Origin of the sequence: Acinetobacter sp. 1294243 (assembly GCF_000588015.1) — a bacterium.
Classification (GTDB): domain Bacteria; phylum Pseudomonadota; class Gammaproteobacteria; order Pseudomonadales; family Moraxellaceae; genus Acinetobacter; species Acinetobacter pittii.
The window spans coordinates 403,701-519,043 of the sequence record NZ_JFXG01000001.1; the positions used below are offsets into that span (position 1 = coordinate 403,701).

Sequence of the window (115,343 nt, forward strand, 5' to 3'; positions counted from 1 at the left end):
TCAACAAGGTATGGCTGAAGCAGCACATGAACTGCAAGCTCAAAAGAAAGAAGTGCCACCTCAGCAATACTTACAGTTTCAGGTATTAGATCAATTAATTTTGCGTGAGGCACAACTTGAACAAGTTAAAAAATATGGCATTAAACCTGATGAAAAGAGCTTAAATGAAGCTGTACTTAAAGTAGCAGGTCAATCTGGCTCTAAAAGTTTAGAAGCTTTCCAGCAAAAGTTGGATGCTATGGCACCAGGAACTTATGAAAGTTTACGTGGCCGAATCGCTGAGGATTTAGCGATTAGCCGTTTGCGCCAACAACAAGTGATGTCTCGTATTAAAATTAGTGATCAAGATGTAGAAAACTTCTTAAAATCACCTCAGGGACAAGCTGCGTTAGGTAATCAAGCACATGTAATTCATATGCGCATTTCAGGTGACAATGCACAAGAAGTTCAATCTGTAGCTCAAGAAGTACGCTCAAAGCTTGCGCAAAGTAATGATATAAATGCTTTGAAAAAACTTTCAACTGCAAATGTAAAAGTTGAAGGTGCTGACATGGGTTTCCGCCCACTGTCTGATATTCCTGCTGAACTTGCGGCTCGTATTACTCCATTACAAGATGGTCAAACAACTGACTTAGTTTCAGTACGTGATGGTGTACATGTTTTAAAGCTTCTTGAACGTAAACAAAATGAGCAAAAAGCTTTAGTACCTCAATTTCAAACCCGCCACATTCTCATTCAACCATCTGAAGTAGTCACTCTTGAGAATGCTAAGCAAATTATTGATAACATCTATAAACGCTTAAAAGCTGGTCAAGATTTTGCAACACTTGCAGCAACCTATTCAAATGACACAGGTTCAGCACGTGATGGGGGAAGTTTGGGTTGGGTAACACCTGGAATGATGGTTCCTGAATTTGATAAAAAAATGCAGGAAATTCCTGTAGGTGAAATTAGCGAACCTTTCCAAACTCAGTTCGGCTGGCATATCTTACAAGTAACGGATAAACGTGAAAAAGATATGACGCATGAATATCAAGAGCGTATGGCACGTCAAATTTTAGGTGAACGCCAATTCAACACTGAAATTGATAGCTGGTTACGTGAAGTACGTGCAAATGCATATGTAGAAATCAAAGATCCAAGTCTAGACAAAAAGAACTTACAAAAGTAACTCTTTTTCTCTTTATTAAAACCTGTGTTTGTCACAGGTTTTTTTATGCATGAAATTTACCTAATAAAAAAACCGGTTATATAAATAACCGGTTCCTATAAATTAAACCCTGACGGGAATTATTTATAACGATCAACCATTTTCTCTAAAGAAATCGGACGAATCTTGTCAGCATTTCCAGCTGTACCAAACGCTTCATAACGATCAATACAAATTTGCTTCATTGAATCTACAGTTTTAGCAAAGTATTTACGTGGATCGAATTCAGCTGGGTTTTCAGCCATAAACTGACGAATTGCACCAGTAGATGCTAAACGTAAGTCTGTATCGATATTGATCTTACGCACACCATGTTTAATTGCTTCTACAAGCTGCTCAACAGGTACACCATAAGTCTCTTTAATATCACCGCCAAACTCATTGATTACTTTCAACCACTCTTGCGGCACAGAACTTGAACCATGCATAACAAGATGAGTATTTGGTAATGCCGCATGAATTTCTTTAATGCGGTCAATTGCCAAGATATCACCTGTAGGTGGACGAGTGAACTTGTAAGCACCATGTGAAGTACCTACAGCAATCGCTAATGCATCTACATTAGTATCGGCAACAAACTGAGTCGCTTCTTCAACAGAAGTAAGAAGTTGTGAGTGATCAAGTACCCCTTCTCCCCCAACCCCGTCTTCTCCCCCAGCCATACCAGTTTCAAGGCTACCTAAACAGCCAATCTCACCTTCGACAGAAACACCACATGCATGTGCCAAAGCAACAACATTACGAGTTACATCAACGTTGTATTCATAAGAAGTAGGTGTTTTACCATCTGTACCTAATGAACCGTCCATCATCACTGAGCTAAAGCCAAGCTGAATTGAACGCTGACAGATATCAGGGCTTGTTCCATGGTCTTGATGCATTACCACTGGAATATGTGGCCATTCTTCAATTGCAGCCAAAATAAGATGGCGTAAGAATGGAGCGCCTGCATATTTGCGAGCTCCAGCTGATGCTTGAACAATTACAGGTGAATTGGTTGCATCCGCGGCAAGCATAATTGCACGCATTTGTTCTAAGTTATTTACGTTAAATGCTGGTACGCCGTAGTTATGTTCAGCAGCGTGATCCAAGAGCTGGCGCATTGAAATGAGTGCCATAATATCCTCCCAGGTAGTGCGGCTTATTCTACCCTGTCATTTATTTCAATTCAGCAACAAATCACAGTATTTCAAAAAAAATCCCTGCATTTGCAGGGATTTTTTAACAAAAAACAACAAATTAATGTGTTTCTGAAGCAGCAGCCTCACTTGGCGCACTACCTTCAACCACATCTGTATTCTTTTCATCTAGAACTGGCTTATCAATCGCATCAATTGCTGCTTGTTGCTCAGGCGTTACTTTTTCAGAAACAGCAGTAGATGCAGCTGATTCTTGGCCCGCTTGAGATGCTTCATCTTTCTTAGCACAAGCAGTCAACATCATTGGTACAATTAACATAGCAGCAAATGTAAGCTTTAAATTCATCACTATTTTCCACAGTTGGTGATTTAATACTCGACATTTTATTGCAAATATATGACAGTTTAATGACTTATCAATGAAAAAGGGATTGGTTACCCAATCCCTTCTTATTTCTATATAACAGTATTAAGCACGTTCAAGCAAAACTGCAACTGCTGGCAATGTTTTTCCTTCAACAAACTCAAGGAATGCGCCACCACCTGTAGAAATATAACCAATTTGATCAGCTACGTTATATTTATCAATTGCAGCTAATGTATCTCCACCACCAGCGATCGAGAATCCTTCCGATTGAGCAACCGCAAGAGAAAGCGCTTTCGTACCTTCACCAAATTGATCTACCTCAAATACGCCTACTGGACCATTCCAAAGGATCGTTTTTGATGTTGTTAAAATATTAGCGAATGCTTTAGCAGTTTCTGGACCAACGTCTAAAATCATATCATTTGCAGTCACATCTTCTACTTTCTTCACAACAGCTTGAGCTGCTGCTAAAGAACCTAAGAAATCTTCAAAATTAATTTGCGATGCATCAGCAACTACAACATCTGTAGGAAGTGGAACACTTACTTTAGCAGCAATTTGTTTAGCAGTTTCAACCAAGTCAGCTTCATATAATGATTTACCAACGTTAAAACCAGCAGCTGCTAAGAATGTATTTGCAATACCGCCACCAACGATCAGTTGATCACAGATACTAGAAAGTGAGTTTAAAACATCGAGTTTAGTTGAAACTTTAGAACCAGCAACAATTGCAACCATTGGTTTTTCAGGAGTTTGCATTGCACGGCCTAGTGCATCTAACTCAGCAGCCAACAAAGGACCAGCAGCAGCAACTGGAGCAAAACGAGCTACACCTTCAGTAGATGCTTCTGCACGATGAGCAGTACCAAATGCATCCATAACAAATACATCACATAATGCAGCATATTTTTGAGCGAGCTCTGGATTATTTTTCTTTTCGCCATGGTTAAAGCGTACATTTTCAAGCAATACAACTTGACCAGCTTCAACCTCAACGCCTTCTAAATAATCAGTTAATAATTTAACTTCTTGACCTAATACTTCTGTTAAATAAGCAGCGACTGGTGCAAGTGATTGTTCTGGCTTTGGTTCACCTTCAACAGGACGACCTAGATGTGAACATACCATCACTGCTGCACCTTTATCTAAAGCAGCTTTAATAGTTGGTAATGCTGCACGTAAGCGAGCATCGCTAGTAATCACACCATTTTTGACAGGAACGTTTAAATCTTCACGAATAAGGACACGTTTGCCTGTTAAGTTAAGGTCAGTCATACGCTGAAAATTCATGTAAAGCTCTCTTTATGATTTTAAAAACGCGCCAATTTTAAATGATTACATCAAAAAAGGTTAGTTTTTTTGCATAAAAGCTGTAGAAAGCCCCAGTTTTGATTATGATAGAGGTAGTTATTTGATATTTCACCCATTATGTCTATTCATCCAGATCCACAAATCAATCGCTTAAATGTTTTAGGGGAACCTTTAGCAAGTTGTTGCTTTGACCCTATTACAGGCTATTTTAGAAATGGTTTCTGCCACACAGCAGTAACAGACCTTGGTCAGCACACCGTATGTGCACAAATGACCTCTGATTTCTTAAATTTCTCTCAGAAAATTGGTAATGATCTTATTACTCCTTTGCCAGAAGTAGGTTTCCCTGGTCTGAAACCGGGTGATTTCTGGTGTATCTGCGTAACTCGCTGGGTAGAGGCTTATCAAGCTGGTGAAGCTCCTCCTATTAAAATACATGCATGTCATCAAGCTGTATTAAGCTATGTACCTTTAGATGTATTAATGGAATTTGCAGTGTAATGGTTCAGCCACAAATTATTTTGGCATCGAGTAGTCAAACTCGCAAAGACTTAATGGACCGTCTTGGAATTAATTATATTTGTATTAGTCCCGATATTGATGAAAGTCCTCGCGATGAAACCCATGCCGATGAACTTGCAAAAAGACTCGCTTTCACAAAAGCTCAGGTGATTGCTGAACAGAATCCATCAGCCATCGTTATTGGTTCAGATCAAGTTGCTTGGCGAGAGCATACCCCGCATGACTTTATTGGCAAACCGATGACTAGTGAAAATGCCAAAGCACAACTAGCCGAAAATTCTGGTCGAATTCTTTTTTTTAGTACAGCTCTTAGCGTGCAATGGCTCGATAGAGACTTTGAGCAAACGCTTGTTGAACATTATCAAGTTAAATTTCGAAACCTGAATCAAGCTGAAATTGAACGATACGTTCTATTAGATCAGCCACTATATTGCGCAGGTAGCTTTAAGTGTGAAAGTTTAGGAATTAGCTTGTTTGAAAAAATGATAGGCCAAGACCAGACCACACTTATGGGTCTTCCTATGATTCAACTTTGCCATATTTTAAGGCAACTTGATCTACAAATTCCTTAATTCTAGATATTTTATAAATAGGTTATTTCCATGACAGAACCTTTAACAGTTTTAGGCGGTATTACTGCCGAGCAATTTTTAGCAGAGTATTGGCAGAAAAAACCTTTACTGGTACGTAACGGATTACCAGAAATTATAGGTCTTTTACAACCTCAGGATGTACAAGAACTTGCCTTGGAAGAACATGCAAGTGCCAGACTGATTCGCCAAAAAGATAAAAATCCAAATGAATGGCACGTAAAGTCTTCACCTTTAACCAAAGGTGATTTTCAAAAGCTACCAAAATTATGGTCAATTTTAGTACAGGCAGTAGATCACTACTCTTTTGATCTTTCTGAACTTTGGAAAAAATTTCCTTTTATTCCTCAATGGCGCCGCGACGATATTATGGTGTCTTATGCACCTAAGGGTGGTTCAGTTGGGAAACATTTCGATTTTTATGATGTGTTTTTAGTTCAGGGTCATGGTCATCGTCGCTGGCAGCTAGGTCAAATGTGCGATGCAAATACTACATTTGTACCCAATCAACCATTAAAACTTTTGCCAGAAATAGATGTGCAATTTGATGAAGTTTTAGCACCAGGTGATTTACTCTATATTCCACCTGGAATGGCACATTATGGGGTTGCCGAAGATGACTGCTTAACTTTCTCATTTGGCTTTCGCATGCCAAACATTGCAGGAATGATGGAACGCATTAGCGATCAATTTTCAGCTAATATTTTACTTCAAAATCCTGTTGTAGATATCGCACGCAAACAAATGAGTCAAATTGGTGAAATTAGCTCAACTGAACTAAGTTATCTAAAAGAATTAGTTTTAGCTCAGTTGCAAGACTCTACAGCACTTGATGCAGCAATCATGTCATACATGAGTGAACCTAAATATCCAGATAATATTCCAGAACCTGATGAGATCGAAGCCTATGATCTTCAAGAGATCTTACATGAAGGTTATGAAGTTCTATTAGAACCTGCCTCTCGCCTACTTTATACAGAAAATAACGGAATTCTGAGCTTCTGGGGAAATGGCGAAGCGCTATGTATAGCTGAAACTTTCGCACCAAAATTAAAAGCTATTGCTGATGGAGAAAGCTTAGCTTTCGATAGCGAATTTAATGAGCTTGAAATCCTTGAGAATGTTGCTTACTTACTCAATGAATCTATTTTGATGCTTTTACCTCCTTCAGAGTAAGAAACTTTAATAAAAATGGACTTTTCAAAGCAACGGAAAGTCCACTTTTAAATTGGCCGACAAACTCAAAAATAGATTTGTTTTTTGTTTATTAATTTTCCTTTTTAAATTTTAAAGCGACTTATCGCAAAAATATTGAAGTTAAAAGATTTTGAAAAAGGAAGTATAATTATTTAAATATATAGCCTAAAACTCTTTACCATTTCCTTAAAAGTAAAACTTCAGCGTTTAAAAAAATAATATCTTTTTTCTATCAATAACAAACAATACCTTGTAAAATTAAATTATCTAGATTCTCATTGATAAAGATCACCGTTCAAGCTAATAGCAATTCATTTGTGAGAGGCTAAAATATGTCGAAAAAAGATGACATTATTAACACCGCATTAAGACTTTTTAACTCGTATAGCTATAATTCTATAGGTGTAGATCGCATCATTAATGAATCTGGCGTTGCAAAAATGACTTTCTATAAGCATTTTCCATCAAAAGAAAAATTAATTGAAGAGTGTCTACTTCTTCGAAATACGCTTCTACAAAACTCTCTTACTTCTGCCTTATCAAGACATGATGAGTTAGATCCTCTTGCGAGAATTAAAGCAGTATTTTTATGGTATTCCGACTGGTTTAATAGTGAAGATTTTAATGGCTGCATGTTTCAAAAAGCCTTGGAAGAGGTTTTAAAACAATATCCTTCAACACATCAACCTGCCACTTTGTATAAAGCTTGGTTGACCCAACTCATGCAAAATCTTCTTAACCAGTATGATGTAAAAGAGCCAGGTCCCCTATCTTTATTACTCGTTAATATTTTGGAAGGTATGACCATACAGGCTCAAGTCGAACATGGTTCAATAAATATTAATGATTACTGGACTCGAGTAGAAAAATTAATCGATTTCGAAAGAGCAGCATAAAAATAAAGCGTGATATTCTTCTTCTTATATTTAATGATTCTTCTTATGTATCACGCTGCGTCTGAAAGTCATTTTGGTTCACAATTAGACGTTTTTTTCGACCTTACTGAACCAAAATATACAGACCTGTCTGTATAAAACAGATTATATATTTAAAAAATAAAAACTCAATCCTTTTTTATGATTTGTCTCAAGATAAATTAGATTTAACTATTTATTGAAAGCAAATTGAAATTGTTTTAGGTTGACTTCGTTTCACTTATACTTAACAATTACACTTATAACACAAAGCAACATTTTAGACACAAAAGAAATACAAATAGTTGTTTTTAATTAGAAAGACTACTTATTTATCAATTCCTCTTATATTGCTTTTCAACAAAAACAATTGGATTGATTAGTTTTGCTACATTCATTTTCATAAGATCAATCTATACTATGCCCGCTATATTGATATAGGTATAAAGTATGAAAGATGGACTCCAAATCGAAGAAATGAAAAATGCGGCTGATTCAGTCGTTGGAATTCTTAAATCTTTGGCTAATACAGATCGTTTATTAATTTTATGTCACTTAGCTTATGAGGAGTTAAATGTTTCTCAAATTGAAGAGAAGACCCAAATTACCCAGCCCACTCTTTCACAACAACTTATGATGCTACGCAAAAGTGATGTTGTATCAACCCGTCGTGATGGCAAGCAAATTTTTTATTCAATTAAGGATGACAATATGCATTCAATTTTAAATACGCTTCATCAGCTGTACTGTGCAAGTAAATAATATTTTTTAAATTATAAATTTATAATAATAGTAGTAACTTCCTGAAATATGCGATTTTTCAGCTTGAAAGCTTAGAGTCCAATCCAAGCACAAAGTTTTGAAAATTCGCGTAGCTTTTCTAAAAAGCTCAACCATATTTAACTTTTTGCCCTTATATTTTCTTTAGCCTATTCCATGCTTTCACAGCTTTTTGATATACCTAGTTTTTTAATGAGCAATTAACAAGCAAAACCACCAACTATAAAATTAAAAATATTAAATTAAGACCAATAAAAACAATTATTTAATATTACCATTAAGTATAAATACTTATAGGTGCTATAAAAAAGCTTAAGATTCACATCACTTAAGTATAAAATACTCCGCTTGTTCAACCTTTAGCCATGATTAGGTTAATAAGGCCTTTATATGCTTGCATTCTTTTCTCGATTAAGCTTAGTCACTAAGATTATTATCGCCATTATTCTAGGGATAGGCGTTGCATTACTATTTCCGAACGTTACGCCTTACTTAAGTTTATTTGGTGAGCTTTTCATTAAAGCCTTAAAGTCGGTTGCGCCTATTTTAGTTTTTGTATTGGTGCTTTCTTCTATTGCCAACTTCCAAGTGGGTCATAGCGCCAATTTACGCCCTATTATGATTCTATATGTGGTAGGTATGTTGCTTGCTGCTTTCACAGCTGTGATTGTCAGTCTTTCTTTTCCAAGCACATTATTCCTCAATACAGTTTCACATAATGACTTACAAGCACCTGGTAGTCTCGCAGATATATTAAAAAACTTGCTCTTAAGCTTTATTGCGAACCCTGTTCAAGCAATTAGTGAGGCTAACTTTATTGGTATTTTAGCTTGGGCAATTGGCCTAGGTTTAGCTATGCGCCATAGTTCAGACACCACAAAACAAGTGATGCAGGATGTCTCACATGCTGTAAGTGCTATTATTCATAAAGTAATTGCTTTTGCACCAGTCGGTATTTTCGGATTAGTTGCAGTGACTTTTGCCGATGCTGGTCTTGCAACACTTGAGAGCTATGCACAATTATTAGTGGTATTGTTAGGCACTATGTTTTTTGTTGCTTTAGTTATCAACCCTATTCTTGTTGCCCTTACTATACGTGGAAATCCATACCCTCTCGTATTTAAATGCTTAAAAGAAAGTGGTATTACAGCTTTCTTTACACGAAGCTCAGCGGCTAACATTCCAGTTAACTTAGATTTAGCAGAGCGTTTAGGTGTTAATCCATCTACAGCAAGTGTGTCTATTCCGTTAGGCGCAACAGTAAATATGGCAGGGGCGGCAGGCACGATTACTGTACTTACATTAGCTACTGTACATACTCTTGGCATTCATGTTGATTTTGCAACAATGGTTATTTTATCAGTTGTTGCTACTGTTTCAGCTTGTGGTGCTTCTGGTGTTGCTGGTGGTTCTTTACTACTCATTCCTGTAGCTTGTAGTCTATTTGGTATTTCAACAGAAATTGCGATGCAAGTTGTAGCGATTGGTATGATTATCAGTGTATTGCAAGACTCTACAGAAACAGCCCTTAACTCATCTACAGATGTATTATTTACTGCAGCTGTAGATATTCGCTCCAAGCAAACGTCTTAAACAAAATGCCATTTCAACGTCTACCAAACTGGTTCCAACTTGGAGCCTTTTTACTGGCTTTTAATGCCGGAATGATTAATGTATTAGGGTTAATTACTCTTTTGCATCAATCTATTTCACATATGACTGGCAACGTTAGTATGCTGGCTATGAGTTTGGTAGAGTGGCAACCCGAACATATCATTTTTTTACTTTTAGTGATTATTTGCTATGTTTGCGGTTCATTTTATAGTGGTTTTATTTTAGGTAGCAGTCATTTTCGACTAGGTCGTCGTTATGGCTTACCTTTGAGCCTTGTTGCCTTATTCATTTTCCTTTGCTGGCTATTGCTTCCTTATTTTCCACGCTATGGATTATTATGGGCTTGTACGGCAATGGGTTTACAAAATGCAATGGTAAGCCACTATAAAGGAACAATCATCCGCACTACCCATCTATCAGGTGTTTTAACTGATATTGGTTTAGCACTTGGGTATAAAGCCAGAGGCTTAATTGTAGAAAATCGACGTATTGTTTTACATCTACTTATTTTTATCGGCTTTCTGCTGGGTGGAATTCTTGCCGCTTCAGTACATCCATATTTAAAGCTACAATCATTTTTATTGCCGGCAACTTTAAGCTTAGCCTTAAGTATTTCTTACTGGGTAGTTTATCTCTATAGCACTTCAACTTCACACAAGGACTAAGACATGGTTAAAAATGCCTTACAAGCACAGCTATTAAAAGCTGGTTTAGTTGATAATAAAAAAGCAAAAAAATTAACAAAGCAAGCTCATCACGAACAGCGTCTTGGACTAAGTAATGAGGCTGAAATCAAAGCAAATATTGAAAAAGCTCAACAAGAAAAGTTAGCTAAAGATCAAGCTTTAAATTTAGAAAAACAGAAACAGCTTGAAGAAAAAGCACTTAAAGCATCAATCATTCAGATGATTAAGCAGCACAAGATTACTGATTTTGCAGGGGATGTGGCTTATCAATTTATTGATGAAAATAAAATCAAAAAAGTGTATCTATCTCAGCAAGTTTATAATGCACTTGTTGCAGGTAGCCTAGTTATTGCTAAAGATCAAGATCAATACGCCTACCTTCCAAAAGCTTTAGGTGAAAAAATTGATCAAAAAATGCAAGGCTTCATTTTGATTAATAATGCTGAGAAAAACGAACAAGCCACTGATGAGGAAGATCCATATTCAGCATATGTTATTCCAGATGACTTAATGTGGTAATACAATAATTAGGCCTTTATGATCTAGATCTAAAGGCCTTTTCTAATTAATGTGTAGCTGCAATAATTTAACAAATGTTCAAAATACTAAGAAAAAATACTTAAAGAATAAATTCCTTCACCCTTTATCTATTAATCTCGATATAATGAATAATACTTTTAGTCCTCGCGACGTTCTTGAAGGTTTCTTCAAGTCTCCTTTTTACGTCATGTATTAATTTAAGACGTACAACATAATCAGTTCATGTGTATTTGCATATATTCACAAGATCGAAACCTTAAGTGATATTGATCTAACTGACTTTTTGCAAATTAAATTGCAAAGATTTAATTAAGTGGCTTTTGTCTCAAAGGTAGTAATTCATGCTGAAGTGGTTTGAAAAACTTGTAGATCCCTACCCAACTAAAGGTTTAGATGAACCTTTACCAACTCGTTTTTTCCCATTTGTTTGGCAAGCTACGGAAGGCCTACGCCCTTACTTATTCTTACTTATTCTTTTTACAGCAGGTGCTGCAAGCTTTGAAGCCTTACTTTTTTCAAAGATTGGACAACTCGTAGACTGGTTAAGTAAAAGTCATCCGGAAAGCTTTTTAAGTCAGCATGCTACTGATTTACTCATTTTGATTGCAGTCTTATTTACCAATATCTTTTTTGTAAATATTCAATCTATTATCAAACATCAAATTTTATATAGCACCTTCCCAATGCGTTTGCGCTGGCGTTTCCATAATCTTTTATTGAAACAAAGCTTGGACTTTTTCCATAATGACTTTGCAGGACGACTTTCTGCAAAGGTTATGCAAACAGCATTAGCAATCCGTGAGTTCTGGATTATTTTGGGTGACATGTTGGCCTACGTCAGCATTTACTTCATTACGGTCAGCATTGTTCTTGGCGCAATTTCACCAATTTTACTTATTCCACTTTTAGTGTGGTTAAGCCTATTTTTATTAAGCGCATGGTTCTTTATCCCCCGCTTAAGTAAAGTTTCCCAGCAACAAGCCGATGCTCGTGCTGTCATGACGGGCCGCGTAACAGATGCATACACCAACATCCAAACAGTAAAACTATTTGCCCACGCTGGTCGTGAAAGCCAATATGCAAAAGCATCGATGAAAGAGTTTATGACCACAGTCTATGCCCAAATGCGTTTAGGCACTCTCTTTGAAGTCAGCATTAATATGTTGTCTGCTGTTTTGTTTGTAGGTGTAATTGGTACTTCTGTTTGGCTATGGACCCAAGGTTTAGCAGCATTAGGTGTAATCGCAGCAACTACTGCAATGATTTTAAAACTTAATAGTATGGCTGAATTTATGATGTGGCATATGTCAGCCTTATTTGAAAATGTTGGAACCATTCAAGATGGTATGCAAACATTAGGTAAAAAAATCAATATTCAAGACAAACCAGATGCGAAACCACTTGCAGTGACCAAAGGTGAGATTGTATTTAAAGATGTAAGCTTTGCTTATAACAATAAAAATGTGATTGATCACTTCAACTTGCATATTAGAGCAGGCGAAAAAATAGGTATTGTGGGCCGTTCTGGCGCAGGAAAGTCGACGCTGATTCAGTTGCTTTTACATTTTTACCATCTTAAGCAAGGTGCTATTTTAATTGATGGCCAAAACATCGAAGATGTAACTCAAGATAGTTTAAGAGCTAATATTGCTTTAGTTACTCAAGATACATCTTTATTACATCGCTCAGTTGCAGAAAATATTAAATATGGTCGTCCTGATGCATCTGATGCAGACATGGAGAATGCTGTAAATAAAGCCAAAGCTGCTGAATTTATTCCGCAATTAGTTGATTTAAAAGGACGTAGTGGTTATAACGCTCAAGTAGGTGAACGTGGTGTTAAACTTTCTGGTGGTCAAAGACAGCGTATTGCCATTGCACGTGTATTCTTAAAAGATGCGCCTATTCTTATTTTAGATGAAGCAACTAGTGCATTAGACTCAGAAGTTGAAGCAGCAATCCAGTCAAGTTTAAATGACCTGATGGTTGATAAAACCGTTATTGCAATTGCACACCGTTTATCTACTATTGCACAAATGGACCGTTTAATCGTTCTTGATGAAGGTCGAATTGCTGAGCAAGGAACTCATGAAGAGTTAATTGCGCAAAATGGTATATACGCACAGTTATGGAAACGTCAAACAGGCGGTTTCCTAATTGAACAAAAAGTATTACAGGGTCAAGATTAATGCTTTATTTAGAAGATTTGAAAATTGGTGATCGCTTCATTAGCCGTGAATATGAAATTACCTTAGATGAAATCAAAAAATTCGCAAACTCCTATGACCCTCAGCCCTTCCATATAGATGAAGAACAAGCTAAACATGATCCAATTTTTCAGGGAATTGCTGCTAGCGGTTGGCATACTTCTGCAATTACTATGCGGTTATGGACGGAATGTATGCCGATTCATGGCGGCCTGATTGGTTCAGAGTCCAGCTTACGGTGGCCACGCCCTACTCGACCAGGTGATAAAATTCATGTTGAAGCAGAAATTTCAGCGATCACACCATCCAAAACAAAATTAGATCGTGGTATTGTAAGTTACGTTACGCAAGCCTTAAATCAAAATGGCGACGTATTACTTATTTCAACAACAAAAATTGTTGTCTTTAAAAAGAATGTTTAAAACATGGTTGATATGATTGTCTAACAGTTTTTATAAACTCAGATTATATTTCATGACAAGATGTGTAAGAAATGCATGTGACAAATTGATGAGAGCAATGGAACGCATATGAAAATTACCTCAGCTCGTCAAGATCAGGGTATTCCGGGAGTCTATGGCTTATTGCTATTAGATGTTGTTTCACGTTGGGGATATAACGATGAAACATTATTTGCTCCATTTCATCTTACTAGTGAACAACTGGCCGACCCTGATTATCGTATTTCTACACCTGTAGCAAATGAATTGGTTAAACACGCTCTTAATTTAACTGGTGAAACCACGTTGGGCTATCATCTTGGTACTCAAATGCGTATTTCAATTCATGGCTTCATTGGCTATGCGATTATGACAGCCAAAGATATTACAGAAGCAATTGCCCTTGCAGCACGTTTTATTCAATTACGCTTACCTTTCTTACAACTCTATTTTTCAACGTTTGGGCCCAAAGCCACCTTACAATTACAGTGTGATATCGAACTTGAACCTCTAAGAACAGAAATCGTTTTAGGCTTGACCATTGGTATCATGAGTATGGCCAAAGCGATTACGGGTATCGAAGATTTAGCTGGTGAGGTAGATTTGGATTTTCCTGAACCAGAAGGTTTTGAAAAGTATAGAAATAAATTAAGTAGCACAATTCGATTCAATCAGCCACATTTGATCTCAAGTTTTGATAAGAAATACTTAGGAATTAAATTAGTTAATGCAGATCCTATTGCAAGTCAGGTTGCCATCAATCAATGCGAAGCTGAACTTTCCGCTTTGGGTGAGCGCCGTCGTTTAGCAATGCGTGTTCGTGATATTTTAAGTAATTCCGAACAACATTATTTAAGCATCGAAAATGTAGCCGAATGTCTACATATGTCAGATCGGACACTCAAACGTCAATTAGCCGCTGAAGGAACTTCATTTTCTACATTGGTTGATGAAGTTCGCTATCGACATGCAACATCTCTACTTTCACGTACAGATTATAGTCTTGAACAAATTGCAGATGAACTTGGCTATTCGGACGTTGCAAATTTTAGCCGTGCCTTTAAACGCTGGAGCGGCCGCAGTCCGAGTAACTGGCGTAAAGACCCATACTTATAATGTTTAAAACTATTGGACACAAGCTTAAGGAGTTATCATGAATCATCCTTCGGAACTGAAGTATGCACGTACACATGAGTGGGTAAAGATTGAGGGTGATCTAGTTATTACCGGGATTACCGATCATGCACAAGATGAACTTGGCGATTTGGTATACGTTGAAACTCCAGAAGTTGGAAACCAAGTTACCGCTGGTGAACAAGCTGGTGTAGTAGAGTCAGTGAAAACAGCATCTGATATTCACGCCCCTGTCTCAGGTACTGTAGTAGAAGTGAATACTGATCTTGAAGATGATCCTGACTTTGTAAATGAAGACCCATATGGTAAAGGCTGGATTTATAAAATTAAACCAGACAACATTGCAGATGTTGAAAAACTTTTAACAAATTCAGAATATGAAGCTGGCTTATAAAAGATAGGCATCGCTTTCAATATTTGATAAAACCAGTTTAGTTTTAAACTGGTTTTTTATTATCTATTTAAAATTAGCTTTCCGAATAGGTGAATTCTATGACAAAACTTGTTGTATTTTCAGGTGCGGGCATGAGTGCCGAAAGTGGAATCAGCACTTTTCGTGACAGTAATGGCTTATGGGAAAATTACGACATCCAACAAGTTGCCACACCTGAGGCATGGCAAAGGGATCCTGCCTTAGTTCAACGCTTTTATAATGAGCGTCGTAAAAATATTTTAGAGGCTAAACCTAACGAAGCTCATCAATATATTGCCAAACTACAAGACTACTTTGACGTACAAGTGATTACTCAAAATATTGATGATTTACATGAACGGGCTGGAAGTTCCAACGTTTTACATTTGCATGGAAATATTCGTTTGACGAAAAGCTCTGGCCCGAATGCACAATTTACAACACAGTTTTACGATATTAACGGATGGAAGCTAGATTTAGAACAAGACTTTTGCCCAGATGGCTATCCCCTGCGGCCACATGTAGTCTGGTTTGGTGAAGCTGTACCAGCTTATGATGAAGCAATTCAATTAGTACAAAGTGCAGATATTTTTATTGTGATCGGCTCGACATTAAGCGTATATCCAGTTGCGGCTTTAGTTCATGAAATTTCAGATCAATGTAAAGCCTATTATATAGATCTAAATGCGGATCATCTGCGTGTTCCTCACCGATATGAATTATTAAAGATGTCAGCGACTCAAGGAATGCATAAACTTTTTGAAAATTTAATCGGCTAATTGCTATTTTTAGACACTAAATAAGCCCAACGTACATAAAAAAAATTATTAATTGAACAAAAAATTGTCGATTTTTTTAACTTTATTCTAAATTTCTATAAATTTTTTTTGACCAATAGCGTATTTATAACTCAATATCGATTTATTTTTTTTTCAGAATGGTGTTTTTTTCTGAAAAATTTTAAAAAAATAAATATTAAAAAATTATAAGTTAATGATTAATATTATAATTTTGCATCTATAAAATCAATTTATTTTAAGTTACACAATGATACAAAAGTACAATATAAAAATAACAGTGCAAAAAAAATCTTTTGTGGTTGAATCTCAACCTCTTGGATGCCGTACAAGAAAACAGCGACCTGGATTAGGTTACAATCACGGATTATGGATATAAGGACACACATCCATTATGAGTTATTTTGATCCCACCCTCATCATGTTTATGGTGTACATCGTAGCAATGGTTCTTATCGGCTTATTTGCCTACCGTGCTACAAGCGACTTCTCAGATTATATTCTCGGTGGTCGTCGTTTAGGCAGTTTCGTAACTGCATTATCCGCAGGCGCATCAGACATGAGTGGTTGGCTGCTCATGGGTTTACCAGGCGCGATTTATCTTTCTGGTTTATCTGAAGCGTGGATTGCAATTGGTCTTATTATCGGTGCTTGGCTTAACTGGCTACTGGTTGCTGGTCGATTACGCGTTCATACTGAAGTCCAAAATAATGCACTCACGTTGCCAGATTATTTTACAAGTCGTTTTGACGATCAGAAAAAAGTACTTCGTATTTTCTCTGCCGTTATCATCTTGGTTTTCTTTGCAATTTATTGTGCTTCAGGCATGGTAGCAGGCGCCCGCTTGTTTGAAAATTTATTCGGAATGTCATACACCACTGCTATTTGGCTCAGCGCAATTGCAACCATCAGCTATGTTTGTATTGGTGGATTCTTAGCGATTAGCTGGACAGATACATTCCAAGCTGGCCTAATGATTTTTGCTTTGTTATTAACACCAATCGTAACTTATCTTGCAATTGGCGATACAACACAATTTGTGACACTCATTGAAACTGCTCGTCCACATGCATTTAATATTATTTCAGATTTAAGTGTAGTGGCAGTTTTATCTTCCATGGCATGGGGTTTGGGTTACTTTGGTCAACCACATATCCTTGTACGTTTCATGGCTGCTGACTCTGTAAAATCAATTCCTGCTGCGCGCCGTATTGGTATGACTTGGATGATCTTGTGTTTAGCTGGTGCAGTCGGTGCTGGTTTCTTCGGTATTGCTTACTTTGAGCAACACCCTGAACTAGCAGCAGTTGTAAGCAAAAACCCTGAAACAGTATTTATGGAATTGACTAAAATCTTATTCAATCCATGGATTGTAGGTATCATCTTAGCTGCGATTTTAGCTGCTGTAATGAGTACATTGAGCTGCCAGCTTTTGGTATGTTCAAGTGCGTTAACCGAAGATTTGTACAAAGGCTTCATTCGTAAGAATGCATCTCAGAAAGAGCTTGTATGGGTTGGCCGTGTTATGGTTCTTGCAATTGCTGTTCTTGCAATTGCTCTTGCTGGTAACCCAGACAGTAAAGTTCTTGGCCTTGTTGCTTATGCATGGGCTGGTTTCGGTGCTGCATTTGGTCCGCTTATCATCTTGTCATTGTTCTGGAAACGTATGAATTTACAAGGTGCTCTAGCGGGTATGATCGTTGGTGCAGTTGTAGTGATTGGCTGGAAAAATCTTTTCGCAGACACTGGTGTTTACGAAATCATTCCAGGCTTTATCCTTGCATTTATCAGCATCATTGTAGTGAGTCTTTTAACTAAAGCGCCAAATACAACAGTAACTGGCCGCTTTGAAAAAGCAGATGAACTCTACAAAGAAAGCGTATAAATTATTGAAATAAATCAAAGGGGCTTCGGCCCCTTTATTTATTTTTAGTTTTGATTTTAATTTTTGAAGTATCTTTTACAACTTGCATAACTGGATAACTACGAGTCTCTTTTACCCCTGGTAATTGCCACAGTACCTGCCCCGCAATTCGTCTAAACTCTTCCATGCTGCCACTTCGTAATTTAATTAAAAAATCAAATCCTCCACTCACCATATGACATTCAACAATTTCCGGATAGTGAACCACAGCATCAATAAACTCATCTAAAACATTAGGTGTGGTTTTATCTAGTAATACTTCAACAAACACCAAAAAATTTGCATTTAATTTGACTGGATTTAATTTTGCTTCATAACCCAAAATGAAATCATCTTTTGTCAGCTTTTGAACTCGGGCCATCACAGCAGTTGGAGATAAATTCACAAGTTCGGCTAATTTACTGTTAGAAATACGCCCATCTGTTTGAAGAATATCCAAAATTTTTAAATCAGTGCGATCAAGGCTTAATATTGGGCCATTCATCTGAATTTTCCTCTAAAAAATGGGCTAAATATAGTGAGTTATTCGGTGTTTCTTCTGTAATGATAAATTATCTAAACCTCTCTACTCAAGATGAGTTTACGAGAGCTGGTTGGCGGAAACAGATATGAACACAATGGATACTTTTCATCAAATGGATAAATCTCACCAAGGCTATATCACCGAATTCAACGATAAAAGTGAGTTTGAACAACGCATCAATACAGCTTGGCGACGTGCTGAACCAGAAGCTGTAGAAGAGCTATTACAAGCTGCTGCGGTATCTGATGATTTAGATCATAAAATTTATGACCTTGCTTTTAATCTTGCTAATAATTTACGTGAACGTAAAACCTCTTCGGGTAAAGCAGGTATTGTTCAAGGGTTATTACAAGAATTCTCTCTTTCTTCACAAGAAGGCGTGGCACTCATGTGTCTTGCTGAAGCTTTGCTTCGTATTCCAGATTCTGCAACACGTGATTTGCTTATTCGAGATAAGATCAATCAAGGTAACTGGAAAGAACATGTTGGCCAAAGCAGCTTAATGTTTGTAAATGCTGCTGCATGGGGCCTCATGTTAACTGGTAAGCTTATGGAAACTCCAAAGCAAACCAGTCTTTCAAGTGTACTTACTGGCCTTTTAGCACGTAGTGGACGTGGCATTATTCGTAAAGCTGTTGACGTTGCAATGCGTATGATGGGTGAGCAGTTTGTAACTGGTGAAACCATTGAAGAAGCTGTAGACCATGCGAAAGTACTCGAAGACAAAGGTTTCCGCTATTCTTACGATATGTTAGGTGAAGCAGCATTAACCGAACATGATGCTGAACGTTACTTTAACGATTATACGCAAGCCATTCATGCAATTGGTAAAGCATCGAATGGTAAAGGCGTTTATGATGGCCCAGGTATTTCAATCAAGCTTTCTGCTTTACACCCTCGCTATCAACGTGCGCAAATTGAACGTGTTCATCAAGAACTTTACGGCAAAGTATTTGAACTCGCTCGTTTAGCTAAAAAGTACAATATTGGCTTAAATATCGATGCTGAAGAATCAGAACGTTTAGAAATTTCTCTTGAGTTACTTGAACGTCTTTGCTTCGAGCCAGAACTTGCAAACTGGAAAGGTATTGGCTTCGTTATTCAAGCTTATCAAAAACGCTGTTTCTTCGTGGTCGATTATATTATTGACCTTGCTAAACGCAGCCAAAAGCGTCTCATGATTCGTCTTGTGAAAGGTGCATATTGGGATAGCGAAATTAAGAAAGCGCAAATCGAAGGTATGGATGACTACCCTGTCTTTACCCGTAAAGTACATACAGACTTATCTTATATCGCGTGTGCTAAAAAATTACTTACAGCACCTGAGTTCATCTATCCTCAATTTGCAACCCATAATGCTCAAACATTGGCAACGATCTATCATTTAGCGGATCCGAGCAAATATTATGCGGGTCAATATGAATTCCAATGCTTACATGGCATGGGCGAACCGCTTTATGAACAAGTTGTTGGTCCACGCGAGCAAAATAAATTAGGCGTGCCATGCCGTATTTATGCTCCCGTTGGTAACCATGAAACGTTGTTAGCTTATTTAGTTCGTCGTTTACTTGAAAATGGCGCGAATACTTCATTCGTTAACCGTATTGCCGATAAAACGCTTAAAGTTGAAGATCTTATCCAGTCTCCAATTTACGATATTCGTCATGCAGCTAAGCTTGAAGGTTCAGTTGGCTTAAAACACCCATCTATTCCTCTACCTTTAGATATGTACGGAACGCTTCGTAAAAATTCTAAAGGTTATGACTTAGCAAATGACACCCCACTTGCAGCGTTAGACAGCACAGCTCAAGAGTTACGTAATCGTATTTGGCAAAGTCATCCATTATTGGCAAATAACGAGTCGTTAGAGCAAGGTCATTCTGTTGCAATTACAAACCCAGCACAAAATGATGAAATTGTTGGTTATGTGCAAGAAGCTGATCTTAAGCATGTCGAAATTGCGCTTAATGCAGCTGAACAAGCTCAATCAGAATGGTCAAATACGCCTAAAGAACAGCGTGCTCAACACTTAAAACGTGCAGCTGACCTCATGGAAAGTCGTATTCAAGAATTGATGGTTTTGCTTTGCCGTGAAAGCGGTAAAACCTATGCTAATGCGATTGCAGAAGTTCGTGAAGCTGTAGATTTCCTACGTTACTACGCAACTCAAGTTGAGAATCTTCCTGCAAATACAGCTATTCAGCCTTTAGGTACTGTACTTTGTATTAGCCCGTGGAACTTCCCGCTTGCAATTTTTTCTGGCCAAATTGCTGCAGCATTAGTCAGTGGTAACTGCGTTATTGCTAAACCTGCTGAACAAACCCCATTAATCGCAGCTCAAGCAGTTCAGATTTTATGGGAAGCTGGTATTCCACATGGTGCTGTACAGTTACTTCCTGGCCGCGGTGAGACAGTCGGTGCTCAGCTTAGCCAAGATAGCCGTATTGATGGCATCATGTTTACTGGTTCGACTGAAGTTGCAAAAATTTTACAGAAAACCGTTGCGAAACGTTTATCTGAAAATGGTCAATCGATTCCTCTCATTGCAGAGACTGGCGGTCAAAATGCAATGATTGTGGACTCATCAGCATTAACTGAACAAGTCGTACTCGATGTTGTAAGTTCCGCTTTTGATAGCGCGGGTCAACGTTGCTCTGCTTTACGTATTTTATGTGTGCAAGAAGATAGCGCTGCAACCGTTATTAAAATGCTTAAAGGTGCAATGCAACAGTTAATTGTAGGGAACCCTGCAATTTTAAAAACTGACATTGGTCCTGTTATTGATGACGAAGCAAAACAGACGATTGATCGACACATCCAAAAAATGAAGTCGAAAGGCTACCCAGTACATCAGTTGATGTTTGGAGCAACAAGCCAGAATGAACTAGATAAAGGAACCTTTGTTGTACCAACAGCAATTGAACTCCCTAACCTTGATGATTTGCAGCGCGAAGTTTTTGGTCCAGTTCTCCACATCATTACCTATAAGTATGGCGAGCTTGAGCAGTTGATCTCACGTATTAATGCCAAAGGTTATGGTTTAACAATGGGTCTACATACCCGTATTGATGAAACCATCCAAACAGTCATTCAGCATGCTGAAGTGGGTAACCTTTATATCAACCGTAATATTGTTGGTGCTGTTGTTGGTGTGCAACCATTCGGTGGTGAAGGTCTATCTGGTACAGGTCCAAAAGCTGGCGGTCCGCTTTACATGTATCGCTTGATGCAGCAGTGTTCAAACAAAGTATTGGCAACACCATTTGCTATGAAAACTGAGCAAAGTGCTTTTGAAGGCTTTAACCGTGAGGTTTATCAGAGCTTACAAAATTGGGCAAAACAACATTTACCACAAGCAAATCGTGAAATTGAACCATTTGGTGTAGGCAAGTTTTATGAGTTACAAGGTCCGACTGGGGAAAGTAACCAATATATTATTTTGCCACGTCATCGTGTTCTTTCTATCGCTGATACAGAACAAAATCAGTTGCATCAGTTGCTCGCAATTTTTGCAGTGGGTAGCCAAGCGGCCGTAATGCCAAATAGTCCGTTATTGGCAAAACACAAACAAACATTGCCAAAAGATGTGCTTGCTGCAATTACTACAGTTAAAAATATCACATCAGATGATTTTGATGCAGTTTTACACCATGGTAACCGTGAAGAAATCTTCTCATTACAACAAGAAGTTGCTACACGTTCTGGCGCAATTGTTGGTATTACTCACATTGAGCCGAATGAAACTATTCCACTTGAGCGTTTAGTGATTGAACGTGCAATTAGTGTGAATACAGCTGCAGCTGGTGGTAACGCAAGCTTAATGACAATGACTGATTAATCGATAATTTTCAAAAAAAAGCCCAAATCTCAGTATTTGGGCTTTTTTATTTAATAAAGTAATCTATTCTTAAATATGTAGATTTTATAAATTCGAGATTTTAATAATGATCTTTTTAGAACCAGAACAATATCAACAAAGATGCGCTCAGCTTTTTAATTCATATCAAAAAGACATTTCCACACTTCTACCATTAGCCAAAATTGAGCATATTGGTTCATCTGCAATACCGAATGCAATTTCAAAAGGTGATTTAGACATTTATATTGAAGTTATGCCTGAGCAATTTGAATGCGCAATTGAACGCTTAAAAACACTTAATTTTATCGAAAAACAAAATACATTAAGAACACATGAGCTTTGTATGCTCGAATCACTCAACAATGATGATGTAGCATTTCAAATTGTAGTCACGGATTCAATATTCACATTTTTCTTAACATTTAAAAATAAGCTTATAAGCTCACCCAAGTTGGTTAATGAATATAATGAATTAAAATTACAGTGTAGCCATTTAGACCCCGATCAATATAGAACAATAAAATCAGATTTTATTAATCGCGTTTTAAATCATCTCTAGTTTAGGTACCTCTTTTCTCTTATGTATATCTGGTTAAAATTGGCTCCTGTAAGCTCAATTTTTTTGATACCATTCACTATTTGATTCTGTCTAAATTTTCTTTGTCTATGACCTCTTCTTATCGTCAACAACTTCAAGCTAAAATTGATCGCATTACTACTCAATTTTCTGAATTTACACCACCTACATTAGAAGTGTTTGAATCACCTGAACAACATTTCCGTATGCGTGCTGAATTTCGTATCTGGCATACAGAAAATGATATGTTCTATGCCATGTTTGAGCGTAACGATGACGACAAGCAAAAAACCGTTGTACGCATTGATGAGTTTCCAATTGCAGATCAAAGCATCAATGATTTAATGCCAAAACTTTTGGAAGAACTCAAAGCTGAACCTAAGCTTTCTAATCGTTTATTTGAAGCTGATTTCCTCGCAACACTTAGCGGCGAAATGTTGGTTCCCCTAATTTATCACCGTAAACGGGATCAAGAAGGGGAACAAGCCGCTAAAGCGCTTGCCGATAAATTAGATATTAAAATTATGGGCCGTAGTCGTGGCCAGAAAATTGTTATTGGCGATGATTTCGTTGTTGAAGAATTCGAACTTTTAAATCGTTCATTTAAATATAAACAAATCGAAAGCAGCTTTACCCAGCCTAATGCACAAGTTTGCAAAAAAATGCTGCAATGGGCATGTGACGCGGCTGAAGGATCAAAGAAACACTTATTAGAACTTTATTGTGGTAATGGTAATTTTACACTTCCACTCTCTTTAAAGTTCGAACGAGTATTGGCTACTGAACTTGCAAAATCATCTGTTTATGCGGCTCAATGGAACATAGAACAAAACCAAATTGATAATATTCAAGTAGCACGTCTATCGGCTGAAGAGTTTACTCAAGCTTATCAAGGTGAGCGTGAATTCCGCCGTCTACAAGAAGCGAATATTGATATTCAGAGCTATGACTTTGACACAGTATTTGTAGATCCACCGCGTGCAGGAATTGATGATGAGACTTTAAAACTTCTACAAGGTTTTGAACGTATTATCTACATTTCATGTAACCCTGACACGCTATATGAAAATTTAAAAACGCTCAGTCAAACTCATCGAGTGACTAAATTCGCCTTATTTGATCAGTTCCCTTATACGCATCATGTCGAGTCTGGTGTTTTACTTGAGAAGATTTAAACAAAATCTTTCATTGTAAAGTTTTAAATAAGGAGGCTATATACCTCCTTATTTTTTAACGTTTTATTAGTTAAGTATTTAAATTTTCAAAAAATATCAAGTCATCTATTCGTCATAATTTCGTTTAACTCAAGCATTCCTATCGAAAATTCTCGAGTTCAAGTGGTGGATTTATCACTTATAGAGTCTTGTATTTTATTTTAAATTGGCTATATTTCGAGCTATGTTAGGTTGTATATGAAGGCTCTATGAGTTTTTGGCAAAAGCTGTTCTTGGCAGATCAACAGCATAACGAGCATAAAAACCAAACTGCTTGTGTTGAAAATGACTGCTCATGTAAAACTAATGAACAACTTCTAAGTGCACTTGCACAAGCAACAGATGAAGATGTCATTAAGGGAATTAAAAAAGTTCTTATTTCCCGTGGTTATAGCCGAAAAGAGTTAAATGAACTCACTCAAAAACCGTCTATTCATTAATTAAAAAGCCAGTCTCGTACTGGCTTTTTTATATTTCACTTTACTGCACAATTGGACTCGTCTACCCAACCGACCATTGGTCCCATTCGAAATTGCTGATCGTTCCGATTGTTCTCTTGCATATATAAACTAGAAATAGAACCATCGAGATATAAGGCCTGCTCCACCTTAAGGTTTCTTTGAAAAAACTCGGCAAAATTATAGAAATTCACCCTATTTTTCGATATTACAAAGTAGAGTTTATTATCTCGAATACCAACTCCATTACGAATTTTCTTTGATTGAGAGTCTGGTAAAAAAAGGGAATTTATCTTTCCTTCAATAACTAACATTGGCCCAGATTGGGTTGCATAATCAACTTTCAAATTTTGTAGGCTATATTGTTGCGTAGTTAAAACAAAGGCCTGTTTTTTATTCCAAGCTACTACCCCATTCGGCTGTAAAAAGAAATTTCCCAATCCTTTATGCTCATTTAAGGGCTGAACCACCTTAGCTCGTTCAATATACAACCCTACTGGAGAAAATCCTAAATGAAACATCCCCGCATTCATTGCAAAGCTAAGCTGCTCACACTGCTTTAATTGTTCCTGAATAGTGTTAAAGCTTTTATAGTATTTCTGATTATTAGGATTCTTTAAAAACAAGCGTAATGCTTTAAAATCGCTGATCGTGATCACATCGTATTGGTCACCTTCCACCGTTTTAATCTGCTGATGCGCTATAGCATATGCGGTCTGAAACAAAAGCCCATACAAAGCGAAGCATCCGACGACCCATTTCATTTAACATCACCTGACATGACATTTTCCCTTCATATTAAGTTCTTAAATTATATACAAGAAATATGAATAGATTGGATATGCATCAAACTCATTCATTCGACGTAATCAATACACTCCAAATTGCTGATATTGGTTATAATGTTTAGCAGCTTTTCAATAAAAGCCATTTACACTTTATTGGATCAGCGTAAGCATGCAACAACCGAATAAACGCTACCCTTTAGGGGCTCACCTCATCGTAAAGCATCTCGGCTATAGCCATCATGGTATATATGCAGGGAGAGGTCGAGTTATCCATTATTCCGGCTTAGCTCATTTCATCAAAAAACGCCCGATTGAAATCACGTCAATAGATGCTTTCTCGCATGGCAAAAAAATACACGTCCGTTCTTATGACAAACCTCGTTATAAAGGAAAGATTGTCGTTCGCCGAATGCGTTCGCGTATGCATGAAAATCACTATCATTTGATTATTAATAACTGTGAACATCTATGCAGTTGGGCAATTACGGGCATTGAAAGTAGCACTCAAGTTGAACGTATGATGCATCGTTTAACGACTATTGGCTATGTAAGCTCAATCATGAGCTATATGAATGGTATGATGCTGACCGTTGCAACTACATGTTTTGCTCTGGTTCTTTATATTAAAAAGAAACTGCGCGATCAAGCAAAAAGAAAAGTTCCTACTTACCAGTTCTTAAGAGAAAAATCTCAGAAAAGAAATATCGATCCTTCAGCGCCTCTAGTATTTATAGAACCAGATAAAAAAGAGCCAGTCTAAATAAAAAGCCCTCAAATATGAGGGCTTTTTAGAAAACTTATAACTTATTTTTTAGTTGCATTAGCGGCAGTTGCTTCAGTGGTAATGTTTACAGTGATCTTATCACCAACGTTCGGCACATAACTTCCTAAACCAAAGTCAGAACGCTTGAATGAAGTTGTCGCATTAAAACCAATTGCTGGAACTTTAGCCATTGGATGCTCGCCCTGCTTGTTTAAAACAGCATCAAGTACAACTGGCTTAGTTACACCTTTAACAGTTAAGTCACCAGTAATTTTAAAGTGCTTTTTGTCTTTGGTTTCAACTTTAGTACTTTTAAACGTAATATTCGGATATTTAGCAGCATTAAACCAAGCTTCTTCTTGGAACTCTTTATCCAAAGCAGGAACGTTTGTATTTACACTGCTTAAAGGAATAGTCACATTTACAGATGAATTTGCTGGTTTAGCATTATCAACTTTAATTACACCTTGGATATCCGAGAAGTTAGCGCTTGGTGTAGAGAAACCAAAGTGATTCCATGAGAAAACAGTAGCCGTATGTGTTGGGTCAATTTTGTAGTCGACTGGTGCAGCTAAAGTAACTGAACTAGCCAATGCTACTGCCAAACCAAAGCTTAATGTTTTAAGATGCATTTTTCGTATCCTTTATTGATATAGTCGTTAGTGTATACATCAAGTAATTTAATTCACTATTCTTTATAAAACGATATGTTTCATCCATGCAACAATAAAAGCGTTACAGTTGTTATTCAAAAACAATATTATAAAGTTTAAATATTCTTCTATTCGAAGCTTCAGATTTATTAATTTTTATTACGATTTTATTGATGAATAACAAGGTAAAACATGGTTAATACAGCCCAAGCACAAAGTACTTCTACCCCATATCGAGTAACTCTTACCGATCCTTCAGGTCATCAATGGTTTGCAGATGAACCGACTGATAAAGGTGGACAAGATACAGCTTCGAATCCGGTTCAGCTTTTATTAGCCGCTTTAGGGGCTTGCACTACAATTACATTAGAAATGTATGCGAATCTTAAAGGTATTAAGCTTGATCATGTTCAAGTGGATTTAGCATTAAACCCAAGTGGCGAACCTGAAAAAGGCCAAAATAATATTGAACGGAAAATCACACTCAAAGGCGAGTTTACTGAAGACCAGCATAAGCGATTACTAAAAGTTGCAGAGAATTGCCCTATTCATAAGTTATTAACCTCTCAGATTAATATCCAAACAGAACTCACCATCTAACTTCTCAAATAAAAAAGCGATCTAGATAGAGCGCTTTTTTACACTACTTTAATATTTAAGCAGTTAATTCTTTTACTGCTGCAACAACAGCTTCAGTGGTAATACCAAAGAATTGGAACAAATCTTTTGCTGGTGCAGACTCACCATAAGTTGTCATACCAATTACTTTGCCATCAAGACCAACAAACTTCCACCAGTAATCAACATGAGCCGCTTCAACAGCAACACGCGCACGGATATGAGCTGGTAATACTGCTTTACGGTATGCGGCATCTTGCTTCATAAATTCTTCTGCACATGGCATAGAAACTACACGCACACCTTCAAGTTGTGCATAAGCTTCCATTGCTAAAGAAATTTCAGAACCTGTTGCAATAATAATTGCTTTTAATTCGCCTTTTTCTTGAGCAAGTACATAACCACCTTTTGCAGCGTTTTGAATTTGCTCTTCAGAACGTGTTTGGAATGGTAAGTTTTGACGAGAGAAAATAAGTGCTGTAGGACCATCTTTGCGTTCTAGAGCAGACTTCCAAGCAATTGCAGTTTCTACAGTATCTGCAGGACGCCATGTATTTAAGTTAGGTGTACCACGTAATGAAGCAATTTGTTCAATTGGTTGGTGAGTTGGACCATCTTCACCCAGACCGATTGAGTCATGTGTATAAACATGAATTACACGTTGTTTCATTAATGCAGACATACGTACCGCATTACGTGCATATTCCATAAACATTAAGAATGTTGCAACGTAAGGAACGAAACCGCCATGTAATGCAACACCATTAGCGATTGCAGTCATACCGAATTCACGTACGCCATAGTAGACATAGTTACCAGCTGGGTTTTCTTGAACACCTTGGCAACCTTTCCAAAGTGTTAAGTTAGAACCTGCTAAGTCAGCAGAACCACCTAACAATTCAGGTAATAAAGGACCAAATGCTTGTAATGTATTTTGGCTTGCTTTACGTGTTGCGATTGTCTCGCCTTTCGCATTTGTTTCACGAATGAAAGCATCTGCTTGCGCTGCAAATTCTGCTGGTAAGTCACCACTGATACGACGAAGTAACTCAGCCGCTTCAGTTGGATATTTTGCTTGATATTGTGCAAATACCGCATTCCAAGCCGCTTCAGATTCACTACCTTTTGCTTTTGCATCCCATGCAGCATATACGTCAGCAGGAATAACAAATGCTTCTTCGTTCCAACCTAATGCTTCACGAGTTAAAGTAATCTCATCTTTACCTAATGGCGCACCATGACAGTCTTCTTTACCCTGCTTATTTGGTGAACCTAAACCAATAATCGTTTTACACATAATGATTGTTGGTTTTTGAGTTTCAGCTTTTGCTTCGATTGTCGCTTGACGAATCGCATCAGTATCATGACCATCTACACGAAGAACTTGCCAACCATAGGCTTTGAAACGCTCTTCTGTATCGTCGCTGAACCAGCCTTCTACTTCACCATCAATTGAAATGCCATTATCATCATAATAAGCAATCAATTTACCAAGTTGTAATGTGCCAGCTAAAGAACATACTTCGTGAGAAATACCTTCCATTAAACAGCCATCACCTAAGAAACAGTAAGTGAAATGGTCAACAACTTTTAAATCATCTTTATTAAATTGAGCAGCCAATGTTTTTTCTGCTAAAGCAAAACCAACAGCATTAGCAATACCTTGACCTAAAGGACCAGTTGTCGTCTCTACACCCGGTGCATAGCCATATTCAGGATGACCAGGAGTTCTAGAATGCAATTGACGGAACTGTTTTAAATCTTCAATTGAAAGATCATAACCTGTTAAATGAAGCAAAGCGTATTGCAACATTGAGCCATGGCCATTTGATAAAACGAAACGGTCACGGTTTGCCCATTCTGGATTTGTTGGGTTGTGATTTAAAAACTCACGCCAGACGACGTCAGCAATATCTGCCATCCCCATTGGAGCACCTGGATGCCCTGAGTTTGCTTGTTGCACAGCATCCATTGCCAATACACGAATTGCATTTGCAATACGACGTTCGTTTAAAGGGGTCGTCATAGATCAGAATCCAATTTTAATAGATTGATGAAAAGAAGAAGATGAATAACCATTCAATGCAGCTATATTGTCTTAAAAAAAAGGCTTAGGGTAAACCCCAACACGGTATATTTCTTTATTTTTAACCGTTTCTTGGTTACACAAAAAACATTTGAATCTTTAAGTTATACAAAACAGTGTTCATTTTTCTGCACAACAACTAAATGTAAGAGTATTTAACTGGTTAGCTTTTGATATATAGATAAAATATTTAGCCAATCCTGTATGCGTTGATCATATTTCTTTACTTTAAAATTCAAATTCTGATATTTAAGTTTTTTATTAAGTTATATGTTTAAAAAACACACTAGCAACAAGTTGTTAAAATATAAATACTTTAAATTAAAGCTTTCTATATCAATTTTGCTAATACACTTATCAATTAAAACACACTATAAATGAAATAAATTCATGCTTTTTAGTCAGTATGAACTGGTCCTCAAGCTCAAGTCGATGTAACATATTATGTCTTTTGAAATAACCAAGATAGGACTTTCATGCGCGAGTACGCTGTTTTTACCTCGGAATCTGTAAGCGAAGGTCATCCCGATAAAATGGCCGACCAAATTAGCGACGCTATTTTGGATGCAATCTTAAAAGAAGACCCATACGCACGTGTTGCTTGTGAAACACTGGTAAAAACAGGCGCTGTTGTACTTGCTGGTGAAGTAACAACGACTGCTAATATTGATGTTGAAGCTGTTGTTCGTAATACTGTTAACGGTATTGGTTATCACCACTCTGATCTTGGCTTTGATGGATCAACGTGTGCTGTAATCAATATGATTGGTAAACAATCTCCTGAAATTGCTCAAGGTGTAGACCGTCAAAAACCAGAAGATCAAGGTGCTGGTGACCAAGGCCTAATGTTCGGTTATGCAAGCCGTGAAACAGACGTGCTTATGCCTGCGCCGATTTCTTATGCTCACCGCTTAATGGAGCGTCAAGCTGAACTTCGTCGTTCAGGTGCCCTTCCATGGTTACGCCCAGATGCAAAAAGCCAAGTTACTTTTGCCTATGAAAATGGCAAGCCTGTACGTCTAGATGCTGTTGTTTTATCTACTCAGCACGATCCTGAAATTTCTCAAAGCCAGCTTAAAGAAGCAGTTATTGAAGAAATTATCAAACCGATCATCCCTGCTGAAATGTTCCATGCAGCTACTAAGTTCCACATTAACCCAACAGGTATGTTCGTTATTGGCGGCCCTGTAGGTGACTGTGGTTTAACGGGTCGTAAAATTATTGTTGATACATACGGCGGTATGGCTCGTCACGGCGGGGGGGCTTTCTCTGGTAAAGATCCATCTAAAGTTGACCGTTCTGCTGCTTATGCTGGTCGTTATGTTGCAAAAAATATTGTAGCCGCTGGTCTTGCTGACAAATGTGAAATTCAAGTGAGTTACGCAATTGGTGTAGCAGAACCTACTTCGATTTCAATTAATACCTTTGGTACAGCAAAAGTTTCTGATGAGTTGATTATTCAACTTGTACGTGATCATTTCGATTTAAGACCGTTTGGTATTACTCGTATGTTGGATCTTCTTCAACCAATGTACAAACAAACCGCGGCTTATGGTCATTTTGGTCGCGAAGGTTCTGACTCTGCATTTACTTGGGAAAAAACTGATAAAGTTGATGCCCTTAAAGATGCTGCTGGCCTCTAAAATAAAATCGTAAAAAAGCCCGCCATTGAGCGGGCTTTTTTATTTATAGTTCAAATTTTATGGTATGTAGGGTTTAATCTTCTAGCAATCATCCTTGACGCCATATCATTTGTAGTTGTAATCAAAATCTATTGTCTTGTCGTTTTATCATCCTGATTTAATACATCCAGTAAAGTTGACTGCGTTGGAGTATCTTGATGGTTCTGGATATAAATATGGACAACTTTAAATACAACGACAACAGCTAGACAAGCCATCACACAAAACATCCATAAGCCATACGGGCTTCGAATATGTTGTGAACCACAATATGGACATGATTTATCAGTCGATGCCACAACTTTGTCGCAACACGCACAATGGTATTGATATAGCATAGGTAACCCTCCTTCCCTCATTTCAACCGTTGTTGTTTTAATAGGTTTGCTGCATTTTTTAATTTATACATCCTTTATATTTATCCTATGTGAAATGAATAGATAATTCAATCTGGATGAACAATTGAGTCAATTAAAAAAATATTAATTAAAACATATATATAAGTTAAATATTATTTTTATAGGACTATTTTTCTTATTTTGATATTTTGCCAAATTTGTTAAAATAAGCAAATAATCTCACATTTTAGGCAAATGCATGTCACATACAAAGCTCATTAATAAAGGTGGCTTTCGCGAACGAGCCAACCGAAGCCGAGGTTATCAACAATCTGAGAATAAGCAAACAGCCTTAGCTTCAAACAAATACCAACCTCAAACAAAACCACAAGAAAGCCCAACTGAAGTGGCTCAAACAGATTCTGTTGTGGCTGAACATCTAATTAAATAATTTATATCTTCTTAAAATAAAAAAGGCCTAAACTTTAGAGGTTTAGGCCTTTAGATAAGGTATTTATTAATCCTTATTTTTATGTTCAATTTTCTTGTGATCTGGAGTGACTTCTCGCGCTTCTCCGTCAATAATGCTTGAATCACGGTATTGACCTTGGCTACCACCACCTTGTTGATTCTGCATATCTTGCATTTGGCGCATTAGATCAGCAAATGGATTTTGCCCACCCATATTACCGCCCATACCACCCATCATTTTATCCATCATAGCTTGTTGGCGTTTTGCAAGAGTTCTCATGGCTATATTACGGAAAGCAGTTTGAACATCAGGGATCAAAATTAAAACCGCTAACACATCAGAAACAAGGCCTGGCAACATTAATAAGAAACCTGCAAAAGCATAAGCAAGTTTTTTAGTTACTGTTGGGTCATTACCGAGTTGGCCAGTCATCTGCATTTGCTGTAATTGAGGCATAATACCAGCAGTACTTCTGCGAATAAGCCCCAAACCAATAAAGAAAGCAAGAATGAACCAAAAGAACACATACCATCCACTGATGAACTGTGCTACGCCAATCCATACGGCAATTTCAACAATCGCGCCCAGAACTACAATAAGAAGTAAATTCATGTAAAACTTTATCTATCTCAAAAAGAAAATTCATTGCAGTTTATTTGCCCCAACCCTATCGAAACAGCCAGAGTCTGCAATACTAGAGTACATTTGATTTTAACTCGATAAAAACAAACATGCTTTATTATTAATGAGTGCTGTATCAAGTTTATCAAGTGCGACTTCAATTAGATTTTAATTTTTTTACTCTAGTTAAACGAAAAGTCCTTCAAGAAAGCAGTTTTTTAGTCTAGTTGAAAACTTAGGTTCTTAGAAAAATTGGATATATTCCTTTATTTATATAGTTGTTTTATAAAATTTAAAAAAGTAGTGCATAGATATAGAATTTCCTAAATAACTTACATTTTCTCTATCTAAAAGTACCTCTATTCAAGTTAAATTAAAGAATAATTCTTTTAAACCCACATAAACTCATGACTAAAAAAGCTCTTTTCTTTGCCATTGGTACGATGTTTTTGTCGGCATGTTCTTTTAATACCGTACAACAACATCAAATACAGTCAATTTCTACCAATAAAAACTCAGAGAAAATTAAATCATTGTTTGATCAAGCACAAACTGAAGGTGTTTTAGTTATAAAACGTGGGCAAACAGAGGAAATCTATGGCAATGATCTTAAAAGATCATCAACCGAATATGTTCCCGCCTCTACCTTTAAAATGTTAAATGCTTTGATTGGACTTGAGCATCATAAAGCAACACCAACTGAAGTGTTTAAATGGGATGGGCAAAAGCGTTTGTTTCCTGATTGGGAAAAGGACATGACTCTAGGCGATGCGATGAAAGCTTCTGCTATTCCAGTTTATCAGGAACTAGCTCGACGAATTGGCCTTGATCTTATGTCTAAAGAGGTAAAACGCATTGGTTTCGGTAATGCTGATATTGGTTCAAAAGTAGATGATTTTTGGCTTGTTGGTCCACTTAAAATTACACCTCAACAAGAAGCCCAGTTTGCTTATGAACTAGCCCATAAAACTCTTCCTTTTAGCAAGAATGTGCAAGAACAAGTTCAATCTATGCTGTTCATAGAAGAAAAAAATGGACGGAAAATTTATGCCAAAAGTGGTTGGGGATGGGATGTGGAGCCTCAAGTGGGCTGGTTAACAGGCTGGGTCGTTCAACCTCAAGGAAAAATTGTAGCGTTCTCACTCAATTTAGAAATGAAAAAAGGCATACCTAGTTCTATTCGAAAAGAAATTGCTTATAAGGGATTAGAGCAGCTAGGTATTTTATAATTTGGACTTTATAGCCCAGCTTATATTCATCCTTATAAACTGGGTTATTTTAAAACTTGAAATTTGAAAACCTTATTATTTATCCGTCAACTGGGGTATGTGGTGTATTTAAATTTAACTGATAGAAAGCAGCATCTAACCATTGACCAAACTTAAAACCGACTTGCTTAAAAGTACCTGCATGAATAAAGCCCATTTTTTCATGTAAACCGATACTTGCTTGGTTGGTTGCATCAATACAGCCTATCAATACATGTAAGTCTGCCTCTTGAGCACGCTTAATCAATTCTTGCATTAAAATTTTGCTTAATCCGCCGCCACGATGTTCATGATGAATATAAATACTATGTTCGACCGTATATTTATAGGCAGGAAAAGCTCTAAAAGTTCCCCAACTTGCAAAACCTAATAACTTGTTTGTCTCATCTACAATACCAATGACAGGAAAACCATTTTCTCTTTTAACTGCAAACCAGTTTTTCATCGACTCTTCAGAGCGCGGCAAATAGTCATACAAAGCAGTAGAATTGATAATTGCTTCATTCAAAATATCTAATATAGCCTTTGCATGTGTAGCTTCATGACAATCGATTAAACGTAAATTTGGATTAAGATTTTTAATCATGAAGATTCCTTAAGAATAGAGACGAGCTCATTACATACAACTAAAATATATCGAGCAGCTTTAGAAGAAGGATTGCTATATATGATCGGTTGATCTAATTGCATCGCCAAACAATCCCCCTCTTGTAAAGCATAAAAGTTTTCACCCAATTGAATATCAATTTGCCCCTCTATTACCCAAATTTGCTGTAATACAACTTTAGAATTCGTACTTGTTTCATAAGTAACTCGAGATTGAGCTGGAAATTCAATTTCAACGATCTGAAATGGAGATTTCCAATTTGGAGGCGAAACTTGACGGCGAATATATCCCGTTTCTGGATCTTTCCATTCTGCTTGTTGAGTACGCCGTACCATAGGTTGAGGCGATTGAGCATTCTGGGGCGAATCAAATAGCTGAGTCAAAGGCACCCCTAAACCATTTGCTAGCTTTTCAAGAACAACAGCTGTAGGGCTCGCTTCTCCTCTTTCAATGAGTGAAATTGCAGAACGGCTTACCTGACATCGACTAGCAAGAATATCTAGGGTATATCCACGCGCTAGACGTATTTCACGCACTTGCTGCGCAATGCGGATATTAATATCTTCCATCTACCGATAAACTTTAATTCCAAAATTATAGATAAGTATTCCACTAAAATAGAATTACATCAAATGATTTTAAAGATATAAATTGGTTCGATAAAAAACCGAAAAATAACCATTCATCGCAGCATTCTTTAAATTACGCATGCAGAACCTTTTTGGCTATGTAACAATACTCTCTAAACTATTTATATAAGTCTTCACATGGCATTGATTATTGGTATTGATCCGGGTTCACGCTTAACAGGTTATGGAATCATTGAAAAAGATGGTAGTAAACTACGTTTTGTTGATGCCGGTACAATCCGAACAGAAACTCAAGAAATGCCAGAACGCTTAAAACGTATTTTTGCTGGCGTTGAGCGAATTGTGAAATTCCATGGTCCAACTGAAGCTGCGGTTGAGCAAGTCTTTATGGCTCAAAACCCAGACTCTGCCTTAAAACTAGGACAAGCCCGTGGTGCTGCCATAGCCGCATTAGTGAATTTAGATTTACAAGTTGCAGAATATACTGCCCGTCAAATTAAACAGTCTGTGGTTGGTTATGGCGCTGCCGATAAAGAACAAGTCCAAATGATGGTGATGCGATTACTTAATTTGACGATTAAACCTCAATCCGACGCAGCCGATGCCCTTGCTGCTGCCATTTGCCATGCTCATGCATCGGGAAGTATGAGCAAACTGTCTGTTTTAAATGCTTTAGGTGGTATGGCACGTGGGCGAAGTCGTTCTAGCAGTCGCAGACGTTAAAAATTTATTGATTTACGACTTGAATAATTGCCTGATTCATCTCAAAAGCCTGCAAGCCACGCATACCATTTTTAGCTAAAAGGTCTCCTGCTTGTGCATGAAGGGTAACAATCTCATGTAACGCAATATCTTGGTGGAATTGGGCTTTCAAGCTTGCAAGCATTCCTGCTAACACATCTCCCATTCCACCAGTTCCCATACCAGCATTACCTTGCGTACAGATATACAAATTATCTTCTAAAATTAAGCTACCCGCTCCTTTAAGCGCCCACTGGCCTGCATATTTTTGTTGTAAAGTATAAATTGCAGCAATTCGGTCATTTTCAATTTGCGCTGTAGAACAACCAAGTAAAGTAGCGGCTTCACCAGGATGAGGTGTGGCATAAATATGTGTATTTAACTTTTCAGGCTGTTTAGCCAGAAACCATAAAGCATCTGCATCTAAAACAACTTCTAGGCGTGTACTCTGATTTAACAAATTAAACCATTGTTGGTAAATCTGCTTTGCCCAATCGTCACGGCCTAATCCCATTCCAAAGCAGACTGCATCGACCTGAGATAGAATCTCTTTAATATTGTTTTCATCTAAAGCATTAATATCACGAAGCATAATATTAGGCGCCCGCGACAAAATGGCCTGATGATGGTTGCGATGACAAACCACTGTCACTTTGCCTGCCCCCGCATGACAAGCAGCTTCAGCAGCCATAATAACTGCACCGCCCATTTGCTCATGTCCACCCACCACTAAAACATGCCCATAACTTCCCTTATGGCCAAATGCCATACGCTGAGGAAGTCTAATATTTGTGGGTGACAAATAAGCTAAGGGTTTCAACTCGTGGTCTATAGGAATTAAATTAATTAAATGAACTTGTCCTGCGTACTCTTTACCTTGCCCTGTAAATAGTCCTGCTTTAAGACCTAAAACAGTAAAGGTATGATCAGTTCTTACTGAACAGGGTAAGACTTGTCCTGTATTTGCTTGTAAGCCACTCGGTATATCAACTGAAATTTTTAGGCCCACTTGTTCATTAAACTTTCGAATTACTTGTTGCCAACCTATATTTAATTCTCGGTTTAAACCTATGCCAAATAAAGCATCAATATGACAATCAAATGTTCTTTTAATATCAAAATTTGGATGAATTTGGGCGTTCATTTCTCTAGCAAATTGCGCTGCACAATGTAAATCGGTTGACTCACCCAATTGAGCTGCAAAGATTTCAACATTAAATCCAGCTTGCTTCAGATAACTTGCTATAAAGTAACCATCACCTGCGTTATTGCCTTGCCCGCACCAAACAGCAATATTCTTGATAGACCGATCTTTAAAAAGCTCAATAAGTTGCTGGGCAATTGACCAAGCCGCTTGTTGCATTAAACCTAATGAGGAGTTTTGCGCAGCAAACCAGCGCCGCTCCCATGCTCGGATATCATCGCTATGGTAAACTACCGCCTGCATATTATTATCCTCTTGCATTTTGGTTTATGACATCTTCCGACACATCACGCATTGTAGTGCAACAAATTGATCCACATGAATTAAAAGCATGGATCAAAGCTCAAGCATTAGACTTGGGTTTTGCTGATTGTGTCATCGCAAAACCAGATGCTCAAGAGCAAATGCCACGTTTTTTAGAGTATCTTGAACGTGGTTATCATGCAGATATGACTTATTTAGAAGAAAATCTAGAAAAACGAGCTGATCCAACACTATTAGTGCCTGGCACAAAAAGTATTATTTGTGTCCGCATGAATTATCTTGTGGAATCGCCGAAACCACGATATGTACCTTTAGAGCCTAATTCTGCCATTATCGCCCGCTATGCACGTGGCCGTGATTACCATAAAGTCATGCGTGGTAGATTGAAAACCCTAGCAACACGAATTCGTGAAAAAGTTGGTGACTTTGAATCTCGTCCTTTTGCAGATTCGGCACCTATTTTTGAAAAATCATTAGCTGAAAGTGCTGGAATGGGTTGGACAGGTAAACATACTTTGCTCATTCATAAAAAGTCAGGTTCTTTTTTCGTATTAGGTGAGCTATTTACATCACTCGAGCTACCTTTCGACGAGCCTGCAACAGCACATTGTGGTTCTTGTAGTGCGTGTATCGATATTTGCCCGACGCAAGCAATTGTCGAGCCTTATATGTTAGATGCAAGACGTTGTATTGCCTATTTAACTATCGAATATAAAGGAATTATTGCTGAAGAATTACGTGCAGGTATTGGAAACCGAATATTTGGTTGTGATGACTGCCAGTTAATTTGTCCTTGGAATAGCTTTGCCAAAACAGCATCTATTTCTGATTTTAATCCTAGACATGGGTTAGATAATATTAGTCTGCTTGATATCTGGCAGTGGGATGAAGCCACTTTTTTAGCCAATACGGAAGGTAGCCCTATCCGCCGCACAGGTTATCAATCATTTAAACGTAATATTGCAATCGGATTAGGAAATGCTCCTTATTCAAAAGAAATTGTAGATCAACTACAAAATGGCAAAAATTTACATGACGAAATCGTCAATGTGCATATTGATTGGGCAATTGAACAGCAACTTAATCAACTTCAGCTATCAAATTAAAAAAATGATGTTTTTTGCCCTATAGCTTTAATACGAATTCTGTATGATTATGTATAGTGAATTAATGCCATCATCATGGATATGACAATGACTCTACGTAATGATTGGAATCGTGAAGAAATCCAAGCTTTATATGAACAACCTTTTTTGGATTTAGTTTTCAAGGCTCAGCAAGTACATCGTGAGCACTTCACCGCCAATTCAATTCAGGTCAGTACCCTTTTATCTATTAAAACGGGTAAATGTCCTGAAGATTGCAAATACTGCTCACAATCGGCACATTACGAATCAAAACTAGAAGCAGAAAAACGCATTGCTGTTGAAAAAGTGATTAGTGAAGCAAAAGCTGCAAAAGATTCAGGTTCTTCACGTTTTTGTATGGGTGCTGCTTGGCGTAACCCACATGAGCGCGATATGCCTTATGTTTTAGAAATGGTACGTGAAGTTAAAGCATTAGGTATGGAAACCTGTATGACTTTAGGGATGCTTAACCAATCGCAAGCAGAACGCCTAAAAGTTGCTGGTTTAGATTATTATAACCACAATTTAGATACATCTCGTGAGTATTATTCTCACATCATTAGTACTCGTACTTTTGATGACCGTTTAAATACCCTTGATTATGTTCGTCAAGCTGGTATGAAAGTTTGTAGTGGTGGTATTGTGGGTTTAGGTGAAACTCGTGAAGACCGAATTGGTTTATTACATGAACTAGCTACCCTACCAATTCATCCTGAATCTGTGCCAATCAATATGCTTGTTCCTATTGAAGGAACACCTTTAGCTGATGTTGAAAAGCTTGATGTAATTGAGTGGATTCGTACTATTGCTGTGGCGCGTATTATCATGCCGCATAGTTATATCCGTCTTTCTGCAGGCCGCGAATCATTAAGTGATTCAGACCAAGCATTAGCATTTATGGCTGGTGCAAACTCATTATTCTCTGGTGATAAACTACTAACCACACCAAATGCCGGTGAAGGTAAAGACCAAGCTTTATTTAATAAACTAGGTTTAACGGCTGAAAAACCAAAGCCAACAGTTGCTGATTTATCAGTAGATGCGATGAGTGCTTAACTCAAATTAGAAAATTTAAAAGCCCTGATTATTCAGGGCTTTTTTCATTTATATAGAAGTTACTAATATTCCGTAAGTAGCATTCAGAAAGGTTCCGACTCGAATAATATCCTTACCTGCTGCATGCGTTACTGTGAACTCTTGGCTCAACACATCAAAATTAAAAGAATCAAAAACATCTTGATGGTGTAAAAGCCAAGTCACTGTATCTGCTACATTCTCATCCGCAATATAAGTTAAGGCCTTAAAGTCTTTACTCATAAATAACTCTTAAAAATAAATTTTATGAATTTTATATGAGTTCACTCTACCTTAAAAGAAAATCTAAGCTGCTTTAGGATTTACCAACGAACGACCTGACAATAGACTTGCCAAGGCTTGAGGTGTAAATTCTAAAGAAAGTACATGATTTTTGAGATTGACTGAATGCTTGCTAATTAATGGAAGTAAGCCATCTTCTGTTTCAAAGACATATTCATCTGCAATATTTAAGATACCTTCAAGGTTTGTCGTACTTGAAGCAAGATCATGGCTAAAGATGTCATAAATCGTTTGCAAGTTAAACGTTGTTTGCTGCTCCGTCGGATGCTTGATGAGATAATCCTTTAAAAATAAAACTAATTTATGAGCAAAGAAAAAGTAATTAGGTTTATAGCTATACTGCATAGTATTCATGGAACTGAACTCCAGATTATCTTTTATTGAATTACAACTAAAACAGTAGGAATTGAACCTTAAAAAATTCTTAAAAAATTAAATATATTTATAAGATACACACAAAGCAATTTTATCATTTAAAAACAATAGCTTAATAAAAAATATTAAATATGTATTATCTTAAATATTTTAAAATTTCATTAATTCAATACAATACAATCACTTAGATATTACTAATTTTTAAATTCTATTTTAAATAAAAACTAATTAATTACTTTACCAAATGATAAAAAATAAATTTTTTAATTTTTCTTAATAAAAACAATTGATCAAAATATATATAAATATAATGTTTTTCTTGTTTTTTGATTGAAAAGTGATATATTTCCTTCGCCTTACTTAATCAGAATAAACTTACTGAAAAGTAATGGATTTTATTTTAAAAAGCTATTCTGGGGATTTTATGAAAAAATTTATTTTTGTGGCGGCAGTTTCTCTCTTTAATATAGCAAATGCACAAGCAGCAGATGGCACAATTACTATTAATGGTCTTGTCACGGATAATACTTGTACTATTGATACTGGAGATAAAAATTTAACAATCAATTTGCCTACTGTTTCATCTCAAACCTTAAAAAATGCTGGTGATGTAGCTGGTCGTACACCTTTTCAAATTAATTTAACGAACTGTACCGCTGCAGGTAAAGTCGCAACTTATTTTGAACCAGGCGCAACCGTTGACTTTAATACGGGTCGTTTATTAAACCAAGCAACTTCTGGTGCAGCAACAAATGTAAATATTCAGTTACTTGGCAGTAATAACGCTGTAATTCCTGTACTTGCTACAAGCACAAATGAAACTCAAACGAATTCACAATGGGTAAATGTTTCAGCAGGCGGTAGTGCTGATCTTAACTATTATGCTGAATATTATGCTACAGGTGCTTCTACTGCTGGTACGGTAACATCGCAAGTAAAATACACGATCATTTATCAATAAACTTAAAATTGAAGCTTCTATTCATGAATAGAAGCTATCTCCTTCCTATTATTTGTTATTGAGAATATGACTGATGCTTTTTCGTGGTCGTAAATTTTTTTGGGGATTAGTTTGTCTGCAAGTAGCGCTCACTACTACAGGTCATGCTGAGATTGTTTTACATGGTACTCGTGTCATTTATCCTTCAAATGCCCGTGAGATCACATTACAACTGAGTAATAACGGCACGGCCCCGTCTCTTGTTCAAGCATGGATCGATGATGGAAATGCAAAGTCAACACCAGATGAAACAAATGTACCTTTCATTATTACTCCACCAATTTCAAGAGTAGAAGCAACTAAGGGGCAAACCTTAAGAATTACAGCGTTGCCTACTACATCTCAACTAAGCCAACAACAAGAATCTATTTTTTGGCTTAATGTTTTAGATATCCCTCCTAAACCTGAAGGGAGAACTCAACAAGGTTAAACCACAACAACCTCTAACAATTTTTTGCAACTCGCTGTTCGTTCGCGAATTAAATTTTTTTACCGCCCTATAGATCTAAAAGAAAATATTGATCAACTAAGTGACAAAGTCGAGTGGAAAATAAATGATCAATATCTAATGATAAAAAATCCGACACCTTTTTTTCTTACTATTGCCTCCATTTTTCAAGGAAGTGAAGGCCATAAAACAGACTTATTGCAACAAGGCTTAATGATTGCCCCTTATTCAGAGGATAAAATTAAACTAAAAAATAAAAACTTAGCAGATATGAGCTTTGTGTATATCAATGATTACGGTGGACGAGTTGAGCACCCAATAAAATTCTAACCTTATTGTATTTCTTAAGAAAATTTAAAACCTATCATGAGTAGGCTCTAGAACTATGTCTAAATGGTTTATACCTTATATATGTTTAAAAAGCCCCTTTACTTGGTATGTCGTCTCAAGTATTACGCTATTCATGCCTATGGCTATATATGCTGAAAATACTACTGATGTTCCACATTTTACAAAGGCTGAATTTGATAGCAATTTCTTAGTAGGTAATGCACAAAAAATTGATATAGCTCGCTTCAAATACGGAAACCCGATCTTGCCTGGTGAATATAGCTTAGATGTTTATATTAATGGTCAATGGCTGGGTAAACGGCGTATGCGATTTACTGCCTCAGCTCCTAACGCAAATGCTGAAACATGTTTTACAGAAGCCACGTTACTTGAATATGGCGTAAAAGCTAATGTTCTAAGTCAACATGACTCTACTTCGTCTCTTGCATGTAAAGCTCTCGCTTCATGGATAGATAGTGCTTTTTATGTATTTGATAGTTCCCGTTTAAGAATTGATATTTCGCTCCCGCAAGTCGTCTTAGAAAAAAATGCGCAAGGTTACATCGATCCGCATTTGTGGGATCGCGGTATTAATGCAGCTTTTTTAAGCTATAACGCCACAGCATATCGAATAGTCAATGAACAACATGAAAATAGTTATGCTTTTATGGGAGCCAATCTTGGAGCAAATTTAGCAAGTTGGCAGTTTCGCCATAATGGACAATGGAAATGGCAAAGCCAATCTAATAATTCTTCTTATACCTCGACAAATACATATATACAAAAGGCATTTCCAGATATCCATGGTGTGGTGACTTTAGGAGATTATTTTACTAATAGCGATTTTATTGACTCTCTACCCTATCGTGGAATGAATATTTCAAGTGATGACAGAATGCTTCCAAATAGTATGCTCGGTTATGCTCCAAGAGTTCGAGGTTATGCCAAAACCAATGCAAAAGTCGAAGTTAGACAACAAGGTAATTTAATTTACCAAACCACAGTCCCACCAGGAAACTTTGAAATTAATGATCTCTATCCCACAGGATTTGGAGGTGAGTTACAAGTTTCGGTACTTGAATCTAATGGAGTAGTTCAAAAATATTCTATTCCATATACTTCTATAATTGAAATGCTACGTCCTCAAATGAGCCGATATTCATTCACCTTAGGACAATTTCGAGACCCAAACATTAAGTTAACTCCATGGCTAATACAGGGTAAATATCAACGCGGAATCAATAATTACCTTACAACTTATAGCGCAACTCAAGGAACACAGCAGTATTTCTCTGTGTTGTTAGGTACAGCTTTTTCAACGCCTATTGGCGCTATTTCTTTTGATGTAACACATTCAAATACCAATTTTTCCCATCAACCTAAAATGACAGGTCAAAGTTATCGTCTAAGTTACAATAAGTTATTTTCTCCAACGCATACTAACTTAACACTAGCAACTTATCGTTATTCAACACAAAACTATCTCAAACTACGTGATGCAATTTTAATTCGGGACTTACAAGAGCAAAACATTGATAGTTTTTCGGTAGGTAAGCAAAAAAGTGAATTTCAGATTAATTTAAATCAAGCTCTTCCAAACCTATGGGGAAATTTCTATTTAGTAGGTTCGTGGACAAACTATTGGAACCAGCCTACTACTAATAAGCAAGTCCAATTAGGTTATAGCAACCAATTTAAAGATTTAACTTATAGTTTCTCTGCAATTAATAGTGAAACTATTGAAGCTGGTGGGCGAGCTAACCAAGATAGTCAATACCTCATTTCTCTATCCTTTCCCTTAGATTTTAAGAAAAGCTCTTTAAATTTTAATAATCTTATAAGTGAAGATAGCCAAATTCTGGGTTTTAGCGGTTTTACAGGAAACCGGTTGAATTACGGCGCATCAATTTCCAGTCAAAACCATGGTCAAACGAATCTCAATATCAATGGCAACTATAAGACAAACTACACAACATTAGGTGCTTCATTTAGTTACGCTGACTCATATCAACAAGAAATGCTTAACTTGAGTGGCAATATCGTTGCTCACTCCCAAGGAATTCTGTTTGGTCCAGATCAAGCTCAAACAATGGTTTTAGTTTATGCCCCAGATGCAACAGGAGCACAAGTCGGTAATACACAAGGCCTCAGCATAAACAAAAAGGGATATGCGGTTATCCCCTATGTTACGCCTTACCATATGAATGACATTAGCCTTGATCCGCAAAACATGTCCACACAGGTTGAGCTAGCTGAAAGTAGCTTACGTATTGCTCCCTATGCAGGCTCAATCACTAAAGTTCAATTCACAACAAAAAAAGGTTACGCACTTTTTATCAGCCCGACCACTTTAGATGGCTCACATTTACCTTTTGCCGCACAGGTATATAACCAGAATAACGAAGTAATAGGTATTGTTGCGCAAGGCAGCCGTATTTATTTACGAACCCCCTTAACCCATGACCGTTTATATGTGAAATGGGGAGAAAGGAGTACTGAAAAATGCGAACTTGAATACGATATCACGAATCAAATAAAGCATAACAATCAATCAATTATTATGACAAAGGCAGTCTGTAAATGAATAAGATTTTAAAAAAAATTGGATTTTTGGCAGCGAGTCTATTTGCTTATAGCCATACACATGCAAATTGTAATTTAAGTAAGGGATTTACCACCGTCGATATCCCGATGAACATTGGTAAAATCGTCGTAAAACCGACTGATCCTATAGGGACTATCTTACAAAGGAATACTTTTACAATTTCTCCCAATAATTCTACTGCAACATGTAGTCGTGCGAGTGATCAAATTATTGCAGCTCTCCCCTTAAATTATCCAATTAGCCCAATAGGTAATAATGTATATGCAACCAATATTCCCGGTATTGGTATTCGTCTTTATCGTGAAGCAGCAGATGCTTCAGATTTTTCTGGATATTATCCATATAGACGTACTTTAACCCCAAATACTGCATATACCCTTTCACCGGGATATTTTGTTATGGAAGTTATTAAAACATCCATGACCACAGGTTCAGGAGCATTAGTAGCAGGACGTTACAGCACCTATTATGTATCAGGTCAACAAAACCGACCATTTTTAACTACTACAGTATTAAGTAATGCTCCTATTCTGATCGCGTCTTCATCATGTGAAATTCAAAATGGTGTAGATATACCTATTCAACTCCCGACTGTTACAAAGTCAGGTTTTAAAGCGATTGGTTCAACACAAGGCGAGCAGAGTTTTAATCTATCGATTTTATGTAATGGCGGCGAAAACAACTCGGGTATAGCAACAAGTAACACCATCAGCTTAAGTTTTGACTATAATTCTGATCCCAAAAATAATCAGGTCATTAATAATAGTGCAGCAAACTCAACCAAAGCCAATGGTGTGGGTGTAGAACTATTATGGAATATGAATGGTGCCACTACCCCAATTCAAAAAACAATAAAACAAAATATAGGCACAGTCAGCTCTAATCAGACTATAGAGTACGATATCCCCTTAACTGCTCGTTACTATCAAACAGCGGCTAATGTAAGCGCGGGTGAGGTTACGGCAACAGCAACTGTAACTGTTCAATATGATTAATTTATCTCTAAAAATTTATTAAAAATAATTAAGCTTAGCTCAGCTAAATAATCTTAAAATTTAACGCTTCAAAAATTTTGTAGTTATATTAAAAAGTCACATAAAAAAATGCTCATAAGCAAAAATAGCAAATGAGCATTAGTGATAACCACTTAACCTGAAATACAAATTGTGGGAAATAGATCACAATTTGCATAACTATAATTCCAAAATTTAGCTTAAAAATCAAGTCTTTTTTTTAACAAAAATTTAAATAACCACAGTAAACTATTGTTTTATATTAATTAAAAAATCAAATTTATTTTTTACATTCCTATTTTATAGTGTTTCTAAAGAATTATCATTCTATTAATTAATAAAAACTTAATTTTAAGAAAAAATGAAAGAAAATTGATTTATATGGCCTAAAAATAATTTATTTATTTTTCAAAAGCTTAATAAAAAACCAATTTTATAAAATTATAAAGAATTACATAATCTATAATAAAAAAAACATAAATAAATTTAGAAATCCCCTTCAATTACAAACAATATTCTTAGGCTTTTATCAGAACGTAACATGCTCATTTTTTGGAAAATATTATGTATTGTTTTACTAGGTCTAGGAGCTACAAGTATAGGTTACGCGATCAGTAAAATTGATCTTTTTCTTTTCCTCATAGGGCTACTTTTACTAATATCTTTTATTTTAGCTTTAAAACAGGCACGTGAAGATGCAGGCTTTTTTCTGATCAATGAAATTTATAGGTAAGAATATCGTATTAACAATAAATTCATGATTGAATGCATTGTACAACTTTCTGGATATTTATAAAAAACATGTCAAAAAATTCTTCCGATGCTGGAATTTTTTTATGGATGACTTATCAAACTATGCAGCAAATGGGATTAGATGCAGCATCTATTTTTGCAAGTGTAAATTTACCCAATCAACCGCCCGATAAAAATATTCGTAGAGACAATTCTACTCAACAGCGATTTTGGACAGCGGCAGAAGAAATAAGTGAAGATCCTGATATTGGTTTGCATGTAGGTAGTCAAATGCCTGCTTTCAGAGGTTTAGTTATTGAATATTTATTTTTAAGTAGTTCTACTTTCGGTGAAGGTTTACAACGTGCTTTAAGATATCAGTACCTGTTAACCGATGTATTTAATCTTTCTTTAATTGTTGAAAAAGATATCGCGTTATTAGTAGGTTTTGAACACCCTGTAAGACATTATCTTGAATGTGGTATCGGTATTTTTCTTAATTTTTTTAAATATATTACAAATAACGAGTTTAGGCCTAGCCAAATTACATTACCTTATCAACAAGGTGCTTCAGCTAATAATTATCAAGAAGCTTGGAAATGCCCGGTAATTTTAAACCAAAAACAAGGCGCTATAATTTTTCCTAGTACATTATTGAATAAAGCATCACCAGCGGCTGAACCTGAATTATTAAAAATTCATGAAACAATTGCTGAACAGCAACTATCAAACTTAGAAAAGCATCAACTTGTTTATGCGATTGAGCGCTTGCTCAGCAATGGTTTACTTGAATCTGGTCAATTCGATCAAAAATTTATTGCTGAACAATTAAATCGTAACCCACGTACCCTTCGAGCTGATTTACAAGCAATTAATACTAATTACGAGAAAATTTTAAACCAGTATCGAGAGAAGCTTGCAAGACGTTTACTTGCAAACACCAAAGAAACCCTTGATCAAATTGTTTATTTAACTGGCTTTTCTGAACCCTCTGCATTTACACGAGCTTTTAAACGTTGGACTGGTGAAACTCCAAGCGCATATCGCCAACGCAAACAAAAGCAATAAAATTGATTTTATAGGCAGTTCTTGGACTGCCTATAAAGTCAAAACGATAAAACTTTCTTATTTTACAATGCATTTAAATTATGATTCATGAGAAGTAATTAGTATGCTCGGGTTTCCTGTCGGTATTTTTGTTGCAAATGGCCTTGAATGGTACTTCCATAAAGTTTGGTTACACGAATATCCAACTAAGTATCGTAATAGCCCTTTTTTTACTCATATTGCTCATCATAAACGTGCTCGCTTAAATAATTTTCATGATGAAGGTTATGCAGAATCAATGTTCAAAAATGCAGAAATTTATAATGAAAAAACAGCATTAATTAGTTTAGCTGGTGCTGCAACAGTATTCTTACCAGTAGCGCCCTTTTTTACAGCTGGGCTTTATTATGGCTTATGGAATTATTGGCGTGTACATTCAAAAGCCCATTTAGACCCTGAATATGCTAAGAAACGTATCCCTTGGCACTATGATCATCATATGACAAGCAATCAAAATGCTAATTGGTGCGTTACCAAACCATGGTTTGACTATATTATGGGAACTAGGGTCAAAACCGAGGTATCTCAAACCGAAAGTAACCCCTTAGGTATCAAATTACCTAAGTTGCTAGAAAAACCAATTAATTTTGCTGCTCGACGCATACTTGCCACATCGTATGCCAAAATTGATTTAAACTCCGAACAGGACCAATCTAATTTACGTAGAGGAATAGAAATCAGTCTGGCTTAAAATTTATCTCAATATAAAAGCTGCGGACTCCAGTAGCTTTTATACAAATGGATCGCAATTAACAGATTAGACCTTAAAAGCTTCAAAACAAGATATAAGAAAATCCATTACTACACGTATTGCAGGGCTATGTCGCAAATCTTCGTGTGTGACTAACCATATTTCAGCACTCATCGGATAATCATCTTGTAATCTGATCAAATTACTCAGAGCTCCTAAAAAATCAGGTAAGACCGCTAAACCAATTTCTCCACATGCAGCTCTCCACTGTAACTCGGGATTATTGGTAACCATTATAGGTTCTTTATGACTTAACCTTTCTTTTAATTTTTGCTGTTTTTGACCATGCACTCCCCCCACTTCTACACTAATCCAATCATAATTTTCAGGATCTGTTGAAGCTAAATAATTTGGACCTGCATATATTCCAAAAGGTATTTCACCTACTTTGCGAGCAACTAAATTTTCATCTTTGGGACGTCCAAATCGTACCGCAATATCAGCCTCACTATGCTGTAAAGAAACATAATGAACATCACCGAGCACCCGTAATTTTAATTGCGGATAATGGCGATAAAATTTACCCAAATGGGGCATGATGAGATGTGCAGCAGTTAAGGGAGGCATACTAATAGAAACACTTCCCATTACTTCTTGCTGACCTGCTTGAGTTAGACGTTCAATAGAAAAAGTTTCTTCCATCATACGAGCAACTACTTGTGCAAGACGTTCCCCATCAGGAGTCAGAATGTATGTCCGTGGTCTACGATCAACTAATTTAAGTTTTAAATTTTGTTCTAGCTGGGCAATTCTTCTAGATACAGTTGCATGATCTACTCCCAATTTTCTGGCAGCAGCGGAAAGTGACTTTTCTTCGGTAAAAACTGAAAAGTAATGCAAATTTTCCCAATCAATCATTGTGCAAATTTTCACATTAGAAGTGTATTAATATGGAATTGTACACCTTTATAGATTTGTCGAGAATAAAACCTTTCTTAATGGGAGCCTGTCCATGAACAGAACGGTGGCTTATGCCTATGCTGGTGTTGTCTTAACGATGTTTTTTTGGGGATCAGCATTTAATGCAATGTCTTATATTATTCAACATATGCCCCCGTTATCTGCTGCGTCTGAACGTTTTTTTATTGCAAGTCTAGGCTTACTCTTAATCTTTTCAATAACAGGCCAGCTTAGATGGGCAGCCTTAAGACAGAATCTAGTAATCTATTTGATTATTGGTATTATCGGAATTGCGGGTTTCAACATCGGCTGTTTTTATGGACTTCAAACCACATCAGCTGTTAACGGTGCTTTGATTATGGCAACCACGCCATTAATGACTCTATTAATGACAATCCTTTTAGATGGAGAAAAACTTACCACTAATAAGTTTTTAGGCGTTTTATTTGGCTTAAGTGGTGTGTTACTGGTGATTAGTCAGGGACATATAACGACTTTGCTGCACCTCAAAATAGACATTGGAGATCTATTTATATTATTAGGCGCATTTGGATTTTGTCTTGCAAATGTACTGTCTCGCCGTTATGTAAAAAATGCGACTCCGCTAGAAACAACAACTTTTTCTATGCTGTTCGGGGCAATAACACTTGGTTTGTTGAGCGTGATATTTGAAGATCCTCTTACAGCAATTGCATCTGCCCCTATAAATGCGCACTTAGCCATGGGATATGTTGTTATCTGCTCTACCATGATTGCTTATCTATTCTGGTTTAATGGTATACAAAAGTTAGGTGCTGGTCGTGCTTCTGTCTTTTTTAACTTTGTGCCAGTGTTCAGTATGATAATTGCTCTACTTACTGGACAAGCCCTCAATATCTGGCAGTTAGTAGGAACAGTTTTAGTGATGCTTGGTGTAATGAGTAGCGGAGGATTTTTTAAAATTAAAAGCACTGCACTTATAGCAAAACCTTGTACAAAATAAGAAATGTGCTGCTACATTAAAAATTTATCCTTAATATGTAGCAGCATTTTCAAATATAAAAATTATTCCTCAATAATTTCTTTAAATTCTTATATTTTCAATTTTTTTTTACATTTGTGATAGTTTATACAAAAGCTCATCTTAATTATTCCGTTGTAACAAATACTGTATGTTTCTTTAAAACTTAATAAAAGATTGCCATATATAGTTTTAAAACAACCAAAGGAGATATTAAAATGAAGCTGGATTTTACAACAATTGAAAAGCAAGCCAAATTGCTACAAGAAGAGCAAGAAAAGATCGAGCAACGAGATCATGAATTTCAAGTTGCCTTAGATAAACATAGAGAATCCCTTAAGAATTTATTTAAAGATCTTTTCTCTGACAGAGAAATTAAGACTGAAAATGGAGGCCACTTCTGTGTAACCTTCGGTGATTTCAAAATTTCCTTATTGATTGAAACTGCTAAATTTGAAAATGGCGTTCCTGTAAAATTAAACTCCGTAAACCCTGTTATTATTAAATGCAAGAAAGATAAGCCGATTGCAAAAGCACAGTTTACAGATGCAACCCAATATCTAGATAACCATTTAGACACTCCAAATTATCAGTATTATTTTAAGCAAGAAGATAAGACCCAACTGGTACAATTTTCTGAACTTCCCACTTATTTCCAACTTGTTTTAGACGCAAACGTATAAAATCGAGCCCTCTTCAGAGGGCTTTTTTATATATTATTTTTTTATCATTTAACTTTTAAAAAATAAAATCAGTCAAATACTTTTTCTACTTATCTATGAATTATTTAACTCAATTTTAACGTCCAATACTTCAAAAATATTTGATTCTTCTTAAAATTACTTGTATATACATGTTTATATTTGATTATACAAATATAAATGAATAAGAATAGGATGGCTCTTAAAGGATAAGGAGAGTGAAATGGACTCATCGGCTGGGAAACCTAATAGTAGTTTTATAGAAAACCGAAGCATCGACTTTATTCCTGAAAATGAAAGACATGGCGGAGTATTTGCCCAATTCACCCTATGGTTTGGTGCTAACTTACAAATCACAGCTATTGTGACAGGCGCGCTAGCCGTTGTGTTAGGGGGGGATGTTTTTTGGTCTATTATTGGCTTATTAGTAGGACAATGTTTTGGTGCTGGCGTCATGGCACTACATGCTGCCCAAGGTCCTAAACTTGGCCTCCCTCAAATGATTTCAAGCCGTGTGCAATTTGGGGTTTATGGCGCGTGCATTCCAATCATACTCGTTTGCCTTATGTATATTGGTTTTACCGCAACTGGAGAGGTATTAGCGGGTAAAGCAATTGCACATTTGGCACATGTCAGCAATACAACTGGTATCTTAATTTATGCAAGTTTAATCATTTTATTCGCAACGATTGGATACCGTTTAATCCATTTGGTAGGCAAAGTAGCCAGTATTATTGGTTTGATTGCTTTTGTGATAATTTTGACTCAGATCTTCGCACTTTCTGATTTTTCTGAACTCTTAGCAGTACGTCATTTCAGCTGGTCTTCATTCTTGTTAGCAGTTTCCCTTTCTGCTTCTTGGCAAATCTCTTTTGGTCCCTATGTTGCAGATTATTCTCGATATCTTCCAACTAAAACATCTTCATCTCGTGTTTTTTGGGCTGTCGGCTTAGGTTCTTTAATTGGCTCACAAATTTCTATGAGCCTAGGCGTTTTAATCGCTCAGGTTGCAAACGGCAATTTTGTCGGAAATGAAGTTCAATATGTTGTTGGTATGAACCCAATTGCCCTCGTCGTGATCTTTCTATATTTTAGTATCGCTTTTGGGAAAGTTACTCTAACGACCTTAAATGCCTATGGCAGTTTTATGTGTATTGCTACGATTTGGAATAGTTTCAAATCGACAAATCAAATCTCAAAAATAACAAGATTACTGATTGTCCTTGCTATGGTTGTAGTCTCAACCTTTATTGCAATTATAGGTGAACATACTTTTTTAAGCGCCTTTAAAGCATTTATTTTGTTTTTACTCACCTTTTTTATTCCGTGGAGTGCCATTAATCTTGTTGATTACTACTTTATCTCTAAAGAAGAATGTGATGTAGATGCACTGTATGATCCAAATGGTAAGTATGGCCGTTGGAATCGGATTGGAATTACCTGCTACTTTCTAGGTATTTTGATTCAACTACCATTTATTGATAGTAAATTCTATACGGGTCAAATTGCGGCAATGTTAGGAGGAATCGATTTATCGTGGCTTGTAGGACTTATTTCTACTGCATTGATTTACTACATTTTCGCCAAGAAAGCTCAACTCAAGTTTTCAAAACAATTAGTGATTGATCAAATTAAATAATTGAACTTAATAAGCTATCAAAGTTAATCACCTTGATAGCTTATAAAATAATTTTACGGTTATTCTGCTAGCGCTTTAGCCTGTGCCGAAATAGGCAATCCAAATAACTTATCAAAACTCCAATTAAATATAAAAGTATAGACAGGAATAATGATAATAAAGGCCACATCTAACCAAAAAGCAGCAATCAGGGAAATATCTATCCACCATGAAATAAGCGGAATTAAAAACAGAACCAAAGTAAGCTGGAACCCGATGGCATGTCCAACTCTACGCTTAACTGTACGGATATGACTGCTTTGTTTAGCTTCCCATTTCTCATATAAAATATTGTAGATAAAATTCCAAGTTACAGCGATGGTCGTAATCATGACGGATAATGGTCCAGTATGTTCAACACTATCACCTGCCAAAATCGCTAACCCTACTGATGAAATAACCATTCCGATTATTTCATAGGAAGAAACATATACAATTCGACGCTTTATACCTTGCATAATCACTAAACTCTGCTTAATTCCTTATATTTTAATTTCAGTCAAAATCATATATAAAGTTAATAGCTTTCAGTTCAGCTGATATCAAAATGAATTTTAACAGTGAAAATATTGAACTTTTCATAACGGTACTCGATACAGGTTCTTTCTCTGCGGCTGCTCGTAAACTAAATCGAGTCCCCTCAGCAGTAAGTATGGCCGTTGCTAATTTAGAAGCAGAATTGGGTTATATATTATTTGAACGGACTCCTCGAAAGGTCATTCCTACCGCTACAGCATTAGCCTTGGAACCTCAAGCACGGATCATTTCTGAACAACTTAGGCTATTTAGCACTCATGCACATGAACTTTCTTTAGGACTTGAAAGTAAATTGCGTATTGGCGTTGTTTCCTATGTAAATACAAAATTATTATTCCACTCAATAAAGAAACTAGCCGATAAATTCCCTTTACTAAACATAGAAGTTATTACTGCTCCCCAAGACGACATTGTTAATTTACTTTATACGGAGCAAATCAGTCTTTGCTTAGCGGGTTCAGACCTCAATATAAAAATGCGCGAGAATCTACAATTGGTAATGACTGAAACAGTGGCGGCTACGATTTCTTCTAACCACGCTCTTCTACAAGATAGAACAAAGCAGTTTTCTATTGAAGAATTAATCAATATTAGACAAATTGTTGTGGCGAGTAGTGAACATGAAATGAAAGATCCCCGTTCAATTATTGGTGCAATGTACTGGAAAACCAATAGTCTACAAACAGCAATTAATATGGTTGAAGCTGGACTTGGTTGGGGAAATTTTCCATTATCACTAGTACAAGATAAAATTGATCAAGGTCACTTAGTCCTTTTAGATTTTAAAAATACAAAAAATCATTTACCTCTATCTATTTATTTAATTTGGCTCCAAGACCGCCCTTTACCTAAAGCAGCTAGAGAGTTAATTAAAATTATTCAAGAAAATTTATAAAACTTTATAGGTTAGTTCTGAAAGTCTAAGGATTTTTATAATTTTGATTCTTGTTAAATCTAGTTTATTTAAAGCTTAAGCTCATTACTCTGTACCATATCTCTAAATACTACTAAAAACAAAAAGCCTACTTAGAAAGTAGGCCTCTTGTTGTATTTCAGGATTAAGCAATAATATTTTTTTGTAAAAAATACACTTATACTTTATTAAAACCAAGTGTTTTAGTCAAGAATAAAGTTTATAAGATACAAACATTTGTATTGTTGTGAAGACAATCACAATTTAGGTTTCATATAGAAAATACTTTAGAGACGGAAAGGTATTTTAATGATAAAAATTTCTATTATCACCCTTAACAGCTTTTTTAGAAAAACACAACAAACATCTTAATAAAAAGTATTATATTTTAATTAAATTTATTTGCATCAAAAAAAATTAATCCATTTATTCGTTAGTTTTATGTTTCATTATTAAAGTTCCTAACTTTATATCTTAATGTTTACTTTTTTAAGTTGAGTTTAAATTTCAAGCTAATCTAAAAATTAATAATACTATTTTCTTAAGTAATTTGGCCCTAATAGTCTATATTTTTTACTACATATAGGCTAGAACTCTATTAATAGAATTATTGTAACTATTATTTTTCGAAATATATAATTAAAAAGGCAATCTACCATATATCTAAAGCTTAATTACAATATAAAAATATATAATATTTTTAATCACCATTTATATTTATCTTAAATAAGCTTTTTCTAATTCTATATTTTCACAACACACAAACAGCACATCTACAATTCCTGCTTATATTTTAAACAAAATTTATTTTATATAAATTAATGTCTCAAACTACAAATACAATTAAGTCATCGTCACAATAGATTGTTGGAATAAATTCTAATTGATCGATAAATAACTTCTCCCACTTTACTCTTGAAGTACACATAAGCTAGAATCACTATCGCTTGAAATATTAACCAATAAGACACAATATTTTTGGGTTTAGTTTGCGTCTACTTCAGAAAATGACTTGTGTTTAATTAAAAAATTGATTAGTATTGCACGCACTGAAAAGCATTGAGATTAAAAGCTTTTCTGACTTATAGGGCCTATAGCTCAGTTGGTTAGAGCAGCGGACTCATAATCCGTTGGTCCACAGTTCAAGTCTGTGTGGGCCCACCAAATACCGAACCTCATAAACAAAAAGTTTATGGGGTTTTTTAATATATATCCAAATAAAATATGCTTTACTCTTATAAAAAATACTCAAAATTTAAATTTATTTTATCCCTAAATTTTAGATGTTTTAAAATACACTTACGTTCCGTACTAAATATCCATCTTTCATCTATTAAGCTAAGATTTGCTTTCGCATTGGCTCAGAATTATCTAATTGTGTATCCCAGAACTTTTCCCATAAATCACAATACTCTAAGCACAATTTTTCAATATAGTTATAGTCTTCTTCTGTACAAGCTTGCATCAAGACATACCATAAATCTTCTTCATGATCATCATCTGCTGCTTCGGCACTTTCATCTTCAGAGATACCATGTACATGATAATAACCACCACCCTCCACATCTAGACCAACTGCCTTAGTTGCTCTACGTAAAGGTGGACTATACAGAATGACTTCTTCTTCTGCGACTGCTAATAAGGCTGAAACAGCTTTATAGTCATCATAAGCATTTTCTAAAAATACTCTAACCTGATCTGCAATTTCAGTCGGATGATAAGTTAGACGATCTTGTTCTGTAATACCGAAATCATTCAATATATCTTCAAATAAGGGATAATGAGCATATTCAGGATTTCCCTGATAGTAGCCGTCTTTATCCAACCCTGGCCGAAATCCAAACTCATCAAAAATATTTAAACTCAAAAGAAAACGCGGGAACATTTTTGCACCGGCATGCAATCTCGGCTCTAATTGTTTAGTTTGAAATTGGGCCATGAGCAATGCATCAGTAAAAGTTTGCACAATTGCATGACGATACTCTAAATGAATTTTTTTTAAATCTTCTTTATTAATTTCGCCATTATTTAAAGTATCGATTGCAGGATGATGGGATACAGGATGTTTTGCAATCTTTGCTCTTAATCGTGTCAAAAAGTTTGAATTTTTTTCCCATAGTTCAGCTGAAATGCTTTGTTTCATCCCTGCGAGTGCTTTCTTTCTAGGATTATTAAAATTCTCAAATTTCTTAGGCATATCCGCTCTCATTAAACTTATTGAAGCATGATCGATTTTTACATATTTTATTATAAAAACAATGACTTAAATTAATATTTAAATATGTTCCTTCATCGATTAATATTAGAATTAAAATCGTACGAAATCAAATGAAAAATTAAAAAAAACTTCAATTAATGATAATCATTATCACAATCTCAACTTGAATCAAAATCAGTTTTTTATTATCATAATTTGTATTAAAAATTTAATATTTTAGATTAAGTTATAATTATTTTTAACTATATGGAATAGTAATGTCAAAAAAAGAAGATATTATAAATACTGCTTTAAATTTATTTAATCAGATTGGGTACAATGCTACTGGTGTTGACCGTATTATTGCTGAATCAAATGTTGCAAAAATGACTTTTTATAAATATTTTCCGTCAAAGGAAAATTTAATTATGGAATGTTTGCAACATCGAAATATAAATATTCAAAACTCAATCAATGAACAATTAAGTTTACATCAAGATGCTAGTCCTCTTGAGAAAATTCATATTATTTTTAATTGGTATATTGAATGGATCAATAGCGAAACATTTAATGGCTGTTTATTTAAAAAGGCATTTATTGAAGTATCTAAACAATATACTTCAATTCGTGAACCATTTTATGAATATACAAAATGGTTGACTAATCTGTTACATGAAAAACTTACTCAGTTAGGTATAGAAAACCCAACTCCCCTTGTTCATATCATTATTTCTATTATTGATGGAATGATTATTGATGGGACGACAGATAAAAACCTTATTAACCCAGAAAAAATTTGGAAATATATTGAATATTTAATTAATGAAGAGATACCACAGCCAGTATCTTAATTTTAAAATTATCTAGGTTTATTACTTTCAGACGAAGTTTGAGAAAAATAAAAAAAGAACTTTTAAAGTATTTTAGAACTTAGATAATCCTTAACTTTTGTGCTCTACTTTAGCTTTCATAATTTTTCTAGGCTTTTTTACAAACTCATATTAGAATCCTGAAAATTTATCAATTTGCACTGATGTATGAAAAAATTTTTAGCTAACTCTATCTTTAAAGCCGTTGGTTGGACCTACAATGTAGACCCACAAATTCTTGAGAAAAAACAAGTTATTATTGGCTTTGAACATACCTCAAATCTAGATGCAGTGCTCTCGATTGCCCTCTTCCAAATGTTAGACATCAAAATTCATACTCTAATAAAGAAAGAACTTTTCAAAGGCCCCCTTAAGCCAATTTTAGAAAAATTGGGTGGCATTCCTGTTGATCGTAAAGCAAGTAAAGATATCGTTTCGCAAATGGTTGAACAATTTCAAACCCATGAAACTTTTAACTTAGTGATTGCTCCAGAAGCTACACGTGCTAAAGATGGCTCTGAACGTAAGCCTATCCGTACAGGTTTTTGGCATATTGCAAAAGCAGCCAATGTTCCTATTGTTTTAATGTATGCCAATGCTCGAAGTAAACAAGGTGGGATTTTAGGTAAAATTTACCCGACTGATTTACAAAAAGACTTGGAAACCATTAAAGAGTTATATGCTCAATTTGACATAGATGTAAAAATTAACTAAATCAAATTGGACTTGATTTGACCTAATGTCACTCATTAGGTCTTAAGCTTATTGTTCTTATTCAATTGGCTAACAAAACGCAGGGCAACAGTTTTCAACAAAACCAAGCCTATGCTAATATTCCAGCACTTTTGCATTTTCTTTTTTTGGAGTTCACGTCCATGGCGGGTCATTCTAAATGGGCCAATATTAAGCATCGTAAAGCTAAACAAGATGCAAGTCGCGGTAAGGTTTTTACTAAATATATTCGTGAAATTGTGACTGCTGCCAAACTTGGTGGTGGAGATCCTGCTAGCAACCCTCGTCTGCGTGCAGTAGTTGAAAAAGCTCTCTCAGTTAATATGACACGTGACACCATTAACCGTGCTATCCAACGTGGTGCTGGTGGTGAAGATAATGATGATCTAAAAGAAGTAACTTATGAAGGTTATGGTGTTGGCGGGGTTGCTGTTCTTGTTGAAACAATGACAGATAACTTAAACCGTACAGTACCAGACGTACGTCACTGTTTTAGTAAAACAAATGGTAACTTAGGAACTGCGGGTTCTGTATCTTATCTATTTACTAAACGTGGTGAGATTACTTTTGAAGATGTTTCTTTAGAAGATAAAATCATGGAAGTTGCTTTAGAAGCTGGTGCTGAAGATATTGAAGTTTCAGAAGATGAAATTTTGGTAATCACTTCACCAGAAACTTTCGGTGAAGTACAAGATGCTCTTACTGCTGCTGGTTTAAAATCTGATAACGCAGAAGTTGTGATGAGTCCATCTACAAAAGCTGAAATTACCGATGTTGACCAAGCAAAACAAATTCTTAAAATGATTGATATGTTTGAAGATCTTGACGATGTACAAAACGTTTATACTAACGTTGAATTCTCGGATGAGGTTTTGGCTCAACTTGATGCTTAAATCAAACATTTGAATCAAAGAAAACGCACCATTTGGTGCGTTTTTTTATAGCTTATTGAGCAAGTTATAGCAATTAAACACATTATATTCTTTAATGACAAAGCTAGAATGCAAAGCAACTACATTGTCGATTTTTCCAATACGTCTTAATAAAATTTCACTGTAGTCATCCATGTTGCGTGCTACAAGCTCTAAAATAAAATCAGCACTCTGCCCCGTTACTAAGAATGCATTAGTTACTTCTGGAATTGCTTCTATTTCAGACAGAAACTTATCAAATGTTTCACTATCATGTTTACTCAATGAAACTTGCAATAAAATATGTAAAGTAAAACCAAGCTTACTAAAATTAATTTCCCTTTTGAGCTGTCCCATGATGTTGGCTTCAATCAGGTGCTTAATACGCCGATGCACAGAACTGACTGACAGATTGATCCGTTCTGAAAGTTCATTCAAATTTAAGTCTTCATGAGACAAAATTTCTAGAATTTGTTTATCAAAACGATCTAACTCCACTCTTATCTCCAGCCAGAATTTCACAGTAAAGACAGTATAACCCTATACCATCACCTCTGCATTGAAAATACAAAGGTTTATGGGTAGCAAAACTCTATTTCTTTTATAGAGCTTAAGTCTTTTATGCCTTTTAAACGTGCAAGTAGTGTCAGAGGCGGTTCATTTTAGAGAGTCAGTTTTATGCTTAAATCTGATTTATCGATGCAAAATTCTTATTCTCACTATCATTTGAGGCTAAAAAGGAAGTAATCATCAAAATTTGGCTATTTTTCAAGTTTCTTAAAGTTGGCATCATTTTTGTTATGTATTTGCAGGAAAATTTTTATCTATGTCGGGGGAGTTCCTGTGAATAAGATCAAAACACTAGTGTTAGCAATGAGTTCTTTAGGTGCAATGAGCGTGACGATGCCTGTGCATGCCGCTACAGATGCTGAAGTTAACGCCTTACGCGATGAGGTAAAGGAGTTAAAACAACTCGTCCAGAAACTATCTGATCAACAAAAAACAGCTTTAACTGTCACTGCTCCAGCAACAATTCCCGCAGCACCTGCCACCCCTACACCCCCTGCATCAAAACCAGGTTGGATGGCTATGGCCGATGGGCAAACTCAAGTCAAGCTTTATGGTAGTGTTCGCGCAGATGCAACCTATGACTTTAAAGGTTCAAATGGCAGTATTTCAAATGGTGCCAATTATCCACTCAATAAAGATGATCCAAAACAAGACTCACTAAATGTATCTGCAGCAACTTCACGAATTGGCTTAGATATTACTCGTCCAACTCAATATGGAGATTTAACAGGTAAAATTGAAGCCGATTTCATGGGTGGCAATGGAGATAATGGCAATGGTACTTTCCGTATTCGTCATGCCTATATGTCTTTAGGAAAATGGTTAGCTGGTCAAACAACCTCACCGTTTGTAAACACAGATACATCACCAGAAACAGTAGACTTTAATGGCGCTATTGGTACAGGTACTACACGTACAGTACAGGTTCGTTACACCCAGCCAATTAATGCACAACAAAAAATATTAGTTGCCTTAGAGGGTGGCGATGTTGAAAAAGCTGGTAATGCTGCCGGTGGAAGCCGTTTTCCTGCTTTAACAGCACGATATGATTTCAAAACTACGGATAACAAAGGCCTATTACAGTTACATGGTCTTGCCCATGAAAACCGTGTGGCTCCAAAAGATAGTACTTCTGAAGAAAAATTTGGCTGGGGTGTAGGCGTTGGAGGTAAATATGATTTAACGCCTCAAGATAGCGTGGTTGCTAACTACTATCATGTTAAAGGCGATGGCCGTTATTTACTTTATAGCAATTCGGCTTATAACTATGACACAACAACACAAGATATTAATTTAGGAGAATTCGATAGCGCAGTAATTGGATATCAACGTAAATGGAGCCCTATTCTGCGTTCTACTTTTGCTGTAGGTGGTATTCAATATAAAGATGATAATGTCTATGCAAATAGCAATTTAACCAATACCAGCTATAACAAAGAAATTTATAACGCTTTAGTCAATTTAATCTGGAACCCAGTTAAAAATATTGATTTAGGAGCAGAATATACTTACGGTCAACGTGAAACTTTTGCAGGTGACAAGGGTGATTATTCACGTATCAACCTGCTAGCAAAATATAGTTTCTAAAAATTAGATATAAAAAAAGAGCCTTTAATGGCTCTTTTTTTATTAGGGTTATTAGTGCATCGCCTGAATTTTTTCTAAGAAAAGTTTAGCACGCTCATGACGAGCTTCTAAATTATCAAAGAACTCATGGGTTGGGCAATCTTCTAAAATTTTACCTTCATCCATAAAAATTAAACGGTTAGATACTCTTTTAGCAAAGCCCATTTCATGAGTAACACACATCATGGTCATGCCTTCATGTGCGAGCTGTACCATAACTTCAAGAACCTCACCGACCATTTCAGGATCAAGTGCAGAAGTTGGTTCATCAAACAACATACAGATTGGGTCCATAGACAAGCCACGTGCAATCGCTACACGTTGCTGCTGACCCCCCGACAACTGCCCCGGAAATTTATCTTTATGAGCAAGTAAGCCTACACGCTCTAAATATTTCAGACCTTTTGCACGAGCATCTGCAACTGAACGCTTTAACACTTTAACTTGAGCAATCGTCAAATTTTCCAAAACAGTCATGTGCGGAAAAAGCTCAAAGTGCTGAAAGACCATTCCCACTCGTGAACGAAATTTAGCGAGATCTGTTTTTGGATCTTTAAGTGAAATTCCATCAACAATAATGTCACCTTGTTGAAATGGTTCTAAAGCATTTACTGTTTTGATGAGTGTTGATTTTCCCGAACCAGATGGTCCGCAAACAACAACGACATCACCTTTTTCAATACTCGTCGTGCAATCTGTTAAAACCTGAAAATCACCATACCATTTAGAGATATGTTGGATGTCTATCATTGGCATTTAAAATCTCCAATTAGCGAATGATGGCAATTTTTTGCTGTAAGCGTTTGACTAAATGCGACAGCACAAACGAGCTACAGAAATACACTACAGCGACGATTAAATAGAATGTTGCTTTTGTTTCAGGTCCATACGTATTAGCCAATGTATCTGCACGACCTAAAAAGTCAGGTGCACTAATCACATAAACTAAAGAGATGTCCTGAAATAGAATGATTGTTTGAGTTAACAATACTGGGAGCATATTACGAAAGGCTTGAGGTAATACCACGTAGCGCATTGATTGACCGTAGGTAAAACCTAGCGCATAGCCTGCATGTACCTGACCTTTTGAAATAGACTGAATTCCAGAACGTACAATTTCCGAGAAAAAAGCTGCTTCAAAAATAGCAAAGGTCACGACACTCGAAAATAATGGTCCCCAATAGGTATCAGATTGAAACTCAAATATTTTCGGCAACAAAAAGTAGAAGATAAAGATCACCTGAATCAGTGGAATACCACGAAACAGATCAACATAAAATTTTGCAAAATTACTTGCGATGGCATTGCTAGATAAACGCATCATTGCCAATGGGGTTCCAATTAGGATACCGCCCATCATTGCTAATACCGTTACGGTAAGCGTAAAAATGAAACCTTCTTTGAGTGCCGCGATCACATCAGGGTTTTGTAATAAAGAAAAATCCATGATTACTTCCCTCCTGAACCTAAGCCAGGTACAGCCATTCGTTTCTCAATCCATGCCATCACAAACTTAATGCTATAAGTGATAATCAAATAAACAGGTGTAGAGAGAATAAGAATGATAATGTCCTGAGAAGTTTCTTCACGCATGGTTTTCGTGTAAGCAAAGAAATTCAACACACTCAACGCATATAAAACAGCTGAGTTTTTAAAAACGTTCATTGCTTCAGATGTAATCGTTGGCCATACGGTACGATATGCAACCGGTAAAATGACATAACGATAGCTTTGTGCAGTAGTAAAACCCATAGCGGAAGCTGCGAACTTCTGTCCACGAGAAACGGTATTAATTCCGGCGCGTATGTGCTCAGATACACGGGCAGCCGTGTAGAGACCTAATGCAAAAACACCAATAACCGCAGGTTGCTGATTTAAAATATTTTTCCACCAACCACCAGCAACTACATCCCCACTACCTGCACTTAAGCTGTCCGGTAAAAACTCAGGAAAAACAAAAGCCCAGAAGAATAGTTGCACAATAAGTGGAATATTACGGAAAATTTCAACGTAACAATTGCCGATAAATGCGAGAGGTTTGTTGGGTAATGTACGAATTACCCCTAGGAGAGAACCTAATAAAAATGCGATAAGAAAGGCTAAAATAGCTGTCCAAACCATAGTGAACACGCCTGAACCTAACATTTGTAACCATGTGGGTGCCTCAGCATAAGCATTGTAGCTTGAGCTACCAATAGCTTTACAAACTGATTCTGCCCATGCGGCTTTATCGACACCATATTCATTAGACTCCGCACAGAATATAGTCCAGTTTAGCGAGCCGACTGACATGTTTGCCCCTTAAATTAATATCTTTAGAAAATAGACCACTTGTGCAAATGAATCTTTACACTTACACAAGTAAATTTAGGACAAAAAGATCCAGTTAGATTCCTGCATCTGTTGGGTTAGCTTTTAATTTCTTATAAGATGAACTTTGTTGCATGTTCAAATTCGTGTTTTTTGGTGGAATTGGAGATAAGAACCACTTCTTATATAAAGCGTCCATTTTACCAGTTTTCCACAAGTTATTTACAGTACGGTCTGCAACCGCTTTAAATTTTGGATCATCTTTAGCAAGCATAATTCCATAAGGTTCAGATGAAAGTACCGGACCTACAATTGCGAAAGCTTTAGGTGTAGAAGACTTCGCAATCAAGCCTGCTAAAATATTATCATCCATTACAAATGCAGCAGCACGGCCAGATGCCATCATGGCAAAAGAGTCAGCATGATCTTTACCATAAATATTTTGAACATTAACAGCCTGACCTTTTTCATTCATCTTGATGTATTTGTCAGATGTAGTGCCTTGAGTAGTAACAACTGCTTTACCATTTAAGTCCGCCAAACTCTTAATGCCAGAGTTTGCTTTAACAGCCATGCGCACTTCTGTTGCATAGTAGTTAGTTGAGAAACCAACTTGTTGCTGACGTTGTTTAGAGTTTGTAGTGGTACCACATTCCATATCGATATTGCCTGCTAAAAGCTCAGGAATACGTGTTGATGAAGTTACTGCCTTGTACTCAACTTTTAAGCCAGGCATTTTCAATTCTTTTTTAATGTCATTTGCAAACTGGTTACAGATATCGACTGCATAACCTACTGGTTTACCTGCAACAACATATGAAATTGGATCTGAGGATTCTCGATGACCAATTACGATTTTTCCGGTACTTTTAATTTTAGCTAATGTATCTGCTGCTTGAATTTGAGAAGTAGCGCCAACCGTACAAAGCATAACTGTTGAAATAATGAGAGAGGTTGCAGAACGTTTCATAAGAACTCCTTGATGATCATTCTCTCTATTTATCTATAGAATCATTCATATAGAGCAATAGAGTGATTTTTTATTAAATTGCAATTATCGAGCCAACTTTTCCAAGTCGGACCCATCCATTTGCTTCACTTATTCTATTCAATCTGTTTTGCAGAATTAATACCTTTAAAACTGCTCACATGTTTCTACTTTAATCTATGTTTTAATCTTCTGTCTATTATTAAGCTCATCTATTTACACTTGAATGTGGCAATTATTGATTACATTGTAAACATATGCACAATAAAGTGGCTTAACTTTAGCTAAAAATAGTATTTAGAAAAATTGTATTTTCCAAAAAATCATAAAAATTAAAGTTATTAGTCATTTAGATAAAATGGAATTTATATTGTAAAAAGTAATTTAGGCATCAAAATAATATAAACAAATGGCTTAATAAAAATCATTTAGAAAATTGATAGTAATATCTACATTAATAAAATAACTAGCAAAGATAAAAATAAGCCCCGATTTTCTCAGGGCATTTTATAATTTTAAATTCCGCGCCAATCTACTCGCGCATTACGCTCAGTTTGATATATTCTTAAAACATACTGACCTAGAGGTAAATCGAGTAAATTTTGTTGATAGTTATTCCATTCTTCCGAAACACCTTCAGCCTCTTCCCGCTCCCACGGTGTACCCTTTATTTCTAATAAAGGAGCAAGCATAGAACATACAGAAATATCAGCAAGACTTAAGCGATCGCCTACCATATAACGTGCCTGATTTTCGATTAAGCAGTTATTTAGTTCATTTATGAGTTCATCCATACGTTCTTTTGACTGGTCGACTAGCTCTTCTTCAAGTTTATAGTTCTTCTTTACCAGTGTTTTGAGGAATGGCTTCGATATTTTTTCAAACTGACGTAAATAGCCTTGCTCACCCATCATAATTTCTAAAGCATGGTCTCCTTGCGCCAACGTGTGAGCTAGAGCCCAACGACGGACATGAATACCCAGCTCATCAGCCAAGCTATCTATTTTTAATGTTTGCTGTCTTAATTGTTCATCACGACGTAACAGTGAATGCTCCGGATAAGTATCATCCAGATAAAGTGCAATTTTAGTCGATTCAGCGATCCATTGATGATCATCTTTCAAAATAGGCAGTAAATTTTGGCCTGTTTTGAGTTGTGCAAAAGCACGATGAAAGCCTGGAATTAAGTTATGAGCCACATAATCAAGTTCTTTATGGTCTAACAACCAGCGAGCTTTTTCACAATAATGGGACAAAGGAAACTGATACAAAACCCGCATAAAATCTCCACGTTTATTTTTATTTGACTATTTGTACAAAAATGGTCGTCGGTAAGTAGATACTTTAGAAGCTATTTTTAGTTAAAACAATGGATATTGTGCTCATTTTTCACTGACACTTAAGTCTATTTTTTTTATATCTTTTTTTACCGTACTTATTGCTCTTTTTCATATTAAAACCAACTCTATTATTATTTTTCCGCATAACAACCTTAAACTATTGTTTTTTATAATTTTTCAATATATCTATTTTTTCATTAAAAAGCAAAAAAAATGCTTTGCACTTTATTTCATAAGCTGAGCATAAGTCCTCGTTTAGTGGAAAAATATTTCTTTTGTAAGGTAATGACAGCAATACAAGGTGTCATTATGTCTAATTCTCTATCAAAAACGACTGCATACGTCCAAATCATTCAAAATGATCAACAAGCGATTAATGCTGCTTATCAAGTGGCTGATTTTGCTTTAGAGGGTCGTAATGCACGTGATCAACAACGCTTATTACCGCATGAGCAAATCGAAAGCTTTAGCCAAAAAGGCCTAGGTGGTATTCGCATTGCGAAAAAATACGGCGGCGCTTTTGTTTCGAATAAAACTTTGGCTCAAGTTTTCCGTATTTTGAGTAAAGGTGATGCGAATGTTGGTCAGATTCCACAAAATCAGATTAGCCTGTTAAACCTGATCGAAATCATGGGCACAGAACAACAAAAACAATTTATCTTTTCAGAAATATTAGCAGGTAAACGTCTTGCCAACGGTGGGCCAGAACGTAATACCCACGATTCAAAAACATTAAAAACCACTCTTACTGTTGAGAACGGCAAATATATTTTAAACGGCGAAAAGTTTTATTCTACAGGTACGAGCTTTGCGCATTGGCTCGCGATTAAAGCAATTCATCCTGAAGGTCATGTGGTTTTAGTCATTGTTAACCGAGACGCTCAAGGTATTGAAGTTATTAATGACTGGAATGGATTTGGGCAACGTACGACAGCGAGCGGTACAGTTAAATTAAATCAAGTTGAAGTTAATCCTGAACTTATTTTTGATGAGCGATTATTAACAAAACTTCCAACCTATCGCGGTGCCTATTCACAGTTATTACAAGTTGCCATTGATGTGGGGATTGCAGAAGCTGCTTTTGACGATACTTTATCGACTATTCATAAAGCACGTCCAATTATTGATGCAAATGTTGAAAAAGCCAGCTTTGAACATTACACACTGCAAGAGGTAGGTAAGTTAAATATTTTGCTCGATGCTGCAATTTTACTGCTTGATGAAGCTGCTGAGTATTTAGATGAACTTGATCAACTTCAAACGGTGACTGATGAACAAGTAGCTAAAGCTTCAATTTTGGTTGCTGAAGCGAAAGTCTATGCCAATGATGCTGCCCTACAAATCTCTGAAAAACTACTAGAGCTAGGCGGTAGTCGTTCAAGTTTAAGCCAACACAATTTAGATCAACATTGGCGAAATGCCCGTGTACATACCTTACACGACCCTGTTCGCTGGAAATTACATGCCATTGGCAATTATTACCTTAATGGTCATTTCCCTGCCCGCCATGCTTGGATTTAAGGAGAAATTGTCATGACTTCATATCAATCTGTTCAAACGAAACAAACATCGGCATCTGGCCAAGCGCACATTATTCAAAATGATGCTGAAGCATTAGAAGTTGCCAAACAGTTTGCTGAGCAATTTAAAAAAACCGCCGTTGAGCGAGACGCTAAACGAATTTTACCGTATACCGAAATCGATGCTTTGAGCCAATCTGGTCTTTGGGCAATTACAGTACCTAAGCAATATGGCGGTGCCGAAGTTTAAAGCCATACCGTTGCTAAAGTAATCGCTCTTTTAAGCGGTGCCGATGGTTCAATCGGACAAATTCCACAAAACCATTTCTATGCGTTGGAAGTATTACGAAATACAGGCACAGAAGCTCAAAAACAACGTTTATATGGCGAAGTTTTAAATGGCACTCGCTTTGGTAATGCACTTGCTGAGTTTAAGACCAAAACTTCAACTCATAAACAAACCAATATTCGTCCATACGAAAATGGATATCTCATTCAGGGTGAAAAGTTTTACTGCACAGGAAGTTTATTTGCTCACCGTATTCCTACCTTAGTTTTAGACGATGCAGGGCGTGAGTATCTAGCATTTGTAAAAAGTGGTTCACAAGGATTGAAACTTGTTGATGACTGGTCTGGCTTTGGACAGAAAACCACAGGTAGCGGCACGGTTAAATTTGATCAGGTTTTTGTAGATGCAGATGATGTTATTCCTTTTGATACTGCATTTTTACAACCAACCTTAGTGGGCCCTTTTGCTCAAATTATGCATGCATCAATTGAAGTAGGCATTGCACGTGGAGCCTTTGAAGAAAGTTTGCAAAGAGTGCATCAAGCTCGCCCGTGGATTGACTCAAATGTAGAAACGGCCAACCAAGATCCTTTAACGATTTATGAGCTAGGACGCATTGCCGTAGATGTTCGGGCAAGTGAAGTGTTATTAAAACAAGCTGCTCAATCAATCGATGCCGCAAAAATTGAGACCACACCTGAAAGCATTGCTAAAGCATCCATCGATGTTGCCAAAGTACGTGCTCATAGTAGCGATATCGCACTCAAAGCATCGTCTAAGCTGATTGAACTTGCTGGTAGCCGTGGTAGTCAGTCTAAAGATGGCCTAGACCGTTTCTGGCGTAATGCTCGCGTACATACGTTGCATGATGCCGCACGATGGAAATATTACTTTATTGGGAACTACGTTCTTAACGGTGTTCTACCACCTCGTCGGGGGACATTGTAATGGCAGATTTCAAAGCGAAAGAAATTTTACTCAATGCCTTTGACATGAACTGTGTTGGTCATATCAATCATGGATTATGGACACATCCACGTGATGAATCACACCGCTTTAATGAACTGAACTATTGGACAGAACAAGCCAAAACTCTAGAAAGTGGTTTATTTGATGGTTTATTTATTGCGGACATTACAGGCGTCTATGACGTCTATCAAAATGGTATTGATCTCACTTTAAAAGAGTCCATTCAGCTTCCGAGCCATGACCCATCTACACTCATTTCAGCTATGGCGGCAGTCACTCAAAACTTAAGTTTTGGGGTCACTGTGAATTTGAGCTATGAACATCCATATCAGTTTGCACGCCGCTTTGCGAGTCTCGACCATTTAACTCAAGGTCGGATTGGCTGGAATATCGTGACGGGTTATCTAGATAGTGCCGAACGCTTGATTGGTCAAAAAGGTTTAAAAGACCACGATGCTCGCTATGAACAAGCTGAAGAATTTTTAGAGCTTTGCTATAAATATTGGGAAGGTTCATGGGAAAACGACGCCGTTAAAAAAGATAAAGCACGACGTGTTTTTACAGACCCGTCTAAAGTTCACACCATTCATCATCACGGCAAATATTACCAAAGCGAAGGCGTGTTTCAGGTATCTCCTTCTATACAACGCACTCCAACACTGTTCCAAGCAGGTGCTTCACCCAAAGGTATGCAGTTCGCTACTCGTCATGCTGAGTGTGTATTTATTGGCGGCGACAAACCCGAAAAAATACGAGAACAAGTGAAAAAGATTCGTGCTCTTGCAGAACAGCAAGGCCGTTCAGCGGATGACATTAAAGTCTTCGTTGGCATCACCGTTGTTGTTGCCGAAACACATGATCTCGCTGTACAGAAACTTAATGAATATCGTCAATATGCAAGTCCTGAAGCTGGCTTAGCGCATTACGCGAGTTCAACTGGCATCGACTTAAGTAAATTTGCCGACGATGAAGCAATTCCTTACCAAAAAAGTAACAGTATTGTTTCGATTACCGAAAAATTTAAAGAGCAACAAATCACGAAAAATGACTTAAAAGCTCAGCATGTTTTGGGTGGTCGTTATCCACTCATTGTCGGTAGTGGCGAAGAAGTTGCTGAATATTTAATTCATCTTTTAGATGAGACTGATATTGATGGCTTTAATTTGACACGTACAGTTGCACCAGAGTCTCACCACGACTTTATTCGCTTGGTCATTCCTGAGCTACAACAGCGTGGACGCTATAAAACTGCATATAAAACGGGTTCACTGCGGAACAAAATTTTTAATCGGGGTGATCAATTACCAAAACAACACCCTGTTCAAGCGTTCCGATGTAGTCCCTATAACAACAGCAAAAACTTAACAACAATTGAAGAAATAACTGCCTAAATTTGGAGATAGACATGGCTCAAACAGCCTCTAAAAAATGGCTAGGCATCGGCTTAGTCGTTGTAGTCCTTGTTGTTGCTTTATTCTTTTGGAATAAACATCGTCAAAATGGCTCAAATGAACTTGTGATTGGTATTAGCCCACCATTTGCAAAAACTTTACAAGCTGCTGCCGATGAAGCAAAGAAACAGGGTTTAAATGTAAAACTGGTCGAATTTTCTGACTGGAATACACCAAACATTACTTTAAATCACGGGGATATTGATGCGAACTTTTTCCAGCACCAACCTTTCTTAGACAATGCAATTAAAGAAACCGGCTTTAAGTTAAAGGCATTTGCAGTGGGTGCAGCATCACATGTGGGACTTTATTCAAAGAAATATAAAAGCCTTGATGAATTGCCGCAAAACGCACGTGTAGTCATTCCAAATGATCCAGTCAATCAAGGTCGTGCCCTGCTACTTTTACAGCAAGCTAAATTAATAACGCTTAAAGATTCAAATAATCATTTATCTGCACTAAAAGATGTAGTTTCAAATCCTAAAAATTTGCAATTCGTAGAGGTTGAAGGACCACAAACTGCTCGTGCAATTGATGATGTTGACTTGGCTTTTGGCTATCCGCATTACCTACGCTTAGCAAAAACAGCTGACCCTGAAAGTGCACTTTTACTTGATGACAATACCAATAAACGTTATGCAATTTTGTTTGTAGTGCGTGATGACTACCAAGATAAGGGCGACAAATTAAAGAAATTTGTTGAGATCTATCAAAACTCGCCAAAAGTTAAAGCTGTGTTAGATGCTGAGATTGGGCCAACACTTTGGTTCCCTGGCTGGAAGTAATAACGGAAAGATTATGGCGATTCAGTTCAAACAGCATAAACCTTGGTTACTCGGAATTACGATTTTAATCGTAGTTCTGGGCCTCGTAGGTTACCGTTATATAAAAAAAAAACAAGCCGATGATGTTTTAACGATCGGGATTAGCCCGCCTTATGCTGAGCTATTACAAAGCGTTGCCAATGAAGTAGAAAAGCAAGGTGTTCATGTCAAACTCGTTGAATTTTCTGATTGGCGAGCACCCAATGTTGCCGTACAAAACGGTGATGTTGATGCAAACTTTTTCCAGCAAAGCGTATTTCTACGTAATGCTGTTAAAGAAACGGGTTATGACTTACACGCATTTGGTGTGGGTTCAGGAAGTCATGTGGGTTTATATTCAAAAAAATATAAATCACTTGAAGAATTACCTTCAGAAGCACGTGTAGCTATTCCAAACGATCCGGTCAATTTAGCCCGTGCTTTAATTTTATTGCACCGTGCAGGTTTAATTCAGCTTAAAGACATTAATAATGAGCTTGCGACCACTCAAGACATTATTGCTAATCCGAAACAGCTGAGCTTTGTTGAAGTTGAAGGTCCTCAAACCGCACATGCATATAACGATGTCGATTTAATTTTCGGCTTCCCCCACTACTTAAAAATGGCAAAGGTAACCGACCCACATAGCGCATTATTTTTAGATCCAATCGATAAAAAATATGCAATTTTGTTTGTGACCCGTCGCGATTACCAAGATAAAAACCAAAAACTTGCAACCTTTGTTAAAGCATTCCAGAACTCAAAACAAGCACAAGATATTCTGGATAAAGACTTTGGCCAAGGTATGTGGTTTCAAGGCTGGAAATAAGGAGAATGACAATGGTGAGTTTTGGATCACAAGTTGATTTTTCTCTACCTCATATCAAAATTCGCGGTTTAAATAAGTTTTACCAATCGCAGGATCAAAAACTGCATGCATTAAAAGAGATTAACCTTGATATCCCACAAGGTAAGATTTTAGGCATTATTGGTAAAAGTGGTGCAGGAAAATCTTCCTTACTTCGCACTTTAAATGGCTTAGAACAAGTAAATACAGGCAGTATTCATATTCATCAACAAAACATTGCTGAATTGAGTCATGCCGAGCTTATTAAAACTCGCCAACGAATTGGAATGATTTTTCAACATTTCAATTTAATGTCTGCAAAAACAGTCTGGGAAAATGTGGCATTGCCTTTAAAAGTTTCCAATTACAACAAAGCAGATATCGACCAACGTGTAAATGAAGTTCTGGCACTCGTAGGTCTTGCAGATAAGTCTGGCTACTACCCATCACAACTTTCAGGCGGACAAAAGCAACGTGTCGGTATTGCACGTGCACTTGTTCACCACCCAGAAATTTTACTTTGTGATGAAGCCACCTCGGCACTTGACCCTGAAAGTACCGCCACTATTTTGGCTTTACTTAAAAAGATTAATCAGGAACTGGGTCTAACGATTGTACTCATCACTCATGAAATGCAGGTCATTCGAGAAATTTGTGATCAAGTGGTGGTGATTGATCAAGGTGAGATAGTAGAGGCTGGACAAGTCTGGTCTGTATTTTCACGACCAGAACAACAAATTACTCAAGAATTGTTAAACCTTGAGCAAATTACCCTGCCTTTTAAAATCAGTCCTCTACCCGATGAAGATTCGACTCATATTATTGTAAAACTGAAATATGAGGCTGAAGCACATCAGGTTCCGGATATTCAAGAACTACTAGCTAGATTTAAAGCACCTGTCAATTTATATCAAAGTCAGGTCGATACCATTCAAGGGCATATTATTGGTTCACTTTTAGTCGGTATTCCTAACGTAGAAATTGATATTTCATCTATACGACAAGATGCATTAACTGCAATTGCACAATTTGAGGTACTTGGCTATGCACGACCAGCTCATTGATTTATTAATTACTGGAACTGTAGATACCTTACTCATGGTAGGTGCATCTGCGTTTATTGCTTTTTTAATTGGCTTACCGATTGCTGTTGTTTTAGTCAGTACTTCTGAGCACGGCATTCATCCGTCACAAAAGATTAATCAAGCTTTGGGTTGGGTCATCAATATCACTCGCTCTGTACCCTTCCTTATTTTAATGGTTGCGCTTATTCCGCTTACTCGCTGGATTGTCGGCACGAGTTACGGCGTATGGGCGGCGGTTGTTCCGCTGACTATTGCTGCAATTCCTTTCTTTGCGCGTATTGCAGAAGTCAGCTTACGTGAAGTCGATCAAGGCTTAATTGAAGCTGCACAAGCCATGGGTTGTAACCGTAAACAAATTATTTGGCATGTGCTTTTACCAGAGGCTTTACCGGGTATTGTGGCAGGTTTTACCGTGACTATTGTGACTATGATTAACTCCTCTGCGATTGCTGGTGCTATTGGTGCAGGTGGCCTAGGGGACATTGCTTATCGTTATGGCTATCAACGTTTTGATATGCAAATTATGGTGGCTGTCATTTTAGTGCTCATTGTTTTAGTCATGTTAGTACAAGCGGCTGGCGATGCATTAGCCCAGCAACTTGATAAACGTAAAGTTTAAACGCAATACAACCCTGCTCTAGCCATGACTTTGTCATGGCTTTCATGTAAAATCAGCGACAATTTTTAATTTACACATTTGTGAGTGGTTTTCATGGGTTTTAATTGCGGTATTGTTGGTCTGCCAAACGTAGGGAAATCTACCCTTTTCAATGCATTAACGAAAGCAGCGATTGCAGCGGAAAACTTCCCTTTCTGTACCATTGAACCAAACACAGGTATTGTTCCTGTACCAGATCCACGTTTAGACAAACTTGCTGCGATTGTTAAACCACATCGTATTTTGCCAACTACAATGGAATTTGTGGACATTGCAGGTCTTGTTGCTGGTGCATCAAAAGGTGAAGGCTTAGGTAACCAATTTCTTGCTAACATTCGTGAAACTGATGCAATTGCACACGTTGTACGTTGTTTCGAAGATGAAAACGTAATTCACGTAAATGGTAAAATTGATCCGTTAGACGACATCGCAACTATTAATACTGAACTTGCACTTGCCGATCTTGAAACTGTTGCTAAAGCAATTTTACGTTTAACTAAAGTTGCTAAAGGCGGTGATAAAGAAGCTGTAGCAACTAAAGCAGTTTTAGAAAAAATCCAACCGTTACTTGACGAAGGTAAACCAGCGCGTGCAGCTGATTTATCTGATGACGAACGCAAATTAGTTCGTGGTTTTGGTTTAATGACTTTAAAACCAACCATGTATATTGCAAACGTTGCAGAAGATGGTTTTGAAAATAACCCGCATTTAGATGCAGTAAAAAAACTTGCTGCGGAAGAAAACGCAATTGTTGTTCCTCTTTGCAACCAGATCGAAGCTGAAATTTCATTATTAGAAGATGAAGATCGTGCTGAGTTCCTAGAAGCAATGGGCATGGAAGAACCAGGTTTAAATGTGGTTATTCGTGCAGGTTATGCACTTTTAGGTTTACAGACTTATTTCACTGCTGGTGTACAAGAAGTACGTGCATGGACAGTAAAAGTTGGCGCAACCGCTCCTCAAGCAGCTGGTGTGATTCATACTGACTTTGAAAAAGGCTTTATCCGTGCTGAAGTTGTTGCATATGATGACTTCGTACAATACAACGGTGAAAACGGCGCTAAAGAAGCTGGAAAATGGCGTTTAGAAGGTAAAACTTACGTTGTTCAAGATGGCGATGTAATGCACTTCCGTTTTAACGTTTAAGTTTAAAGCTTAAAAAAAGCCCCAATATGTTGGGGCTTTTTTATATTTAATGACTTAAATCCATCGTCTCTCGTTTACTACGCGCCTCTTGTAAAATACGCTCATGTAGTGACTTTCTAAAACCTAGCATAAATATAAATTCTGCCAATACAAATAATGGTCCTATCGCAAGTCCTATCACATCATCAACAAAAGCAGGTTTTTTCTTTTCAAAATAATGTCCCACAAACTGAAAGACCCAACCCACCACAAAAAAACCAATACTTGTCGCTAACCATTGTCCCAACGATAACTGGGCAATTTGGCTCGCCAGTGGATACACAGCAACTAAGATAACGAGCATGAGTAAACCAAAAACTTTATCTAAAATAAAGTAATAGATCGTACTAGCTACAATCAGCACTATGGCTAAAGTCAGTTTAAAACTGCCAATATCGACTCCAGCTTTCGCAGTTAAACACAAAATTGAAAACACGATGAGCGGAATACCGATAAAATGCGTCAAAATATTTTTATGATTTAAGTGGTAAGCCGCATATTTGCTAAGCTGTTGCTCCAGATTTGACATGAGTTATTCCCTATTCACTTACATATAGTCATACTGTACATATAAGGAAAACGTAAAGTTGTCAGCTATTTGACAAAGTAATGAATTTTTTCATGGATGACCGAATTTTGGACCTAATTTATATTAATCGACTAAAAGAAAACACATGGTTTAGTGTGCTTCCGGAAACATTCCAAAATTTTATTTTAGAACATGGCAAGCAAATCACCTTTGAGAAAAATAGCTACGTTTTCCACGCTCAAGATGAGTTTGATGGCATTTATACTGTGCTTGAAGGCTCAATTAGCTTGGGTTATGTCGATGTAAATGGTAATGAAGCTCTTTCTGCAATTGCTGAGCCGATTATGTGGTTTGGTGAAATATCGCTAATTGACCATGAACCGCGCTCACACGATGCCATTGCCTTGAAAAAAAGTACAGTTCTACATATTCCTGCAAAACCATTAAATGATCTACTCCAGGACAATCCATATTATTGGTATTTTTTCGCACGTTTAACGAGCCAAAAACTCAGGTATGTTTTCTTAGAACAGATTGCTATCCAAACACGTAGTATTTCTCAACGGCTAGCTCAACGTCTTCTGTTCATTTTAGAGGGATACGGCAACCATATTCTTATTCAAGATCATCAAATTCATATTTCTCAAGAACAGTTGGCAAATATGCTGACCACATCTAGACAGACGATCAATCATGAGCTGAGCCTGCTCGAAAAACAGAAAATCATCAAAATTGCTTTCAGAAAAATTGAGATTCTAGATATTGAGAAATTGAAAGTAGTTGCTCAAGCACAATCCTAATTTTTTAAAAGCGGCTAAATAATAAAAACTTAAAATTAAATTAAAAAATTAGATAACACTGCAAATCAAAACATTGTTCAAACTCTATTTCCACAAAATAAATGTGTTAAAGCAGATATTTTGACCCTACACTCAAGCTGAGCAATAATACTCAACAAGGCGCTGATTAACATGAAAAAATTATCAACAATTCTTACAGCAAGCGTATTGGCTATGCTAAGTGTTTCGGCATTTGCATGTCCAAAAGGGACTCAACTACAAGGCGGTACAGGACCGAATCACAAGGGTGGAAAATGTGTAGCGGTACATGGAAAAACTACAGCTCAAAAAGCCAAGAAAGAGGTAACTAAAACTAAACAGGATGTTAAAAAAGACTTAAGCACTCAAAAACATGATGCAATGACCAGCGCGACACATGCTCAACATGAATCACAGCAAATGACTCATCAAATGAAACAAGATGCTGTGAAAACTGCCAACACCGCTAAAGCTGCCACAAAACCGTAATTCACATTCACTCATTATCGTTTAAAAGCAAAAAAAGCGAGATTGATCATCTCGCTTTTTTATATTCATTAGTTTTATTTTGGCGAAGTATTTCCAAGATTTGGCGTATCGATCGCATCCTTACATTGAGCCTTATCTCGCTCATAGTCCGCTTGTTTTTGGGCCACTGAACTATTGTTTTCTAGTGTTTCGCGTGCCCATATATCTAAACTTGTCAGGGCCTTACGACAGAGTGCATATTTCCCTTCTGTCACTGAGTCCGTCATTTTTACATTAATGCGCCAGTCTGTACTCAATTGGCGTAAAGGTTTACGAACTTTGTCATCAATTTGGCTGAGTTGTTTTTCATAAACTAAATGCTCAACCGTGTTAATCAATGTCCATGCTTTTTGAGCATAAACAGTTGCATCATTGGTTAGTTTCGGTGCTGGCTTAATTTCTACTTTTTTTTCTGCACCCTGATTACCATTATCACAGCCCTGCAATGTAAAAATACCTGCACTTATCATGGCGATATAAACTAAACGAATCTTTGCCTTGAACATATCAAACTGCCGATTAAACATTTCGGCACTATGCTATTAAATTCGGCTACAATACTCAATCTTTCAAGTATTTTTATCATTTGGTTTATTGCCAAGGTGTATTGTGTCCGAACAACAATTGATGCCTGCCCAAACAGCAACTTTTTGGCAAGGCGCCAAAGATAGCCAAGCTATCGTACTCACCTATTTACCCGTTTCTTTTGCCTTTGGCGTTTCTGCCTCTCAGTTTGGTTTTACACCATGGGAAGCTTTTTTTCTATCTTGTTCAATGTATGCTGGCGCTAGCCAGTTCTTGGTTGTCGCTCTTTTGGCTAGCGGTTCATCCATCTGGCTAACAGCATTAACAGTTATAGCACTAGATATTCGCCATGTCCTGTATGGACCTGCTCTATACAACCTGATTCCAAACAAATTAAATCTTAAGAAAACTGCAGTATGGGCTTGGGGCTTAACCGATGAAGTTTTTGCCAGTGGAATGATCCAACTTTCACAGCGCAAACAACAATGGTCCGAGTCTTGGATGCTTGGCTTAAGTCTATTTAGTTGGATGGCTTGGGCAAGTGGCTCTTTGTTAGGTGGATTATTTGCCGATCAAGTTGCTCATTTACCAAAGTTTTTACAAGCAGCTTTAGACTTCTTATTACCTGCTTTATTTTTAAGTTTTTTATTAGCCGCATTTGAACGAAAGCATAGCCTTGTTGTTGCTGTATCTTTAGTAGTTTCAGCTTTGGCGTGTTATTGGATTAACTTATCAGCGGCTATCTTTATAGGTATTTTTTCAGGCATTTTAGCTGGTCTATTTAAACATTATGTGCTGAAACAGCATGATGAGGTTGAGGCTTAATATGAACCTAGAAATTATTCTAGTCGGCATTATTGTAGGCATAGCCAATTTTGCTTCACGCTTTGGACCTTTTTTTGTAATACAAAAATTACAGGGTTCGCAGCAAAGACGCGGCTCAATCTGGATAAAAATTGCTTTGGGAAGTATTGGAATATCTGCAATTAGTGCCATGCTTGTAGTTGCTACTCTTCCACCTCTCCTTGAAAATCCCAATAAGAGTTTCGCAATGCTTATCGGTTTTTTAGTTTTAGCAGGTCTTTATTTTAAATTTAAGAAAATCGTACCAGCAACTTTAACTGCCGCAATTGTTTATGGTCTGATCTATACTTATTTACCTTTATAAATAGATAAACTTATCTTCCTTATATAAAATAAAATCTGGCCAGAGGCGTTTAAGATTGAAACTTCTGGCCTGAAAAATCTAATTTTGAATTGATTAAAAAGATAACCTTAGCTACTTAATAGAGATAAAAATGTCACAAGTTAAAATTTATGCAAATGAACAAACCATTATGCAGTACCGAGAATTACTTTCTCATGCAATCCATCAGGCGCTTATTGAAGAATTGAAATATCCTGTTGAGAAAAAATTTCAACGTTTTATTAGCCTTAAACCAGGAAATTTCATTTACCCTTCTGACAGAAGCCAGCATTACATTATTATTGAACTTTCAATGTTTGCAGGCCGCAGTGCAGCCACTAAAAAGCAGCTTATCCAAACCTTATTTCGTAATATTCAAGAACAATGTAGAATTTCTCCACAAGACATTGAAATTACTATTTTTGAAACACCTAAAGAAAATTGGGGCATCCGTGGTAAAAATGCGGATGAATTGCTTTTAAACTATCAGGTTAATATCTAAAAACCACTTTTTTAATTGTCCGACAAAATTACTTTTTTTATGCATGATAAGGCTTAACTCCACCATAAGTTCTGCTATGCTTAAAAAAATAATTTTGTCAGGATGATTCGCATGAGCGTGACACTCGGTACCCCACTTCAATCTTCTGCATTTAAAGTTTTATTGTTAGGTTCAGGAGAGCTTGGCAAAGAAGTTGTAATTTCCTTACAACGCCTTGGTGTAGAAGTACATGCAGCCGACCGTTATGATCATGCACCAGCAATGCAAGTTGCACATTTTTCTTATGTGTTAAACATGGCAGATCCTGCTCAATTAAAACAACTCATCGAGAAAATTAAACCAAATTTAATTGTTCCAGAAATTGAAGCAATTGCGACAGAAGTTTTACTTGAAATTGAAGCGAGCAAAACAGCAACTGTCATCCCTTCTGCTAAAGCTGTAAACCTCACAATGAACCGTGAAGGCATCCGCCGTCTTGCGGCTGAAGAACTTGGCCTACCTACTTCTGCTTATCGTTTTGCTGATACGCTCGAAAGCTTCCGCGCCGCTTGCGATGACATTGGTTATCCAAACTTTGTAAAACCAGTCATGTCTTCTTCAGGTAAAGGACAGTCTCGTGTAAAAAGTTTCGATGAAGTTGATGCTGCATGGGAATATGCAATGCAAGGTGGCCGTGTTAACCAAGGTACGGTCATTATTGAATCTCAAATTGATTTTGATTTTGAAATTACATTACTTACCGTTCGCGCTAAAAACCCTGAAACTGGTGAAATTGAAACTCATTACTGTGACCCAATTGGTCACCGCCAAGATGCCGGTGATTATGTAGAAAGCTGGCAACCTCAACCAATGACGGCGGCGGCACTCGAAGAAGCAAAACGTATTGCAAATAAAGTGACAACTGCACTTGGTGGCTGTGGTATTTTTGGTGTAGAACTGTTTATTAAAGGTGACAAGGTTTGGTTTAGTGAAGTCTCACCTCGCCCACACGATACAGGACTCGTAACTTTAGCATCTCAGTTTCAAAGTGAATTTGAACTGCATGCACGTGCAATTTTAGGTTTACCTGTAAACACAGCACGCCACAGTGTTGCAGCAAGTGCAGTAATTTATGCTGGAGTTGATGCCAGCAATTTAAGTTATAGCAATCTCAATGTAGCTTTAACACACCCAGACACCGATTTACGCCTGTTTGGCAAACCAGAAGGTTTCAAACGTCGTCGTATGGGGGTAGCAACCGCTCGTGCTGAAAATACTGATCTTGCTCGTACCTTAGCGAAAGAAACCGCTGATCAAGTAAGCGTTCAAACAAACTCTTAATTTTTACTTATTGGTAGACCCATTTTCATGATCAATATATCGCCATTGTTGAACTATGTCTCAAGTCATCATGATATTAAAGCCATTAATCAATGGCGAACGGATGTAGAAAAGCAGTTGCAAGATTCATATGAAAATGGGCAATCTATTCGTGAAATCATTAAAGCCCGTTCAGATTTAGTAGATGAAGCACTGATCTTTTTATGGAAACATGCTGAACTCGATCAGACAGAACTGGGCCTTTTTGCTGTAGGCGGTTATGGACGCCGTGAAATGTTGCCCTATTCTGACGTCGATATCATGATCCTATCGGAGCATGAAATTAACGAAGAAAACGAAAAACGTATCTCTACATTTATTTCGTCTTTATGGGACGTTGGCAATTTCAAACCCGGCATTAGTGTTCGCACGATTCAAAGCTGTGTTGAGCAGGCCGCTACCGATTTAACCGTTGCAACAACTTTAATTGAGGCGCGGTTAATTACTGGCAATAGTCAGCTTGCGAAATGGCCTCGCCGTATTGTTTCGCAGACATGGACTGACAAAACATTTTATGACGCAAAAATGGCCGAACAAGCCAAGCGTTACCATCAACACAACAATACTGAAAGTAATTTAGAACCCGATATTAAAAATGCACCAGGCGGTATCCGTGACATTAACCAAATTGGCTGGATTGCCAAACGTCACTTTCGCGTAAACCGGATTTATGACTTAGTGCATTTAGGTTTCATTTCAGAGTTTGAATTGGCAGTTTTAGAAGAAGCAGAAAGTTTTCTTTGGGAAATTCGACATCATTTACACCGTTTAGCTAAACGTGATGAAAACCGTTTACTCTTTGACCACCAAAGGGAAATTGCCGCTAAATTTGGATATGTGCGTCAAGAAGGTCAACCTGTAAATTATGGTGTTGAGCAATTCATGAAGCGCTACTACCGTACGGCGCAACAGGTTTCAACACTCAATGAAATGTTGCTGGCGTATTTTAGCGAGTCAGTGATTACTCCTCGACTCCCCAACTATGAACGCAAAATTGAAGTTGTTAATGATCACTTTAAAATTGTCGACAATAAACTTGCGGTACAGCATCATAAAATATTCGCAGAACATCCAAGCGCAATTTTAGAGCTGTTCTATATTTTAGCCAATCGACCAGATATTGAAGGTATTCGCGCCCGAACTTTACGCTTACTTATTCTTGCCGCAAAACGAATCAACCAAAGTTATCGCGATAATCCAGAGCATCAAGCACTGTTTATGTCGATTATTCGTTCACCATATCGTTTATACGATACCTTGGTTGCGATGAAACGTTATGGGGTTTTAGGAAACTATATTCCTGCTTTTGGCCAAATTATGGGCCTTATGCAATATGACCTATTCCATATCTATACGGTCGATGCTCATACATTATTATTGCTGCGTAATTTAAATCGTTTTAGAGAACCTGAATTTGCCAAAGAATTCCCTGTAGTAAGTTCAGTTTTCCAACGTCTTGCTCGTCAAGATATTGTGTTCATTGCTGCTTTATTCCATGACATCGCAAAAGGTCGCGGTGGTGACCACAGCGAACTCGGCGCAGAAGACGCGATTGAGTTTGGCCGTGCACATGGCTTTACAGAGCGTGAATGCAAATTAATTGCATGGCTTATTCAAAACCATTTGCTCATGTCTTTGACCGCTCAGAAAAAAGATATTTCTGATCCTGATGTCGTGAAAGATTTTGCCGAAAAACTGGGCGATATGGAGCATCTCGATTATCTATATACCTTAACGGTTGCCGATATTAACGCGACAAATCCAAAACTATGGAACACATGGCGCGCTTCTCTCATGCGTCAGCTTTATACGCATGCTCGTGATGTAATCCGTACAGGTTTAGGCCGTCCTGTTGACTACCAAATGCTGATTGAAGACACCAAGTTTGCAGCAAGTGAATTATTAGTAAATAACTTTGCATTGGCTGATGTCGAAAAAGTATGGCAAGAACTAGGTGATGAATACTTCATTAAAGAATCGGCGGATGAAATTGCGTGGCATACACAAGCAATTTTAAAACACGGTGATAATCCAGAGCCATTAGTCCTATTGCGTGCTCACCGTAAAGCAGCTCAAGATGCGGTGCAAATCTTTATTTATACTCGCGATCAACCTAACCTATTTGCCACCACTGTTGCCGTTTTAGACCGAATGAACTTAGACGTTCAGGACGCAAAAATTATCACGGCAAGTACAGCATTTAGCTTAGACACTTATGTTGTACTTGATCGTTTCGGGACATTGCTTACCGACCCAGAACGTGAAGAAACCGTTAAAAATGCATTAGTGAAAGCCCTTAGCCAACCAGACCAATATCCGGGACTCATGCAACGTCGTATTCCACGTCAATTACGTCATTTCGATATTGAAAATACAGTCGACGTAACATTAAATGAAGCCTTACAGCAAAATATGGTCGAAATTTCAACACTCGATCACCCCGGCCTACTTGCACGCGTCGGTGGTTTATTTATGATGCAAGGTTTAGACATCCATTCAGCCCGAATCGCAACTTTAGGCGAACGTGCCGAAGATATTTTCTTTGTCACCAAAAAAGATGGAAAACCGCTGAATAACGAAGAGGTCAAACTCTTCTCGGAAAAACTGAAAGCTGCATTAGATGAAGCATCTAATCAAATTTGTCAGCACTGAAACTCAACTACTTGGTAACTGTTTAATGAACTCTAGCTTGTCGTTATTACACCCGTATCCATTTGAAAAGTTAAACCAACTTTTTAAGGATACTACTCCTGCTAACCTTCCCTTGATTCCTCTATCAATTGGCGAACCTAAGCATCCAGCACCAGAGTTTGTTAAACAGGCTATTATTGATAACTTTAACCATTTATCAACTTATCCAAACAGCAAAGGCTTACCAGAGCTTCGCCAAAGCATTTCAGATTGGTTAACTAAGCGCTTTAAACTTAACAGCATTAGTGCTGAAAACCACATCTTGCCTGTCTCTGGTACACGTGAAGGCATTTTCTCTTTTGTACAGGCATTAATTAATCGTGAAGATGCACCTTATGTGGTGATGCCGAACCCATTTTATCAAATTTATGAAGGTGCAGCTTTACTTGCAGGTGCAAAGCCATACTTCATTAATTGCACGGAAGAAAATGGCTATTTAGGTGATTTTGATGCAGTACCAGCAGAAGTTTGGGAAAAGACAGCCCTACTTTTTGTATGTACACCGGGTAACCCAACAGGTACTGTGCTTTCCAAAGAACAATTTAAAAAGCTAATTGCCTTATCTGATCAATATAATTTCGTTATTGCTTCTGATGAATGCTATTCAGAGCTTTGGTTTGACCAAGCACCTACTGGTCTATTAGAAGTTTGTGCTGAGCTTGGTCGTGATGACTACAAAAACTGTATCGTATTTCATTCACTTTCAAAACGCTCAAACTTGCCGGGTTTGCGCTCAGGTTTTGTAGCGGGTGATGCCGATCTGTTAAAGCCATATTTACAATACCGCACCTATCACGGCGCGGCAATGCCTGTTCAACACCAGCTTGCTTCAATTGCAGCATGGAACGATGAAAACCATGTTGAAGAAAACCGTAAGCAATATCGTGCAAAGTTTGACTTATTCCAATCTGAGCTAGGCCATTTACTGCCATTACAAAAACCTGATGCTGGATTTTATTACTGGTTAAAAGTCGATAATGATGAAACTTTTGCCAAGATACTGATGGAAAAAGCACACATTAAAGTTTTACCGGGTCGTTATCTATCTCGTGATACCGAACAAGGTAACCCTGGTGCCAATCATGTGCGTATGGCTTTAGTAGCAGATTTGGCACAATGTGAAGACGTTGTTAAACGTTTAAAAGCGATTCTTTAAACCCAGCAAAATTGCATAGCCTTCATTTTGTTTAGAAGGCTATGCGATCTGCTTTAACTATAGGCAACCAATAACACTGCGAAAAAAATGAAAGCCAGACTGGAGCAATAATATATTCCTCTAGCAGAGCGTTTAATCTGTGCTAATACACGCTCTTGACGCAATAAACGAACTAATAATAAATTCCACCCGAAAACCACTCCTGTCATCCATATACTCATTAGTAATTTTTGAAATAAGCTAAATTCCTGTTGAATAGGTAACATTAAACTACTATAAAACATAATATTTTTAGGATTAAGAAGACTAGATTGCAAACCCAGAGCCAAGCTTTTAACTTTACTCTTATAACTAGACTCTTGTTCAACCAAACTATTTTCAGCAACAGTAATATTTAAGTTTGTTCCTTGAGTGGCTCTAAAACAAAGAAAACTCAAATAAACTAAATATCCAGCCCCCAGCCATTTAAGTACTAAAAGAATCGTTTTGCTTAAATTGCCAAGCACCATAAATCCAAATATACACACCATTAAGATAACAGCATTACCCAAAGTAATTCCCAGAATAACGCCATAGGTATAACGTGCTCCTTTTTGCAAAAGACTGGTCAAAATAAGAAAAAAATCTGGACCTGGAGATAGTAGTGCTAAAAAGTGAGTAAAGGCGATAACCAAAAAAACTTCCATAACGATTTCATCTTTAAAATTGTATGGAGTAGCTTAAAAATAGAGAAAAATAATTTCTTGTAAATTATTGCGCGGCTGCAAGTTGAAACTGTCGAGGAGTAATTCCCGTATGTGCTTTAAAAGCTTTATGAAAATGGCTTTGATCACTAAAGCCTAAATTGACAGCTAGCTCTGCGAGTGAAATCCCTTGCTTTAATTGAGCTCTGGCTTGATTAATCTTTAAATTAATTTGAAATGCATGTGGAGTTAAACCAACATTGGCCTTGAATAAACGAATGATTGCATATCGACTAAGACCAACCTGCTCTGCAAGCTCTTCAAGAGAAATAAATTGTTCTGACGATTTAATAATATGAATTAAGTCCAAAAAATCTTCATACAAATATTCAGTTTTTTGTATTTCTTCTAATACGAAATGTGGGAGTAACAACTGGGTAAGGCAATAGATCAGCGACTGTTCTTTTTCAATAATTAATTTTTCAGGATCGAATAAAGTTTCATTCATATCAGAAAAAGCCTGATATAAAGTTTCTTCTTTTATTATGAGCGGCTTATGCTGAGGCAGATGTAAATCCAGACCATGTTCTCGAAATTCTGAATACAGCTGATTTAACCACCTTATGTCCAAATGTAGCATTTGGTAACTCCAAGCCTGATCCGGAAAAGGGTTACATGAATGCTCAATATGTGCTGGTACAATCACCAAAGTACCAGCATCAATCTTTTGGGGCGTACCAAATGAACTATGAAAAACGCTATTCCCCTCGTCTATAGCCCCGATAGAAAACGTTGGATGACTATGAGACTTATAACACGTTCGGCTAAAACAGGATCTTCTGGTTTCAACATACGGCATTCGCCCATCTTGCCAAAACTCAAAAGCTTGAGGAATAGCGTTCATTTAAACGATTAACTCGCTAATGCTTTTTCAATATCAGCTTCTAAAGCTTCTGGCTTAGTCGTAGGTGCATAGCGATTTAAAACAGCACCATCTTTGCCTACCAAAAATTTGGTAAAGTTCCATTTAATGCTACTACTACCTAAAATACCTTTAGCTTCACGTGTTAAATATCTAAAAATCACATGGGCTTCCGGACCTTTTACATCAACTTTAGCAAACATGGGAAATTTTACCCCATAGTTACGCTGACAGAAGCTACCAATTTCTTTATTGCTTCCTGGATCTTGCCCACCAAACTGGTTGCAGGGAAAACCTAAAACTTCTAATCCTTGATCTTTATATTTTTCATATAGTTTTTCGAGGCCAGCAAATTGTGGTGTAAAACCACATTTACTGGCAGTGTTTACAATTAGTAAAACTTTACCTTTGTAATCAGCCAATTGCTTAACTTCACCCTCTAACAGCTCAGCTTCAAACTGATAAATATTACTCATGGATAGGTTTCCTCATCATTTTTTTCTTCTGTTTTCAGTTGTAATGATGCCGAGTTTACACAGTAGCGCAAACCTGTCGGCTGTGGTCCATCTTCAAATACATGCCCTAAATGAGCTTCGCAATCATGACAAACTATTTCAGTTCTGACCATACCATGCGTTAAATCTTCATGTTCATCAATGACAGCACCATTGATCGGACGGAAGAAACTTGGCCAACCGCAACCGCTATCATATTTGGTATCTGATGAGAACAACTCTGCGCCGCAGCAACGGCAAACATAGGTACCATGTTGCTTAGTATTCCAGTATTGCCCCGTAAATGCAGGTTCAGTGCCTTTTTGTCGTGTAATCCGATACTCTTCTGGTGATAACTCTCTTTGCCATTCCCGGTCTGTTTTATTGACTTTTCCCATGACATACACCTTTTATTCTGAAGTAAACATTTCTGATGATCGAGTTTTATATTTACGCCATTCATCACAAAAACACTAGTCTCTGAACGTAAAATTTGTTGGAATTTAAACATATAAAGAACAAAAAGCAAAAAGTAAGCAAAATACAAAATCAAAAGTAAGCAAATTTATTACCAATCTACTTTAAAGCAAGCAAACATAGTGCTATTCTAAGTGCGCACGGTTGTATAGGACAGAACATGTCTCAGAAAAAAAGTGTGGTTTTCCAACAACTACTACCAATTATCAAACAATATCAACAATCGGGTTTTACCCATGAAAAAATTGTTGAACTATTGAAAGATCAACATGATCTAAATTTGGTAACAGTTAAAACATTTAAAAGTTATTTATACCGATATACAAAAGTGAATCCCGTTATGTCTAAAAATACTGCTACCATCCATTCCATGCCATCTACTCGAGAAATCAAAAAATCATCGAAGCTTGAGCATGTTTGTTATGACATCCGTGGGCCAGTTTTACGAGCCGCCAATGAAATGGAAGAGCAAGGACATAAGATTATCAAGTTGAATATTGGTAACCCAGCTCCTTTTGGATTTGAAGCACCACAAGAAATTATTAATGATGTTGCTTTAAACTTACCAAATGCAATTGGTTATGTTGACTCAAAAGGTATCTTCCCTGCTCGTAAAGCAATTTGTCAGTATTACCAGCAAAAAGGAATTCTCAATATGCATGTCAATGACGTGTATATTGGTAATGGCGTATCTGAACTCATCGTAATGGCTATGCAAGGCCTATTAGATGACGGAGACGAAATGCTGATTCCAATGCCGGATTATCCGCTTTGGACAGCAGCCGTTAATCTTTCAGGCGGCACAGCAATTCATTATAAATGTGATGAAGAAAATAGCTGGTATCCAGATATTGCCGATATTGAAAGTAAGATTACTCCGAATACTCGCGGTATTGTCATCATTAACCCGAACAATCCTACGGGTTCAGTATATCCACGCCACATTCTTGAACAGATTGTAGCGATTGCAAAAAAATATGATCTAATTTTATTTGCTGATGAAATTTACGACAAAATTATTTATGACGGCATTGAACATGTTTCAGTAGCGTCATTAGCGGGCGACCAGCTTTGTGTATCTTTTAATGGTTTATCAAAAGCTTATCGTATTGCAGGCTTCCGTTCAGGCTGGATGGCAATTACGGGTGATAAAAGCCGTGCTGCCGACTATATCGAAGGTTTAGATATGTTAGCGTCAATGCGCCTATGTGCTAACGTTCAAGCTCAATATGCGATTCAAACTGCCCTAGGCGGTTATCAATCAATTAATGACTTGATTCGTCCTGGTGGCCGTTTATATGAACAGCGTAATATTGCTTGGGAAATGCTTAATGAAATTCCAGGCGTAAGTTGTGTAAAACCAGATGGAGCAATGTACTGTTTCCCGCGCCTTGACCCGAACATCTACCCAATTGAAGATGATGAAAAGTTAATGCTTGATTTGCTACGTGCAGAAAAAGTTTTATTGGTGCAAGGTACAGGCTTTAACTGGCCAACACCTGATCATTTCCGCGTGGTTTTCTTACCTGCTGAAAATGAATTACGTGAAGCAATTACCCGTCTAGGTCGTTTCTTAGCCAATCGCCGTTAAAAAATGCATAACAAAAAAAGGCATCTCCAAATAGGTGCCTTTTTTATAATTCTATTTTTTTCATTTTTATAAAAGAAGAATCTCCTAATCACATAACAATTTTATCAACACAAATAAATTATTGTATTTAAAGTATTTTTATAAGTTTTATGATTCTTTCACCTTTAAAAATTAGTTAATTTTTTGATTTATATATTTTTTACCATACGTTTTAAATTACTTGATTTCCTTCAATCTACTTAACCTTTATTATGCAAAAAATGCATGGATCAATATTTTTTTGCATTTCACACCGCTTCAAAATCGAGCAACAATCCATCTCCATAACAACATCGCCATATTCGATTCGGTTAAAACAGATACAGATCTAGGAAGATAACATCGTTAGAACAACCGAACTGAACTAACAAGGAAAGCTTTCAATCATTCAAATCCCATCAAAGGATGATTGAATCAAATGGATAGAGGTTCATATGAAGCAAAAGAAATTGCTCAAGTATATTGTTGTTGCTATTTTACTTGGCATACTGACAGGTTGGATTTGTCACCACTTCTTTAATGAGGGTGAACAATTGAAGCAAATCGCTTCTTATCTCAACATACCTACAGATATCTTTTTACGCCTTATCAAAATGATTATTGCTCCATTGGTATTTGCCACTATTGTTTCAGGCATTGTATCAATGGGGAAATCGACATCAATCGGCAGTATCACCCTTAAATCAATGACTTGGTTTATTACTGCTTCGTTCGTATCGCTTGCTATCGGTATGGGTCTGGCAAACTTTTTCCAACCAGGTGCAGCTTTAGATTTAGTATTACCAACTGCGCAACAATTGAGTAGCTCTTCTGCTCCAGCGACTACAGGCTTCACTCTACAATCATTTTTAAGCCATGTTTTCCCACGCAGTATTGCCGAAGCAATGGCAAATAACGATATTTTGCAAGTCCTTGTTTTCTCTATTTTCTTTGGCTCAGCCCTTGCTTTTGTAAATCAAGGCAAAGAAAAAGATTCAGTTATCATTCGTTTGACTGATGAACTCAGCAGAATCATGTTCCGTATTACTGATTACGTCATGATGTTTGCACCTGTTGCAGTATTTGCAGCAATCGCTTCAGCAATTACAGTACAAGGTTTAGGCTTGATTGTTGACTATGGCATTTTAATCGCGGAGTTCTACTTTGGTCTTTTATTACTGTGGATCATCTTATTCTCTGTAGGTGCAATCGTACTTAAAAAAGATATTTTCCGTTTAGGTAAATTAATTCGTGAACCAGTAACGCTTGCTTTTGCTACAGCTTCAAGTGAATCAGCCTATCCTAAGGTTATGGATGCACTAAATAAATTTGGTGTGCCTAAAAAAGTAACGAGCTTTGTATTACCTTTAGGTTATTCATTCAACCTTGATGGTTCAATGATGTACACCACGTTTGCAGTGCTCTTTATTGCTCAGGCCTACAATATTGATCTTAGTTTCACTCAACAAATCTTAATTTTGTTAACTCTAATGGTAACAAGTAAAGGTATTGCAGGTGTTTCTCGAGCTTCTATTGTAGTTATTTCAGCGACGCTCACTATGTTCCATTTACCTGAAGCTGGCATCCTTTTATTACTCGGTATCGATCAGTTCCTTGATATGGGCCGTACTGCAACAAACGTAGTAGGTAACAGTATTGCAACCGCAGTTGTTGCCAAGCTTGAAGGTGACAAAGTGGCTGATACTGAAGAACTACCAGAGCCAGTATTAATTAAATCAACTCAAGAACAAACAACCGCATAAGTTTCTCTTTTCTCCCACTCTCCCAACTTAAGAGCAATTTTATATGACCTTATAAAATTGCTCTTTTTTTTTATTTTAAAATTGCTGGCAGAAATTTACCTATATTTTTATATTAAATAATGACTTTAAACTGCTATTAAATTTTCTTAAACCGAACCTTAAAAATAGAATAAAAATGATTCAAACAAATTTTATATTTTTAAAAATAAATACCAAGTGATTAAATTTTAATTCAATTTACAACAATTAAATTATATTAAATTAATGGAATTATTTTTCAATTCATACTGAAAAATTTAAAATCATCTTAATATTAAATTATAACAATAAAAATCAACAATATAAAAATATCAAATGGCAAAAAATTACTTAAACACATCTATTATTTTTTAATTTTATACAGATAAAAAAATCATTTGTTTTATTTATATTAAAAAGTAAACAAATCAAGATAAATTAGAAAAACTTAATAGATTTTTTATTTTATTCATGTTATTTATTAGCGCTAAATAAAAGCAATGATTAAGCAGTTGTTGGTGAAACAAAATGCTATTCAAGGATGCTTCTTATTCAAACAAGTTATGAATATGTTTTACATGGTATGTATTTTGCTTAGGAAAAGCAGTCATATTCAACAAACTTTTACTTCGTCACTTCATAAGGATATTTTCGATGTTGACTAAAACTGTTAAATCTTTAGGTTTAGCGATGGGCTTATTAGCCTGCTCTCTCCCACTTTATGCAAAAAATAATGTTGTTGTAGTTGCGACTGGCGGTACTATCGCTGGTGCTGGCGCAAGCTCGGCAAATAGTGCAACTTATACTGCTGCAAAAGTTCCTGTTGATACGCTAATTAACGCAGTTCCACAAATCAAAGATTTGGCAAATGTAACTGGTATTCAAGCTTTACAAATCGCTTCTGAGAGTATTACTGACAAGGAACTATTAGAAATTGCTCGTCAAGTGAATGAGCTTGTTAAAAAGCCATCTGTTAATGGTGTCGTAATTACACACGGTACAGATACTTTAGAAGAAACAGCATTTTTCTTAAATTTGGTTGTTCATACTGATAAACCGATTGTACTTGTTGGCTCAATGCGTCCTTCAACTGCTCTTTCAGCTGATGGTCCACTTAACCTTTATAGTGCAGTTGCTTTAGCAGCTTCTGATGATGCGAAAAATAAAGGCGTTATGGTTCTCATGAACGACTCTATTTTTGCTGCACGTGATGTAACTAAAGGCATTAACATTCATACAAATGCTTTTGTTAGCCAATGGGGCGCTTTAGGTACATTGGTTGAAGGCAAGCCTTACTGGTTCAGACAATCTGTAAAGCGTCATACAAATGCTTCAGAGTTTAATATTGAAAATATTAAAGGCGATGCACTTCCAACTGTACAGATCGTTTATGGTTCGGACTCTATGCTTCCAGATGCATATGAAGCGTATGCAAAAGCTGGTGCTAAAGCGATCATTAATGCAGGTACTGGTAACGGTTCTGTACCAAAATATATCGTACCAACCTTACAAAATCTTCACGACAAAAACGGTATTCAAATTATCCGTTCATCACGTGTCGCACAAGGTTTCGTATTACGTGATGCAGAACAACCTGACTCTAAATATGGTTGGGTAGCAGCACATGATTTAAACCCTCAAAAAGCGCGTCTTCTTGCAGCTTTAGCTCTTACTAAGACTAATGACACGAAAGAAATTCAGCGCATGTTCTGGCAGTACTAAGTTTTTCAACCAGCCCAAACACAAAGTTTGGGTTGGTCCTATTTCTTAAAAATAAGCTCTTTTATATTAAATCTGTACAATAGATATTCAAATCATTCTTCTTAAATAATAAAATCCTTAACAGTTTGCCAAAATATTAAGCATTTCGTTTTAACTTTGCGTGCTAAACTATGCTGCAGTCGTATTAAGGATTGGTTTATGCAGTTTGTTCATCTCGGTATTTATACAGAATTTTCGATTACAGAGTCGATAGTTCGCATACCTGACTTGGTCAACGCTGCGGTTAAAGACCAAATGCCTGCGCTGGCATTAACCGATCTATCAAACCTCCATGCAGCTGTAAAATTTTATAATTCTTGTTTAAAAAAAGGGATTAAGCCGCTTTTAGGTAGCACAATTCGCCTTGACGATGCTCAACATCGTGCAACTTTACTTGCAATGAGTAATGTAGGCTGGAAAAGTCTCACCGAAATCGTTTCACGCGGTTTTATTGAAGGGCAACAACTCAGTATTCCATGTGTAAAAAAAGAATGGGTACTTGAACAGCATCAAGATATTATTGTTTTACTTGGCCAACATAGTGATGTGGGTCAGATGCTTTGCTCATCTAACCCTCAAAAAGCAGCTCCGCTTTTAGAGGCATGGATTGAAAAATTTGGTAACCGTGTTTATCTGGCTTTAACACGTACCGATCGTCCTGGTGAAGAAGACTTTATTCAAGAAGCTGCTAAACTTGCTGCCCAATATAATGTGGGTGTAGTTGCGCATAATGATGTGCACTTTGTAGAAAAAGAAGATTTTGAGGCACACGAAGCACGTGTTTGTATTGCTGATGGCTATGTATTAGCAGATGATCGTCGTCCACGCTTATATAGTCCTGAGCAACATTTTAAAACCTCCGATGAAATGATTGAGTTGTTTTCAGATATCCCAAGTGCTATCGAAAACACCTATAACATTGCAAAACGCTGTAATGTTAGCTTACAACTCGGCACCTACTTTTTACCTGACTATCCGACTCCAGATGGCTTTACTATTGACACTTACTTTGAGCATTTGTCAAAAGTAGGTCTAGAAGAACGCTTAGATTATCTCTACCCTGTCGAAAAACGTAGCGAAGACTGGCCAGAAATTCGTAAGCCTTACGATGAACGAATTGATTACGAAGTCGGCATTATCCTCAAAATGGGATTCCCGGGTTACTTCCTTATCGTCATGGACTTCATCCAGTGGGCAAAAAATAATGGCGTTCCTGTAGGACCTGGTCGTGGTTCAGGTGCGGGTTCACTCGTTGCCTATAGCTTAAAAATTACTGACCTTGATCCACTTCGTTACGATCTACTTTTCGAACGTTTCTTAAACCCAGAACGTGTTTCGATGCCCGACTTTGACGTCGACTTCTGTATTGCCGGACGTGACCGCGTTATTGATTATGTTTCCCGTACTTATGGCCGTGAAGCCGTGTCGCAAATTGCAACTTTCGGTACGATGGCGGCAAAAGGTGCAATTCGTGACGTTGCCCGTGTATTGGGTAAGTCTTACGGTTTAGCTGACCGTATTTCAAAAATGGTACCGACTAAACCGCTCGGTGTGGACTTAGCCACTGCTATCGAGATGGAACCTCAGCTTAAAGATATCGTTACCAACCCATCTAACCCAGATAATGATGATGCGAGTGAAATCTGGGAAATGGCATTAAAACTAGAAGGTATCACCCGAAATACTGGTAAACATGCTGGTGGTGTTGTTATTGCACCCGGTAAGATTACCGATTTCTCGGCTGTACTTTGTGATGAAGATGGAACTAGCCGTGTTGCTCAATATGATAAAGACGATGTAGAAGCAGCCGGTCTCGTCAAATTCGACTTCTTGGGTTTACGTAACTTAACCGTTATTGAAGACGCAATTCAAAATATTAATAAAAATCGCGATAGTAATGATCCGCTCATTATTTCGCATGTTCCACTTGATGATGCTAAAGCATACTCTGTCTTTGCCGATGCAAATACAACAGCGGTATTCCAGTTTGAATCCGTCGGCATGAAACGAATGCTTAAAGAAGCACGTCCAAGTAAATTTGAAGAGATTATTGCATTCGTATCATTGTATCGTCCTGGTCCAATGGATCTTATTCCTGACTTTATTCACCGTATGCATGGTGGAGATTTTGAATATCTTCACCCACTTCTTGAAGGTGTATTAGAGCCAACTTACGGGATTATGGTTTACCAAGAACAGGTGATGCAGACAGCACAGATCTGTGCGGGTTATACGCTCGGTGGCGCGGACTTACTACGTCGTGCAATGGGTAAAAAGAAACCTGAGGAGATGGTTAAGCAACGCCAAATATTCTTGGCAGGTGCTGCTGAAAAAGGAATTGATGAAAGTACAGCCAACCATATCTTTGACTATATGGAGAAGTTCGCAGGCTATGGTTTCAACAAATCTCACGCCGCAGCTTATGCCCTCGTTGCCTACCATACTGCATGGTTAAAAGCACATTATCCTGCTGAGTTTATGGCAGCGGTAATGTCATCGGAAATGCAGAACACTGACAGTGTTGTATTTTTAATTGATGACTGCCGAAATAATGGTCTAGAAGTTTTACCACCATCAGTCAATATGTCGACTTATCATTTCCATGCGAGCGATGATAAAACTATTGTTTATGGTTTAGGTGCAATTAAAGGTGTCGGCGAGCAAGCGATGCAGTCAGTTATTGACTCTCGTCGACAATTTGGTCCTTATACAGATCTATTCGATTTTTGCCATCGTATTGATTTGAAGAAAATCAATAAGCGTACTCTTGAAGCGTTGATTCGTGCAGGTGCACTCGATTGCTTGGGAATTGAACGTGCAAGCCTAATGGCACAATTGCCTGAGGCGGTTCAAGCTGCCGAACAAGCGCGCAGCAATCGTGAAAGCGGTATTATGGATTTATTTGGTGAGGTTGAAGAAGTTCAACGTAAGCCTGCTAAACCCGTTAAACCGTGGAGTGATGAAGTTCGTCTAAAAGGCGAAAAAGACACGCTTGGTCTATATCTCACTGGTCACCCAATTGATGTTTACCGCCAAGAGCTTAAAGCTTTTATTCCTGTAAAACTTAATGAAATTACGGCTACACGTCGTGGTGTTACAACTGTGTATGCAGGTTTAGTCATTGACGTCGCAAACTTCCCAAATCGCGTAGTTATTGTACTAGATGATGGTACAGCTCGTATTGAAGTAAGTTGCAACCATGAACGTTTCCAACGTTTTAAAGATATTATCCAAGTTGAGCGTGTTGTCGTCTTTGAAGGCGAAATTTATGAAAGAGAAGGCTTTGAACGTCCGATGGGCCGTTTAACTAAGGCTTTTACTTTAAATGAAATACGACAAAAACGTGCTAACAGTATTCAGATCAAATTAACAGAAGAGTTTATGCAAGCCACTTTGGCAAAAGATTTACAAAATATAATCTTGCCATTTTGCAATGTAGATATGCATCAACATATCACTTTACAACTCCTGATTGATCAACCTTATGCTCAAGCTGAGCTTCAACTTGGTCCGCAATGGAAAGTTGCTCCTCTCGATGAATTACTTGCTAAACTCAGAGATTATTTTGGTAAAGATAATATTTATATTGAATATCAAGTAAAGTCGAAAGCAGCTAAAGCAGCAGAACCTGCTCGTCCGCAAACCGTTGCTTCCCCTCCCGCGGACATGACTATGGACGATGCATTGGATTTATACCAAAGCGAAGTTTCTCAATATTCGTAATTTCTGGAAATCTTATGAGTTCGTTTGATCACAACACTGTGTCAAAACAATTAGCACAAGTGCGTATTGTCATGGTAAACACTACCTTGCCTGCCAATATTGGCAGTGCTTTACGTGCCATGAAAACAATGGGGCTAATTAAATTAGTTCTTGTTGCACCTAAAACATATCCTCACCCAGACATACAAGCGCTTGCTGCTGGTGCGCAGGATTTATTTGAACATCTTGAGATTGTCGATACTTTAGAAGATGCTATTAAAGATTGCCATTTAGTGTTTGGAACAAGTGCACGTAGCCGTACCATTCCTTGGCCTTTACTTGACGTAAGACCAGCTGCTAAAGAAGCCATTAAAGCCACCTGTCAGGGACAACAAATTGCGATTGTTTTTGGCCGTGAAGATCGTGGTTTAACAAACGAAGAATTAGCATTGGCCAATTATCATTTAACAATTCCTGTCAATCCTGACTATGGTGTATTAAATGTTGCGCAAGCAATTCAAGTGGTATGTTACGAGCTTCGCATGTCAGCTCTGGAACAAGAAAACGTGGATCAAGATGCAGATGAAATGCCATTAGTCCAAGGTCAAAGCATGCAATGGGATGAACCATTGGTGACTCAAAAACAAATGGAAGAGTTTTATCCTCATCTAGAGAAAATGCTAACCGAAATTGAATTTTTAGATCCAGATAATCCACGTTTGTTACCTTTACGCTTGCGTCGTTTATTTGGTCGTATACAATTAGATCGTATGGAATATCATTTACTTCGCGGTATTTTTAGTCGTGTACAAGCCCTAACCAGTGGTAAATGGAAAAAAGCATTATCTGACAAGGAGGATCAACCCAATGCTTAAACAGCTGAAAGAAGATATAAAGGCTGTATTTGCGCGAGATCCTGCTGCCCGCAATACACTCGAAGTTCTCACGACCTATCCTGGCATTCATGCGATTATGATGCATCGTGTTGCTCATGAATTATGGCAAAAAGATTGTAAAGGTGCTGCTCGCCTTCTTTCTTCATTTAGTCGTTTTGCAACAGGCATTGAAATTCACCCAGGTGCCAAAATCGGTAAACGTTTTTTTATTGATCATGGCATGGGTGTTGTGATTGGTGAAACTGCTGAAATTGGTGATGATGTTACGCTTTATCATGGTGTGACCTTAGGTGGTACAACATGGAAGACTGGCAAACGTCACCCAACTTTAGAAGATGGTGTGGTTGTTGGCGCTGGTGCAAAAATTTTAGGTCCATTTACGGTTGGTAAAGGCGCTAAAGTCGGTTCAAATGCTGTAGTGACCAAAGCAGTCCCTGCTGGTGTGACCGCTGTAGGAAACCCTGCTCGCTATATTTATAAAGATGCATCCGACAAGAATAAAGATGAAGAACGTCGCCGTGATTATGCGCAAAGTATTGGCTTTGCCCCATATGCGACAACTGCTGATCAGTCAGACCCTATTTTAGAAGGTATGCGCGTTTTACTTGATCGTATTCAGCATAATGAAACGCGTATGAATAATTTATGCCAGCGTTTATCAGAGCTAGATCCGAGCTTCAAAAAAGAAAGTCAGGATGAACAGCCTTTTAGTGATGAAGAACTGAAAATTATTGAAGAAGTTCGTCGTGAATGCGGTGCGCAAGATAAGACATCAAAAACGTAATATTCTTGATTCATAATGTAACACGCTTACCCTTGCATGTCTGTTTAGCTTTTCCTAGACTTACCTGTACCAAATCTGACTTTACTAAAATGAACGGAAGATCCTATGAATTTTAAGCCTTTGGCATATATAATCCTTGCGACCTCAAGTTTAACCGCTTGTACAATGGCACCCGTAAAAGAACAAAAAATTGAGCCTTTTGTTTTTAAGGAACCAGAGCTTACTCCTCCTTTTTATGCGCTAAACCCTTTTAACTATGATCAGCCACCGGCATTTGAAGTTGCATTAAAAGACGCTGCTGCACAGCCTGTGACCAAAATGGTCGTTAATCGTCAAGATGATCCAACCAAACAGCTTACCCTCGACGTCAATAAACTGATCGTTCCGACTGTCAATAATTCACAGCGTTCAATGAAATACGCAGTTTTAGCCGGTGAAAATGAAATTGACGTGACTACTATCGATGACTTTTTACAGTTAGTAGAAGGTAAAGCACGTCATTACCCACCTCGCTTTACTGACCGTCAAGAACGTAAAGGCTTTGAAAGTAAACTTAAAGAAGTAACACAACAACTTGATACACTTGCTGCAAATCCAAATGCATCATTTGATATTTTAATTCGTGCTTTTAAAGCAAGTGTTCTTGCACGTAACCTTGATTTAGGTACTGTTCATACCACTAAATCTTTAGAATATGCTCAAAGACTTTTAAAAATTAATCCAGATGATGCGGAGACAAATTTCTGGTTCGGTTTTGGTTTATCTGAAGGTGGCGGTCAACGTGAAGCGATTCCATACTTAGAAAAAGCCATTAAAGGTAATGTTCAAGAAGCATATTTAGCTGCTGCAAATAACTATATTGCAATGGAGCAAAAGAAAAACGCGATCCAGACGCTAAAGAACTATAAAGTTAAATATCCAGATGAAGCGGAAATTGCTGATCGTTTAATTCAAGAAATTGAAAAACAAGGTCGTTGGAACGTATGGCAAGTTTTAACTAACCCAGCAATGTCAGCAACTACTCCTGCTGCACCTAAAAAATAAGCTTAATTCTATAAAAAAGGGCTGTTTTGACAGCCCTTTTTTATATTTGATCATTTGAAAAATATTTTAAAATTTGTATGATCTACCTACCATTGAGCCACTATATTTTGACCATAATGTTTTCAATAAAAAGAAGCAAAACACTGTTGACGGTCATACTACTCGGTTCAATTCTGAGTGGTTGTCAGGTCGTAAATGTTAAACAGCAAGCTTTGAATGTAACAATTGCAAATGAACGTAATAGTATTCTTACCCAAGATAAACTCAGCGAAGCGAGTCTGAATGTTTTATCAATGTCTGGTCAGGAAGCTAAAGTTTGTACAGATACACCTGAAACCTGTGTAAATCAACTCAAAAACCTTCCTCAAATTTTAGATGAACAGTTCTTATCAGCAGCAAGCGAGATGTATCTCGCAAAAGCAATGGCTTTATCAGATACATCTGACTGTAAAGTAAGTAGATTTACTAAACATAAATCTGAAGAAGAACAAAAGAATATTCTGAATAGATATGATGATTGCTTAGACCAGCAATTGAGCCTATTAGATAAAAGTATTCGCTATAGCTATGCCTATCTATTTTCAACAAAACGTAAGCCTAATGACCGTATTTTTGATAATAGACAAGTTCAAATTCGCGATTTCTATAATCAAGCAATCGCCAAAATGGTCAGTGTTTATGATTTAAGATACCCGAAAAAAAATGTGGTAGAGCCACAAATCCATATTGGTAAGAGTGTTTATTCAATAGACTTTGAATTTCATAAACAACTATCAGGCCAAAAGTTAGAGAAATTAATTTCAAGTTATAACCTGAATTTTTCTGGCTTAAGAACCATTAACCGCCGCGATGGTTTTGGCTCCGAATTTGTGGCTGTTTTTCCGAGTTCAGGAAATGAAGATATTAATGAATATATTTTAGATCCACTTAAATATAATTATAAAAATGGTGTTAATCCAAATATTCATAACGCACGCTACTTAGCTGCGACTATTGTAGCTGAACCCAAACACGCGACCACTGTCGAAGAAATTATTAATAATCCAGAATTCGTGATTCGAGTTTATGATCCATATCGGACAGATAATATTAATGTAGCAGGCAAGCAATATCCGCTAGCAGCTAACTTTTCAGCACCTTATGGCCTATGGTTAGCCGAAAACAATTTAGGAGTTGCAGCCTATTTGAGTCTGATTGATCGCGATCAGCATTTAACTATGCCGCATCTCTATATGCTTGAACCATATAATCCGAACAAAAAAATTATCGTGTTGGTACATGGTTTAGCAAGTAGCCCCGAAGCATGGATTGCACTGACCAATGATGTTATGGGCGATACGGTTTTAAGAGACAATTACCAAGTTTGGCAAGTTTTCTATTCGACCAATATGCCAATTTTGGAAAGTCGTTTTCAAATTTATGCATTGCTTAAACAAGCTTTTAGTTCACTAAACCCAAATGATCCTGCCGCGCATGATGCAGTTCTTGTTGGACATAGCATGGGAGGTATTATCAGTCGTTTACTGGTCAGTGATGGAGATATTACTAAACCTGCCTTAGAATTGATGACGATTCGTCAGCAAAACCGCTTTAAAAAACATCCAATGGTTACTGAAAGATTGCAAATGCATTCAATCAATAATTTTGATCGTGCAATTTTCTTGGCTTCCCCTCATCGCGGTACAGATTATGCAGATCGTTGGTTTACATTGGCGGCACGTAAAATTATTCGTTTACCAGGTGCATTTTTGTCAGCTGTAGCGACTTCACTGACAACCGAAAATTTAGATGTTAAAGATTTCTTGAGTAATATTGATAATGGTTTGATTCAAAATGGACCGAGCGATCTAAGTCATCAATCTAAATTTATGGAACTCACAAAAGATATTAATCCACACCAAGGATTAGTTTTCCACTCTATTATGGGTAACATCACCAAGAGTGATGATCCAAATGTGATTACCGATGGTATTGTCCCTTATAAGAGTGCTCACTTAGAAGGTGCAAAATCTGAGAAAGTTCTTCCAGGTGGTCATTCAATCCAACTGACACCACAAGCTGTATTAGAGTTACGTCGTATTTTACGAGAGCATTTAGTCGAACACGGTTTATATAAACCATAAAAAGAAAAAGAGCCAAAGGATATCCTTTGGCTCTTTCGTTTTGGACTTAAATTTTACTGCCCAGAACGGATAATGTAATCAAACGCAGAGAGCGATGCTTTAGCGCCTTCACCTGTAGCAATAATGATTTGCTTGTAAGGTACAGTGGTACAGTCACCCGCTGCAAATACACCTTGTACATTGGTTTCGTTGCGGTCATTCACAATGATCTCGCCTCGGTTGGTTAACTCAACTTCACTGTCTTTCAAGAAGTCAGTGTTTGGCAGTAAACCAATCTGTACAAAGATCCCTGCAAGCTCGACCACATGCTCTTCATCAGTCGCACGGTCTTTATATTTAAGACCAGTCACTTGTGATCCGTCACCTAACACTTCTGTACTTAAGGCATTCATAATCACCGTTGTGTTTGGCAAGCTATGCAATTTGTTTTGCAAGACTTGGTCTGCACGAAGTTTGGTATCGAACTCAACCAGAGTTACATGCTCAACAATCCCTGCAAGATCAATTGCAGCTTCTACGCCTGAGTTACCGCCACCAATCACAGCAACACGTTTACCTTTGAACAATGGACCATCACAGTGTGGGCAGTACGCAACACCACGGGTACGGTATTCTTGCTCACCCGGTACATTCATTTCTCTCCAACGTGCACCTGTTGAAAGGATCACAGTTTTCGATTCAAGTTTTGCACCGTTTTCAAGTTCAACTTCAACCAAGCCATTTGCTGTTTGGTCTGCACCCGTGATTTTGCTGACACGTTGCAGGTTCATGATATCCACATCGTATTCACGAACATGTGCTTCCATCTCAGCAGCAAACTTAGGACCTTGGGTCTTTTGCACAGAAGTGAAGTTTTCAATGTCCATGGTATCCATGACCTGACCACCGAAGCGTTCAGCCACAATACCTGTGTTAATACCTTTACGTGCAGCATAGATTGCAGCTGTTGCGCCCGCAGGACCACCACCAATCACCAATACATCAAAAGCATCTTTGGCATTGAGTGCTGCTGCATCTTTTTCAGCTGAGTTGGTATCAAGTTTCGCTACAATCTCTTCAAGGGTCATACGACCTTGGCCAATGTGTTCGTTGTCTTGGAATACCATTGGCACAGCCATGATTTTGCGTTGTTCCACTTCATCTTGGAAGAATGAACCGTCAATCATGGTTGCTGTGGTGTTCGGGTTATAAATGGCAATCAGGTTAAGCGCCTGTACCACGTCCGGACAGTTATGACAGCTTAAGGATACAAATACATCAAAGTTTGCTTTGAGGTTTAAACTTTTAATCTGGTTGAGCACTTCATTTGACACTTTAGGTGCATAGCCAGACACTTGTAACAGCGCCAAGATCAAAGACGTAAACTCATGACCCATAGGTAAGCCTGCAAAGAACACACGAGGTTGTTCACCTGCTTTAGCCACACCAAAGCTTGGACGACGTGTATTGTTACCGTCAAAACGGGCTGTTACCTTGTCAGAAAGCTCAGCGATTTCACTTACCAACTCTTTAATTTGAGCTGCTTTGTCTGATTCATCTAAAGCAGCAACTAATTCGATTGGACTTTCTAGACGTTCTAAGTAAGCTTTTAATTGAGTTTTAATGTTTTGATCTAACATCTGTTTTTACTCCAATGCATCCAAATTCTTTCAATAGATGCATAGTACGTGAAAACACAGAATAGGTGAAACAGTATGTTTTTATGTATTTGATCGTTTTTTTAGATTTAATTATTTACTTCAAATCAAAAAAAGCCAACCTGAACTCATCCAGCGCAGGTCGGCAAACTGGTTAAACTAGAGTAAGACCACACCAAATACAGCCCCAGCGATCAAGACATGTAAAGGATGAACCTTTTTAATTAAAGATAATAAAGTTGCAATGACTACCATAATAATGAGTAAAGTATTTATGGCAGCTGCCTCAGAAATAATCCACGCACTGGCAAGTACAGTTCCCACAGTGACAGGTTGTAAAGCAAGCTGTAAAACACGGCGCCATTTCTTATCTTTAAATTTTGACCAGCCTCTCATCACAAATACAGTAATAAGAGATGAAGGTAAAAATTTAGCGGTAGAAGTCACAAGTAGACCTGACAACCCTGCTACATGCCATCCCACCAAAGGTACAATCATCATATTCGGACCAGGGGCAGCTTGAGCCATGGCGAACAATGCACTGAATTCTTGTGCCGTCATCCAGTGATGAATATCAACTACTTGGCGTTGCATCTCAGGCAAAATTGTATTCCCGCCACCAAATGCAATAAGAGACAATTGAGTAAAAATGATCGCTAAAGTAAGTAGAACTGCACCCATTACACACGTCTCCAAATGATTGCCGAGTAAAATGCCAACAAAATCAGCATGGTCACAAGTAATGGAACTTTCAGAAAAGCTATACTGATGATTGCAGCGACAACCACGCAAATCGCTAATGGATTACGTAATAATGGCTTAAGCATTTTCAAACCTGTTGCAACTAGAAGTCCAGCTGCCGCCGCCGCTAAACCTTCGAAAAGATGCTTAACCATTAAATTATCTTGGAACTGCTCATAGACATAATGTAAAAGTACAACAATTATCGTAGGTGCAAGGATCAGACCAATGAGTGAGCTCACTGCCCCACGAACACCGCGAAACTCCATGCCAATCGCAACCGATAAATTAATAATATTGCCGCCTGGTAAAAATTGACACAGACCAAGTAACTCAGTGAATTTTTCAGGGCTTAACCACTGTCTCTGCTCTACAATAACTTTACGGGCTAAAGGCAGCACGCCACCGAATCCAATTAAACCTAATGTTAAAAAACCTAAAAATAACTCTGTGCAGGTCGGGACACTCTCCTTCTGCACAGCAATCTCAACATGGTTCATTTTCGTTACTTTTCACTTTATCTGACCAAGATAGAATGATACTTTTGTGATATATCTACAAATGCTTTTATTTTCATTAACCATACCATAAAGGTATTCCTATGCTCGATTTACATAAGCTCCATGCCTTTGTTGTGGTAATTGAAGAAAGGAATATTACGCATGCCGCAAACCGATTGTTTATTCAACAGCCGCCTCTAACGCGTTTACTTAAAAAACTCGAAGAAGAACTTGGTACACAATTACTTATTCGCCAGCCTCGAGGAATTGAACCAACTGAGGCTGGTTTAGCCTTATTTAAAGAAGCACAACTTTTATTAGAACATGCGCGCCATATTCCAAAATTAGTCCAAGATGTTAGCCAAGGTAAAACTGGACAACTCAACATTGGTTTTACAAGTTCCGCAGGTTTGCATCCGCTTATTTCACTAGTATTGCGCTCATATCGAGAAATATATCCAAAGGTACAAACCAAACTTGAAGAAGCAGGCAGCCAAAAACAATTAGATCGATTAATCTCCGAGAAACTTGATATTGCTTTTTTAAGAGCACCGATCAGCCGTGATATTGGGTTAAAACATCACCATATATTAGATGAGCCAATGATGGTGGCATTGCCTATAGGCCATCCACTTACACAAAAAGAAAAAATTAGTTCAAATGACTTATCAAATGAAAATTTTGTTTTATACCGTCGTTCTTCAGGACAAGGTCTATATGACAATATTTTATATAGTTGCTACCAAGCAGGTTTTAGTCCACGCATTATTCAGGAAGCACCTCGGCCAACTGCAACATTAAATTTAGTCGCTGCTGGAATTGGCATAACGATTGTGCCAGCCTCAATGCATAATTTTTGGGAACATGAAATTGTATATCGGGAGTTTGATGATTCAATGAAACTAAATGCGCCTCTTTACCTGATTACACGAGAAAATGAGAGCTCTGCCAAAGTTTCAAATTTTATTGAACTATTACAAAAACTTTTGCCCACAATGGCCTGAGTGTAAAAGCTAAGCAATAAAAAGTGCCCTGCGTGGAGCACTTTTTATGAAACTGTTTATTTTTGATTTACTCGTTTTGATAGCTCTTCTGCCGACTCTTTGCGCTCAGAGTAGCGATCTGTTAGGTACTGTTTTTGCCCACGTGTTAATAAAGTGAACTTATATAACTCCTCCATTACATCAACGATTCGGTCATAGTAAGAGGATGGTTTCATACTGCCATCTTCTTCAAACTCTAAAAAAGCTTTAGCAACCGAAGACTGATTTGGGATGGTAATCATGCGCATCCAACGCCCTAAAATACGCATTTGATTGACCGCATTAAATGACTGCGAACCACCACTAACTTGCATGACTGCTAAGGTTTTACCTTGAGTTGCACGGATTGCTCCGGCTGCCAAAGGAATCCAGTCAATCTGGGCTTTTAAAATTGAACTCATCGCACCATGACGTTCAGGTGAGCACCACACCATACCTTCTGCCCAAGCTAAAAGCTCATGCAACTCTTGCACTTTCGGATGATCTGTTCCTGCATCCTCAGGTAAAGGTAAACCTTTAGGATGAAAGATTTTGACCTCAGCACCTAAGTATTCAAGGATGCGTCCAGCCGTCAACACAGCAAAACGGCTATAAGAACGCTCACGATTAGAACCATATAGCAATAGAATGCGTGGTGGATGTTCAAATTGCTGTGCTTGCACTTGCTCAAATGTAGGCTTATCAAGAAGATCTAATGCTACATTTGATAAATCATTATTAAGACTGTTCATCTGAGAAATACTTTTTCTTTAACCAAAGAGAAACCGTAACGAGTGAAATTAAAACGGGAACTTCAACCAATGGTCCAATCACTGTGGTAAATGCCACAGGTGATGCCAAACCAAATGTTGCAATGGCAACCGCTAAAGCTAATTCAAAGTTATTACCTGCCGCAGTAAATGAAATAGCGGTGGTGCGGGGATAGTTATTCCCCATACGTTTACTCATAAAGAAGCTAATGAAGAACATCACCACAAAGTAAATCGTCAGTGGGATTGCAATACGTAATACATCTAAAGGTAAGCTCACTACATCACCACCTTTTAGGCTAAACATCGCCACAATGGTAAAAAGTAAAGCAATTAAACTAATCGGGCTGATTTTTGGTAAAAATCTAGTTAGATACCAATCTAACCCTTTTGATTTAACTAAAACCAAACGCGTCAAGAACCCCATTAAGAATGGAATACCTAAGTACACCAAAACCGCATGTGTGATGGTCCAAAAATTCACATCAATGACTTGCCCTGCCACACCAAAATAAGGCGGTAAGAAAGTTAAGAAAAGCCATGCATAAGTACTAAAGAATAAAATCTGGAAAATACTGTTAAATGCAACCAACGCTGCAACATATTGGTTATCACCACAAGCCAGACCATTCCAAACCAAAACCATTGCAATACAACGTGCCAAACCAATTAAAATAAGACCAGTCATATACTCTGGATAACTATGTAAGAAAATAATCGCAAGGATAAACATTAATACTGGAGCAATAATCCAGTTCTGTACCAACGATAAAGTTAAGGTTTTCTTGTCTTTAAATACTTCTGGTAACGCAGCATAATCAACCTTTGCTAAAGGTGGATACATCATCAAAATTAAGCCGATTGCGATCGGAATATTAACGTTATCTACACTCATTCTGTTCAAAGAAACCGAGGCTTGAGGAAAGAACACCCCAATTGCCAAACCTAAAGCCATGGCAATAAAAATCCATAGCGTCAGGTTACGATCTAAAAAAGAAAGCTTTTGCTTAGTCATCTCGGCTCTCTTACTCAATATGAGAGATTTTATTAATCTCAGCAATCAAATGTGAACGGCTTAAGTTCGCAACATCAAGTGCAAACAATGCATCTAAACGACGGTTGATATGATCTACAGTCTCTTGGAATGCTTTAAGCTTTTCTTCTTTCGGCAAGTCTAAGTGAGATGGGTCACTTAAACCCCAATGTGCTTTGATTGCGCCACCTAAATAAAGTGGGCATGCTTCTTGTGCAGCAGAATCACATACTGTAATCACAACATCTGGTTGATACTGCTCGCAGTCATCAATCGTTTTACTCCATAGCCCATCTGTTGAAAGACATAAGTTTTCAAGTGTTTCAATGGTTAATGGATGTATCTGTCCTGATGGTTTACTACCAGCGCTATAAGCTTTCCAACCTTTTGGTGCACGGCTGTTAAATAAAACTTCTGACAAAATGCTACGGCAACTGTTTCCAGTGCATAAAAATAAAAATTTCATGGCCTCACCCACAATAGGTAGAAATAGAAGAAAACTGTGAAGATGATTGATTCACTAAATTTTCATCTTGGTTTGCTATAGTTTTCAAAACTTCAACAGCCCAATTGGGTAAATCTGGATTGACGCTGTAATACACCCATTGCCCCTGTCGTGCATCAAGTAAAATGCCATGAGTTCTTAATAAGGCTAAGTGTCTAGAGATTTTCGGTTGGCTCAACTCAAGCTGTTCAGTTAACTCACAGACACAAATATTTTGTTTGCTAAGAACTAGCTTAAGAATGTTTAACCGAGTTTGGTCAGATAGACATTTAAAGAAATCGACTTGGTTGATCATATCTTCAACAGAGCATATTCGTTATTGCAAATATACGGATATCCATATATAAATGCAATATCTTAATTTGATAATAAATTTACCATGACTGAGCTAGTAAAGATTTACCATAACCCTGCTTGCGGAACCTCACGCAATACATTAGCGCTTATTCGTCATGCTGGGTTTGAGCCTATCGTTATTGAATATTTACAAACTCCACCGAGTAAAGATGAATTAATTCAACTCATTAAGGATTCAGGCTTAACTGTACGTGAAGCAATTCGTAAAAATGTTGATCCCTATAAAGATTTAGAGTTAGAACAAAACCATTGGACCGACGAACAGTTAATTGATTTTATGTTGCAATATCCAATTTTAATTAATCGCCCATTTGTTGTTACACCAAAAGGCACGCGACTTTGCCGACCTTCTGAGATTGTACTGGACATTTTAGATTCACAAAACTTAAGCTATTTTGCAAAAGAAGATGGCGAAGTAATCATTGATGAACAAGGCCGCCGTATAAAGTAATTGAAGATATTTATTAATATAAAAAGCTAAATGGCATAACACCATTTAGCTTTTTTGAATTAAACAGGTTAAAAATAAGACTTAATGAAAGGAAGAAGTTGCTCTCCTATCACCATGCCCAATAAACCGACTAATGCAACAAGAGGTGGAGCTGGTGACTTAACATTTAGAACATAATATAAGACACCAACAAGCAACCCTACAGCCAAAGATAACAAGTACATTTTCATCGTACATACCTTAGAGAATTAAGCCATTTAATGAAGCAAGTTCCCATACTGTTTTATTTAAAATGCAAAACACGAGCACCCAAGTGCGCCCCAGAAAGATTTTTTGTCCTTATCATTTACAGGAACATCAAGCATCCAAGCATGGCTATGCCCATGCATACCACAACTGCTAGCACATGCACACAAAGCACTTTGTGACTGTAATGATTGATTAGAAGGTGCATTACGATTTTCAGATAACCGCCACTGACCACCGAAGCGCTTTACTGGTGACCATGTTGGTGAAGCTGGTGGTAACGGCGGATCGTCTTGCTTAAACTCTGCCCCGGCATAGACCACTTTGCCACCTAAGACAGTAAGTACAGACTCAATCCACTGGATATCTTCAGCTTCTACTTTAAAGTAGTCATCGGACAATACCACAAGATCAGCAAGTTCTCCTGCTGTTAATGAGCCTTTAACATCTTTTTCACCAGAGAACCAAGCCGAACCTTTAGTCCAGAGTTTGAGTGCTGTCTGACGGTCTAATAGATTTTTTTCATCATAGAGTGGTAAACCACCGACTGTTTTACCAGTACTTAGCCAATACAAACACACCCAAGGGTTATAAGAAGCAACACGAGTCGCATCTGTCCCCGCACCCACAGGAACACCAAGTTCTAACATTTTCTTGACTGGTGGCGTTGCCTGAGCGGCTTCGGCACCATAGCGTTTTACGAAAATCTCACCTTGATATGCCATACGGTGTTGAATGGCAATACCACCACCCAACGCGCCAATACGTTCAATATTACGCTCAGATACAGTTTCGGCATGGTCAATAATAAATCGTGTCGCAAATGGCTGTTTTGAATTTACTTTTTCAAATACATTCAGTAAGCGATTAATACTTTCATCATAAGTTGCATGAATACGGAATGGCCATTTCTTTTCAGCCAAGTGCTCTACAATAGCTTCGAGTTCACCTTCCATTTTTTCTGGTAAATCTGGACGTGGTTCATAGAAGTCCTCAAAGTCCCCCGCTGACCAAGTCAGGTTCTCACCTGCTCCATTCATTCTAAATAGCTCATCACCATCGCCCGGAAATGTCATTTCTGTCCAGCGACGATAATCATCAAGCTCTTGGCCTGCCTTCTGAGCAAATAGGTTATAAGCAATACGTACGGTCATCTGATTTTGATCGTGTAATTGCTTAATCACATCATAATCTTCAGGATAGTTTTGACCACCACCGCCTGCATCAATTGCTGAAGTAATGCCTAATCGGTTCAGTTCACGCATGAAATGACGAGTTGAATTGACTTGATCTTCAACTGGCAATTTTGGTGCTTTCCCTAAGGTCGAATATAAAATCATAGCCGATGGCGTAGCGAGCAAGAGACCTGTTGGCTCACCTTTTTCATTTCGTACAATCTTGCCGCCAGATGGGTCCGGTGTGTCTTTGTTAAAGCCCAATACATCAAGCGCAGCTCGGTTTAACATGGCACTAGCATATAGATGTAAAATAAAGACAGGAGTATCTGGTGCAGCTTTATTAATTTCTTCTAAAGTCGGTAAACGCTTTTCGGCAAACTGGAATTCAGTCCAACCGCCTATTACACGAACCCATTGTGGAGCTGGAGTATTGTCTGCTTGTTCTTTGAGTAAGCGTAACGCATCGGCAACAGATGGCACACCTTCCCAGCGCAGCTCCATATTGTAATTTAGGCCACCACGAATAATATGCAAATGACTGTCATTTAGACCTGGTATAACGCGACGGCCATTTAAATCTACAACTTTGCTTGTTGGAGTTGCGAGTTTCATTACCTCATCATTTGTACCCGTGCGTAATACTTTACCGTCTGCAATCGCAATTGCTTGTACTTCGGGGTTCTGAGGATCTAGTGTTGTGATTTTACCGTTTATGAGTATGAGGTTTATTTCGGTCATTCTGAACTCCATTCTTGTGAATTATCGTTCTAAAAAATAAAGGCATATCTGTATTAATATCACTTAAATATTGAATACTAGACATGCCTTTACCTAAATCAGTAGTGTTTTATTTTGCAGGAACTGGTGCAAGTACTTCGTGTTTTGATGTTGTACGTTCAGGTGCCTTATGTACCATCGTATAAGCATAATCAACACCCATACCATAAGCACCAGAGTGTTCGCGTACAATCGCCATAACTGCATCATACGTATCACGGTGTGCCCAATCACGCTGCCATTCAAGTAATACTTGTTGCCAAGTTACTGGAACAACACCCGCTTGAATCATACGTTGCATGGCATAGTCATGTGCCTCTTTGGATGTACCACCTGAAGCATCTGCAACCATATAAATTTCATAATCCCCTTCAAGCATTGCACCAAAAGCAAAGGTGTTATTACACACTTCAGTCCACAAACCTGAAACAATCACTTTTTTACGATTATTTTTTGCAAGCGAATCACGTACTTTTTGGTCATCCCATGAATTCATTGAAGTACGTTCTAGTAATGGTGCATCTGGAAATACGTCTAAAAGTTCTGGATAGGTATGACCAGAGAAGCTTTCAGTCTCAACCGTCGTAATGGTGACAGGAATATTGAATGTTTTAGCTGCTTTTGCTAATCCTACAGTATTATTCTTTAATACTTGGCGATCTATTGATTGTACCCCAAAAGCCATTTGTGGCTGATGATCAATAAAAATAACCTGACAATTGGTTGGTGATAGTTGTTCTAAAAGTGATTTATTCATGGGTAAACTCCATTATTCCTTATGAGTAATGCATTAAAATTGCTTACTGGTTATTATGAAAACAGATAAAAATGTAAAAGCATAGACAGTAAATCAGCTCGAATCTGTATTGTGTACGAATACAATCAAAACAATGATTGCTTTTTAATTTTTATAGTTTAATCATTGATATATATTTTTTTACCATTCGCTTATCCATGGATCGATTAGACTGTATTTCCACTTTTGTAAGTGTCGTAGAACACGGGAATTTTAGTAGCGCAGCTAGAGCACTTGATATCTCTCGTGACTTGGTTGCAAAACGTGTTTGCTACCTCGAAAATGACCTCAAAACCACACTGTTAACCCGAACTACAAGACAGATGAACCTCACCTCTTGTGGGGAAAAGTTTTATCAACATAGCAAAGTCATTTTAAGTGAGTTCGAATGGGCTGCCTATGAAATTAGCTACAATCAGCAGTACCCATAAGGCGAACTCAAGCTCAATACGCCAATGTCTTTTAGTAACATTTTTCTTCAACATATCATTTCAGATTTTATTGAGAAATATCCCAGCATAAAAATTGATTTATTCATGACTGATCAGCTGTTAGATATGAATAATAATAAATTTGATTTAACAATCCGTGTAGATGGCTCTCCTCCAAATTTAGCAAATAGTAAAATATTAAATACCTATCAACGATATTTATATGCAACTCCTGAGTATTTTAATCAGCATGGATTACCAAATTCATTAGAAGAACTTAAAGAACACAAGTTTCTAATTTACTATCAAGATAGCCGACATAAAAAATTGATTTTCCAAAAAGATCAGAAGGAAGTGTCTTTCAATTGCTTCCCTGTAATGACCTGCAATAATGGTGAATTATTATTAGATATGTGTCTAAAAGATCATGGTATTGTCTTTCTTCCAGAGTTTATTGCAGAGCCTTACTACAAAGAAGGTAAATTACAGAAATGTTTGGAGGACTACACTAGTCAGCCGCTTCACTTATATGTCACATGGCCAAACCGTAAGATTTTATCGAAGAAAGTAAAATTATTTATTGATTTTCTAACACGTCAAATCGTTCCTATAAAATAAGTGGTCTGGGCCTTTTCCATCGGAATTGGCCCATAGTTTTCAGTTAGTTTGAATGGTTTCGATCTTCTTATTTTTAAATAAATTTAATAAATTTTGTTCTGGTGACGCTGTGCTATCTTCTTGAATAAATGTCGTCGCGTAGTGTTCTAAATGCTCTTCCATCAATTGAGTTGCTCGTTTTTCATCACCCTGCTCTATTGCATCTAAAATTGCACGGTGTTCATCTGCAGAACAATTATTATGTTTTGGAATTTCATATAACCCAATTAATAACGAAGTTCTCGCAATAAGTGTCTGCAAATAATTAGTCATGATCGTATTCTGATTTGCTTCAATCAATTTCAAATGAAATTGTCCTGATAGCTTAATCCACTCAGCCCAATTACCAGCTAATCGCTCTTGCGACTCTTGATCGACTAAGGCTCGAAGCTCACTAAAATCTAAGTGATGAGACTTTTGAGCTAACTTTTTTACAGTGACAATTTCAAGCATGCTGCGTGCTTCAAAGACTTCTTTTGTTTCATGAGCACTATGTTTTGCGATGAGTGCCCCACGATTGGGCTGAATTTCGATGACCTTATCATGGGCAAGTTTTACGAAAACACGTCTTAACACTCCCCTCGTTACACCGAATGCCTCACATAGGGGTGCTTCAACCAAACGCGCCCCAGGTGTAAGTTGCCTATTTAAAATGGCATCAACAATAGCGTTATATATATGGTCATCAATTTCATCATTGCTCATTTCTACGGCTTTTTTTAGTGCATTCGATGGCATTGATTTCTCCATTTTTATTAACGCCTCCTCTTTTTAAAACTTTATCTAATAACTGTAGTGTAAGTTTAACTTAACCTTTTGGGAATATTACTCTCATTTCCACTGCATCTATGTGCTACTGAACAATTCAAAAATAAACCTTAAAATATCAGCTTATATAACTAAGTTTATGTACTTTTTATAAAAATTAATCTCTTCTCATTTTATAAAGCTGTCTCTTTATATCCAAATTCCGTACCAGTTTAAACAATCTCATCAATGCTACCCCCGAATTTGGCACAACTTTTGCTCAATATAATTGTGCACAATCAAAATAACACATTGTGCACAATTTTAACTTCTTTCTTTTAGCCAGAGTTTCAAGCTGCTGAAGAACGTGCCCGCCCAACATAGGGAAGTGAGTGTTCAAGATGAATAATACCGAAGCAATAATTAAACCTTCTTATGATGCAAAGCTAACAAATCAAGACCTAGCTCCTTTAAAAAAGCAAACTTGGGGCGCTTATAATATTTTTGCCTTTTGGATGTCTGATGTTCATAGTGTTGGTGGCTATGTCATGGCCGGAAGTCTCTTTGCTCTTGGGCTGAATAGCTGGCAGGTACTTCTCTCTTTACTCATCGGGATTGCAATAGTTCAGTTTTTTACAAATCTGATTGCCAAGTCTAGTCAACAAACTGGCACGCCCTATCCGGTTATTTGTCGTGCAACCTTTGGTGTGCTTGGTGCAAACATACCTGCCGTTATCCGTGGTCTTATTGCTGTCGCATGGTATGGCATTCAGACCTATTTGGCCTCAAGTGCTTTCTTATTGGTTATTTTAAAATTTTTCCCAGAATGGTCAGTCTATGCTGACGTTTCAGCTTACGGCTTTCTTGGGCTTTCCTATTTAGGATGGGTTGGCTTTATGCTGCTTTGGTTACTGCAAGCGATTGTTTTTTGGTCTGGCATGGACAGCATTCGTAAATTTATTGACTGGGCAGGTCCGGCTGTCTACGTTGTGATGTTTGCGATGGCAGTCTGGCTCATATGGAAAGCTGGATGGCAGAATATTGATTTAAAATTGAGCGGTGTTCAATACGACGGTTTTGCGGTTGTACCAGTCATGATTGGTGCTATTGCGCTTGTTGTTTCATATTTTTCAGGTCCTATGCTGAATTTTGGTGACTTCTCTCGTTATGGCAAAAGTTTTAATGCCATTAAAATGGGTAACTTTCTTGGACTACCGATTAATTTCTTAGGCTTTTCTTTACTTACTGTGGTGTGTATTGCAGCAACACTTCCAGTGTACGGTAAGCTCATTACAGACCCTGTCGAGATGGTTGGCAAACTTGATAACACCTTTGTGGTGATTTTAGGTAGCTTGACCTTAATGATTGCCACCATCGGGATTAATATTGTCGCTAACTTTGTTTCACCTGCCTTTGATTTTTCTAATGTTTCACCGAGCAAAATTAGTTGGCGCATGGGTGGAATGATTGCAGCAGTAGGTTCAATTTTCATTACCCCATGGAATTTATTTAATAACCCTCAAGTGATCCATTACACCATTGATATTTTAGGCGCATTTATCGGTCCACTTTTTGGTGTATTGCTCGCCGATTTTTACCTCGTTAAAAAACAAAAAATCGAAGTGGATGATCTATATACCTTAGATACTAAAGGTTTGTATTGGTACAAAAATGGTTATAACCACTCTGCCTTTTATGCCTTAATTCCTGCTTCATTAATTCCTATTCTCTGCGTACTTTTACCGCAACTTTCTGGGCTGGCTAATTTCACATGGTTTATTGGGATGGGATTCGGTTTTGTCATTTACCGATTTCTTAACCAACCGCTTGCCCATGCTAAATCGGCAATGACTAAGGTAAAAGTACAATGAAAATTAACATTATTAATCCTAATACCACTCAAAGCATGACTGAAAAAATTGCTGCATCAGCAAATATAGTCGCAAATTCTGATACTCAAATTATTGCAGTGAGTCCTCAAATGGGCCCTGCAACGATTGAAAGTTATTATGATGAAGCACTAAGTGCCGTAGGTGTGTTAGAGGAAATTCGCCAAGGTGAACAGCAAAATGTAGATGCCTATATCATTGCCTGTTTTGGTGATCCTGCGCTTTATGCCGCCCGTGAAATCACTTCGGCACCTGTGATTGGGATTGCCGAAGCAGCTATGCGAACTGCAAGTTATGTCAGTACCGGTTTTAGTGTGGTGACAACCTTACAACGCACAGTGAATATGAGCTGGCATCTGGCTCAACGCTATGGGGCTACGCCATTTTGCAAAAATGTTCGAGCTTGTGACATTGCCGTTGAAAAATTGGAGCTTCCTGACTCAGATGCTTATCGAACCATACGAGATGAATGCAAAAAAGCACTCGCTGAAGATAAAAGCGATGCGATTGTTTTAGGGTGTGCAGGTATGAGTGATTTGTGTCTAAAGCTACAAAACGAGTTAGGCGTAATCGTTATTGACGGCGTTGCTGCAGCCGTTAAACAAGCTGAAATGCTAGTTCAATTAAATTTAAAAACCAGCAAAGTCGGTGATTGGGCCCCACCTCCTGTAAAAAACTACGCAGGTATATTGTCGGGTTTTGGAACACAATAGAGATAACTTACTGTTTCAATTCCAACTCAAAACGCTACGTTGGAATTGAAACAAAGAATAATTAAAGGAATTAAGCCTCTGCTAACTCTGGCTGTTGTTCTTCTTTATAAAATGGCACATCGCCATTAATAGTTGCACGGTGCATAATTCGATGGGCATCGCCATAATCAAATAATGCTTTATGTTGTGTGCAACGGTTATCCCAAATCGCGACGTCACCGTCTTGCCATTTCCAGCGTAAATGAAACTGCTCTTGGGTCGCATGCTCAAACAAGAAATTAAGTAATTGCTCACTTTCTTGTTCAGGTAACTCATTAATGCGAGTGGTAAAGCCCTCACTTACAAACAACAAAGGCTCGCCTGTGACCGGATGGGTACGCACCACTGGATGAACCACTGGAGGATTACGCTTAAAGGTTTGCAACAGCTTTTCACGCTCTTCTTCGTTATGGGCAAAACGTTCAAGTGGAAAAGACTTACGAATATCGTGGGTTGCAGTTAAGCCACGTAGTTTTTGCTGTAACTCAAGCGGCAGTCCTTTAAAAGCTGCTGTGTTGCTCGACCATAATGTATCGCCTCCTACAGGTGGAATTTTAATGGCTTGCAATACACAACCTAAAGGCGGGGGTTTACTAAAAGTCACGTCTGTGTGCCAAAGTTCATTGTCACGTAAGTCTTGTTTCCAACTGTCGAGTACCATCACTTCTGGTACATCCTCAATTGACGGATAAATCGGATGCACATGTAAGCTACCAAAACTGCGTGCCAAGTCTGCTTGTGCTTGCGGCGCTAATTGTTGCTTTCGAAAAAAAATAACCTGATGATCAAGCAAAGCCTGCTGGATTTGTAGCGTTGTCTGTTCATTTAACGCATTCAAATCAATATCGTGAATAATTGCGCCAATGGTAGGCTTGATCACTTCAATATTTAAGTTTGCTACTTCTGTATTCATCTTCTTTACTACAACTGCTGACCATACCAAGGAGAAAACTGTTTTTGTAACCAACGTAAAAACAGCTCAAAACTAACTGCGACAATCGCAATCACAATAATGCCCAGAATCACCGTATCGGTAATTAAGAACTGCGCTGCCGATTGCACCATAAAACCAATACCGCGGTCCGCTGCAACCAACTCTGCTGCAACCAATGTTGACCAACCAACCCCAAGACCAATACGAATACCGGTAATAATATGAGGTAAAGCTGTTGGCAAAATGACATGCCAAAAGACTTGTGACTGACTTGCCCCTAGCGACAATGCAGCACG

110 protein-coding genes, 1 tRNA gene and 3 pseudogenes (2 of these 114 cut by a window edge) are annotated in these 115,343 nt (G+C 37.4%); 72 read left to right on the top strand and 42 right to left on the bottom strand.

The window, feature by feature from the left end:
• Positions 1-1,171 carry the 3' portion of a peptidylprolyl isomerase gene (locus tag J655_RS06805; RefSeq protein ID WP_017482279.1) on the top strand. The gene continues 140 nt to the left of window position 1, outside the view, so only the last 1,171 of its 1,311 coding nucleotides appear in the window; its start codon lies off the left edge, out of view; it ends in the stop codon at positions 1,169-1,171.
• Positions 1,172-1,290: 119 nt separating this feature from the next.
• On the opposite strand, the gene fba is transcribed toward J655_RS06805, so the two are convergent.
• From fba to J655_RS06820, 3 genes are all read right to left on the bottom strand, one after another.
• Entirely contained in the window at positions 1,291-2,328 is a 1,038-nt protein-coding gene (fba, locus tag J655_RS06810) for a class II fructose-bisphosphate aldolase (RefSeq protein WP_032052185.1), read from the bottom strand.
• Positions 2,329-2,449: 121 nt separating this feature from the next.
• Complete coding sequence (locus tag J655_RS06815; RefSeq protein WP_002121463.1) at positions 2,450-2,695, bottom strand: hypothetical protein; 246 nt, start codon at positions 2,693-2,695, stop codon at positions 2,450-2,452.
• 123 nt (positions 2,696-2,818) lie between these two features.
• The gene (locus tag J655_RS06820) at positions 2,819-4,006 is read right to left on the bottom strand and encodes a phosphoglycerate kinase (protein WP_032007254.1); all 1,188 of its coding nucleotides are present in this window, start codon (positions 4,004-4,006) and stop codon (positions 2,819-2,821) included.
• Positions 4,007-4,144: 138 nt separating this feature from the next.
• Between J655_RS06820 and J655_RS06825 the strand changes: the two genes are divergently transcribed.
• The 14 genes from J655_RS06825 (at position 4,145) to putP (ending at position 17,745) form a co-directional block, all read left to right on the top strand.
• A complete protein-coding gene (locus J655_RS06825) occupies positions 4,145-4,528 on the top strand; it encodes a DUF2237 family protein (protein WP_002121396.1) in 384 nt (127 codons plus the stop codon).
• Entirely contained in the window at positions 4,528-5,121 is a 594-nt protein-coding gene (locus tag J655_RS06830; RefSeq protein WP_017482282.1) for a Maf family protein, read from the top strand. Before J655_RS06825 ends, J655_RS06830 begins: the two co-directional genes overlap by 1 nt.
• Before the next feature lie 30 nt (positions 5,122-5,151).
• The gene (locus tag J655_RS06835; protein ID WP_032007256.1) at positions 5,152-6,315 is read left to right on the top strand and encodes a cupin domain-containing protein; all 1,164 of its coding nucleotides are present in this window, start codon (positions 5,152-5,154) and stop codon (positions 6,313-6,315) included.
• A 353-nt stretch (positions 6,316-6,668) separates the two neighbouring features.
• Positions 6,669-7,232, top strand: coding sequence for a TetR/AcrR family transcriptional regulator (locus J655_RS06840; RefSeq protein ID WP_017482284.1), 564 nt, complete (start codon positions 6,669-6,671; stop codon positions 7,230-7,232).
• Between the two features lie 468 nt (positions 7,233-7,700).
• Positions 7,701-8,012 carry an ArsR/SmtB family transcription factor gene (locus tag J655_RS06845; protein ID WP_002121379.1) on the top strand — a complete coding sequence of 104 codons (312 nt, stop codon included), beginning with the start codon at positions 7,701-7,703 and terminating at the stop codon, positions 8,010-8,012.
• A gap of 408 nt (positions 8,013-8,420) precedes the next feature.
• Positions 8,421-9,623, top strand: coding sequence for a serine/threonine transporter SstT (sstT, locus tag J655_RS06850; protein ID WP_032052186.1), 1,203 nt, complete (start codon positions 8,421-8,423; stop codon positions 9,621-9,623).
• 5 nt (positions 9,624-9,628) lie between these two features.
• Complete coding sequence (locus tag J655_RS06855; RefSeq protein WP_032007258.1) at positions 9,629-10,309, top strand: YoaK family protein; 681 nt, start codon at positions 9,629-9,631, stop codon at positions 10,307-10,309.
• A gap of 3 nt (positions 10,310-10,312) precedes the next feature.
• Entirely contained in the window at positions 10,313-10,849 is a 537-nt protein-coding gene (locus J655_RS06860; RefSeq protein ID WP_032052187.1) for a DUF2058 domain-containing protein, read from the top strand.
• 362 nt (positions 10,850-11,211) lie between these two features.
• Positions 11,212-13,059: an ABC transporter ATP-binding protein gene (locus J655_RS06865; protein WP_032007259.1), complete on the top strand. Its 1,848-nt coding sequence runs from the start codon at positions 11,212-11,214 to the stop codon at positions 13,057-13,059.
• Positions 13,059-13,499 (top strand): MaoC family dehydratase, encoded by a 441-nt coding sequence (locus J655_RS06870; protein ID WP_017482285.1) that lies wholly within the window; start codon positions 13,059-13,061, stop codon positions 13,497-13,499. The genes J655_RS06865 and J655_RS06870 overlap by 1 nt, the downstream gene beginning before the upstream one ends.
• 108 nt (positions 13,500-13,607) lie before the next feature.
• Positions 13,608-14,633, top strand: a complete 1,026-nt coding sequence (locus tag J655_RS06875; RefSeq protein ID WP_032007260.1) for an AraC family transcriptional regulator — start codon at positions 13,608-13,610, stop codon at positions 14,631-14,633.
• Positions 14,634-14,670: 37 nt separating this feature from the next.
• A complete protein-coding gene (gene gcvH / locus J655_RS06880) occupies positions 14,671-15,045 on the top strand; it encodes a glycine cleavage system protein GcvH (protein WP_032007261.1) in 375 nt (124 codons plus the stop codon).
• Between the two features lie 89 nt (positions 15,046-15,134).
• Positions 15,135-15,842, top strand: a complete 708-nt coding sequence (locus J655_RS06885; RefSeq protein ID WP_080973579.1) for an SIR2 family NAD-dependent protein deacylase — start codon at positions 15,135-15,137, stop codon at positions 15,840-15,842.
• A 412-nt stretch (positions 15,843-16,254) separates the two neighbouring features.
• A complete protein-coding gene (gene putP / locus J655_RS06890) occupies positions 16,255-17,745 on the top strand; it encodes a sodium/proline symporter PutP (RefSeq protein ID WP_032052188.1) in 1,491 nt (496 codons plus the stop codon).
• Between the two features lie 34 nt (positions 17,746-17,779).
• Here putP and J655_RS06895 read toward each other — a convergent pair whose 3' ends face one another.
• Complete coding sequence (locus tag J655_RS06895) at positions 17,780-18,268, bottom strand: Lrp/AsnC ligand binding domain-containing protein (RefSeq protein ID WP_005304655.1); 489 nt, start codon at positions 18,266-18,268, stop codon at positions 17,780-17,782.
• Positions 18,269-18,392: 124 nt separating this feature from the next.
• Between J655_RS06895 and putA the strand changes: the two genes are divergently transcribed.
• From putA to J655_RS06915, 4 genes are all read left to right on the top strand, one after another.
• The gene (gene putA, locus J655_RS06900; RefSeq protein WP_032052189.1) at positions 18,393-22,145 is read left to right on the top strand and encodes a trifunctional transcriptional regulator/proline dehydrogenase/L-glutamate gamma-semialdehyde dehydrogenase; all 3,753 of its coding nucleotides are present in this window, start codon (positions 18,393-18,395) and stop codon (positions 22,143-22,145) included.
• 106 nt (positions 22,146-22,251) lie between these two features.
• Positions 22,252-22,725, top strand: coding sequence for a GrpB family protein (locus J655_RS06905; protein ID WP_032007264.1), 474 nt, complete (start codon positions 22,252-22,254; stop codon positions 22,723-22,725).
• A 107-nt stretch (positions 22,726-22,832) separates the two neighbouring features.
• Entirely contained in the window at positions 22,833-23,918 is a 1,086-nt protein-coding gene (gene trmA / locus J655_RS06910; protein WP_032052190.1) for a tRNA (uridine(54)-C5)-methyltransferase TrmA, read from the top strand.
• A gap of 248 nt (positions 23,919-24,166) precedes the next feature.
• Complete coding sequence (locus J655_RS06915) at positions 24,167-24,397, top strand: hypothetical protein (RefSeq protein ID WP_000011679.1); 231 nt, start codon at positions 24,167-24,169, stop codon at positions 24,395-24,397.
• A gap of 35 nt (positions 24,398-24,432) precedes the next feature.
• On the opposite strand, the gene J655_RS06920 is transcribed toward J655_RS06915, so the two are convergent.
• Entirely contained in the window at positions 24,433-25,179 is a 747-nt protein-coding gene (locus J655_RS06920) for a phosphodiester glycosidase family protein (RefSeq protein ID WP_032007266.1), read from the bottom strand.
• A 193-nt stretch (positions 25,180-25,372) separates the two neighbouring features.
• Here J655_RS06920 and J655_RS06925 point away from each other — a divergent pair, with 193 nt between their 5' ends.
• Complete coding sequence (locus J655_RS06925) at positions 25,373-25,963, top strand: lecithin retinol acyltransferase family protein (RefSeq protein ID WP_032007267.1); 591 nt, start codon at positions 25,373-25,375, stop codon at positions 25,961-25,963.
• Positions 25,964-26,007: 44 nt separating this feature from the next.
• Here J655_RS06925 and J655_RS06930 read toward each other — a convergent pair whose 3' ends face one another.
• Positions 26,008-26,598 (bottom strand): YceI family protein, encoded by a 591-nt coding sequence (locus J655_RS06930; protein ID WP_032007268.1) that lies wholly within the window; start codon positions 26,596-26,598, stop codon positions 26,008-26,010.
• A 213-nt stretch (positions 26,599-26,811) separates the two neighbouring features.
• Between J655_RS06930 and J655_RS06935 the strand changes: the two genes are divergently transcribed.
• Positions 26,812-27,219 carry an OsmC family protein gene (locus J655_RS06935; protein WP_032052191.1) on the top strand — a complete coding sequence of 136 codons (408 nt, stop codon included), beginning with the start codon at positions 26,812-26,814 and terminating at the stop codon, positions 27,217-27,219.
• 55 nt (positions 27,220-27,274) lie between these two features.
• Here J655_RS06935 and tkt read toward each other — a convergent pair whose 3' ends face one another.
• Positions 27,275-29,263: a transketolase gene (tkt, locus tag J655_RS06940; RefSeq protein WP_032052192.1), complete on the bottom strand. Its 1,989-nt coding sequence runs from the start codon at positions 29,261-29,263 to the stop codon at positions 27,275-27,277.
• 536 nt (positions 29,264-29,799) lie between these two features.
• Between tkt and metK the strand changes: the two genes are divergently transcribed.
• On the top strand, positions 29,800-30,966 hold the full coding sequence (metK, locus tag J655_RS06945; protein WP_005069601.1) for a methionine adenosyltransferase: 1,167 nt from the start codon (positions 29,800-29,802) through the stop codon (positions 30,964-30,966).
• 128 nt (positions 30,967-31,094) lie between these two features.
• Here the strand turns inward: metK and J655_RS25380 are convergent, their stop codons facing one another.
• Positions 31,095-31,343 carry a hypothetical protein gene (locus J655_RS25380; RefSeq protein ID WP_002121448.1) on the bottom strand — a complete coding sequence of 83 codons (249 nt, stop codon included), beginning with the start codon at positions 31,341-31,343 and terminating at the stop codon, positions 31,095-31,097.
• A 259-nt stretch (positions 31,344-31,602) separates the two neighbouring features.
• Here J655_RS25380 and J655_RS06955 point away from each other — a divergent pair, with 259 nt between their 5' ends.
• Positions 31,603-31,794, top strand: coding sequence for a hypothetical protein (locus tag J655_RS06955; RefSeq protein ID WP_017482292.1), 192 nt, complete (start codon positions 31,603-31,605; stop codon positions 31,792-31,794).
• Between the two features lie 66 nt (positions 31,795-31,860).
• Here J655_RS06955 and J655_RS06960 read toward each other — a convergent pair whose 3' ends face one another.
• Positions 31,861-32,427, bottom strand: a complete 567-nt coding sequence (locus J655_RS06960) for an FxsA family protein (RefSeq protein ID WP_017482293.1) — start codon at positions 32,425-32,427, stop codon at positions 31,861-31,863.
• A gap of 416 nt (positions 32,428-32,843) precedes the next feature.
• On the opposite strand from J655_RS06960, the gene J655_RS06965 reads away from it, so the two are divergent.
• Positions 32,844-33,665 (top strand): OXA-213 family carbapenem-hydrolyzing class D beta-lactamase OXA-506, encoded by an 822-nt coding sequence (locus J655_RS06965; protein WP_032007272.1) that lies wholly within the window; start codon positions 32,844-32,846, stop codon positions 33,663-33,665.
• 79 nt (positions 33,666-33,744) lie between these two features.
• Here J655_RS06965 and J655_RS06970 read toward each other — a convergent pair whose 3' ends face one another.
• Positions 33,745-34,290 (bottom strand): GNAT family N-acetyltransferase, encoded by a 546-nt coding sequence (locus J655_RS06970; RefSeq protein WP_017482297.1) that lies wholly within the window; start codon positions 34,288-34,290, stop codon positions 33,745-33,747.
• Positions 34,287-34,880 carry a helix-turn-helix domain-containing protein gene (locus J655_RS06975; RefSeq protein ID WP_032007273.1) on the bottom strand — a complete coding sequence of 198 codons (594 nt, stop codon included), beginning with the start codon at positions 34,878-34,880 and terminating at the stop codon, positions 34,287-34,289. Before J655_RS06975 ends, J655_RS06970 begins: the two co-directional genes overlap by 4 nt.
• 198 nt (positions 34,881-35,078) lie before the next feature.
• Between J655_RS06975 and ruvC the strand changes: the two genes are divergently transcribed.
• Positions 35,079-35,624, top strand: a complete 546-nt coding sequence (ruvC, locus tag J655_RS06980) for a crossover junction endodeoxyribonuclease RuvC (protein ID WP_002121356.1) — start codon at positions 35,079-35,081, stop codon at positions 35,622-35,624.
• A 4-nt stretch (positions 35,625-35,628) separates the two neighbouring features.
• On the opposite strand, the gene J655_RS06985 is transcribed toward ruvC, so the two are convergent.
• Positions 35,629-37,089 (bottom strand): bifunctional ADP-dependent NAD(P)H-hydrate dehydratase/NAD(P)H-hydrate epimerase, encoded by a 1,461-nt coding sequence (locus tag J655_RS06985; RefSeq protein WP_017482299.1) that lies wholly within the window; start codon positions 37,087-37,089, stop codon positions 35,629-35,631.
• Between the two features lie 26 nt (positions 37,090-37,115).
• Between J655_RS06985 and queG the strand changes: the two genes are divergently transcribed.
• Both queG and bioB read left to right on the top strand, forming a co-directional pair.
• A complete protein-coding gene (gene queG, locus J655_RS06990) occupies positions 37,116-38,216 on the top strand; it encodes a tRNA epoxyqueuosine(34) reductase QueG (protein ID WP_032007274.1) in 1,101 nt (366 codons plus the stop codon).
• Between the two features lie 87 nt (positions 38,217-38,303).
• Complete coding sequence (bioB, locus tag J655_RS06995; protein ID WP_017386794.1) at positions 38,304-39,293, top strand: biotin synthase BioB; 990 nt, start codon at positions 38,304-38,306, stop codon at positions 39,291-39,293.
• A 48-nt stretch (positions 39,294-39,341) separates the two neighbouring features.
• Here the strand turns inward: bioB and J655_RS07000 are convergent, their stop codons facing one another.
• Together J655_RS07000 and J655_RS07005 are read right to left on the bottom strand one after the other, a co-directional pair.
• The gene (locus tag J655_RS07000) at positions 39,342-39,554 is read right to left on the bottom strand and encodes a hypothetical protein (protein ID WP_002121471.1); all 213 of its coding nucleotides are present in this window, start codon (positions 39,552-39,554) and stop codon (positions 39,342-39,344) included.
• A 63-nt stretch (positions 39,555-39,617) separates the two neighbouring features.
• A complete protein-coding gene (locus J655_RS07005; protein WP_005069624.1) occupies positions 39,618-39,968 on the bottom strand; it encodes a hypothetical protein in 351 nt (116 codons plus the stop codon).
• A 409-nt stretch (positions 39,969-40,377) separates the two neighbouring features.
• Here J655_RS07005 and J655_RS07010 point away from each other — a divergent pair, with 409 nt between their 5' ends.
• From J655_RS07010 to J655_RS07035, 7 genes and pseudogenes are all read left to right on the top strand, one after another.
• Positions 40,378-40,950, top strand: a complete 573-nt coding sequence (locus tag J655_RS07010) for a fimbrial protein (protein WP_032052193.1) — start codon at positions 40,378-40,380, stop codon at positions 40,948-40,950.
• Positions 40,951-41,023: 73 nt separating this feature from the next.
• Positions 41,024-41,767 (top strand): annotated as a pseudogene (locus J655_RS25105) (molecular chaperone).
• A gap of 139 nt (positions 41,768-41,906) precedes the next feature.
• Positions 41,907-44,351, top strand: coding sequence for a fimbria/pilus outer membrane usher protein (locus J655_RS07015; RefSeq protein ID WP_080973495.1), 2,445 nt, complete (start codon positions 41,907-41,909; stop codon positions 44,349-44,351).
• Positions 44,348-45,367, top strand: a complete 1,020-nt coding sequence (locus J655_RS07020; protein WP_017482304.1) for a fimbrial protein — start codon at positions 44,348-44,350, stop codon at positions 45,365-45,367. Before J655_RS07015 ends, J655_RS07020 begins: the two co-directional genes overlap by 4 nt.
• A gap of 559 nt (positions 45,368-45,926) precedes the next feature.
• The gene (locus J655_RS07025) at positions 45,927-46,118 is read left to right on the top strand and encodes a hypothetical protein (RefSeq protein ID WP_032006672.1); all 192 of its coding nucleotides are present in this window, start codon (positions 45,927-45,929) and stop codon (positions 46,116-46,118) included.
• Positions 46,119-46,186: 68 nt separating this feature from the next.
• On the top strand, positions 46,187-47,185 hold the full coding sequence (locus J655_RS07030; protein ID WP_032052194.1) for an AraC family transcriptional regulator: 999 nt from the start codon (positions 46,187-46,189) through the stop codon (positions 47,183-47,185).
• A 103-nt stretch (positions 47,186-47,288) separates the two neighbouring features.
• A complete protein-coding gene (locus J655_RS07035; protein WP_005069636.1) occupies positions 47,289-47,915 on the top strand; it encodes a sterol desaturase family protein in 627 nt (208 codons plus the stop codon).
• 66 nt (positions 47,916-47,981) lie between these two features.
• On the opposite strand, the gene J655_RS07040 is transcribed toward J655_RS07035, so the two are convergent.
• Positions 47,982-48,833 (bottom strand): LysR family transcriptional regulator, encoded by an 852-nt coding sequence (locus tag J655_RS07040; protein WP_017482306.1) that lies wholly within the window; start codon positions 48,831-48,833, stop codon positions 47,982-47,984.
• Between the two features lie 94 nt (positions 48,834-48,927).
• Between J655_RS07040 and J655_RS07045 the strand changes: the two genes are divergently transcribed.
• The 3 genes from J655_RS07045 to J655_RS07055 all read left to right on the top strand — a co-directional run bounded on the left by J655_RS07045 (position 48,928) and on the right by J655_RS07055 (position 52,215).
• Complete coding sequence (locus J655_RS07045) at positions 48,928-49,857, top strand: DMT family transporter (RefSeq protein WP_017482307.1); 930 nt, start codon at positions 48,928-48,930, stop codon at positions 49,855-49,857.
• Between the two features lie 236 nt (positions 49,858-50,093).
• Positions 50,094-50,558: a hypothetical protein gene (locus tag J655_RS07050; RefSeq protein WP_017482308.1), complete on the top strand. Its 465-nt coding sequence runs from the start codon at positions 50,094-50,096 to the stop codon at positions 50,556-50,558.
• A 241-nt stretch (positions 50,559-50,799) separates the two neighbouring features.
• Complete coding sequence (locus J655_RS07055; RefSeq protein WP_005069645.1) at positions 50,800-52,215, top strand: purine-cytosine permease family protein; 1,416 nt, start codon at positions 50,800-50,802, stop codon at positions 52,213-52,215.
• A gap of 59 nt (positions 52,216-52,274) precedes the next feature.
• On the opposite strand, the gene J655_RS07060 is transcribed toward J655_RS07055, so the two are convergent.
• Positions 52,275-52,712 (bottom strand): PACE efflux transporter, encoded by a 438-nt coding sequence (locus tag J655_RS07060; protein ID WP_032052195.1) that lies wholly within the window; start codon positions 52,710-52,712, stop codon positions 52,275-52,277.
• 89 nt (positions 52,713-52,801) lie between these two features.
• On the opposite strand from J655_RS07060, the gene J655_RS07065 reads away from it, so the two are divergent.
• Together J655_RS07065 and J655_RS07070 are read left to right on the top strand one after the other, a co-directional pair.
• Positions 52,802-53,686 carry a LysR family transcriptional regulator gene (locus J655_RS07065; RefSeq protein ID WP_032052196.1) on the top strand — a complete coding sequence of 295 codons (885 nt, stop codon included), beginning with the start codon at positions 52,802-52,804 and terminating at the stop codon, positions 53,684-53,686.
• A 1,105-nt stretch (positions 53,687-54,791) separates the two neighbouring features.
• Positions 54,792-54,868: transfer RNA gene (locus J655_RS07070), tRNA-Ile, on the top strand.
• A gap of 169 nt (positions 54,869-55,037) precedes the next feature.
• Here J655_RS07070 and J655_RS07075 read toward each other — a convergent pair.
• Entirely contained in the window at positions 55,038-55,901 is an 864-nt protein-coding gene (locus tag J655_RS07075; RefSeq protein ID WP_017481649.1) for an iron-containing redox enzyme family protein, read from the bottom strand.
• Positions 55,902-56,179: 278 nt separating this feature from the next.
• On the opposite strand from J655_RS07075, the gene J655_RS07080 reads away from it, so the two are divergent.
• The 3 genes from J655_RS07080 (at position 56,180) to J655_RS07090 (ending at position 58,395) form a co-directional block, all read left to right on the top strand.
• Positions 56,180-56,752: a TetR/AcrR family transcriptional regulator gene (locus J655_RS07080; protein WP_017481648.1), complete on the top strand. Its 573-nt coding sequence runs from the start codon at positions 56,180-56,182 to the stop codon at positions 56,750-56,752.
• Between the two features lie 186 nt (positions 56,753-56,938).
• On the top strand, positions 56,939-57,484 hold the full coding sequence (locus tag J655_RS07085; protein WP_017481647.1) for a 1-acyl-sn-glycerol-3-phosphate acyltransferase: 546 nt from the start codon (positions 56,939-56,941) through the stop codon (positions 57,482-57,484).
• Between the two features lie 161 nt (positions 57,485-57,645).
• Positions 57,646-58,395, top strand: coding sequence for a YebC/PmpR family DNA-binding transcriptional regulator (locus tag J655_RS07090; RefSeq protein WP_002114471.1), 750 nt, complete (start codon positions 57,646-57,648; stop codon positions 58,393-58,395).
• A gap of 45 nt (positions 58,396-58,440) precedes the next feature.
• Here the strand turns inward: J655_RS07090 and J655_RS07095 are convergent, their stop codons facing one another.
• Positions 58,441-58,911, bottom strand: coding sequence for an Lrp/AsnC family transcriptional regulator (locus J655_RS07095; RefSeq protein WP_002050132.1), 471 nt, complete (start codon positions 58,909-58,911; stop codon positions 58,441-58,443).
• Between the two features lie 345 nt (positions 58,912-59,256).
• On the opposite strand from J655_RS07095, the gene J655_RS07100 reads away from it, so the two are divergent.
• A complete protein-coding gene (locus tag J655_RS07100; protein WP_032052197.1) occupies positions 59,257-60,570 on the top strand; it encodes a DcaP family trimeric outer membrane transporter in 1,314 nt (437 codons plus the stop codon).
• Between the two features lie 51 nt (positions 60,571-60,621).
• Here J655_RS07100 and J655_RS07105 read toward each other — a convergent pair whose 3' ends face one another.
• From J655_RS07105 to J655_RS07125, 5 genes are all read right to left on the bottom strand, one after another.
• Positions 60,622-61,365, bottom strand: a complete 744-nt coding sequence (locus J655_RS07105; protein WP_002114298.1) for an amino acid ABC transporter ATP-binding protein — start codon at positions 61,363-61,365, stop codon at positions 60,622-60,624.
• 13 nt (positions 61,366-61,378) lie between these two features.
• Complete coding sequence (locus J655_RS07110; RefSeq protein WP_016145033.1) at positions 61,379-62,056, bottom strand: amino acid ABC transporter permease; 678 nt, start codon at positions 62,054-62,056, stop codon at positions 61,379-61,381.
• A 2-nt stretch (positions 62,057-62,058) separates the two neighbouring features.
• Positions 62,059-62,901 (bottom strand): amino acid ABC transporter permease, encoded by an 843-nt coding sequence (locus tag J655_RS07115; RefSeq protein WP_032006674.1) that lies wholly within the window; start codon positions 62,899-62,901, stop codon positions 62,059-62,061.
• Between the two features lie 94 nt (positions 62,902-62,995).
• Positions 62,996-63,889, bottom strand: a complete 894-nt coding sequence (locus tag J655_RS07120) for an amino acid ABC transporter substrate-binding protein (RefSeq protein WP_005076378.1) — start codon at positions 63,887-63,889, stop codon at positions 62,996-62,998.
• 533 nt (positions 63,890-64,422) lie between these two features.
• The gene (locus tag J655_RS07125; RefSeq protein WP_032006675.1) at positions 64,423-65,187 is read right to left on the bottom strand and encodes a glutathione S-transferase family protein; all 765 of its coding nucleotides are present in this window, start codon (positions 65,185-65,187) and stop codon (positions 64,423-64,425) included.
• Between the two features lie 345 nt (positions 65,188-65,532).
• Here J655_RS07125 and J655_RS07130 point away from each other — a divergent pair, with 345 nt between their 5' ends.
• The 8 genes and pseudogenes from J655_RS07130 (at position 65,533) to ychF (ending at position 74,015) form a co-directional block, all read left to right on the top strand.
• Positions 65,533-66,768 (top strand): SfnB family sulfur acquisition oxidoreductase, encoded by a 1,236-nt coding sequence (locus tag J655_RS07130; protein ID WP_080973484.1) that lies wholly within the window; start codon positions 65,533-65,535, stop codon positions 66,766-66,768.
• A gap of 12 nt (positions 66,769-66,780) precedes the next feature.
• Positions 66,781-68,004 (top strand): annotated as a pseudogene (locus tag J655_RS0104225) (SfnB family sulfur acquisition oxidoreductase).
• On the top strand, positions 68,004-69,416 hold the full coding sequence (locus tag J655_RS07135) for an LLM class flavin-dependent oxidoreductase (RefSeq protein WP_032052198.1): 1,413 nt from the start codon (positions 68,004-68,006) through the stop codon (positions 69,414-69,416). The pseudogene J655_RS0104225 and the gene J655_RS07135 overlap by 1 nt, the downstream one beginning before the upstream one ends.
• A 14-nt stretch (positions 69,417-69,430) precedes the next feature.
• Positions 69,431-70,261, top strand: coding sequence for a MetQ/NlpA family ABC transporter substrate-binding protein (locus J655_RS07140; RefSeq protein ID WP_032052199.1), 831 nt, complete (start codon positions 69,431-69,433; stop codon positions 70,259-70,261).
• A 13-nt stretch (positions 70,262-70,274) separates the two neighbouring features.
• Complete coding sequence (locus J655_RS07145) at positions 70,275-71,108, top strand: MetQ/NlpA family ABC transporter substrate-binding protein (RefSeq protein ID WP_032052200.1); 834 nt, start codon at positions 70,275-70,277, stop codon at positions 71,106-71,108.
• Between the two features lie 5 nt (positions 71,109-71,113).
• The gene (locus J655_RS07150) at positions 71,114-72,190 is read left to right on the top strand and encodes a methionine ABC transporter ATP-binding protein (RefSeq protein WP_081311996.1); all 1,077 of its coding nucleotides are present in this window, start codon (positions 71,114-71,116) and stop codon (positions 72,188-72,190) included.
• Positions 72,171-72,830, top strand: a complete 660-nt coding sequence (locus tag J655_RS07155; RefSeq protein WP_002114258.1) for a methionine ABC transporter permease — start codon at positions 72,171-72,173, stop codon at positions 72,828-72,830. The genes J655_RS07150 and J655_RS07155 overlap by 20 nt, the downstream gene beginning before the upstream one ends.
• A 93-nt stretch (positions 72,831-72,923) precedes the next feature.
• The gene (ychF, locus tag J655_RS07160; RefSeq protein ID WP_032052202.1) at positions 72,924-74,015 is read left to right on the top strand and encodes a redox-regulated ATPase YchF; all 1,092 of its coding nucleotides are present in this window, start codon (positions 72,924-72,926) and stop codon (positions 74,013-74,015) included.
• Positions 74,016-74,061: 46 nt separating this feature from the next.
• Here ychF and J655_RS07165 read toward each other — a convergent pair whose 3' ends face one another.
• Entirely contained in the window at positions 74,062-74,583 is a 522-nt protein-coding gene (locus tag J655_RS07165) for a DUF962 domain-containing protein (RefSeq protein WP_032006684.1), read from the bottom strand.
• Between the two features lie 92 nt (positions 74,584-74,675).
• On the opposite strand from J655_RS07165, the gene J655_RS07170 reads away from it, so the two are divergent.
• Both J655_RS07170 and J655_RS07175 read left to right on the top strand, forming a co-directional pair.
• Positions 74,676-75,383 carry a Crp/Fnr family transcriptional regulator gene (locus J655_RS07170; protein ID WP_032006685.1) on the top strand — a complete coding sequence of 236 codons (708 nt, stop codon included), beginning with the start codon at positions 74,676-74,678 and terminating at the stop codon, positions 75,381-75,383.
• Positions 75,384-75,554: 171 nt separating this feature from the next.
• A complete protein-coding gene (locus J655_RS07175; protein WP_032006686.1) occupies positions 75,555-75,890 on the top strand; it encodes a hypothetical protein in 336 nt (111 codons plus the stop codon).
• 74 nt (positions 75,891-75,964) lie between these two features.
• Here J655_RS07175 and J655_RS07180 read toward each other — a convergent pair whose 3' ends face one another.
• The gene (locus J655_RS07180) at positions 75,965-76,435 is read right to left on the bottom strand and encodes a hypothetical protein (RefSeq protein ID WP_025469827.1); all 471 of its coding nucleotides are present in this window, start codon (positions 76,433-76,435) and stop codon (positions 75,965-75,967) included.
• Positions 76,436-76,556: 121 nt separating this feature from the next.
• Between J655_RS07180 and J655_RS07185 the strand changes: the two genes are divergently transcribed.
• The 6 genes from J655_RS07185 to dapC all read left to right on the top strand — a co-directional run bounded on the left by J655_RS07185 (position 76,557) and on the right by dapC (position 83,348).
• Positions 76,557-77,279: an AzlC family ABC transporter permease gene (locus tag J655_RS07185; RefSeq protein WP_001111398.1), complete on the top strand. Its 723-nt coding sequence runs from the start codon at positions 76,557-76,559 to the stop codon at positions 77,277-77,279.
• A 1-nt stretch (position 77,280) separates the two neighbouring features.
• Positions 77,281-77,622, top strand: a complete 342-nt coding sequence (gene ygaH / locus J655_RS07190; protein ID WP_032052203.1) for an L-valine transporter subunit YgaH — start codon at positions 77,281-77,283, stop codon at positions 77,620-77,622.
• A gap of 130 nt (positions 77,623-77,752) precedes the next feature.
• Positions 77,753-78,142 carry a tautomerase family protein gene (locus tag J655_RS07195; RefSeq protein WP_032052204.1) on the top strand — a complete coding sequence of 130 codons (390 nt, stop codon included), beginning with the start codon at positions 77,753-77,755 and terminating at the stop codon, positions 78,140-78,142.
• A 102-nt stretch (positions 78,143-78,244) separates the two neighbouring features.
• On the top strand, positions 78,245-79,462 hold the full coding sequence (gene purT / locus J655_RS07200) for a formate-dependent phosphoribosylglycinamide formyltransferase (protein ID WP_079381102.1): 1,218 nt from the start codon (positions 78,245-78,247) through the stop codon (positions 79,460-79,462).
• A gap of 27 nt (positions 79,463-79,489) precedes the next feature.
• The gene (gene glnD / locus J655_RS07205; protein WP_000608324.1) at positions 79,490-82,153 is read left to right on the top strand and encodes a [protein-PII] uridylyltransferase; all 2,664 of its coding nucleotides are present in this window, start codon (positions 79,490-79,492) and stop codon (positions 82,151-82,153) included.
• Positions 82,154-82,178: 25 nt separating this feature from the next.
• Positions 82,179-83,348, top strand: coding sequence for a succinyldiaminopimelate transaminase (gene dapC, locus J655_RS07210; RefSeq protein WP_032006689.1), 1,170 nt, complete (start codon positions 82,179-82,181; stop codon positions 83,346-83,348).
• A gap of 53 nt (positions 83,349-83,401) precedes the next feature.
• Here dapC and J655_RS07215 read toward each other — a convergent pair whose 3' ends face one another.
• The 4 genes from J655_RS07215 to msrB form a co-directional block, all read right to left on the bottom strand.
• Entirely contained in the window at positions 83,402-84,034 is a 633-nt protein-coding gene (locus J655_RS07215) for a LysE family translocator (RefSeq protein ID WP_032006690.1), read from the bottom strand.
• 64 nt (positions 84,035-84,098) lie between these two features.
• Positions 84,099-84,935 carry an AraC family transcriptional regulator gene (locus J655_RS07220; RefSeq protein WP_032006691.1) on the bottom strand — a complete coding sequence of 279 codons (837 nt, stop codon included), beginning with the start codon at positions 84,933-84,935 and terminating at the stop codon, positions 84,099-84,101.
• 8 nt (positions 84,936-84,943) lie between these two features.
• The gene (locus tag J655_RS07225; protein ID WP_002114194.1) at positions 84,944-85,429 is read right to left on the bottom strand and encodes a glutathione peroxidase; all 486 of its coding nucleotides are present in this window, start codon (positions 85,427-85,429) and stop codon (positions 84,944-84,946) included.
• The gene (gene msrB, locus J655_RS07230; RefSeq protein ID WP_002114184.1) at positions 85,426-85,845 is read right to left on the bottom strand and encodes a peptide-methionine (R)-S-oxide reductase MsrB; all 420 of its coding nucleotides are present in this window, start codon (positions 85,843-85,845) and stop codon (positions 85,426-85,428) included. The genes J655_RS07225 and msrB overlap by 4 nt, the downstream gene beginning before the upstream one ends.
• Positions 85,846-86,084: 239 nt before the next feature.
• Here msrB and J655_RS07235 point away from each other — a divergent pair, with 239 nt between their 5' ends.
• The 8 genes from J655_RS07235 (at position 86,085) to J655_RS07270 (ending at position 99,624) form a co-directional block, all read left to right on the top strand.
• The gene (locus J655_RS07235) at positions 86,085-87,515 is read left to right on the top strand and encodes a pyridoxal phosphate-dependent aminotransferase (RefSeq protein ID WP_032006692.1); all 1,431 of its coding nucleotides are present in this window, start codon (positions 86,085-86,087) and stop codon (positions 87,513-87,515) included.
• A 473-nt stretch (positions 87,516-87,988) separates the two neighbouring features.
• Positions 87,989-89,296, top strand: a complete 1,308-nt coding sequence (locus tag J655_RS07240) for a dicarboxylate/amino acid:cation symporter (RefSeq protein ID WP_032052205.1) — start codon at positions 87,989-87,991, stop codon at positions 89,294-89,296.
• A 672-nt stretch (positions 89,297-89,968) separates the two neighbouring features.
• Entirely contained in the window at positions 89,969-91,036 is a 1,068-nt protein-coding gene (locus tag J655_RS07245) for a type II asparaginase (protein ID WP_014206524.1), read from the top strand.
• A gap of 198 nt (positions 91,037-91,234) precedes the next feature.
• Complete coding sequence (gene dnaE / locus J655_RS07250; RefSeq protein ID WP_032052206.1) at positions 91,235-94,798, top strand: DNA polymerase III subunit alpha; 3,564 nt, start codon at positions 91,235-91,237, stop codon at positions 94,796-94,798.
• Positions 94,799-94,812: 14 nt separating this feature from the next.
• On the top strand, positions 94,813-95,652 hold the full coding sequence (locus tag J655_RS07255; protein WP_032052207.1) for an RNA methyltransferase: 840 nt from the start codon (positions 94,813-94,815) through the stop codon (positions 95,650-95,652).
• Positions 95,645-96,457 (top strand): serine O-acetyltransferase, encoded by an 813-nt coding sequence (gene cysE, locus J655_RS07260; RefSeq protein ID WP_002114303.1) that lies wholly within the window; start codon positions 95,645-95,647, stop codon positions 96,455-96,457. Before J655_RS07255 ends, cysE begins: the two co-directional genes overlap by 8 nt.
• Positions 96,458-96,562: 105 nt before the next feature.
• The gene (locus tag J655_RS07265) at positions 96,563-97,501 is read left to right on the top strand and encodes an ABUW_2363 family tetratricopeptide repeat lipoprotein (protein ID WP_032006697.1); all 939 of its coding nucleotides are present in this window, start codon (positions 96,563-96,565) and stop codon (positions 97,499-97,501) included.
• A gap of 116 nt (positions 97,502-97,617) precedes the next feature.
• A complete protein-coding gene (locus tag J655_RS07270) occupies positions 97,618-99,624 on the top strand; it encodes an esterase/lipase family protein (RefSeq protein WP_032052208.1) in 2,007 nt (668 codons plus the stop codon).
• A 53-nt stretch (positions 99,625-99,677) separates the two neighbouring features.
• On the opposite strand, the gene ahpF is transcribed toward J655_RS07270, so the two are convergent.
• From ahpF to J655_RS07285, 3 genes are all read right to left on the bottom strand, one after another.
• Positions 99,678-101,243, bottom strand: a complete 1,566-nt coding sequence (gene ahpF, locus J655_RS07275) for an alkyl hydroperoxide reductase subunit F (RefSeq protein ID WP_032052209.1) — start codon at positions 101,241-101,243, stop codon at positions 99,678-99,680.
• Positions 101,244-101,420: 177 nt separating this feature from the next.
• Entirely contained in the window at positions 101,421-101,942 is a 522-nt protein-coding gene (locus J655_RS07280; RefSeq protein ID WP_000501457.1) for a chromate transporter, read from the bottom strand.
• The gene (locus tag J655_RS07285; RefSeq protein WP_032006700.1) at positions 101,942-102,502 is read right to left on the bottom strand and encodes a chromate transporter; all 561 of its coding nucleotides are present in this window, start codon (positions 102,500-102,502) and stop codon (positions 101,942-101,944) included. The genes J655_RS07280 and J655_RS07285 overlap by 1 nt, the downstream gene beginning before the upstream one ends.
• Positions 102,503-102,603: 101 nt before the next feature.
• Here J655_RS07285 and J655_RS07290 point away from each other — a divergent pair, with 101 nt between their 5' ends.
• Positions 102,604-103,506, top strand: a complete 903-nt coding sequence (locus J655_RS07290; protein ID WP_032006701.1) for a LysR family transcriptional regulator — start codon at positions 102,604-102,606, stop codon at positions 103,504-103,506.
• A gap of 56 nt (positions 103,507-103,562) precedes the next feature.
• Here the strand turns inward: J655_RS07290 and arsH are convergent, their stop codons facing one another.
• Genes arsH through J655_RS07310 form a run of 4 tightly spaced genes read right to left on the bottom strand, consistent with a single transcriptional unit; the run spans position 103,563 to position 106,127 of the window.
• On the bottom strand, positions 103,563-104,276 hold the full coding sequence (gene arsH, locus J655_RS07295) for an arsenical resistance protein ArsH (protein ID WP_001086870.1): 714 nt from the start codon (positions 104,274-104,276) through the stop codon (positions 103,563-103,565).
• On the bottom strand, positions 104,263-105,309 hold the full coding sequence (gene arsB / locus J655_RS07300; protein WP_032006702.1) for an ACR3 family arsenite efflux transporter: 1,047 nt from the start codon (positions 105,307-105,309) through the stop codon (positions 104,263-104,265). The genes arsH and arsB overlap by 14 nt, the downstream gene beginning before the upstream one ends.
• Positions 105,310-105,319: 10 nt before the next feature.
• Positions 105,320-105,793 (bottom strand): arsenate reductase ArsC, encoded by a 474-nt coding sequence (locus tag J655_RS07305; protein ID WP_002114427.1) that lies wholly within the window; start codon positions 105,791-105,793, stop codon positions 105,320-105,322.
• Between the two features lie 4 nt (positions 105,794-105,797).
• The gene (locus tag J655_RS07310; RefSeq protein WP_002114199.1) at positions 105,798-106,127 is read right to left on the bottom strand and encodes a metalloregulator ArsR/SmtB family transcription factor; all 330 of its coding nucleotides are present in this window, start codon (positions 106,125-106,127) and stop codon (positions 105,798-105,800) included.
• A gap of 84 nt (positions 106,128-106,211) precedes the next feature.
• On the opposite strand from J655_RS07310, the gene arsC reads away from it, so the two are divergent.
• Complete coding sequence (arsC, locus tag J655_RS07315) at positions 106,212-106,640, top strand: arsenate reductase (glutaredoxin) (RefSeq protein WP_017481620.1); 429 nt, start codon at positions 106,212-106,214, stop codon at positions 106,638-106,640.
• 68 nt (positions 106,641-106,708) lie between these two features.
• On the opposite strand, the gene J655_RS24340 is transcribed toward arsC, so the two are convergent.
• The 3 genes from J655_RS24340 to J655_RS07330 all read right to left on the bottom strand — a co-directional run bounded on the left by J655_RS24340 (position 106,709) and on the right by J655_RS07330 (position 109,598).
• Positions 106,709-106,870, bottom strand: a complete 162-nt coding sequence (locus J655_RS24340) for a DUF1427 family protein (protein ID WP_000784879.1) — start codon at positions 106,868-106,870, stop codon at positions 106,709-106,711.
• Positions 106,871-106,927: 57 nt separating this feature from the next.
• The gene (locus J655_RS07325; RefSeq protein WP_032052210.1) at positions 106,928-108,802 is read right to left on the bottom strand and encodes an amidohydrolase; all 1,875 of its coding nucleotides are present in this window, start codon (positions 108,800-108,802) and stop codon (positions 106,928-106,930) included.
• A 109-nt stretch (positions 108,803-108,911) separates the two neighbouring features.
• Positions 108,912-109,598 carry a hydrolase gene (locus J655_RS07330; RefSeq protein ID WP_001043290.1) on the bottom strand — a complete coding sequence of 229 codons (687 nt, stop codon included), beginning with the start codon at positions 109,596-109,598 and terminating at the stop codon, positions 108,912-108,914.
• Positions 109,599-109,795: 197 nt separating this feature from the next.
• Between J655_RS07330 and J655_RS0104230 the strand changes: the two are divergent.
• Positions 109,796-110,686: pseudogene (locus J655_RS0104230) on the top strand (LysR substrate-binding domain-containing protein).
• A gap of 39 nt (positions 110,687-110,725) precedes the next feature.
• Here the strand turns inward: J655_RS0104230 and J655_RS07335 are convergent.
• Positions 110,726-111,475, bottom strand: a complete 750-nt coding sequence (locus J655_RS07335) for a GntR family transcriptional regulator (protein WP_065421942.1) — start codon at positions 111,473-111,475, stop codon at positions 110,726-110,728.
• 398 nt (positions 111,476-111,873) lie between these two features.
• On the opposite strand from J655_RS07335, the gene J655_RS07340 reads away from it, so the two are divergent.
• Together J655_RS07340 and J655_RS07345 are read left to right on the top strand one after the other, a co-directional pair.
• A complete protein-coding gene (locus tag J655_RS07340) occupies positions 111,874-113,343 on the top strand; it encodes an NCS1 family nucleobase:cation symporter-1 (RefSeq protein WP_032042237.1) in 1,470 nt (489 codons plus the stop codon).
• The gene (locus J655_RS07345) at positions 113,340-114,074 is read left to right on the top strand and encodes an aspartate/glutamate racemase family protein (protein WP_032006706.1); all 735 of its coding nucleotides are present in this window, start codon (positions 113,340-113,342) and stop codon (positions 114,072-114,074) included. Before J655_RS07340 ends, J655_RS07345 begins: the two co-directional genes overlap by 4 nt.
• Before the next feature lie 70 nt (positions 114,075-114,144).
• Here the strand turns inward: J655_RS07345 and tauD are convergent, their stop codons facing one another.
• Together tauD and tauC are read right to left on the bottom strand one after the other, a co-directional pair.
• Positions 114,145-115,026, bottom strand: coding sequence for a taurine dioxygenase (gene tauD, locus J655_RS07350; RefSeq protein ID WP_032006707.1), 882 nt, complete (start codon positions 115,024-115,026; stop codon positions 114,145-114,147).
• Positions 115,027-115,034: 8 nt separating this feature from the next.
• Positions 115,035-115,343: the 3' portion of a taurine ABC transporter permease TauC gene (tauC, locus tag J655_RS07355; RefSeq protein ID WP_005069758.1), read on the bottom strand. Its footprint extends 561 nt past the window's final position; 309 of the gene's 870 nt are visible here — the last part of the coding sequence; the start codon falls outside the window, past its right edge; the stop codon is at positions 115,035-115,037.

What these genes read in the sequence shown, in the direction of transcription:
- fba (WP_032052185.1), bottom strand. Translation starts at nt 2,328, where the DNA reads ATGGCACTCATTTCAATGCGCCAGCTCTTGGATCACGCTGCTGAACAT.
- J655_RS06815 (WP_002121463.1), bottom strand. Translation starts at nt 2,695, where the DNA reads ATGAATTTAAAGCTTACATTTGCTGCTATGTTAATTGTACCAATGATG.
- J655_RS06820 (WP_032007254.1), bottom strand. Translation starts at nt 4,006, where the DNA reads ATGAATTTTCAGCGTATGACTGACCTTAACTTAACAGGCAAACGTGTC.
- J655_RS06825 (WP_002121396.1), top strand. Translation starts at nt 4,145, where the DNA reads ATGTCTATTCATCCAGATCCACAAATCAATCGCTTAAATGTTTTAGGG.
- J655_RS06830 (WP_017482282.1), top strand. Translation starts at nt 4,528, where the DNA reads ATGGTTCAGCCACAAATTATTTTGGCATCGAGTAGTCAAACTCGCAAA.
- J655_RS06835 (WP_032007256.1), top strand. Translation starts at nt 5,152, where the DNA reads ATGACAGAACCTTTAACAGTTTTAGGCGGTATTACTGCCGAGCAATTT.
- J655_RS06840 (WP_017482284.1), top strand. Translation starts at nt 6,669, where the DNA reads ATGTCGAAAAAAGATGACATTATTAACACCGCATTAAGACTTTTTAAC.
- J655_RS06845 (WP_002121379.1), top strand. Translation starts at nt 7,701, where the DNA reads ATGAAAGATGGACTCCAAATCGAAGAAATGAAAAATGCGGCTGATTCA.
- sstT (WP_032052186.1), top strand. Translation starts at nt 8,421, where the DNA reads ATGCTTGCATTCTTTTCTCGATTAAGCTTAGTCACTAAGATTATTATC.
- J655_RS06855 (WP_032007258.1), top strand. Translation starts at nt 9,629, where the DNA reads ATGCCATTTCAACGTCTACCAAACTGGTTCCAACTTGGAGCCTTTTTA.
- J655_RS06860 (WP_032052187.1), top strand. Translation starts at nt 10,313, where the DNA reads ATGGTTAAAAATGCCTTACAAGCACAGCTATTAAAAGCTGGTTTAGTT.
- J655_RS06865 (WP_032007259.1), top strand. Translation starts at nt 11,212, where the DNA reads ATGCTGAAGTGGTTTGAAAAACTTGTAGATCCCTACCCAACTAAAGGT.
- J655_RS06870 (WP_017482285.1), top strand. Translation starts at nt 13,059, where the DNA reads ATGCTTTATTTAGAAGATTTGAAAATTGGTGATCGCTTCATTAGCCGT.
- J655_RS06875 (WP_032007260.1), top strand. Translation starts at nt 13,608, where the DNA reads ATGAAAATTACCTCAGCTCGTCAAGATCAGGGTATTCCGGGAGTCTAT.
- gcvH (WP_032007261.1), top strand. Translation starts at nt 14,671, where the DNA reads ATGAATCATCCTTCGGAACTGAAGTATGCACGTACACATGAGTGGGTA.
- putP (WP_032052188.1), top strand. Translation starts at nt 16,255, where the DNA reads ATGAGTTATTTTGATCCCACCCTCATCATGTTTATGGTGTACATCGTA.
- J655_RS06895 (WP_005304655.1), bottom strand. Translation starts at nt 18,268, where the DNA reads ATGAATGGCCCAATATTAAGCCTTGATCGCACTGATTTAAAAATTTTG.
- putA (WP_032052189.1), top strand. Translation starts at nt 18,393, where the DNA reads ATGAACACAATGGATACTTTTCATCAAATGGATAAATCTCACCAAGGC.
- J655_RS06905 (WP_032007264.1), top strand. Translation starts at nt 22,252, where the DNA reads ATGATCTTTTTAGAACCAGAACAATATCAACAAAGATGCGCTCAGCTT.
- trmA (WP_032052190.1), top strand. Translation starts at nt 22,833, where the DNA reads ATGACCTCTTCTTATCGTCAACAACTTCAAGCTAAAATTGATCGCATT.
- J655_RS06915 (WP_000011679.1), top strand. Translation starts at nt 24,167, where the DNA reads ATGAGTTTTTGGCAAAAGCTGTTCTTGGCAGATCAACAGCATAACGAG.
- J655_RS06920 (WP_032007266.1), bottom strand. Translation starts at nt 25,179, where the DNA reads ATGAAATGGGTCGTCGGATGCTTCGCTTTGTATGGGCTTTTGTTTCAG.
- J655_RS06925 (WP_032007267.1), top strand. Translation starts at nt 25,373, where the DNA reads ATGCAACAACCGAATAAACGCTACCCTTTAGGGGCTCACCTCATCGTA.
- J655_RS06930 (WP_032007268.1), bottom strand. Translation starts at nt 26,598, where the DNA reads ATGCATCTTAAAACATTAAGCTTTGGTTTGGCAGTAGCATTGGCTAGT.
- J655_RS06935 (WP_032052191.1), top strand. Translation starts at nt 26,812, where the DNA reads ATGGTTAATACAGCCCAAGCACAAAGTACTTCTACCCCATATCGAGTA.
- tkt (WP_032052192.1), bottom strand. Translation starts at nt 29,263, where the DNA reads ATGACGACCCCTTTAAACGAACGTCGTATTGCAAATGCAATTCGTGTA.
- metK (WP_005069601.1), top strand. Translation starts at nt 29,800, where the DNA reads ATGCGCGAGTACGCTGTTTTTACCTCGGAATCTGTAAGCGAAGGTCAT.
- J655_RS25380 (WP_002121448.1), bottom strand. Translation starts at nt 31,343, where the DNA reads ATGCTATATCAATACCATTGTGCGTGTTGCGACAAAGTTGTGGCATCG.
- J655_RS06955 (WP_017482292.1), top strand. Translation starts at nt 31,603, where the DNA reads ATGTCACATACAAAGCTCATTAATAAAGGTGGCTTTCGCGAACGAGCC.
- J655_RS06960 (WP_017482293.1), bottom strand. Translation starts at nt 32,427, where the DNA reads ATGAATTTACTTCTTATTGTAGTTCTGGGCGCGATTGTTGAAATTGCC.
- J655_RS06965 (WP_032007272.1), top strand. Translation starts at nt 32,844, where the DNA reads ATGACTAAAAAAGCTCTTTTCTTTGCCATTGGTACGATGTTTTTGTCG.
- J655_RS06970 (WP_017482297.1), bottom strand. Translation starts at nt 34,290, where the DNA reads ATGATTAAAAATCTTAATCCAAATTTACGTTTAATCGATTGTCATGAA.
- J655_RS06975 (WP_032007273.1), bottom strand. Translation starts at nt 34,880, where the DNA reads ATGGAAGATATTAATATCCGCATTGCGCAGCAAGTGCGTGAAATACGT.
- ruvC (WP_002121356.1), top strand. Translation starts at nt 35,079, where the DNA reads ATGGCATTGATTATTGGTATTGATCCGGGTTCACGCTTAACAGGTTAT.
- J655_RS06985 (WP_017482299.1), bottom strand. Translation starts at nt 37,089, where the DNA reads ATGCAGGCGGTAGTTTACCATAGCGATGATATCCGAGCATGGGAGCGG.
- queG (WP_032007274.1), top strand. Translation starts at nt 37,116, where the DNA reads ATGACATCTTCCGACACATCACGCATTGTAGTGCAACAAATTGATCCA.
- bioB (WP_017386794.1), top strand. Translation starts at nt 38,304, where the DNA reads ATGACTCTACGTAATGATTGGAATCGTGAAGAAATCCAAGCTTTATAT.
- J655_RS07000 (WP_002121471.1), bottom strand. Translation starts at nt 39,554, where the DNA reads ATGAGTAAAGACTTTAAGGCCTTAACTTATATTGCGGATGAGAATGTA.
- J655_RS07005 (WP_005069624.1), bottom strand. Translation starts at nt 39,968, where the DNA reads ATGAATACTATGCAGTATAGCTATAAACCTAATTACTTTTTCTTTGCT.
- J655_RS07010 (WP_032052193.1), top strand. Translation starts at nt 40,378, where the DNA reads ATGGATTTTATTTTAAAAAGCTATTCTGGGGATTTTATGAAAAAATTT.
- J655_RS07015 (WP_080973495.1), top strand. Translation starts at nt 41,907, where the DNA reads ATGGCTATATATGCTGAAAATACTACTGATGTTCCACATTTTACAAAG.
- J655_RS07020 (WP_017482304.1), top strand. Translation starts at nt 44,348, where the DNA reads ATGAATAAGATTTTAAAAAAAATTGGATTTTTGGCAGCGAGTCTATTT.
- J655_RS07025 (WP_032006672.1), top strand. Translation starts at nt 45,927, where the DNA reads ATGCTCATTTTTTGGAAAATATTATGTATTGTTTTACTAGGTCTAGGA.
- J655_RS07030 (WP_032052194.1), top strand. Translation starts at nt 46,187, where the DNA reads ATGTCAAAAAATTCTTCCGATGCTGGAATTTTTTTATGGATGACTTAT.
- J655_RS07035 (WP_005069636.1), top strand. Translation starts at nt 47,289, where the DNA reads ATGCTCGGGTTTCCTGTCGGTATTTTTGTTGCAAATGGCCTTGAATGG.
- J655_RS07040 (WP_017482306.1), bottom strand. Translation starts at nt 48,833, where the DNA reads ATGATTGATTGGGAAAATTTGCATTACTTTTCAGTTTTTACCGAAGAA.
- J655_RS07045 (WP_017482307.1), top strand. Translation starts at nt 48,928, where the DNA reads ATGAACAGAACGGTGGCTTATGCCTATGCTGGTGTTGTCTTAACGATG.
- J655_RS07050 (WP_017482308.1), top strand. Translation starts at nt 50,094, where the DNA reads ATGAAGCTGGATTTTACAACAATTGAAAAGCAAGCCAAATTGCTACAA.
- J655_RS07055 (WP_005069645.1), top strand. Translation starts at nt 50,800, where the DNA reads ATGGACTCATCGGCTGGGAAACCTAATAGTAGTTTTATAGAAAACCGA.
- J655_RS07060 (WP_032052195.1), bottom strand. Translation starts at nt 52,712, where the DNA reads ATGCAAGGTATAAAGCGTCGAATTGTATATGTTTCTTCCTATGAAATA.
- J655_RS07065 (WP_032052196.1), top strand. Translation starts at nt 52,802, where the DNA reads ATGAATTTTAACAGTGAAAATATTGAACTTTTCATAACGGTACTCGAT.
- J655_RS07075 (WP_017481649.1), bottom strand. Translation starts at nt 55,901, where the DNA reads ATGCCTAAGAAATTTGAGAATTTTAATAATCCTAGAAAGAAAGCACTC.
- J655_RS07080 (WP_017481648.1), top strand. Translation starts at nt 56,180, where the DNA reads ATGTCAAAAAAAGAAGATATTATAAATACTGCTTTAAATTTATTTAAT.
- J655_RS07085 (WP_017481647.1), top strand. Translation starts at nt 56,939, where the DNA reads ATGAAAAAATTTTTAGCTAACTCTATCTTTAAAGCCGTTGGTTGGACC.
- J655_RS07090 (WP_002114471.1), top strand. Translation starts at nt 57,646, where the DNA reads ATGGCGGGTCATTCTAAATGGGCCAATATTAAGCATCGTAAAGCTAAA.
- J655_RS07105 (WP_002114298.1), bottom strand. Translation starts at nt 61,365, where the DNA reads ATGCCAATGATAGACATCCAACATATCTCTAAATGGTATGGTGATTTT.
- J655_RS07110 (WP_016145033.1), bottom strand. Translation starts at nt 62,056, where the DNA reads ATGGATTTTTCTTTATTACAAAACCCTGATGTGATCGCGGCACTCAAA.
- J655_RS07115 (WP_032006674.1), bottom strand. Translation starts at nt 62,901, where the DNA reads ATGTCAGTCGGCTCGCTAAACTGGACTATATTCTGTGCGGAGTCTAAT.
- J655_RS07120 (WP_005076378.1), bottom strand. Translation starts at nt 63,889, where the DNA reads ATGAAACGTTCTGCAACCTCTCTCATTATTTCAACAGTTATGCTTTGT.
- J655_RS07125 (WP_032006675.1), bottom strand. Translation starts at nt 65,187, where the DNA reads ATGCGGGTTTTGTATCAGTTTCCTTTGTCCCATTATTGTGAAAAAGCT.
- J655_RS07130 (WP_080973484.1), top strand. Translation starts at nt 65,533, where the DNA reads ATGACAGCAATACAAGGTGTCATTATGTCTAATTCTCTATCAAAAACG.
- J655_RS07135 (WP_032052198.1), top strand. Translation starts at nt 68,004, where the DNA reads ATGGCAGATTTCAAAGCGAAAGAAATTTTACTCAATGCCTTTGACATG.
- J655_RS07140 (WP_032052199.1), top strand. Translation starts at nt 69,431, where the DNA reads ATGGCTCAAACAGCCTCTAAAAAATGGCTAGGCATCGGCTTAGTCGTT.
- J655_RS07145 (WP_032052200.1), top strand. Translation starts at nt 70,275, where the DNA reads ATGGCGATTCAGTTCAAACAGCATAAACCTTGGTTACTCGGAATTACG.
- J655_RS07150 (WP_081311996.1), top strand. Translation starts at nt 71,114, where the DNA reads ATGACAATGGTGAGTTTTGGATCACAAGTTGATTTTTCTCTACCTCAT.
- J655_RS07155 (WP_002114258.1), top strand. Translation starts at nt 72,171, where the DNA reads ATGCACGACCAGCTCATTGATTTATTAATTACTGGAACTGTAGATACC.
- ychF (WP_032052202.1), top strand. Translation starts at nt 72,924, where the DNA reads ATGGGTTTTAATTGCGGTATTGTTGGTCTGCCAAACGTAGGGAAATCT.
- J655_RS07165 (WP_032006684.1), bottom strand. Translation starts at nt 74,583, where the DNA reads ATGTCAAATCTGGAGCAACAGCTTAGCAAATATGCGGCTTACCACTTA.
- J655_RS07170 (WP_032006685.1), top strand. Translation starts at nt 74,676, where the DNA reads ATGGATGACCGAATTTTGGACCTAATTTATATTAATCGACTAAAAGAA.
- J655_RS07175 (WP_032006686.1), top strand. Translation starts at nt 75,555, where the DNA reads ATGAAAAAATTATCAACAATTCTTACAGCAAGCGTATTGGCTATGCTA.
- J655_RS07180 (WP_025469827.1), bottom strand. Translation starts at nt 76,435, where the DNA reads ATGTTCAAGGCAAAGATTCGTTTAGTTTATATCGCCATGATAAGTGCA.
- J655_RS07185 (WP_001111398.1), top strand. Translation starts at nt 76,557, where the DNA reads ATGCCTGCCCAAACAGCAACTTTTTGGCAAGGCGCCAAAGATAGCCAA.
- ygaH (WP_032052203.1), top strand. Translation starts at nt 77,281, where the DNA reads ATGAACCTAGAAATTATTCTAGTCGGCATTATTGTAGGCATAGCCAAT.
- J655_RS07195 (WP_032052204.1), top strand. Translation starts at nt 77,753, where the DNA reads ATGTCACAAGTTAAAATTTATGCAAATGAACAAACCATTATGCAGTAC.
- purT (WP_079381102.1), top strand. Translation starts at nt 78,245, where the DNA reads ATGATTCGCATGAGCGTGACACTCGGTACCCCACTTCAATCTTCTGCA.
- glnD (WP_000608324.1), top strand. Translation starts at nt 79,490, where the DNA reads ATGATCAATATATCGCCATTGTTGAACTATGTCTCAAGTCATCATGAT.
- dapC (WP_032006689.1), top strand. Translation starts at nt 82,179, where the DNA reads ATGAACTCTAGCTTGTCGTTATTACACCCGTATCCATTTGAAAAGTTA.
- J655_RS07215 (WP_032006690.1), bottom strand. Translation starts at nt 84,034, where the DNA reads ATGGAAGTTTTTTTGGTTATCGCCTTTACTCACTTTTTAGCACTACTA.
- J655_RS07220 (WP_032006691.1), bottom strand. Translation starts at nt 84,935, where the DNA reads ATGAACGCTATTCCTCAAGCTTTTGAGTTTTGGCAAGATGGGCGAATG.
- J655_RS07225 (WP_002114194.1), bottom strand. Translation starts at nt 85,429, where the DNA reads ATGAGTAATATTTATCAGTTTGAAGCTGAGCTGTTAGAGGGTGAAGTT.
- msrB (WP_002114184.1), bottom strand. Translation starts at nt 85,845, where the DNA reads ATGGGAAAAGTCAATAAAACAGACCGGGAATGGCAAAGAGAGTTATCA.
- J655_RS07235 (WP_032006692.1), top strand. Translation starts at nt 86,085, where the DNA reads ATGTCTCAGAAAAAAAGTGTGGTTTTCCAACAACTACTACCAATTATC.
- J655_RS07240 (WP_032052205.1), top strand. Translation starts at nt 87,989, where the DNA reads ATGAAGCAAAAGAAATTGCTCAAGTATATTGTTGTTGCTATTTTACTT.
- J655_RS07245 (WP_014206524.1), top strand. Translation starts at nt 89,969, where the DNA reads ATGTTGACTAAAACTGTTAAATCTTTAGGTTTAGCGATGGGCTTATTA.
- dnaE (WP_032052206.1), top strand. Translation starts at nt 91,235, where the DNA reads ATGCAGTTTGTTCATCTCGGTATTTATACAGAATTTTCGATTACAGAG.
- J655_RS07255 (WP_032052207.1), top strand. Translation starts at nt 94,813, where the DNA reads ATGAGTTCGTTTGATCACAACACTGTGTCAAAACAATTAGCACAAGTG.
- cysE (WP_002114303.1), top strand. Translation starts at nt 95,645, where the DNA reads ATGCTTAAACAGCTGAAAGAAGATATAAAGGCTGTATTTGCGCGAGAT.
- J655_RS07265 (WP_032006697.1), top strand. Translation starts at nt 96,563, where the DNA reads ATGAATTTTAAGCCTTTGGCATATATAATCCTTGCGACCTCAAGTTTA.
- J655_RS07270 (WP_032052208.1), top strand. Translation starts at nt 97,618, where the DNA reads ATGTTTTCAATAAAAAGAAGCAAAACACTGTTGACGGTCATACTACTC.
- ahpF (WP_032052209.1), bottom strand. Translation starts at nt 101,243, where the DNA reads ATGTTAGATCAAAACATTAAAACTCAATTAAAAGCTTACTTAGAACGT.
- J655_RS07280 (WP_000501457.1), bottom strand. Translation starts at nt 101,942, where the DNA reads ATGGGTGCAGTTCTACTTACTTTAGCGATCATTTTTACTCAATTGTCT.
- J655_RS07285 (WP_032006700.1), bottom strand. Translation starts at nt 102,502, where the DNA reads ATGAACCATGTTGAGATTGCTGTGCAGAAGGAGAGTGTCCCGACCTGC.
- J655_RS07290 (WP_032006701.1), top strand. Translation starts at nt 102,604, where the DNA reads ATGCTCGATTTACATAAGCTCCATGCCTTTGTTGTGGTAATTGAAGAA.
- arsH (WP_001086870.1), bottom strand. Translation starts at nt 104,276, where the DNA reads ATGAACAGTCTTAATAATGATTTATCAAATGTAGCATTAGATCTTCTT.
- arsB (WP_032006702.1), bottom strand. Translation starts at nt 105,309, where the DNA reads ATGACTAAGCAAAAGCTTTCTTTTTTAGATCGTAACCTGACGCTATGG.
- J655_RS07305 (WP_002114427.1), bottom strand. Translation starts at nt 105,793, where the DNA reads ATGAAATTTTTATTTTTATGCACTGGAAACAGTTGCCGTAGCATTTTG.
- J655_RS07310 (WP_002114199.1), bottom strand. Translation starts at nt 106,127, where the DNA reads ATGATCAACCAAGTCGATTTCTTTAAATGTCTATCTGACCAAACTCGG.
- arsC (WP_017481620.1), top strand. Translation starts at nt 106,212, where the DNA reads ATGACTGAGCTAGTAAAGATTTACCATAACCCTGCTTGCGGAACCTCA.
- J655_RS24340 (WP_000784879.1), bottom strand. Translation starts at nt 106,870, where the DNA reads ATGAAAATGTACTTGTTATCTTTGGCTGTAGGGTTGCTTGTTGGTGTC.
- J655_RS07325 (WP_032052210.1), bottom strand. Translation starts at nt 108,802, where the DNA reads ATGACCGAAATAAACCTCATACTCATAAACGGTAAAATCACAACACTA.
- J655_RS07330 (WP_001043290.1), bottom strand. Translation starts at nt 109,598, where the DNA reads ATGAATAAATCACTTTTAGAACAACTATCACCAACCAATTGTCAGGTT.
- J655_RS07335 (WP_065421942.1), bottom strand. Translation starts at nt 111,475, where the DNA reads ATGGAGAAATCAATGCCATCGAATGCACTAAAAAAAGCCGTAGAAATG.
- J655_RS07340 (WP_032042237.1), top strand. Translation starts at nt 111,874, where the DNA reads ATGAATAATACCGAAGCAATAATTAAACCTTCTTATGATGCAAAGCTA.
- J655_RS07345 (WP_032006706.1), top strand. Translation starts at nt 113,340, where the DNA reads ATGAAAATTAACATTATTAATCCTAATACCACTCAAAGCATGACTGAA.
- tauD (WP_032006707.1), bottom strand. Translation starts at nt 115,026, where the DNA reads ATGAATACAGAAGTAGCAAACTTAAATATTGAAGTGATCAAGCCTACC.